The following is a 115,343-nucleotide window of genomic DNA, read 5'->3' as shown; positions in this document are numbered from 1 at the left end:
CCGGGTACGCGCCATAAATTCAACCTGCTGGCGCGCAGCGGCAGCGGCGCAGGTGGCCTGCTGCTGGCGGGCCATACCGACACCGTGCCGTACGACGATGGCCGCTGGACGCGCGATCCCTTCACCCTGACCGAACACGACAACAAGCTGTACGGCTTAGGCACCGCCGACATGAAAGGCTTCTTTGCCTTTATTCTTGATGCGCTGCGTGACGTTGACGTGACGAAGCTCAGCAAACCGCTGTACATCCTCGCCACCGCCGATGAAGAGACCACGATGGCCGGCGCGAAATACTTCTCTGAATCGACCCAGCTGCGGCCGGACTGCGCCATCATCGGCGAACCGACGTCGCTGAAACCGGTGCGCGCCCACAAAGGCCATTTGTCGCACGCCATCCGCATTCAGGGTCAGTCCGGTCATTCCAGCGATCCGGCGCGCGGCGTGAACGCTATCGAGCTGATGCATGAATCCATTACTCAGCTGATGCAGCTGCGTAATACGCTGAAAGAGCGCTATCACCATGACGGCTTCGCCATTCCGTATCCGACCATGAACTTTGGCCATATCCACGGCGGCGACGCGGCGAACCGCATCTGCGCCTGCTGTGAGCTGCATATGGATATTCGTCCGCTGCCGGGACTGACGCTGAGCGATCTCGACGGTTTACTCAATGAAGCGCTGGCACCGGTGAGCGCGCGCTGGCCGGGCCGTCTGACTGTCGGTGAGCTGCATCCGCCGATTCCCGGCTACGAATGCCCGGCCGATCATGAACTGGTCAAAGTGGTGGAGAAGCTGCTGGGCGTGCCGACAGAAGTGGTGAATTACTGCACCGAAGCGCCATTTATCCAGCAGTTGTGCCCGACGCTGGTGTTAGGGCCTGGATCCATCAATCAGGCGCATCAGCCAGACGAGTTTATTGATACCGCATTTATTAAGCCGACTCATGCGCTTATCACTCAGGTTGTGCAGCATTTTTGCCATTGATGATTAAAAGATGGGGCATTTCACTGCGAAATCAGCAAATTGCCCCGTCATTATCCGGGATTTGATAATAAGAATAACTTATCCCACCTCCTGTCAATTAAATTCGATGAATTTCCGATAGTTAGCAGCACGATACCGGCAATTTAAGTCAATTGACGAACAGGAAGAACCGTGGCTAGATAAAAGACGATGTTATGCCCGTTGGGTATAGAGGTTTTATATTTAAGACGATAAGGGTGTCAGGGTCACATGAACGAACAATATTCCGCAATGCGAAGTAATGTCAGTATGCTCGGCAAACTGCTCGGGGATACGATAAAGGATGCACTGGGAGAGAACATCCTCGATCGGGTGGAGACCATCCGCAAGCTCTCTAAGTCATCCCGTGCAGGAAATGACACTCATCGTAAGGAACTGCTCTCCACGCTGCAAAACCTGTCTAACGACGAGCTGCTGCCGGTGGCACGCGCGTTCAGCCAGTTCCTTAACCTCACCAACGTGGCAGAACAGTATCAAACCATTTCGCGCAGCGGCGACGGTGCTAACCATCCGGAGCTGCTGAAAAAGACCTTCGAGCGCCTGAAGCAGCAGAGCGATCTCAGCGAGCCGGCCATCCGCCAGGCGATTGAGGAGCTGTCGCTGGAGCTGGTGCTCACCGCCCACCCGACCGAAATTACCCGCCGCACGCTGATCCACAAGCTGGGCGAAGTGAACAGCTGTCTGCAGCAGCTCGACCACAGTGACATCACCGACTACGAACGCAACCAGGTTATGCGCCGTCTGCGTCAGCTGGTAGCGCAGGCATGGCACACCGATGAGATCCGTAAATATCGCCCGACGCCGGTAGATGAAGCCAAATGGGGCTTCGCGGTGGTGGAGAACAGCCTGTGGGAAGGCGTGCCAGCGTTTCTGCGCGAGCTGAACCAGCAGGTGGAAGAGAGCTTCGGCATCCAGCTGCCGGTGGATTTTGTGCCAATCAAATTTACCTCGTGGATGGGCGGCGACCGTGACGGTAACCCGAACGTCACCGCACCGATTACCCGCCACGTGATGCAGCTAAGCCGCTGGAAAGCCGCCGACCTGTTCCTGCGCGACATCGGCGTGCTCGTGTCCGAGCTGTCGATGTCCGAGTGCAGCGACGAAGTGCGCGAACTGTGTGGCGATGCGGAGGCGCTGGAGCCCTATCGTGTAATTCTGAAACGTATCCGCAGCCAGCTGATGAGCACCCAGAGCTATCTGGAGCGCCGTCTGAAGGGTGAGCGCCTGCCGCGTCCGGCCGATCTGCTGGTTTCTAACGATCAGCTGTGGCAGCCACTGTTTGCTATTTACCAGTCGCTGCAGCAGTGCGGCATGGGCATCATCGCCAACGGCCAGCTGCTTGATACGCTGCGCCGCGTGAAGTGCTTCGGCGTGCCGCTGGTGCGTATCGATATCCGTCAGGAGAGCACCCGCCACACCGAAGCGATTGCCGAAGTGACGCGCTATCTCGGACTGGGCGACTACGAAAGCTGGTCAGAAGCCGACAAGCAGGCGTTCCTGATCCGTGAACTGAATTCCAAGCGGCCGCTGCTGCCGCGGCAGTGGGAGCCCAGCGACAACACGCGTGAAGTGCTGGATACCTGCAAAGTGGCGGCAGAAGCGCCGCAGGGCTCGATTGCCGCCTATGTGATTTCGATGGCCAAAACGCCGTCTGACGTGCTGGCGGTGCACCTGCTGCTGAAAGAGGCCGGCATCCCTTACGCAATGCCGGTGGCGCCGCTGTTTGAAACCCTCGACGACCTCAACAACGCCAATGACGTGATGAGCCAGCTGCTGAATATCGACTGGTATCGCGGCTTCATCAACGGCAAGCAGATGGTGATGATTGGCTACTCCGACTCGGCAAAAGATGCCGGCGTGATGGCAGCCAGCTGGGCGCAGTATCAGGCCCAGGATGCGCTGATTAAAACCTGCGACAAAGCCGGCATTACCCTGACGCTGTTCCACGGACGCGGCGGTTCGATTGGCCGCGGTGGCGCACCGGCGCATGCAGCACTACTGTCACAGCCGCCGGGCAGCCTGAAAGGCGGCCTGCGCGTGACCGAACAGGGCGAAATGATTCGCTTCAAATATGGCCTGCCGGAAGTCACCATCGCCAGCCTGTCGCTTTACACCGGGGCGATTCTGGAAGCCAACCTGCTGCCACCGCCAGAACCAAAACGCGAATGGCAGGAGATCATGAACGGCCTGTCAGCCTATTCATGCGCCATGTACCGCGGCTATGTGCGTGAAAATCCGGATTTCGTTCCCTACTTCCGCTCGGCGACGCCAGAGCAGGAGCTGGGTAAACTGCCGCTCGGCTCGCGCCCGGCGAAACGGCGTCCGACCGGCGGCGTAGAGTCGCTGCGCGCCATTCCGTGGATCTTCGCCTGGACGCAGAACCGCCTGATGCTGCCCGCGTGGCTGGGTGCCGGCGCGGCGCTGCAGAAAGCGATGGACGAAGGCCATCAGGATCAGCTGGAAACCATGTGCAGCGAATGGCCCTTCTTCGCCACGCGCCTCGGCATGCTGGAGATGGTGTTCTCGAAGGCTGACCTGTGGCTGGCGGAGTATTACGATCAACGTCTGGTAGATAAATCGCTGTGGCCGCTCGGCAAACAGCTGCGCGATCAGCTCGATGCTGACATCAAAGCGGTGCTGACCATCGCGAACGATGCGCATCTGATGGCGGACCAGCCGTGGATCGCCGAATCCATCGCGCTGCGTAACGTCTATACCGATCCGCTCAACGTGCTGCAGGCGGAACTGCTGCAGCGTGCGCGTGCGCAGGAAGAGCGCGGCGATGAACCTGATGCGCGCGTAGAACAGGCGCTGATGGTCACTATCGCTGGCGTCGCGGCCGGCATGCGTAACACCGGCTAACGCCTGGCGGCGCATCACAGCAAGAAGGGGGCCCTGAGGCCCCCTTCTCTTTTTTATCCTTTCACGCTTATGCCGCCAGCGTCGGGCGAACACCCAGCGTGTGGCAGATGGCGTAGCTCATCTCGGCGCGGTTCAGCGTGTAGAAGTGAAAGTCCTTCACCCCTTCGCGCGACAGGATTTTCACCATGTCCATGGCGATGTTGGCACCGACCATTTTGCGCGTCTCCGCATCATCATCCAGCCCGTCAAACATGGCGTTCATCCAGCCCGGTACGCGCACGTTGGTCATGGTGGCGAAACGCTGCAGCTGTTTAAAGTTGGAGACCGGCAGAATGCCCGGCACGATCTCCACGTCGATACCGGTAGCCACGCAGCGATCGCGAAAGCGCAGATAGCTCTCCACGTCGAAGAAAAACTGTGTAATCGCGCGACTGGCGCCGGCATCAATTTTTCGCTTCAGGTTGATCAGATCCGCCTGCGCACTCTTCGCTTCCGGATGCACTTCGGGATAGGCCGCTACCGAGATGTCGAAATCACCGACTTCTTTCAGCAGCGACACCAGATCGCTGCCGTACATGTCTGGTTTGCCGCCACCCGGTGGTAAATCGCCGCGCAACGCCACGATATGGCGAATGCCGTTGTTCCAGTAGTCACGCGCAATGGCGCGCAGTTCATCGCGCGTCGCATCGATACAGGTGAGATGCGGTGCCGCTTCCAGTCCGGTGCGCTCTTTAATGCCTTTGATGATGCTGTGAGTGCGGTCGCGCTCGCCGGAGTTGGCTCCGTAAGTGACCGAGACGAATTTGGGTTTCAGGCTGCTCAGGCGGTCGATGGAGTTCCACAGAGTTGCTTCCATTTCGCTGGTGCGGGGCGGGAAAAACTCAAAAGAGACATTAATTTGCCCGTTCAGCTCAGCCAGGCTCTGGTTCAGCGCTTCGCGCTGATTGGCATGAAAGAAACTCATCCTGTTACCTCATCATCACATATCGATTAATTTGCGAACCGCGAACATCCATACGTTTAGACGTCCAGATGCACAAAATGAACGATCTTCAGCTTAGCGTCAACATAAAATTGTTTGCCGGGCGTGACAAATATTCAACCAAAGTGAAAGGGATTCACCTGACGGGGAAGCAGAGGGAAAAACGCAGACAGCGGACGCCGTCTGCGCAGCAGGTTTACAGCAGTTGGGCGAGACGATTGATATCAGACTGTAGCGCACCGGCGGTGACATCCCGGCCGGCACCCGGCCCACGGATCACCAGCGGATTATCGCGATACCAGCGGCTTTCGATGGCAAACACGTTATCGCACGGCAGCAGCGCCGCCAGCGGATGCTCCGGACGCACCGCCTCCACGCCGACACGCGCTTTACCGTTGGCATCGAAACGCGCCACGTAGCGCAGCACCAGCCCCATCTCCTGTGCGGCTTCGAAGCGCTGCAGCATCTGCTCGTTCAGCTCGTCGGCGTTTTCGAAGAAGTGGTCGATGGATTCGCCTTCGCACTGTGACGGCACCAGCGATTCAACCCGCACCTGATCCGGTTCGATGTCGTAACCGGCTTCGCGCGCCAGAATCACCAGTTTGCGCATCACGTCCTGACCGGAGAGATCAACGCGCGGATCGGGCTCGGTTAAGCCCTGCTGCCACGCCTGATCGACCAGCTCGCTGAACGGCACCGTGCCGTCAAACTGCAGGAACAGCCACGACAGCGTGCCGGAGAAGATACCGCTGATCGCCAGAATGCTGTCGCCGCTTTCACGCAGGTCGCGCACCGTATGATTGACCGGCAATCCGGCACCCACGGTCGCGTTATACAGCCAGTGGCGACCGGTTTTGGCGAAGGCATCGCGTACCTGACGCCAGCTCTGGCCGCTGGCAGCGCCGGCCACTTTGTTGGCGCTGATGACGTGGAAGCCGTGGCTGGCAAAATCGTGATACTGCTGCGCCAGCGAATCACTGGCGGTGACGTCGAGCACCACCAGATCGTCAAACGGGTGCGCGCGCATCCACAGGAACAGCGACTCTTCGTCGCGCGCTTCCGCTTCATCATCAAAGAAGGCCAGCGCCCGGCTGGCGTCGAGACCGTCATAGCTCAGCAGGCTGCGGCTACTGTCCGCCACGCCCGCCAGCACAAATTCAAACCCGGTACGCGCCGACAGCGTCTCCTGCTCGCGCGCGAACAGCTCCAGCCAGCGTGAACCGATATTGCCTTTGCCAAACAGGATCAGGCCGATGCGCTTCTCGGCGCGGAACAGCGACTGGTGCAGTCCCTGAATCAGATGCTGGGTCGGTCCGACGCGCAGCACCGCCACCAGGCTGATGTGATCTTCTGACTGCCAGACGAATTCGACCGGCTGGTCTTTGATCTGCTGCCAGAAGCGATGGCTGTGCAGCGGATTACGCGTCACGCCAGCACCGACCAGCGCCACCAGCGCCAGACCGTCGCGCAGCTGCAGATGACCGGGCAGCGCCGCGTCCTGCAGCAGGTTAAAGGCGCTGTTGACCACTTCCGAGGTGTAACACAGCTGCAGCAGGCGACGATCCGGATGGATACCCATCGCCAGCGGACGCAGCTGCGCGCGCTTCAGCAGCAGATCAATCTCTTTCTGCTGGGTGGCAAAATCGTGGCTATCGGGAATCTGAATCTCAACCAGGCAGACATCGTCGTGGCTGGTGACAATGCGCGCGCCGGTGCCGGACGCCAGCACGCGCTCAATGCGCGTTGAGCCCTGCTCCGGCTGATAGCTACAGCGCAGCTGTAAATCGATGTCGCTGTTGGAGACCGGCTGCAGCGTACGCGTGTGCAGCACCGGCGCCGCCAGTCGGGCCAGCTCGCTGGCCTCATCCAGCCGCAGTAGCGGCAGCAGGCAGGCATCGGAAACCTTGCGCGGGTCCGCACTGTAAACGCCCGCCACGTCGCTCCAGATGGTGACGCGGTTCACGCCCGCCAGCGCGCCAATCTGTGTTGCCGAGTAGTCAGAGCCGTTACGGCCGAGCAGTACGGTTTCGCCCGCTTCGCTGCGGCTGATAAAGCCAGTGACTACCAGACGCTTATGCGGATGCTGCGCCAGCAGCGCCTGCAGCAGCGGCCAGGATTTGCCTTCATCTACCTGCGGCTGTGCCGCACGTTCGGCACGCAGGAAGTCGCGTGCGTCCAGCCACGCCGCTTCGATATCGCGCTGGCTGAGTACCGCCGCCATCAGGCGCGCCGACCAGATTTCGCCGTGGCCAACCACTTCGGCGTACACCGCATCGGTGATGGCGCCGTCGAGCAGCGCCGCCAGGCGTTCAAGATCGCGGATGAAGGCTGCGGTCAGGGTTTCTGCATATTCAGCAGGCAGCAGCGCAGCGATCAGCTCGCTGTGAAAACGGCGTAACGCCTGTTGCACCTGATGGGCCGATAAGCGATCGCTCTGGCTCAGCTTGAGCCAGCTGATCAGCTGGTTAGTGGTGCTGCCTGCGGCAGAGACCACCATTAAGTCGCCCGGCTGGCTGTAATCGGCCATGATACCGGCGACGCGCTGATAACAGCGCGCGTCGGCCAGGCTACTGCCACCAAATTTATGCAACTGCTTGATCGGCGTTCCCGCGCCTGCTGAAATCGTCATGGTTACCCCTCGGCTGCGATCCTGAATGCATTATCCAGGTCGGCGATTAAATCTTCGTGATCTTCAATTCCGACAGAAATACGCAGCAGCGAGTCGGAAATGCCCGCTGCGGCACGCGCGTCCGCCGACATGCCGGCGTGCGTCATGGTGGCGGTGTGCGAAATCAGACTTTCCACGCCGCCCAGCGACTCCGCCAGCGTAAACAGCTGCAGCGCCTTCAGGAAGCGGCGCAGCCGCGCCTCATCGGCGTCGAGTTCAAAACTGAGCATGGCGCCAAAACCGCGCTGCTGACGCGCGGCAAACTGGTGTCCGGCGTTCTCTGGCAGAGACGGATGATACAGCTTTTTCACCAGCGGTTGTTGCTTCAGGTAATCAACAATCGCCAGGGCGTTACGCTGCGCCGCCGCCATGCGCGGTGCCAGCGTGCGCAGGCCGCGCAGCAGCAGATAGCTGTCAAACGCCGCGCCGGTGACGCCAATGTTATTCGCCCACCAGGCGAGTTCCGTGACCAGCGCCGGATCTTTAGCGATGACCGCACCGGCCACCACGTCCGAGTGACCATTGAGATATTTGGTGCAGGAGTGGATCACCAGATCGGCACCCAGCGCCAGCGGGTTCTGCAGCGCCGGGCTGAGGAAGGTGTTGTCCACGACGCTCACCGCACCGGCAGCACGCGCGGCGGCGCAGATGGCCGCAATGTCCACCACGCGCAGCAGCGGATTGCTCGGGCTTTCGACCAGCACCAGCTTTGGCTTTTCCGCCAGCGCCGCCGCCAGCGCCGCTTCATCGCCCTGATCGACAAACTTCACGCGGTAAGCGCCGCGCTTGCTCAGGCTGTCAAACAGACGATAGCTGCCGCCGTAGCAGTCGTGCGGCGCCACCAGCAGATCGCCTGGCTTCAGGAACACCGTCGTCACCAGATGAATCGCCGACATCCCGGTGTTGGTCAGCACCGCGCCCGCACCCCCTTCCAGCTCAGCCAGCGCGCGCTGGACCACATCGCGCGTCGGGTTACCGCGGCGTGAATAGTCATGCGCGCGCGGCTCGTTGAAATCGAGGAAGTTATAGGTGCTGGAGAGGTGAATCGGTGGGACAACGCAGCCATATTGCTCGTCATCATTCAAACCGCTGCGTACTGCGATGGTTGCCTGTTTACGCGTCATGGTGCTTACTGTTCCTGAAGTGTAATAAAAAAGTGGCAACAGAATAACATTCCGCAACTGGACGTCAATACATCTGGACATCTAAATGTCTTTGCGTATAGATTGAGCAAAGCCGCAATACCCGCTAAAATTACGCGTCATCGCCTGGTGTTCAGCGCGCTTTCCTGTGAAACGCGATGTGTAAGCATAAAACCGGCAGTTTAAGCGGTCAGGCATCGAAAAATCGGGCATAATCAACGGATTTCCCCATATTCAACTTTTTATTGATTAAGGTAACCCATGGCTGAATGGAACGGCGAATATATCAGCCCTTACGCTGAACACGGTAAGAAGAGCGAGCAGGTTAAGAAGATTACAGTTTCTATCCCGCTGAAAGTGCTGAAGATTTTAACGGATGAGCGTACCCGCCGTCAGGTGAACAATCTGCGTCACGCCACCAACAGCGAACTGCTGTGCGAAGCCTTTTTGCATGCCTTCACCGGGCAACCGCTGCCGAATGATGTTGATCTGCGTAAAGAGCGCAGCGACGAGATTCCGGAAGAAGCAAAACAGATTATGCGAGAGATGGGCATCGATCCCGACAGCTGGGAATACTGAGGCCAGAAATAAAAAAACCCAGCCGAGGCTGGGTTTTTTCTTGCAACCGAATCGTGAAGATTCGCCGGCAAATAATCTTATTTCTTGCTGCCTGGGATGCTGAAACGCTTGTTGAAGCGATCAACACGACCACCAGAGTCAACAACACGCTGCTTACCGGTGTAGAACGGGTGGCATTTGCCGCACACGTCCAGGTTCAGGGTACCAGTCATGGTTGAACGGGTGTTGATCACGTTGCCGCAAGAGCAGGTGATGGTCACAGCTTCGTATTTCGGGTGAATACCTTGTTTCATGGGAGAACCTCATAAAAGGCCGTGTCGCTCTCCGTGCCAGGCGAACCTGCACAGCACCACACGCGGTTAATAAATGGTGTATCTTTGACGAGTCATCTCATCAAAGGCGGCATAGTATACAGAAAATGAGCGCATTGATCAAATCCGCGCAATGCGCCGTGCTCTGCCATGCCGGGTAAACGCCTGCAGCCAGCGCCGCCGCGCGCTGAAGTATGACGGGGGTGACGCCAGCGTGTACACTACTTCTCCTTTTTACAGAACCGGATAGAGATCGACATGCCCGTTGTTCAGGTTGCCCTGCCCGTTCCGCTGCCTCGCCTGTTTGACTACCTGCTGCCCGCCGATGCGCCGCAGCCGGTGGCCGGCGCGCGCGTGAGCGTGCCGTTCGGCAACCGGAAAATGACGGGCATCGTGGTTAGCACGCGCGCCACCAGCGATCTCCCCCTTGCCCAGCTGAAACAGATTGATGCGTTGCTCGACGACCGCTCGCTGTTTTCGCCGGCGCTGTGGCGCATCCTCAACTGGGCCGCCGGCTACTATCACTCTCCGCTCGGCGAAGTGCTCAGCCATGCGCTGCCGGTACTGCTGCGTCAGGGCAAACAGGCCCAGGAAGCGCCGCTGTGGCAGTGGGTGGTGAACGAAGCCGGGCGCGAAGTGGCGCTGGAAAGCCTGAAGCGCGCGCCGAAACAGCAGCAGGCGCTGGCTGCGTTGCGTCAGCGGCCGCTGTATCGGCATCAGATCGGCGAGCAGGATTTTACCGATGCCGCGCTCCAGGCACTGCGTGCCAAAGGGCTGTGCGACCTGCGCGAACATGCGCCACAGCAGCACGACTGGCGCGCCAGTTTCGCGGTGAAAGGTGAACGGCTGCGGCTGAATACCGATCAGGCGATGGCGGTTGGCGCCATTCGCAGCGAGGACGAGCATTACGCCGCGTGGCTGCTGGCAGGCATTACCGGATCGGGTAAAACCGAGGTCTATCTCAGCGTGCTGGAGAATGTGCTGGCACGCGGCAAACAGGCGCTGGTGCTGGTGCCGGAAATTGGCCTGACGCCGCAAACCATCGCCCGCTTTCGTGAACGCTTCGATGCGCCGATTGATGTGCTGCACTCGGCGCTCAATGACAGCGAGCGTCTGGCGGTCTGGCTGCGCGCGCGCAGCGGCGAGACCGCCATTGTCATCGGCACACGATCCGCGCTGTTCACACCGCTGGCGCGGCCGGGCGTGATCATCATCGATGAAGAACACGACAGCTCCTACAAACAGCAGGAGGGCTGGCGCTACCAGGCGCGCGATCTGGCGGTATTCCGCGCTCACGAAGAAGATGTGCCGATTGTGATGGGCTCGGCGACGCCGGCGCTGGAGACGCTGCACAACGTGCGTGTCGGTAAATATCGCCAGCTCAACCTGACCAAACGCGCCGGTAACGCCAAACCGGCGCTGCAGCAGCTAATCGATCTCAAGGGGCAGCAGCTGAAAGGCGGTCTCGCGCCAGCGCTGCTGGGCAAGATGCGCCAGCACCTGCAGGCGGATAATCAGGTTCTGCTGTTTCTCAATCGCCGCGGCTTTTCGCCGGCGCTGATGTGCCACGACTGCGGCTGGCTGGCGGAGTGCCAGCGCTGCGACAGTTATTACACGCTGCATCAGCAGCATCGTCAGCTGCGCTGCCACCACTGCGACAGCCAGCGTCCGCTGCCGCATCAGTGTCCGGGCTGCGGTTCCACCCATCTGCTGCCGGTCGGCGTGGGCACGGAACAGCTGGAGCAGCAGCTCAGCACGCTGTTTCCTGGCGTGCCGGTGTCGCGCATCGATCGCGATACCACCAGCCGCAAAGGCGCGCTGGAACAGCATCTGGCCGATGTGCATCGCGGCGGGGCACGCATTCTGGTCGGCACGCAGATGCTGGCCAAAGGCCATCACTTCCCGGACGTGACGCTGGTATCGCTGCTGGATGTTGATGGCGCGCTGTTTTCCGCCGATTTCCGTGCCGCCGAGCGCTTTGCCCAGCTCTACACACAGGTCGCCGGCCGCGCCGGCCGCGCCGGTAAGCAGGGCGAAGTGTTACTGCAGACGCACCATCCGGAGCATCCACTGCTGCAAACGCTGCTGCATCGCGGCTATTTTGCGTTTGCCGATCAGACGCTGCTGGAGCGCCAGTCAGTGCAGCTGCCGCCGTGGACCAGCCACGCACTGTTTCGCGCGGAAGATCTGGATAATGCGCAGGCGGCGGAGTTCCTTACGCAGTTGCGTAACCTGCTGGAAGCCAGCCCGCTCAAAGATGAGGCGATGTGGCTGATGGGGCCGGTGCCGGCGCTGGCACCGAAGCGCAGCGGACGCTGGCGCTGGCAACTGCTGCTACAGCATCCATCGCGCAAGCGGCTGCAGCAGTTGCTGAGCAGTTCACTGCCGCTGGTTACCACCCTGCCCGCCGCGCGCAAAGTCAAATGGACGCTGGATATCGACCCCACCGAGAGTTAAGCCGCGCCACATCTGCGAGCCAGATCGAAAAAAGTCGCACAAGTCACAATTTTTATGCAAATTAAGTAACAACCTCACACGGCGTTGGGTTAACAATAGTGCCCGTACCGGCACTGGGCCGGCTATGTGTGAATATCTATGCGCTGTACCGCGTCAGGAGTTAACGTTGGATCAGAAGCAACCCTCATCGGCAGCCACCATGAAAGATGTGGCCGAGCAGGCTGGCGTCTCCACCGCCACGGTTTCGCGCGCGCTGATGAATCCGGAAAAAGTCTCCGCCGCGACCCGGCAGAAAGTGGAACAGGCGGTGCAGGCCGTCGGCTATGCGCCGCACGGTCTGGCGCGCAACGCTAAACGCGGCGACACGCAAACCATTCTGGTGATTGTGCCGGACATCTGTGACCCTTTCTTCAGCGAGATTATCCGCGGCGTGGAAGTGACTGCCGCGCAGGAAGGCTATCTGGTGCTGATTGGTGACTGCGCGCATCAGGATCAGCAGGAGAAAACCTTCCTTAACCTGATGCTGACGCGCCAGATTGACGGCATGGTACTGCTGGGTTCGCAGCTGCCGTTCGACGCCGGCATTGAAGATCAGCGTAATTTGCCGCCCATGGTGATGGGCAACGAGTTCGCGCCGGAGATGGCGCTGCCCACGGTGCATATCGATAACCTGACCGCGGCCTTTGAAGCGGTGAATCACCTGTTACAGCTGGGCCATCGGCAGATCGCCTGCATCACCGGACCGGAACATATCCCGCTCAGCCAGTATCGGTTACAGGGCTACATCCAGGCGCTGCGCCGCAGCAATATCGCCATCGATCCCACACTGATTGTGCATGGTGACTTCACCTTTGAAGCCGGTGCCAGCGCGCTGAAGCAGCTGATGAGCCTGCCGCAGCCGCCGAAAGCCCTGTTCTGCCATAGCGATCTGATGGCGCTGGGTGCGATGAACCAGGCGCGTAAGCTGGGCATGCGTATTCCGCAGGATCTGTCGGTGGTCGGCTTCGATGATATCGAGCTGGCGCAATACTACGATCCGCCCCTGACCACCGTGGCACAGCCGCGTTTTGCCATTGGCCGCGAAGCGATGCTGCTGCTGCTGGATGAGCTGCAGGGCAAACGGGTCAATAACGGTTCACGCCTGCTCGACGCCGAACTCCGCGTCCGCGGTAGTACCGCACCGGCAGCAAAACGCGAAAAATGAATGCGGGAACCCTGCATTTTCAGCAGATTCTGAAGGCAGACTGTGCTGGTCAAAGTTCCAGCCCTTGAGTAACATGACGCATTCCTTGCCGGGCAAAATTAACACCCCATTTACACGCCCAGTGGCATTTTTTTGAAGGGTATCAGAACGAAAGTGGCACAGAGAGATTACGTAGGCCGCGGGCGTTCAACAGGGACGCGTCGCAAAAAACCCGCAGGCCGCAGCAAGAAAAGCAAAGGCGGCTCCGGCACTTCAAAGCTGATGATAGTACTGGCCGTGGCAGTGCTGGTGACCTTTGCCGGTGGTTTATGGTTCATCTCGCATCACAAAAAAGAAGAAACACCGGTGATTCCGAATCATAAAGCCAACGGTAATGGCCTGCCGCCGAAGCCGGAAGAGCGCTGGAAGTACATCAAAGAGCTGGAAAATCGTCAGGTGACCGTGCCGTCGCCCACCGAGCCGTCTGCCGGTGGCGAAATCAAGTCGCAAACCCAGCTGACCGACGAACAGCGTCAGCTGCTGGAGCAGATGCAGGCCGATATGCGCCAGCAGCCAACCCAGCTGAATGAAGTGCCGTGGAACGAACAAACCCCGGCTCAGCGCCAGCAAACGCTGCAGCGTCAGCAGCAGGCACAACAGCAACAACAGCAGGTGCAGCGTCAGCAGCAGCAGTTACAGCAGCAGCAGCGCCAGCAACAGTTGCAGCAGCAGCGTCAGCAGGAATTGCAGCAGCAGGCGGCACGCCAGCAGCAGCAACAGGCCGCGCCGATCACTCGCGAGCCGGCGAAGCCGCAGGAGAGCGCCAAAGCCAAAACGGAAGAGAAAGCGAGCACCCAGCGCTGGATGGTGCAGTGTGGCTCGTTTAAAGGCACCGATCAGGCGGAATCGGTACGCGCCGGTCTGGCGTTTGAAGGTTTCGAAAGCCGCATCACGACTGGCGGCGGCTGGAATCGCGTGGTGATTGGGCCGTTTAAAGACCGCAGCAGCGCAGACAGCACGGTGAAGCGCCTGCACAGCTCCGGCCACAGCAGCTGTATCCCGCTCGCCCTGCCTTAACCCTCCCTGCTCGCCCCCGGCAATTTGCAGCATCAGATATTGCCGGGGGTTGAAACCCCACAGGATTACCCCATATCTGGTTGCATGATACGCCGCGCCCGCTGCGCGGTGTCTTTTTTCCACTGCAACAAGGGGTCTGCCCGTGACAACAATAGTAAGTGTACGACGCAACGGCCGGGTCGTGATCGGCGGTGATGGCCAGGCGACGCTCGGCAATACCGTAATGAAAGGCAATGTTAAAAAGGTGCGTCGTCTTTACAACGACAAAGTGATCGCGGGCTTTGCTGGCGGCACCGCAGATGCCTTTACCCTGTTTGAACTGTTCGAACGCAAACTGGAGATGCATCAGGGCCATCTGGTGAAAGCCGCGGTCGAACTGGCGAAAGACTGGCGTACTGACCGGATGCTGCGCCGCCTTGAAGCGCTGCTGGCGGTTGCCGATGAAAACTCCTCGCTGATCATCAGCGGTAACGGTGACGTGATTCAGCCGGAAAATGACCTGATTGCCATCGGTTCCGGCGGGCCTTACGCCCAGGCAGCCGCCCGCGCGCTGCTGGAGAACACGGAGATGGGTGCGCACGATATCGTAGCCAAAGCGCTGAATATCGCCGGTGACATCTGTATCTACACCAACCACAACATTAACTACGAAGAATTACCGTCTAAGGCGTAAGGACCAAAACCATGTCTGAGATGACTCCACGCGAGATTGTCAGCGAGCTTAACCGCTTCATCATCGGCCAGGACGGCGCCAAAAAAGCGGTCGCCATTGCGCTGCGTAACCGCTGGCGCCGCATGCAGCTTGACGAAGAGCTGCGCCATGAAGTGACCCCAAAAAATATCCTGATGATCGGCCCGACCGGCGTCGGTAAAACCGAAATCGCCCGCCGTCTGGCGAAGCTGGCCAATGCGCCGTTCATCAAAGTTGAAGCCACCAAATTCACCGAAGTGGGCTATGTCGGGAAAGAAGTGGATTCGATTATTCGCGATCTGACGGACTCCGCCATCAAGATGGTGCGCAGCCAGGCGATCGAGAAAAACAAATACCGCGCTGAAGAGATGGCAGAAGATCGCATTCTGGATGTGCTGATCCCGCCAGCGAAAAACAACTGGGGCCAGCCGGAGCAGAGCGCTGAGCCGTCCGCCGCGCGCCAGTCGTTCCGCAAAAAACTGCGCGAAGGCCAGCTGGATGACAAAGAGATTGAGATCGATCTGGCTGCTGCACCGATGGGCGTTGAAATCATGGCGCCTCCGGGCATGGAAGAGATGACCAGCCAGCTGCAGTCGATGTTCCAGAACCTCGGCGGCCAGAAGCAGAAACCGCGTAAGCTGAAAATCAAAGATGCGATGAAGCTGCTGATTGAAGAAGAAGCGGCCAAGCTGGTGAACCCGGAAGAGCTGAAGCAGGATGCCATCGACGCGGTTGAACAGCACGGTATCGTGTTCATCGACGAAATCGACAAAATCTGTAAGCGCGGCGGCCAGTCGTCGGGCCCGGATGTGTCACGTGAGGGCGTACAGCGCGATCTGCTGCCACTGGTTGAAGGCTGCACCGTGTCCACTAAACACGGCATGGTCAAAACCGACCATATCCTGTTTATCGCCTCCGGTGCGTTCCAGGTGGCCAGCCCGTCGGATCTGATTCCGGAGCTGCAGGGTCGTCTGCCGATTCGCGTTGAGCTGCAGGCGCTGACGGTCAATGATTTCGAACGCATCCTGACCGAGCCGAACGCGTCCGTGACCGTACAGTACAAAGCGCTGATGGGCACCGAAGGCGTTAACGTTGAATTCACCGAAGACGGCATTCGTCGCATCGCCGAAGCGGCGTGGCAGGTGAACGAAACCACCGAGAACATCGGTGCACGTCGTCTGCACACCGTGCTGGAGCGCCTGATGGAAGATATCTCCTACGACGCCAGCGATCGCCACGGCGAATCGATCACCATCGATGCCGAATACGTTGGTCAGCATCTGGATGAACTGGTGGCCGACGAAGATCTCAGCCGCTTCATTCTGTAATTCCAGTCAATACCCAGCCTTGCGCTGGGTATTTTTTTGCCCGCCCGCCGCGCTGTACCCGATTATCCCATTGCCTCTGTTGTCGCTGCGCTGCAAAAGCGGGCGGATTTGATGTATCCTTTGCCTGTTTTCCTTAATGAGTTTTCCCAATGAAAGAACAAGAAAAAGCCGAGATTAAACGTCTCAGCGACCAGCTGGACGCGCTGAATCGCAAAGAACCGCAGCTGCTGGAAGCGGGCGATGCCGAAAAGCTTGGCGCGCTGCTGAAAGAGAAAGAGACGCTGGTGCAGGAAATTGAACGTCTGCGCAACGTGCGCGAAGAGAAGCTGAGCAAAGAAGCCCAGCAGTTGAAAAAGCTGCCGTTCAGCCGTGAAATCACCAAAAAAGAGCAGGCGAACATGGGCGCGCTGAAGAAAAGCGTGCGCGGCCTGGTGGTGGTACACCCGATGACCGCGCTGGGACGCGAGATGGGGCTGAAGGTGATGACCGGCTACGCAAAGCAGCCGTTCTGATTGCCGTTACGCGGCGTGGACCACGTCGCGTTCTGCCCCGGCAGCCTGCAGCACCTGCTGCGCCAGCGTATCCAGCAAGGCATAGCGGCGGCGATACTCCGCGCGCTTTTTGCTGGCAATCTCTTCCAGATCTTTACGAGCCATGCTCAGCGGCAGCGTAAACAGCTCATCACCCCGCATTTCCCCGCCCAGTGACAGCCAGAACTCGCTATAGCTGGCAAAGAACTTATCACCTTTGCTATGACGGTAGCGCAGGCTGCGGAAAACATGGGTGGTATCGCCGACGGCGGTAATGGCCTGTACGCCGCACTGTGCCGCCAGAATAAATACCGCTTCCATCAGCAGACGCTTAGGAAATACGCCGTGCGCGGCTTTGGTGGCATCGCGAATAACGTCACTGGAAATATGTTTCCGCGGCCCCTGCAAGCCCCCAATTAATAGCGTGCGCTGCTGCTGCTCCTGAATAATAGAGAATGACAGCGAGGCCAGCGTCATGTCCTGATAATTAAGCAGCAGCGTAATTTCCCCTTCCCGGTCGTAATGGCCGGAGCAGCAATAAATCGCAAACTGCTCCTCGTTTTTGCCGTCGAAACGGGCAAGGAGATTACCAGTCGGGCTCAGCAGCAACTGGCGCAGCTGATTATTCGCCAGCTTATCCATCAATTGATAATGATCGAGAATCGCCTGCGCACGCTGCGCCACGCTGAAACCAGCGCGCAAATAGGGACGATGCGGCTTGGCCGGCAGTAAGCCCTGGCTGTTTAACAGCTGCGGCAGAAAAGAGAGTTTGGCCAGCTGATGGAGATAATTAAAGGTGGTCAGTGGAAATACCGCTGACCTTAAGGCAAATTTCAGGCGAAATTGCTGACTATTCCACAGCTTATTTGGCCGCAGCTTTCCACTGACTAAAGGTATAAACAGCGCAGCCGACGAAACGGAGTCCGGCTCAGAATGTGTAATAATAGACATGATTATTTTTACGTCGCGAGATAACTGAAGGCTACTGTATGCCCCAAATTATCAACGGCGCGTTAATAACCACTTTAGCCTGGTCATGACGTGGAGTTTGTTGAGCTGCGGTTTAGGATGGCGATAAAAAAACCGGTGCACGCAGGCACCGGTTATTCACATAGCGTAAGCCAGAACTTATTTTGCCGAGGCGAAACGTGCCGCTGCTTCGTCCCAGTTCACCACGTTCCAGAACGCTTTGATGTAGTCAGGGCGCTTGTTCTGATACTTCAGATAGTAAGCGTGCTCCCACACATCCAGACCGATGATTGGGAAACCAGACACGCCGGCGATGGCTTCGCCCATCAGCGGGTTGTCCTGGTTAGCGGTTGAAACGACCGCCAGCTTGTCGCCTTTTTTCACCAGCCACGCCCAGCCAGAGCCAAAACGGGTCGCGGCCGCTTTCTCGAACTCTTCCTGGAATTTCTCAACGCTACCGAAATCTTTTTCGATTGCCGCTTTCAGGTCGCCCTGCAGCGTGGTGCCGGTTTTCAGGCCTTTCCAGAACAGGCTGTGGTTAGCGTGGCCGCCAGCGTTGTTACGCAGTGGGCCTTTTTTGTCTGCTGGCAGCTGATCCAGTTTGGTGATCAGTTCATCAACCGGCAGGTTTGCGAATTCGGTACCTTCCAGCGCCGCGTTGGCGTTGTTAACGTAGGTCTGGTGATGTTTAGTGTGATGGATTTCCATCGTCTGCTTGTCGAAGTGCGGTTCCAGTGCGTCGTAGGCGTACGGCAGGGATGGCAGTGAATAACTCATGTTCTTCCTCTCCATTTAGTGTTTGGCAGCACAACCTTGCTGGTGTGCCGCATAAGCAGTCGGATCATTATAGTTAAAATCATGATCCGGAAAAGGGTTATCAATGCCTTAGTAATGATAAGGATTTGATCAATCTGGCAAAAGGTGCGCACACACGGCTACACCTTGTGCGTACTGGCGCGCAGCTTAAGCTGCACCGGCAGCTCATTGATGGCAGGCGGCTCGTCGCCGTTGAGTGCCGCCAGCAGGCGTTTACCGGCCATGCGCCCCATCTCCTCGTACGGCAGCACAATGCTGGTCAGCGGCGGCGAACATACCGCCGCCAGCGGGCCACCGCCGATGCTGGCAATCGCCAGCTGGCTGGGCACCGAGACGCCGGCTGCGTGACAGGCCATGATGGCGCCGCACGCCACTTCATCGCTGGTACAGATCAGGACGTCCAGTTCCGGCCAGGTGAGACGGATCTCTGCCAGCAGGCTGTGGCCGGCGGCAAAGGTGGGCATTTTTGGTGAGGTCACCACGCGGTGCGGTGCCAGATTCAGCGCCAGCATCCCGCTGTGCCAGCCATTGAGCAGCTGACGGAAAATAGTGCTATGCGTTTGTGTGCACAGCAGGCCGGGATGGCGATAGCCGCGCTCCACCAGGCTGTTTACCAGCTGACGAATGGCTTTCGCATAGTCCACGCCGATGCTGATGCCGGCAGAATCCTGATGCACGCCGCCGATGTCCATCACCGGCAGGCCGGAGTTGCTCAGCAGGCGCTGCGCTTCGGCGGCATTGTCGAAATTGAAGTGCACCATCGCGGCCGGGTTGTAAGAGAGTAGCATCTCAATCAGCTCGCTCTCCTCCGCCGCCGAGTGATTGGCTTCGGCCAGCATCATGTTATAGCCCTGCGGCCGCAGCACCTCCTGCAGCGCCTCTGACACAATCGCGCTGCCCGGCGTAGCAAATGAGGGTACCACCATGGTGATCAGCCGCGACGAGGCTGACGCCAGGTTACGCGCCTGCACGTTGGGCACATAGGCCAGTTCCGCGACGGCCGCGTCGATCCTTGCGCGAATTTCGGGCGACACTTTCTCCGGCATACGCAAAGCGCGCGACGCCGTCATGGCGCTGACACCGACCAAACGGGCAACATCGGCCAGCGTGCTTTTGCCGGTACTGCGCCGTCGTTTTTCTGTCATGCGTTCTCCTGTCTCTACCCTGCTGGTTCCGGGTAGCGCTCGATTTATCCGCACGCAGCTTAAAACCAAAAGCAAATTGGTGCCATGTTAAAAACCACAGAATCGGGCATGTCTCATTGGCTGCGTGATTTTCGCTGGCCTGAGCATGTCACCCCGGCCTCAGCGTGACAAACCGCACGCGCAAAAATGTTATCGCTAACACACTTTTTAACATCACTCGTGTTAGCGCTAACTTTTGCGAGCAACATCACAGAACCCAGGCGATAAAATCACCTACAGTGCACCGCATCGACGAATAAACAGGAATTACTGATGCTCACTCAATGGCTGACACCGCAACATATCCGGGTAATAGACGACGTTAGCGACTGGCAGGAAGCGGTGCGTTTATCGGCCGAGCCGCTGCTGGCGGAGGGGGCAATTACCCCGGCTTATCTGGATGCGATCTTTACCTCGCACGCTGAGCTGGGGCCCTATTATGTGCTGGCGCCGGGTCTGGCGATGCCACATGCGCGTCCGGAACAGGGTGCGCGCAAAAACGGCCTGTCGCTGCTGCATGTAAAACAAGGCGTGAATTTTGCCGCCGATGAAAACGACCCGGTATTTGTCGTTATTATGCTGTGCGCCCTGTCTGGCGACGATCATATTCAGATGATCACCGCGCTGGCTGAGGTGTTCAGCGACGAATCCCGCCTGCAGCAGTTGCTGTCGGCATCGACCCTGCCAGCGATTGAAGCTGTCATTAAAGATTAATCACCAGAGAAACCTGAAAATGAAAAAAGTACTGATTGTGTGTGGAAACGGTTTAGGCAGCAGCTTCATTGTGGAAATGAACGTGAAGAAAATTATTAAGGAGCTGGGTAAAGAGGCTGAAGTGGGTCATACCGATTTAACCTCTGCCAAATCTGAGCAGGCCGATATTATCATCAGCGCTAAAGATATCGCTGACCAGCTGTCGAGCCACAGCGCACAGGTATTTGGCCTGAGCAATTTACTGGATAACGCCAGAATCAAAGAAATTCTCGCCGACAACCTGTAATTGACCCGACGAAATTTACTCACACGGAGTAATTTATGCTGCAGTTTATAATTAAGGATGTTCTTGGAACACCCGCTATACTTGTCGGCCTTTTTTCCCTGATTGGTTTATTACTGCAAAAGAAACCGGTATCCGATGTGATTTCCGGTACGCTAAAAACCATCATGGGTTTTGTTATTCTTATCGCCGGGGCCAACTTAATTGCGGCCACCCTGACCATCTTCAGCCAGCTATTCGAGCACTCGTTCAATATTCAGGGCGTAGTGCCGAATACTGATGCAATGGCCGCGCTGGCACAGAAAAACTACGGTACCGAAACCGCGATGATCATGGTGTTCGGTATGCTGGTGAATATTGTGCTGGCGCGCATCACGCCGCTGAAATACATCTTCCTGACCGGGCACCATACGCTGTATATGTCAGCCATGCTGGCGGTGATCCTGTCAGTGGGCGGCGTGCACGGCTTCTGGCTGGTGCTGATCGGTTCGCTGATTCTCGGCACCATGATGGTGGTATGTCCGGCGATTCTGCAGCCGTTCACCCGCAAAATTACCAATTCGGACGATCTGGCGCTGGGCCACTTTGGCTCCACCGGCTACCTGCTGTCGGCGCTGGTCGGCAAAGCGGTGGGCAAAGGCAGCCCGTCGATTGAAGAGCTGAAAGTACCGAAAACCCTCAACTTCCTGCGCGACTCGTCCGTGGCAATTTCGCTGACCATGATGATTCTGTTTGTCGCGCTGGTGCTGGTTGCCGGTAAAGAGTTTACCGAAAGCGAGGTGAGCGGCGGCCAGAACTTCATCGTCTTTGCCATTATCCAGTCAATCACCTTTGCTGCGGGTGTTTACATCATTCTTGCCGGTGTACGCATGGTGATTGCCGAGATCGTCCCGGCGTTCAAAGGCATCGCCGATAAACTGGTGCCAAACGCTAAACCGGCGCTGGATTGCCCGACGGTCTTCCCGTTCGCGCCGAACGCCGTGATCATCGGCTTCCTGTGCAGCTTCGCCGCCGGGCTGATCAGCATGTTCCTGTGCCCGCTGTTCGGTCTGAGCGTGATTGTGCCGGGCCTGGTGCCGCACTTCTTCTGCGGCGCGACCGCTGGCGTCTACGGCAATATCACCGGCGGACGGCGCGGTGCCATCATCGGTTCCTTTGTCCAGGGGCTGCTGATCTCCTTCCTGCCCGCCATTCTGCTGCCGCTGATGGGTGACCTTGGCTTCGCGTCCACCACCTTTGGTGATGCGGACTTCGGTATCGTCGGCATTGTGCTCGGCCATATTATTTCGTTCTTCCATTGATGTCACAGACAGCGCCTGCGGGCGCTGTTTGCGTAATGAGGAAATCAGCATGAACGCCCGCTTTTCACCGTCCCTGATGTGCATGGATTTGACCCGCTTCCGCGAGCAGATCGAAGCGATGAACGCCAGCGCCTCGTTCTATCATGTCGATATTATGGATGGCAGCTATGTTAAGAATATTACGCTGTCGCCGTTCTTTATTGAGAACCTGCGTAAAATTACCGATGTGCCGATTGATGTGCATTTAATGGTGAACCACCCGGAAGATATTATTCCGATGTGCATTGATGCCGGCGCGGATATTATCAGTTTCCATCCGGAGACGGCGAATAACAAAATTTTTCGCCTGCTGACACAAATTAAAGAGGCCGGCCGTCGCTGCGGCGTGGTGCTGAATCCGGCTACGCCAGCCGACAGCATTCGTGAATATGCGCATCTGCTGGATAAAGTGACGGTGATGTCAGTCGATCCCGGTTTCGCCGGGCAGAAATTTATTCCGGAAACGCTGAACAAAATTCGCCAGCTGATCGCCATGCGGGAAACGCACGGGTATCACTATCTGACCGAAATCGATGGGTCTTGCAATGCGCGCACCTTTAAGCAGATTGCCGCCTCGGGCGTCGACGTGTTTATTGTCGGCACCTCCGGCCTGTTCAATCTCGACGATGATGTGGCGCAGGCGTGGCAGAAGATGGAGCAGATTTTTGCGCAGGAAACTGCCGCGGCGTGATGTCTTTTCACGCCCTGCCAGATGCGCATCAACGCGCATCTGGCACATTGTGCTGATGGATTGCCAATCATGGCGACCTGATATCTGAGTAATTAACGCCCCAGCTCGGTCAGCGACTTATCCAGTGCTCCCACCAGCCAGTCGATATCACCGCTCTGGAACGCCAGCGGCGGACGCAGTTTCAGCACGTTGCCGTACGGCCCGGCCACCGACGTCAGCACATGGTGATCGCGCAGCTTCTCGATCAAATCCAGCGCCAGCGCTTTGTCCGGCATCTTACTGCTGCGATCCTGCACCAGCTCAAACCCGATAAACAGCCCGGCACCGCGCACATCACCAATGCAGTCATGGCGATCCATCAGCTTCTGCAGCTCCGCCAGCAACTGTGCGCCGACCACACGGCTATGCTCCTGCAGCCCCTCTTCCTGAATCACCGTCAGCACCGCCTGCGCAGCGGCCATCGCCACCGGGTTGCCGCCGAAAGTATTGAAATAAGGGATCTCGTCGCTGAACGCGGCCAGCACGTCGCTTTTCGCCAGCAGGCCGGAAACCGGAATACCGTTGCCCATCGGCTTACCGGTGGTGACCACATCCGGCACCACGCCGTGACGGGCAAAGCCCCAGAAGGCATCGCCGGTGCGGGCAAAGCCGGGCTGCACTTCATCAGCGATAAAAATGCCGCCGTTAGCATGCACCACATCCACCGCTTGCTGCAGGAATCCGCGCGGATTAGGCAGCACGCCGTCGGAGGAGAAGATCGAGTCGGCGAGGAAACCGGCGAATTTAATGCCGTGCGCTTTCATGTCATCAATCTGCTGCTGAATCTGATCGGCGAACCATGCCCCGAGGTCGGGCGCATCGACACGATAAGCATCCGGCGGTGGCACCAGGCGGGTGGTAGCGGCCAGCGGCTGACCGCTACCGAGTGCCGGTGACGCGCCAGAGGTCAAATCACTGGTTCCGTGGTACGCCTCCTGCGAGACAATAATACCGGTGCCACCGCTCCAGGCGCGCGCCACGCGAATCGCCAAATCATTGGCTTCTGAGCCGGTACACATATACATGGCGCGGTCGATGGCTTCCGGCGTGGTCGCCAGCAACGCTTCGCTGTAATCAAGAATGCGCTCGTGCAAATAACGCGTGTGCGTGTTCAGCATCTTCATCTGCTGATTCACCGCCTCAATGACCGCCGGATGGCAGTGGCCGATACTCGCCACATTGTTATACACATCCAGATATTTATTACCCGCCGCATCCCATAAATACTGCCCTTCGCCGCGCACCAGATGCACCGGCTTGCGATAAAACAGACGATACGATTCGCCCAGCACTTTGCTGCGCTTGTCCGTCAGAGTGCGGGTGGCCGGATCCAGCGCGTCGGCGTGTTCGGCGCGAAAACTGTTGGTATCCATGATGGTGGAACGTGTAACCATGGTAACTCCCGTTGCGAAGGTGAAAGGGGTGTTTGCAGCCTGATCTCTGCGAACATCATGCCTGCTTTAGTGAAAAATGCAACCAAATACACAAATACAACCAAATACACATGACGCCACGATGACACTCAGGTAAGCTTAGGCCCAGCTTCGCTCTGCCACAGGGAAACGTCATGCTGCAGGAAACCCGTTTACATCGCATTCGCGCGCTGCTGAGCACGCAACATCAGCTCAGCACTGAACGCATCATCAAAGAGCTGGGTATTTCGCGGGAAACGGCACGGCGCGATATCATTTCGCTTGAGGCGCAGGGGCTGGCGCGCCGCGTACATGGCGGTCTGGTGGCGCTGGAGAGCCCGCCGGAGCCACCGCTGCAGGTGCGCCGTAACGCACAGGCCAGAGAGAAACGTGCGATTGCCGCCGCGGCGGTACAACATCTGCAACCCGGCCAGACGCTGTTCCTCGATGCCGGCACCACCACCACGCTGCTGGCTGAAGAGCTGCGCACCATGTCCGGCCTGACCATCATCACCAACAGTCTGCAGGCGGCACTGGCGCTCAGCGCGGCCGAAGAGCATGAAACCCTGAATAACCAGGTGCTGCTGCTGGGCGGCATGATGATGGCCGGCGCGCAGCAGACGCGGGGAGAAATGACGGTGGGGGAAATTTATCGATATCGCGCCGACGTGGCGCTGCTGTCACCGGTCGGCATCGATGCCCGAAACGGCGCCAGCAGCTTCCATCCGCATGAAGCCGCCATCGCGCACGCCATGGTACAGCAGGCCAGCCGCACCCTGCTGCTGGCGGATCACAGCAAACTCGGCGTGATCAGCCGTACCCAGTACGCCCCTGTCGGCGATATCGATCTGTTGATTTGCGACGGCGGCGCGGCAAAGCCCGGTGCGCTCAACGCTCTGCAGCAGGCGTTAGCGGTGCAGGTGGTGTAAGGCACGGTCACCGTACTGACGGCACGGTGACCTCATCGATTATGGCTGAACCAGCGTGTGGATTTTTTGGCTTATTTTCTCAACCAGCCGTCCGTCATTTTTAAAAACAAACTCATCGGAAAATATCTGATGGCCGTTACTGTAGCCAGGCGACCACAGCTGATTATTTTTCAGTGAGTCCTGATAGATGCCAACCAGTGCTTTGTTATAAGCCGCCGAGATATGCACCACGGCGGTATCAGGAGTAATCACGCAATCACTTTTCTTAACCGCAGCGAAAGCGTGATACAGCGAGGGAACGCGGTATAACTTCGCGGGGTGCAGCGACGCCTGTTCCAGCGCGCCTTTGTGATCGAGCACCACGATATTGGTGGCCGCATTGTGCCTGACAATCGCCCCGATTAGCTCATTCAGCTGCTGCTCAGAGAGGTCACGATCGGCATGACTGGCATAAATATTGATTAAAATATTGTGCTCATCAGCGGAAAACATGCCGGACTGGTGAATTTCGGCATCAATGCGCTCAGGGTAAAATATTTCATAATTCAGTCCATCAACCGTCTCAACCTGAAGATAGTCAAGAACCGCACGATAGATATTTTTAACGTGGTTATTAAGGTGATCGAACTGAATGTTGATATCGTAAGGTTTAAGCCAGCCAGGCTTGTTGAAACCCAGCGTCATTTTAGGATTGATATCGGCAATCATTTTGGGCATATACAGCGCGGTTTGCCAGATAGCCGTATCGATCAATAAATCGTAAGCATTGTCTCTCAGAAGGGTAACGACCTCACTCCCGATGGCGGTGTCATATTTATCGCGCTGATGACAATCGCTGAAACTCTCCGAGAGATAGATGTTGTGAATATACGGGTTGTGTCGGAAAAGGCTCTCATTCTCCTTTACCGCCAGAATATCTACACGATACCCGGCTTCAAACAGCGCTCTGAGAAAACACGTAGAAACGATGGCATCGCCGATTTTACCTTCATTGCGAACCAGCAGAATGGATTTGATATCCTGTCTATTCTGTTTGTGGCCTGAAGACTTTTTCCATTTCCTTGCTGCAAAATAAAGATCAAGAGAATATTTAATCTCTTTCTTTAAATAATTACGCCTGCGATTCAGCTGCCGCAGCTTTTTAATTAAAGCCATAATGAATATATTATTATTGATTGAGACGTTAATGATAGCGCATCAACTTCTTCATTCCTATCGAAAATAATGTCACATTAAAAACTATTGCATGCATATTATTTAGCAGGCTAACCAGAAAAAGCGCAGCGTAATATAAGATTGCCTGACACCTCCCGGTACGCCGCATGCCGCGAACGGTGAGATTCCCGGCATGTATCGCACATCAACCGTTGATCAGACGCTGCGGATGGCTGTACACCGTGGCGCGTCCCGGTTTAGAAAAACCGACCAGCGTCAGGTTACAGCGCTCGGCCACCTCAACGGCCAGCTGGGTGGCGGCCGAGACGGCAAACAGGATCTCTACGCCGCACATGGCAGATTTTTGCACCATCTCATAGCTGGCGCGGCTGGAAACCAGCACCGCGCCCTGCTGCCAGTGCTGCTGGCTGCGCTGACCCAGCAGCTTATCCAGCGCCACGTGGCGACCCACGTCTTCGCAGCCGCCCTGCAGTTCGCCCTGCGGCGACATCCACGCGGCGGCGTGCGTACAACCGGTCAGATTGCCGATGGGCTGGAAATCGCGCAGCTGTGCCAGGCCGTTATCAAGGCAGGCCAGATCGAAGGTCTGCGTAAACGGCAGCGGCTGCACCGGCTTGCCGATTTGATCCAGCTGCTCCACCCCGCACACGCCGCAACCGGTGCGGCCCGCCATGGCGCGACGCTGCGCCTTCAGCGCCATAAAACGCCGGCTGGAGAGTTCGATCTGCACTTCGAACCCATTGCAGCCCGGCACCACATCCATGCCATAGATCTCGCCGGGTTGCTCAATAATGCCTTCGGAGAGCGAAAAACCGAGCGCAAAAGCCTGCAGATTATCCGGCGTCGCCATCATCACCACGTGTGAAATGCCGTTGTAGACCAGCGCCACCGGCACTTCCTGCGCCAGCCAGTCGCTTTCCGCTTCGGTAATCGCGTGGCGCTGCCATACGGTGGTCTGGCTCAGTCCTGCGATCTCATTCACATTCTGGTTACTTTTTTGCTGTTTCGCTTTCACTTCTCTCGTCTCGCATAACAACCACATTAAAGTAGTGGTAATATCAGGTCGCTTTTGACGCAATCCTGCGTGGAGCCATTCTGAACCCCGGCTCCATCCAGCGCAAAAAAATTATTACAGCAATGTCGACTCAAGGATTACCCATGAACGTCAGCCGAAGAAAATTCTTCAAGATCTGCGCTGGCGGTATGGCAGGAACCACGGCAGCCCTGCTCGGCTTTACGCCGGAAGCCGCGCTGGCGGAAACACGGCAGTATAAGTTGCTGCGTGCCCGCGAAACCCGTAATACCTGCACTTACTGCTCAGTCGGCTGTGGCCTGTTAATGTACAGCCTCGGCGATGGCGCAAAGAACGCCAAAGAGACCATTTTCCACATCGAAGGGGATCCGGACCATCCGGTGAGCCGCGGCGCGCTCTGTCCGAAAGGCGCGGGCCTGCTTGATTTTGTCCACAGCGACAGCCGTCTGAAATATCCGGAATACCGTGCGCCAGGCTCCGACAAATGGCAGCGCATCAGCTGGGATGACGCCTTTACGCGCATCGCGCAGCTGATGAAAGCCGATCGCGACGCCAACTTTATCGCGCAGAACGCCGCCGGCGTGACGGTAAACCGCTGGCTCTCCACCGGCATGCTGTGCGCTTCGGCCTCCAGCAACGAAACCGGCTACTTAACGCAAAAATTTACCCGATCGCTCGGTATGCTGGCGGTCGACAACCAGGCACGCGTCTGACACGGACCAACGGTAGCAAGTCTTGCTCCAACATTTGGTCGCGGTGCGATGACCAACCACTGGGTCGACATCCGTAATGCCAATCTGGTTGTGGTGATGGGCGGAAACGCTGCTGAGGCGCATCCGGTCGGTTTCCGCTGGGCGATGGAAGCCAAAATTCACAACAAAGCCAAACTGATTGTTATCGATCCGCGCTTCACGCGCACGGCATCGGTGGCAGACTTTTACACGCCTATCCGCCCCGGCACCGACATTGCCTTCCTGTCGGGTGTGCTGCTGTGGCTGCTGCAGAATGACAAAATCCAGCATGAATATGTGCAGGCGTATACCAATGCCAGCCTGATTGTGCGGGAGGATTACCATTTCGACGACGGCCTGTTCAGCGGCTACGACGAAGCCAATCGCAAATATGACAAAACCAGCTGGAACTACGAGCTGGGCGACGACGGCTTTGCCAAACGCGATGATAGCCTGAGCCATCCGCGCTGCGTCTGGAATCTGCTGAAGCAGCACGTCAGCCGTTATACGCCGGAAATGGTCGAGCGCATCTGCGGCACGCCAAAGGTGGATTTCCTGCACGTCTGTGAGCTGATTGGTGAAACCAGCGCGCGCGACCGCACCACCTCGTTCCTGTATGCGCTGGGCTGGACACAGCATTCGGTCGGGGCGCAAAACATTCGCACCATGGCGATGATTCAGCTGCTGCTGGGCAATATGGGGATGGCCGGCGGTGGCGTCAATGCGCTGCGCGGACACTCCAATATTCAGGGTCTGACCGATCTCGGCCTGCTGTCGCAAAGCCTGCCGGGCTATATGACGCTGCCGTCGGAAAAACAGACCGATCTCACCAGCTATCTGGCGGCGAACACGCCGAAGCCGACGCTGCCGGGCCAGGTGAATTACTGGGGCAACTACCCGAAATTCTTCGTCAGCATGATGAAAGCCTTCTTTGGCGATAAAGCGCAGGCGGAGAACAGCTGGGGCTTTGACTGGCTGCCGAAGTGGGACAAAGGCTACGACGTGCTGCAGTACTTTGAGATGATGTTGCAGGGCAAGGTCAACGGCTATCTGTGCCAGGGCTTTAACCCGGTGGCGTCGTTCCCGAACAAGCGCAAAGTGATCGATTCACTGTCGAAGCTGAAGTTCCTCGTCACTATCGACCCGCTCAACACCGAAACCTCGACCTTCTGGCAAAACCACGGCGAGTTTAACGATGTCGATCCGGCGCAGATTCAGACCGAAGTGTTCCGTCTGCCGTCGACCTGCTTTGCCGAGGAGAACGGCTCAATCGTTAACTCCGGCCGCTGGCTGCAGTGGCACTGGAAAGGTCAGGATGCACCGGGCGAAGCGCTCAACGACGGTGAAATTCTCTCCGGTATCTATCTGCGTCTGCGTGAGATGTATGCGTGCGAAGGCGGTGCACAGCCAGAGCCGGTGCTGAACATGACCTGGAACTACCTGACGCCCGACAATCCGGCCTCGGAAGAGGTGGCGATGGAGAGCAACGGCAAGGCGCTGGCGGACATCTACGATGACAAAGGCACGCTACTGGTGAAAAAAGGCCAGCAGCTCAGCACCTTTGCCCATCTGAAAGATGACGGCAGCACCAGCAGCGGCTGCTGGATTTTCGCCGGTAGCTGGACACAGGACGGTAACCAGATGGCGCGCCGCGATAACACCGATCCGAGCGGGCTGGGTAATACGCTGAACTGGAGCTGGGCGTGGCCGCTGAACCGCCGCATCCTGTATAACCGCGCCTCCGCCGACCCGCAGGGCAACCCGTGGGATCCGAAACGCCAGATCCTCAAATGGGATGGCAGCAAGTGGGGCGGTATGGATATTCCGGACTACAGCACGGCCGCGCCGGGCAGTAACGTCGGGCCGTTTATCATGCAGCCGGAAGGCATGGGCCGCCTGTTCGCCATCGACAAAATGGCAGAAGGACCGTTCCCGGAGCACTACGAGCCGTTTGAAACGCCGCTCGGCACCAACCCGCTGCATCCTGACGTGGTCTCTAACCCGGCCGCGCGCGTGTTCAAAGACGATCTGGCGGCGATGGGCAAAGCGGAGCAGTTCCCGTATGTCGGCACCACGTATCGTCTGACCGAGCATTTCCACTACTGGACCAAACACGCGTTGCTCAACGCCATCGCGCAGCCGGAACAGTTTGTGGAGATTGGCGAGAAGCTGGCGAACAAGCTCGGCATCGCCCAGGGCGATACGGTGAAGGTGAGTTCCAACCGCGGCTATATCAAAGCCAAAGCGGTGGTCACCAAGCGCCTGCGTCCGCTCAACGTCGATGGCAAAACTGTCGATACCATTGGCATCCCGATTCACTGGGGCTATCAGGGCGTGGCGAAAAAAGGCTTTATCGCCAATACCCTGACGCCGTTTGTCGGTGACGCCAACACGCAAACGCCGGAGTTTAAGGCGTTCCTGGTTAACGTCGAGAAGGTGTAACGGAGAACGAAGATGGCTTATCAATCGCAAGACATTATCCGCCGCTCCGCCACCAATGGTTTCACGCCTGCCCCGCAGGCGCGTGACCATCAGCAGGAAGTGGCGAAACTGATCGACGTTACCACCTGCATCGGCTGTAAGGCGTGTCAGGTGGCGTGTTCAGAGTGGAACGACATCCGCGATGAGGTCGGTCATAACGTCGGGGTGTATGACAACCCGGCGGATTTGACCGCCAAATCCTGGACGGTGATGCGTTTCTCGGAGGTCGAGGAGAACGGCAAGCTGGAGTGGCTGATCCGCAAGGATGGCTGCATGCACTGTGCCGATCCCGGCTGCCTGAAAGCCTGCCCGTCGGAAGGCGCGATTATTCAGTACGCGAACGGGATCGTCGACTTTCAGTCGGAACAGTGCATTGGCTGCGGCTACTGCATCGCCGGCTGTCCGTTTGACGTGCCGCGGCTGAATAAAGACGACAACCGCGTGTATAAGTGCACGCTGTGCGTCGATCGCGTTAACGTCGGTCAGGAACCGGCGTGCGTGAAAACCTGTCCGACCGGGGCGATTCATTTCGGCAGCAAAAGCGACATGCAGCAGCTGGCTGCCGATCGCGTCGCCGAGCTGAACACGCGCGGCTATGCCAACGCCGGGCTGTACGATCCGGCTGGCGTCGGCGGCACGCACGTCATGTACGTGCTGCACCACGCCGACAAACCGCAGCTGTATCACGGCCTGCCAGCCAACCCGAGCATCAGCCCGGCGGTCACCTTCTGGAAAGGCGTCTGGAAACCGCTGGCTGCTATCGGCTTTGCCGCCACCTTCGCCGCCGCGGTGTTCCACTACGTTGGTGTCGGTCCGAACCGGGTGGAAGAGGACGACGACGAAAACCTGCATGAAAAAGAGGAGCGCGAATGATGAAAAAGCGCGATCGTCTGGTGCGCTACAGCGCGCCGGAACGCATCAATCACTGGATTGTCGCGTTCTGTTTTGTGTTTGCCGCGCTCAGCGGACTGGGTTTCTTTTTCCCGTCGTTTAACTGGCTGATGCACGTGCTCGGCACGCCACAGCTGGCGCGTATTCTGCACCCGTTCGTCGGCGTGGTGATGTTTGCAGCCTTTATTATCATGTTCTTACGCTACTGGAAGCACAATCTTATCCAGCGCGATGATCTGGTATGGGCGAAAAATATCCGCAAAATCGTGCGTAATGAAGAGGTGGGCGATACCGGGAAATACAACTTCGGGCAGAAGTGTGTGTTCTGGGCTGCTATCATCAGCTTAGTCTTGCTGCTGGCGAGCGGAATTGTCATCTGGCGCCCCTGGTTCGCCGGGTACTTCACCATTCCGCTGATTCGCGCCGCGCTGGTGGTGCATTCGGTCTCGGCTGTGGCACTGATCATGACGATTATGGTGCATATTTATGCCGCCCTGTGGGTGAAGGGCACCATTACCGCCATGGTTGAGGGCTGGGTACCGGCCGCGTGGGCGAAGAAACATCACCCACGCTGGTATCGCGAGCAGCGCCAACGCCAAACACAACAGGAAAAACGTCCCTGATGAGTATTCGCATCATCCCGCAGGAGCAGCTGGAGAAGAGCGAAAAGAACACGGCGGAGCAAGTTCCGCCGTTACTTTTCCCCCGGCTGAAAAATCTCTACAGCCGCCGTGCGGCGCGGTTGCGTGATCTGGCGGCGAAAAATCCGCTGGGCGACTACCTGCGTTTTGCCGCGGTAATTGCGCAGGCCCAGGAAATCGTGCTGTATGACCATCCGCTGCAGATCGATCTGCATCAGCGGCTGGCAGAGAGCGCGCAGCAGGGCAAACCGCCGCTGGATATCCACACTTATCCGCGCGATGTGCACTGGCAGCGGCTGCTGCATTCGCTGATCGCCGAGCTGAAGCCAGAGATGAGCGGCCAGGCGCTGGCGGTGCTGGAGAATCTGGAGAAGGCCTCGTCCACCGAGCTGGAAACCCTTGCCAGCGCGCTGCTGGAAGGCGAATTCACCCAGGTCAGCAGTGATAAAGCCCCGTTCATCTGGGCGGCGCTGTCAATTTACTGGGCGCAGATGGCGGCGATGATCCCCGGCAAAGCGCGGGCCGAATATGGCGAGCACCGTCAGTTCTGCCCGGTGTGCGCCAGCGTGCCGGTCGCCAGCGTGGTGCACATGGACGTTGGCCAGCAGGGTCTGCGTTATCTGCACTGTAATCTGTGCGAAAGCGAGTGGTACGTGGTGCGCAGCAAGTGCTCGAACTGCGAGCAAACGCGCGATCTGCATTACTGGTCGCTGGACAGCGAGCAGGCCGCCGTGAAAGCCGAAAGCTGCGGCGACTGCGGTACCTACCTGAAGATGCTATACCAGGAGAAAGATCCGGCGCTGGAACCGGTGGCCGACGATCTCGCCTCGCTGGTGCTGGATGCCCGCATGGAGCAGGAAGGATTCGCGCGCAGCAGCCTGAATCCGTTTATGTTTCCCGGGGATTGATGCAGTAAATTTACTCATTCTGCGATTTGTAGCGGCGCGATTTATCGCGCGGTTTTGCACCATCAAACCCTGCGCGATAAATCGCGCCGCTACAATGTGGAGCCTGGCATTTATCGCAACGGAGACATCTGATGAAACTGATTGGCAGCTATACCAGCCCGTTTGTGCGCAAAATCTCAGTGATCCTGCTGGAAAAGGGCCTGGTGTTTGAATTCGTCAACCACTCTCCGTGGGAGCCTGACAGCCACGTCCCGCAGTACAATCCGCTGGGTAAAGTGCCGGCCTTCATTGATGACCAGCAGCTGACCTGGTTTGACTCCTCGATCATTGCTCAGGTGATTGAACTGCGTGGCGATGCCCCTGCCCTGCTGCCCGACGACGCACTGCGCGCCCTGCAGATCCGCCAGCTGGAGAAGCTGGCCGACGGCATCAATGATGCGGCGGTGATGATCGTGCGCGAACAGATGCGTCCCGGCGATCGGCAATCGGAAGAGGTGCTGCTGCGTAATCGCGAGAAAATCGCGCGCGGCCTCGACGCGCTGGAAACCGCTGCCGCGCAGGGCGAGTTGCTCAACAGCGGCACGCTCAACCTCGCCGATATCGCCACCGGCTGCACCCTGGGCTATCTCAATTTTCGCCGCGTGCTGCCCAACTGGTGCGTCAATCGCCCGGCGCTGGTTAAACTGGCAGAAACGCTGTTCGAGCGGGAAAGCTTTGCCCGTACGGTTCCGCCCACCCACTAAGTGATGTGATGAAAGCCCTCTACAGTCAGCTCCCTGCCATCGACAGCCTGCTGCGCGATCCGGCGCTGCAGCCGCTGCTGGAACAATCCGGTACCGCCTTTATCACGCGCCAGCTTCGCGGCATGCAGCAGGAGGCGCGCGACCACATTCAGCAACATCAATCGTTACCGCACTGGCACGCCAGCTGGCCGGATGAAGCGCTGCGCCGCGCGCAGCAGCAGCAGCAAAGCGCGCTGCGCCCGGTGTTTAACCTGACCGGCACCGTGCTGCACACCAATCTCGGGCGCGCGCAGCTCAGCGATCGCGCAATCGCGGCGGTCAGCGCCTGTTTGCGCCAGCCGGTAACGCTGGAGTATGCGCTGGACGACGCGGCGCGCGGCCATCGCGATCGCGCAGTCAGCGCACTGCTGTGCGAACTAACCGGCGCCGAAGCTGCCTGTATCGTCAATAACAACGCCGCTGCGGTGCTGCTGATGCTGGCCAGCCTGGCAGCGGGCCGCGACGTGATTATGTCTCGCGGCGAACTGGTGGAGATCGGCGGCGCATTCCGTATCCCTGACGTGATGCGCCAGGCGGGCTGCCGATTGGTGGAGGTCGGCACCACCAATCGCACCCATCTGAAGGATTATCGCGGCGCCATCGGCGGGGATAGCGGCCTGCTGATGAAGGTACATACCAGTAATTACCAGATTCAGGGCTTTACCCATGCCGTGCCTGAAGCCGAGCTGGTGCAGTTAGGCGACGCGCACGGCCTGCCGGTGATCAGCGATCTCGGCAGCGGTTCGCTGGTGGATATGACGACGTACGGATTGCCGCCTGAACCGATGCCGCAGCAGCTGATTGCGGCCGGCGTGAGCCTGGTGAGTTTCTCCGGTGACAAACTACTGGGTGGCCCGCAGGCCGGGATTATCGTCGGCAAAAAAGCGCTGATTGACCAGCTGCAACAGCATCCGCTGAAGCGCGCACTGCGCGTCGATAAAATGACGCTGGCGGCGCTGGAAGCGACACTGCAGCTCTACCGTCAGCCGGAAACCCTGCATGAGGCGCTGCCGACACTGCGCCTGCTGACGCGTAGCGCGCACGATATTCTGCAACAGGCCGAACGTCTGATGCCGGCGCTGAAGCACGCCTTCAGCGCCGATTTTTCGCTGGCGATCGCCGCCTGTTCCTCGCAAATTGGCAGCGGTTCGCTGCCGGTCGAACGGCTGCCCAGCTTTGCTATCACCTTCACGCCACGCGACGGTCACGGCAGCCAGCTCAACGCCCTGGCGCAGCGCTGGCGCCAGCTGGCACGCCCGGTGATTGGCCGCCTGCAGGAGGGCAAACTGTGGCTGGATTTACGCTGCCTTGATGACGAAGCCGCCCTGATACGGACCTTAGTACCATGATTATTGCCACGGCCGGACATGTCGATCACGGTAAAACTGCGCTGTTGCAGGCCCTGACCGGTGTTGATGCCGATCGCCTGCCGGAAGAGAAACGGCGCGGCATGACCATCGATCTCGGTTATGCCTACTGGCCGCAGCCCGATGGCCGCACGCTGGGCTTCATTGATGTGCCTGGCCATGAAAAATTTCTCGCCAACATGCTGGCCGGCATCGGCGGCATCCATCATGCGCTGCTGGTGGTGGCCTGTGACGATGGCGTGATGCCGCAGACGCGTGAGCATTTACAGCTGCTGAGCCTCGCCGCACAGCCGCCGCTGAGCGTGGCGCTGACCAAAGCCGACCGCGTTGACGCCGCACGCATCGCAGAGGTGCAGCAGCAGGTCGCACAGCTCACGCAGCAGCTCGGCTGGCCAGCGGCAGCGCAGTTTGTTACCAGCAGCCATACGCTGCAGGGCATTGAAACGCTGCGCCAGCACCTCAGCAGCCTGTATGCACCGGCGTTTGAGCCTGGCCGCCGTTTCCGGCTCGCCATCGACCGCGCTTTCACGCTGAAAGGCACCGGGCTGGTGGTCACCGGCACCGCGCTGAGCGGTGAAGTCAGGGTGGGCGACACGCTGTGGCTCAGCAGCCTGAACCTGCCGCTGCGCGTGCGGGCGCTGCATGCGCAGAACCAGCCAGTGACGCGCGCCCAGGCGGGCGAGCGCATCGCGCTGAATATCGTCGGTGACGTGGAGAAGGCACAGATTACGCGCGGCGACTGGCTGCTGGCGCAGCCACGTCCCGCCGGCACGCAGCGGCTGATCGTTGCACTGCGCCTGCTGCAACCGCTGAAAACGGCCTCACAGCCGGTGCATCTGCATCACGCGGCCAGCCACGTCACCGGCCGCTTAACGCAGCTCACGGACGATGTGGCTGAACTGGTGCTCAGCCAGCCGCTGTGGCTGGCGGAAAACGATCGGATAATTATCCGCGACAGCAATGCGCAGCACACGCTGGGCGGCGGACGCGTACTGCTGTGCGACAGCAAAAAGCGCGGTAAACGCCAGCCGGACTATCTGCAGTGGCTACAGCAGCTGGCCGCGGCGCGCGATGACAGCGCCAGCCTGCAGGCGCATCTGGCGTATCAACCGGCCGCGTATGACGAGCTCGGCTGGGCGCGTCAGCTCACTGCGCCGGCGCTGGACGCGCTGCTGCTGCCGCTGAATCCGGCGCGGCTGGGTGTCAGCCTGATGAGCGACACAATGGCCAGCGCCTGGCAGCAGCGTTTACGGGAAGCGCTGAGCGCCTTCCACCAGCAGCATCCGGAGCTGCCGGGCATCGGCCACGATCGCCTGCGCCGTGTGGCGCTGCCGCATGCGCCAGCACCGCTGGTGCCGGGATTAATCGACCAGATGCTGGCACAAGGCGAGCTGCGGCAGAAACAGGGCTGGCTGCACCTGCCCGACTTCGCGCCGCGCTTTAATCCGCAGGAAGCCACGCTGTGGCAGCAGGTCGAGCCGCTGTTCAGCGACCAGCCGCTGTGGGTGCGCGACATTGCCGATGCGCTGCAGCAGGATGAAGAGCAGATTCGCGGTTTATTGCTCACCGCGGCGCGTCTCGGCCATATCACGGCGATCGTGCGCGATCGCTACTACCGCAGCGCGCAGATCCAGATCTTCGCCGATCTGATTCGTCAGCGCGCGGCCGCCGGAGGCAGCACCAGCGCCGCCGACTTCCGCAACCAGCTGGGTACCGGCCGCAAAGTCGCAGTGCAGATTCTGGAATTCTTTGACCGCAGCGGCTTTACCCGCCGTCGCGGTAACGATCACCTGCTGCGCGACGCGCGCCTGTTCACACCTTCTGCCGCCTGAAACAAAAAAAGGGACGATTGCTCGTCCCTTCGGTTCACTTCTGCCCATCGCTTACTGCAGCAGCGAAATGTCCGCCACCTGCAGGAACAGCTCGCGCAGTTGCGCCAGCAGCGTCAGGCGATTGATACGCACCGCTTCGTCATCGGCATTCACCATGACGTTTTCGAAGAAGTTATCCACCGCTTCGCGCAGCTGCGCCAGCTCCACCAGAGCATCCTGATAGCGGCCTTCCGCAAAGTACGGCTGCAGTTTGTCGCCCAGCGCGGTGACAAAGGTCGCCAGCTGAATTTCAGCGTTCTCTTTCAGCAGGGACGCCTGCACGCTGTCGTTCAGGGTTTCGGTGGCTTTCGCCAGGATATTCGACACGCGCTTGTTAGCCGCCGCCAGCGCCGAGGCCGCTTCCAGCGTACGGAAGTGCGAAACCGCCTTCATACGTGCATCGAAATCGGCCGGACGGGTTGGACGACGCGCCAGCACCGCCTGAATGGTGTCAACGCTGTGGCCCTCTTCCTGATACCAGGCGCGGAAACGACCCAGCATGAAGTCGATGACATCATCAACCACACTGGCGTTGCTCAGCTTGCTACCGTACAGGCGCACCGCTTCTTCCGTCAGGGTTTGCAGATCGAGCGGCAGGTTCTTCTCAACGATGATACGCAGCACGCCCAGCGCGGCACGACGCAGCGCAAACGGGTCTTTATCGCCTTTCGGATGCTGTCCGATGCCGAAGATACCGGCCAGGGTATCCATTTTGTCGGCAATCGCCACAGCACAGGCCACCGGGCTGGACGGCAGATCGTCACCGGCGAAACGCGGCTGGTACTGCTCGTTAAGTGCGACCGCCACATCTTCCGCTTCGCCATCGTGGCGCGCGTAGTGCATGCCCATCACACCCTGGGTGTCGGTGAACTCGAACACCATATTGGTCATCAGGTCGCACTTCGACAGCAGGCCGGCGCGCGTGGCGTGATTGACATCAGCGCCAATCTGCGCGGCAATCCAGCCGGCCAGTGCCTGAATACGGTCGGTTTTGTCACGCAGCGTACCCAGCTCTTTCTGGAACAGCACGGTTTCCAGACGCGGCAGGTTATCTTCCAGACGCTTTTTGCGGTCGGTGTTGAAGAAGAACTCGGCATCGGCCAGACGCGGACGCACCACTTTTTCATTACCGGCAATGATCTGCTGCGGATCGCGCGATTCAATGTTAGTGACGAAGATGAAGTTGGGCAGCAGCTGGCCGTCTTCGGCGTACACCGGGAAGTATTTCTGATCCCCTTTCATGGTGTACACCAGCGCTTCAGCCGGTACCGCGAGGAACTTCTCTTCAAACTTCGCCGTCAGCACCACCGGCCACTCCACCAGCGAAGCCACCTCTTCCAGCAGGCTGTCGCTCAGGTCGGCTTTACCACCCAGCTGCTGCGCGGCAGCTTCGGCATCGGCTTTGATTTTGGCTTTACGCGTGGCGTAATCGGCGATCACTTTACCGCGCTCCTGCAGCAGCTGCGGATATTGATCGGCATTGTCCAGCGTCAACTCCGGCTCGCCCATGAAGCGATGGCCGCGAATAACGCGATCGGACTGAATACCGAGGATGGTGGCCGGAATCAGCTCATCACCCAGCAGCAGCGTCACGGTGTGCACCGGACGCACGAACTGCACGTCGCTGGCGCCCCAGCGCATCAGTTTTGGAATCGGCAGCTTGCTTAGCGCGGTCGCGACCATCGCCGGCAGCAGCGCCTGCGCGCTTTCGCCTTTTACCGCAGCACGATGCACCAGCCACTCGCCTTTGTCAGTGCTGAGACGCTCAGCCTGCTCTACGGTAATGCCGTTGCCACGTGCCCAGCCTTCTGCCGCTTTGGTCGGCTTGCCTTCGGCATCAAACGCCGCAGCGACGGCCGGGCCGCGCTTTTCTACTTCGCGATCGGGCTGCGCGGCCGCCAGCTGTGCCACCTTCAGCGCCAGACGACGCGGTGCCGCGAACCAGCTGACGTCGCCGTGCGCCAGACCGGCGCTGTCGAGCTCAGCGGTAAAGTGCGCAGCAAAGGCTTCTGCCAGGCTGCGCAGGGCTTTCGGAGGCAACTCTTCGGTGCCAATTTCCACCAGGAAAGTTTTATCGGTCATGGCTGCCTCTTACTTATTACGGTTGCACATAGGGAAGCCGAGCGCCTCGCGGGAGGCATAATAGGCTTCCGCCACGGCTTTCGTCAGGGTGCGGATACGCAGGATATAGCGCTGGCGCTCGGTTACCGAGATCGCCTTGCGCGCATCAAGCAGGTTGAAGCTGTGCGCGGCTTTGAGAATGCGCTCATAAGCCGGCAGCGGCAGCGGTTTTTCCAGCGCCAGCAGCTGCTGTGCCTCTTTTTCATACTGCTCGAAGCAGCTGAACAGGAAATCGACGTCGGCGTACTCAAAGTTATAGGTCGACTGCTCCACCTCGTTCTGGTGGAACACGTCACCGTAGGTGGTTTTGCCGAACGCGCCGTCGCTCCAGGTGAGATCGTACACGCTGTCCACGCCCTGGATGTACATCGCCAGGCGCTCCAGACCGTAGGTGATCTCGCCGGTCACCGGCTTACACTCCAGGCCGCCGACCTGCTGGAAGTAGGTGAACTGCGTGACTTCCATGCCGTTCAGCCACACTTCCCAGCCGAGACCCCAGGCACCCAGCGTCGGGTTTTCCCAGTTATCTTCGACGAAGCGAATGTCATGCACGCCAGGGTCGATACCGAGCTCTTTCAGCGATCCGAGGTACAGCTCCTGAAGGTTGTCCGGGTTCGGCTTAATCACCACCTGGAACTGGTAGTAGTGCTGTAAACGGTTCGGGTTTTCACCGTAGCGGCCATCGGTGGGACGGCGCGAAGGCTGCACATAGGCGCTCGCCATTGGCTCTGGCCCGAGAGCACGCAGGCAAGTCATAGGGTGAGAAGTGCCAGCGCCCACTTCCATGTCCAGCGGCTGGACGATGGTGCAGCCCTGACGCGCCCAGTAATCCTGCAAGGTCAGGATCAGGCCCTGAAAGGTCTTGGTATCAAACTTTTGCATGTTGAATTCGCACGCGATACGGGTGGATTTAAAAAGAGTGCGACAGTATACCCTTTGACCGCGCATTGTGCAGCCGGAAATCCTGGCGCAGACGGCCACGGTTGTGCGGCGGTTAACAGAGAGCTCCGAAATCCAGGCTGCGGGGTTGTTGGCCCGCTGTGCACTGGCTACCCTTCTTCGCACGGAGTACGCACGAGGAAGCCATGTCGCAAAAAATCTGCTGGATTGATAACTTACGCGCGGTCGCCTGTCTGATGGTGATCGTCATTCACACCACTACCTGGTACATCACCGGACCGATGGCAGTCACCGGACCCAGCTGGGACGTCGCCAATCTGCTTAACTCGGCTTCGCGCGTCTGCGTGCCGCTGTTCTTCATGATTTCCGGTTATCTGTTCTTTGGCGAACGCAGCGCGCAGGGCCGCCATCTGCTGCGCATTGTGCTGTGCCTGCTGTTCTACAGCGCCGTCGCGCTGGCCTACATCACCTGGCTGACGCCAATCAGCGAAGGCCGATCGCTGCTGAAGCTATTGCAGAAGCCGGTGTTCTACCATCTGTGGTTCTTCTTCGCCATTATCGGCATCTACCTGCTGTCTCCGCTGATTCAGGTGAAAAACGTGCCGCCGCGCTATGTGGCGCTGCTGGTGCTGATCCTCGCGGTGATCGCTAATCCGAACACCGTCAGCCAGTCGCTGGGACCGTTCCACTGGCTGCCGGTCAATCTGTATGTCAGCGGCGACTCGATTTACTACCTGCTGTACGCGCTGCTTGGACGGGCGATTGGCGTGATGGATACCGACAGGCGCGGCATCAGCTGGCTGGCCGGGCTGAGTTTTATCGCCTGCGTCATCGGTATCGCACTTGGCACCAGACAGATGCTGAAGATTAACGGCGCGTTTAATGACACCTGGTATCTTTACTGTGGCCCACTGGTGTTTATCGCGGCGATAAGCCTGCTGGTGCTGTTTAAAAATGTGCTGAACCACCGGCCGCTGCCGCTGCTGGCGACCATTTCACGCTATTCGCTGCCGATTTATGGTTTCCATGCGCTGTTCATTCACTATCTGCGTACCCATCATTACGACGATATGTCGCGGCCGTGGCTCGATCTGCCGTGGGTCTTTGGCGTAACCCTGCTGGGTAGCCTGCTGCTGGCGATGGTGCTGAAACGCGTGGACAAGTATCATCTGGTGAGCTGATCGTCCCAGCGCTGCCGGGCGCGGCGCAGCTGGCGTGCCGAGGAGAAGCCGGCGGCCAGTGCCGCTTTCTCCGCCGCTTCCCCCTGCTGCTGGCGCTGGCGCGCAATCACCAGCCGCAGCTGCTCGTGATATTCCCGCACGCTGATACCCAGATGCTGGCGAAACAGGCGTGTCAGATGGCGCTCGCTGACATGGGCGCGTTCGGCCAGCGCGCCCAGCGACCAGTCATGTTCCGGATGTGCAATCATCGCGTCCTGCGCGCGATGAATCGCCGGATGCAGATGATTACGATAACGCAGCCATGGCGACAGTTGCGGATCGTCACCCGAGCGGCGGAACCACACCACCATCTCCCGCGCCACCGTTAGCGCCTGCCGCGCGCCGCACAGACGGTTGATCAGGTGCAGCGCCAGATCGATACCCGCAGTAATCCCCGCGCTGGTCCAGATGCCGGCATCTTCCACAAACACGCGGTTGTCTTTCACCAGCGCAGCCGGCGCGGCAGCTTTCAGGCGCGGCAACACATCATGGTGCGTGGTGCACTGTACGCCATCCAGCAGGCCAGCCTGCGCGGAGAGCAGCGCGCCGGAGCAAATACACACAAGTGTAATGCGCCGCGAATGAATCGCGCTGCGTTGCTGGCGCAGCCAGTCGCGCGCCTGCCCGGCAGCCCCGGTATCGAACCAGATGCGGGAATCGAACACGCCGGGCACAATCAGCAGACTGTTATCGGGTAGCGTGGCGGGCAGCGGTGCAATATCTGCAATGGTCATGCCGGTCGAGCAGGTGACGCTCGCCTGCGGGCCGATGTAGTGCAGCGCAAAATGTCCGCCCGCCAGCTGCAGCGTCTCTGCCGGCCCGGTGAGGTCGAGCGCCATGACGCCCGGCAGGACAAGAAAATAGACGGGCTGCGGCATGGTGGGCTCCTCAGGCGATGAAGGGATAACGATGGGTGAAGATGCGCAGCCAAATCCGGCCACGTATCTTCATCGATTCTTCCCATCATACCCGACTCTGCTCACGCCTTACGACCTCATCCGGCCATGCTTCAGCCAAATCAGGACATCAGTGGCAACAGCTGCTGGTATAGCTGCGCAAAGCGCGCACGGCGCGGCTGATAGGCCTGATGCTGCGCGGCGTCCGGCTGATGGCGCTGCACTAACGCCGGTGCCGGCCATTCGCTGGCCGGGTCCACCGCCAGCTGCGCCAGGCGCGCGGCACCGAGTGCCGGTCCCACCTCGCCACCGTGACAATAATCCAGCGTCAGTCCGCTGATGTCCGCCAGCATCTGCCGCCAGTACGCGCTGCGCGCACCACCGCCAATCAGCATCACCGCGTTGGGCAGTACGCCACACTCATGCACCGCATCCATGCCTTCCGCCAGCGCAAAGCCCACGCCTTCCAGCACCGCGCGCGCCAGTTCCGGCCGGCCGTGCTGGTGCGTCAGGCCAAAGAAAGCTCCCTGTGCCTGCGGATTATTGTGCGGCGTGCGCTCGCCGGAAAGGTAAGGCAAAAACCACACCGGCGTGGCCTGCGCGCTGGCGCGTTCAGCTTCGGCCAGCAGGTGCGGCACATCATCGCAGCCGGTCAGCGCAGCGGCCCAGTCCAGACAGGCGGCGGCACTCAGCATCACCGACATCAGATGCCAGCGCTGCGGCAGCGCATGACAGAAACTGTGCACGGCGCGTTGCGGATTGCTGAGATAGCCTTCGCTCACCAGAAAATAGACGCCGGAGGTGCCGAGCGACAGCATGCCCTGCCCTGGCTCAACCATGCCAACGCCCACGGCGCCAGCCGCATTGTCGCCGCCGCCGGCCACCAGCGGCACCGGCTCCATCCCCCAGCGTGCCGCAATTTCCGGCAGCAGCGTGCCGGTAATCTGGTTGCCCTCAAACAGCTGCGGCGTGTGGCTGCGGTTCAGCCCGCACGCCGCCAGCATTGCATCGCTCCAGTCGCGCTGTGCCACATCCAGCCACATCGTTCCCGCCGCATCTGACATATCGGTGGCGAAATCGCCGCTCATCCGCCAGCGCAGATAATCTTTCGGCAGCAGCACTTTTGCTACCTGCGCAAATATCGCCGGTTCATGTTGCTGCACCCACAACAATTTGGGCGCGGTAAAACCCGGCATCATCAGGTTGCCGGTAATCTGACGCGACGACGGCACGCGCTGCTCCAGCTCGTGACACTGCACGCTACTGCGCCCGTCGTTCCACAATATCGCCGGACGCAGCACCTGATGCGCGGCGTCCAGCAGCGTCGCGCCGTGCATCTGGCCGCTAAAGCCGATGGCGCTGACGTGGCGTAAATCGTGCTGCTGCGCCAGCGCCTGCATGGCACTATCGGTGGCCTGCCACCAGCTTTCGGGATCCTGTTCGCTCCATAGCGGCTGCGGACGCGTCACCTGCAGCGGCGTGCTGGCCGTTGCCTGAACCTGGCCGTGCGCATCCAGCAGCGCCACTTTAACGCCGGAGGTGCCTAAATCGATCCCGATAACCATGCTTCGCTCCCGATGGATTAGAAATTATACAGATAGTGATTCACCAGATTTTCCAGCTGCTCCTGGCGTCCGCTGCGATGCTGCGGATTGAGTTGCTGCTGCTGAGCATGCGCCGCCAGCGAGGCAAGAGAAAACTCGCCTTTCAGAATTTGCTGACCGAACTCACCATTCCAGCCGCTATAGCGCTGCGCCACACGCTTATCCAGCTCACCATCGCTCACCATACGCGCCGCCACTTTCAGCGCCAGCGCCATGGTATCCATCGCGCCGATGTGGCCATAAAACAGATCGTATTTGTCGGTGCTCTGGCGCCGTACTTTGGCATCAAAGTTTAAGCCGCCGGTGGTGAACCCGCCCGCTTTGAGGATTTCGTACATCACCAGCGCGTTTTCTTCGACGCTGTTCGGGAACTGGTCAGTATCCCAGCCGCACTGGCTGTCACCGCGGTTGGCATCGACTGAACCGAAGATGCCCAGCGCAATCGCCGTCGCAATTTCATGATGGAAAGAGTGACCCGCCAGCGTGGCATGGTTGGATTCCACATTCACTTTGATCTCTTTTTCCAGGCCAAACTGCCGGAGGAAACCGTAGACCGTCGCGACATCAAAGTCGTACTGGTGTTTAGTCGGCTCCTGCGGCTTCGGCTCAATCAGCAGCATCCCCTGGAAACCGATTTTATGCTTGTGCTCCACCACCATCTGCATGAAGCGCCCGATCTGCTCGCGCTCCTGCCGCAAATCGGTATTCAGCAGCGTTTCGTACCCTTCGCGTCCGCCCCACAGCACATAGTTTTCACCGCCCAGCGTCTGCGTCGCCTGCATCGCGCTGCACACCTGGCTGGCTGCCCAGGCGAAAATTTCCGGATCCGGGCTGGTCGCCGCGCCGGCCGCATAGCGGGGATGCGTAAAGCAGTTCGCGGTGCCCCACAGCAATCTGACGCCGGTTTCCTGCTGTTTTTCCAGCAGCTTATCGGTCATTACCGCCAGGTTTTCCTGGTAGCTGCGCAGCGAATCACCTTCCGGTGACACATCGACATCATGGAAGCAGTAATAGGGCACGTTGAGTTTGTAAAAGAACTCGAACGCGACATCTGCCTTGAGCTTCGCCAGCTGCAGCGCATCGCCATTTTTCTGCCACGGGCGATCAAAGGCACCCACGCCGAACATATCCGCCCCGTTCCAGCAGAACGTGTGCCAGTAACAGGCGGCAAAACGCAGGTGTTCCGCCATGGTTTTACCCAGAATCACTTCCTGCGGATTGTAATGACGAAACGCCAGTGCGTTAGTGGTATTGGCCCCTTCATAACCAACGCGCTCAAGCTGGTCGAAATAAGCGTGCATGTTGTGCTCCTTAGCATCAGACCCGAATGGTCAGCAGTGAAGCGTTATTTTGCGGAGGCGTAAGCGTTCAGCTCAATTACGATATTTCACACTGAACTTAAGATAATTATTATTTGTGCGGCAGCTCGCAAATCCATGCATTTAATTACATCGCGTGCCGGCGCGCAGCGCCGCTGCAAGATTTAACAGATGGCCGCGTAAAATTTCGATCGCGCTCAAAGAATCAAAAATAAACAAAAAAACGTAATAGCAGGATAAAAATCAGTAATTGATGTTGTTCACGTCGCGGGGCAACAATTCATCCGCCCTGGTTCATAGCCTTACAACGACAATAGCCTCAACCTACAGGATGACCATGATGAAAATGAGACACACGCTGTTAGCCCTCAGCGCTGCACTGGCCCTGTTCAGCCACGCCGGGCTGGCGAAAGAAGTGAAAATCGGTATGGCGATCGATGATTTACGTCTGGAACGCTGGCAGAAAGACCGGGACATTTTTGTCAGCCAGGCGGAAAAGTCTGGGGCCAAAGTATTTGTCCAGTCGGCCAACGGCAATGAAGAGACGCAAATCTCGCAGATTGAAAATATGATCAACCGCGGTGTCGATGTGCTGGTCATCATTCCTTATAACGGTCAGGTATTGAGTAATGTGGTGGCCGAAGCGAAACGCGAAGGCATTAAAGTCCTCGCTTATGACCGCATGATTAATAATGCCGACATCGATTTTTATATCTCGTTTGATAATGAAAAAGTCGGCGAACTGCAGGCCGAAAGTCTGGTTAAACAGGTACCTAAAGGGAACTACTTTTTGATGGGCGGCTCGCCGGTGGATAATAACGCACGCCTGTTCCGTGCCGGCCAGATGAAAGTGTTAAAACCTTACATCGATAACGGCAGCATCAAAGTGGTGGGCGATCAGTGGGTCGATGCCTGGCTGCCAGAGAATGCGCTGAAAATCATGGAAAACGCGCTGACCGCTAACAGCAACCACATTGATGCCGTCGTTGCCTCCAACGATGCCACCGCCGGTGGGGCCATTCAGGCGCTGAGCGCGCAGGGACTGGCGGGCAAAGTCGCCATTTCCGGTCAGGATGCCGATCTCGCCGCCATCAAACGCATCATGAACGGCACGCAAACCATGACGGTATACAAACCCATCACCGAACTTGCCACCGAAGCGGCAAAAATTGCGGTGGAACTGGGCGATGGCAAAACCCCCGCCAGCAACAGCAAGCTGAATAATGGCCTGAAAGATGTCCCGTCGCGCCTGCTGAAGCCGATTCCGGTCAACAAAGACAACATTGAAAGCACCGTGGTGAAAGACGGCTTCCACAAACAGAGCGAACTCTAAGCGCCTGAAACGCGAAGGAGCAGATCGATGCTGCTGGAAATGAACAACATCACCAAGCGCTTCGGCGCGGTGAAAGCGCTGGATGCCGTCAGCCTGCGGCTCGAAGCCGGTGAAGTCATGTCGCTGTGCGGTGAGAACGGCTCGGGCAAATCGACGCTGATGAAAGTGCTGTGCGGGCTTTACCCGCACGGCGAATTTGACGGCGAAATTCGCTTTGCCGGCGATCGCATCGAGGCACAAACCATCCGCGACACCGAGCGCAAAGGCATTGTGATTATTCATCAGGAACTGGCGCTGGTGCGGCAGCTTACGGTCATGGAGAACATATTCCTCGGTGCCGAGCTCGGTCGCTTCGGTATGGTCGATGATGAAACCATGACGCTGCGCTGCCAGCAGCTGCTGGAGCGGGTCAAACTTAACGTTTCGCCTGCCACTAAAGTTGGCGAGCTCGGCCTCGGCCAGCAGCAGCTGGTAGAGATCGCGCGGGCGCTGAATAAGCAGGTGCGATTGCTGATCCTTGATGAGCCGACCTCGTCGCTCACCGAACAGGAAACCGAAGTGCTGCTTGGGATTATCACTAACCTGCGCGAGCACGGTATTGCCTGCATCTACATCTCCCACAAGCTTAATGAGGTCAAAGCAATTTCGGATACCATCTGTGTGATTCGCGATGGCCAGCACATCGCCACACGGCCAGCGGCCGGGCTGAGTGAAGATGACATCATCACGATGATGGTGGGCCGCGAACTCACCGCACTCTATCCGCACCAGCCACACGAGATCGGCGAAACGGTACTGAAAGTGGAAAACCTCACCGCCTGGCATCCGGTCAACCGCCACGTGCGCCGCGTCAATAATGTGTCGTTCAGCCTGAAGCGCGGCGAAATTCTCGGTATTGCCGGGCTGGTGGGTGCAGGACGCACCGAAACGGTCCAGTGCCTGTTTGGTGTCTGGCCCGGTCGCTGGCAGGGCGAAATCTGGATTGATGGCCACCAGGTGAAGATCGACGATTGCCGGGCCGCGATTGCGCACGGCATCGCCATGGTGCCGGAGGACCGGAAAAAAGATGGCATCGTGCCACTGATGGGCGTGGGGAAAAACATCACGCTGGCCGCGCTGGATCAATACAGCCATCGCTTCTCCACGCTGGATGAAGCACAGGAGCAGCAGGCGATCAATGATGCTATCCGCCGTCTGCGTGTCAAAACCTCCTCACCCGAGCTGGCGATTGGCCGCCTCAGCGGTGGTAATCAGCAAAAAGCGATCCTCGCCAAATGCCTGCTGCTCAATCCGCGCATTTTGATTCTGGACGAACCGACGCGCGGCATCGACGTCGGCGCTCGCCAGGAGATCTATCTGCTGATTAACGCGCTGGTGCAGCAGGGCATCGCGGTGATTGTTATCTCCTCCGAACTGCCTGAAGTGCTGGGTCTGAGTGACCGCGTATTGGTGATGCACGAAGGGCAAATCAAAGCCGATCTGATTAACGACAACCTGACTCAGGAGCAGGTCATGGAAGCTGCCCTGCGGAGCGAACATTATGCTTAAAACTGAAAGTAGCCAGAGCCTGCCCGGTACCCCGGGCAAGCCAGCGCCGGGCAAGTTTCCGCGCTTCAATCTGCAGGTGCTGGTGATGCTGGGAGCGATTGTGCTTATCGCTCTGTTCTTCACCTGGACCACCGACGGTGCCTGGCTTAGCCCACGCAACGTCTCTAACCTGCTGCGCCAGACCGCCATCACCGGCATCCTCGCGGTGGGCATGGTGTTTGTCATTATCTCGGCGGAGATCGACCTTTCCGTCGGTTCGATGATGGGCCTGCTGGGCGGTGCCGCGGCCATCTTTGACGTCTGGCTCGGCTGGCCGCTGCCGCTGACCATCGTGGTAACGCTGGTGCTTGGCCTGTTATTGGGCACCTGGAATGGCTGGTGGGTCGCGTACCGTAAAGTGCCTTCGTTCATCGTCACGCTGGCGGGCATGCTGGCGTTTCGCGGCATTCTGGTTGGTATTACCGATGGCACCACCGTTGCGCCAACGACGCCAGCAATGTCGCAGATCGGGCAAAGCTATTTGCCGGGCGGCGTTGGCTTTGGCTTCGGCTTCGCCGGTCTGGCACTGTTTATTCTCTGGCAATGGCGGCTGCGGCTGCGTCGCCAGCAGCTGGGGTTATCACAACCAGCTGCCAGCGGCACGGTGGCACGCCAGGCGATTACCGCTGTTCTGGTGCTGGGTGCCATCTGGTTACTGAACGATTACCGCGGCGTGCCGACACCGGTCCTGCTGCTGGCACTGCTGCTGCTCGGCGGCATGTTTATGGCCACGCGCACCGCCTTCGGACGACGGATTTACGCCATCGGCGGTAACATTGATGCGGCGCGCCTGTCGGGTATCAACGTGGCGCGCACCAAGCTGGCGGTGTTCGCCATCAACGGCGTCATGGTGGCTCTCGCCGGCCTGATCCTCAGCTCACGTCTTGGTGCTGGCTCGCCCTCGGCGGGCAATATTGCCGAACTGGACGCCATCGCTGCCTGCGTGATTGGCGGCACCAGCCTGGCGGGCGGCGTCGGTTCGGTGGCCGGCGCGGTGATGGGCGCCTTCATCATGGCGTCTCTGGATAACGGCATGAGCATGATGGACGTGCCGACCTTCTGGCAGTACATCGTTAAAGGGGCGATTTTACTGCTGGCGGTGTGGATGGATACGGCCACGCGCCGCCGGGTGTAATCGCGTGGGCGATCACAATGTGGCGCAAACAATTTCTGCTGCCTTTTCCGCCGTGCTATGCAATGCGCAACAGGTTTAAGGGAGCGCGCCACGATGCACGAAAAACGTTACCGTATTACGCTGCTGTTTAACGCCAACAAAGTGTATGACCGCCAGGTGGTGGAAGGGGTCGGCGAGTATCTGCAGGCTTCGCAAACCGACTGGGATATCTTCATTGAAGAGGATTTCCGCTGCCGCATCGACAATATCCGCGAATGGCTGGGCGACGGCGTCATTGCGGATTACGACGACAGCTCAATCGAGAGCCTGCTCAGCAATGTGCCGGTGCCGATTGTCGGCGTTGGTGGCTCTTATCACCGGCAGCAGGATTATCCGCCGGTGCACTACATCGCCACCGACAACGCTGCGCTGGTGGAGAGTGCCTTTCTGCACCTGAAAGAGAAAGGCATTCATCGCTTTGCGTTTTACGGCCTGCCCGCCGCCAGCGGCAAACGCTGGGCGCAGGAGCGCGAGCAGGCGTTTCGCCAGCTGGTGATGCGCGAGCGCTATCAGGGCGTGGTGTATCAGGGGATGGAAACCGCGCCGGAAAACTGGCAGCACGCGCAAAACCGCCTCGCCGACTGGCTGCAAACGCTACCGCCGCAGACCGGCATTATCGCGGTGACCGACGCGCGTGCGCGTCATTTGCTGCAGGCCTGTGAACACCTGAAAATTCCGGTGCCGGAGAAGCTCAGCGTAATCGGTATCGATAACGAAGAGCTGACGCGCTATCTGTCCCGCGTGGCGCTCTCTTCGGTAGCCCAGGGCACGCGCCAGATGGGTTATCAGGCCGCCAAGCTGTTGCATCGCCTGCTCGATCGGCAAACGCTGCCGCTGCAACGCATTCTGGTGCCGCCGGTAAAAGTCATTGCCCGCCGCTCTACCGATTTTCGCTCGCTGCGCGATCCGGCGGTGATTCAGGCGATGCATTACATCCGCTTTAACGCCTGTAAAGGCATCAAGGTCGAACAGGTGCTGGATGCGATTGGCATGTCGCGCTCCAATCTGGAAAAGCGTTTTCGCGATGAGACCGGCGATACCATTCACGCCATGATTCACCGCGAAAAGCTGGAAAAAGCGCGTGAACTGCTGGCCTGCTCTTCATTGAATATTAATGAAATTTCGCAGATGTGCGGCTATCCTTCCCTGCAGTACTTCTATTCGGTGTTTAAAAAAAGCTACGCCACTACGCCAAAGGAGTATCGGCAGCATCACGGCGAGAAGGTGCAATAACGCCCCGCTGCGATCAAGATTTTGCCGCCAATTGCCGCTATACTGCGCGGCATCTTCAAAGGAAGATCGTCGTCTCCGGTGAGGCGGCCGGATTTCAAATCCGGTTGGGGCCGCCAGCGGTCCCGGGCAGGTTCGACTCCTGTGATCTTCCGCCACTCACCACTCAGGCCCAGCCATGCTCATCCATCCATCCGACAACCTTCCGTTCTCTGGCGATCCGCGTAAGGAAGAGCTGCGCCAGCGGCTGATGCGACCGGATGCGCCCAAAGTCATTGCCGTGTCACTGTCGAAGGAGCTGGATCGCGAGCGACGCACGCATCGTCATGCCGCCGGTCAGCTGTTTTGTCTGCGCCAGGGATTGATGACGGTGAACACCTCGTCGGGCATTTTTGCTAATCCGCCGCGGCTGGTCGGCTGGATTCCGCCGTGGTTTGACCATGCCCTTGTCGGGCCGGGGCGCGTGCTGGGCTGGACGGTACTGATTGACGAAGCGCTGGCCGCGCCGCTGCCGGATCGTCCGGTCTTGCTCTCCTGTCCGACCGTGCTGGAACCGCTGGCAGAACGGCTGGCGGTGCTGGAGCCTGAACTGTGGAGCAGCGCGCGCTATGCCCGGTTGGGTCAGGTGTTTCTTGATGAACTGTACGAATCCACGCCGCAGGAACTCACGCTGCCGTTGCCGGAAGAGCCGCGACTGCGGCAGATTGCACGCCTGCTGATGGACGATCCGACAGATACCCGCACCGGACCGGAGCTGGCGCAGTGGGCTGGTCTGAGCGCGCGCAGCCTGAGTCGCCACTGGTCCAGCGCGGTTGGCATGAGCCTGAGTAAATATCGTCAGGTATCGCGCCTGCTGAAATCGCTGGAAGGGCTGGCGGCAGGCCACAGCGTGCAGCAGGTTGCCTGGCAGGTGGGCTTCGACAGCGTCAGCAGCTATATCAGCGCGTTTCGCGCCGCCTTCGGCTCAACGCCAGGCAAATACTTTACGACGCCAGCCGACTCTGCGAATGCAGCATCAGCAGGCTAGCCGGACCGTCAATCGGTGGCAGGCTGTGCCGGTATTTGCGGCGAAACGCGCCCGGCGGCAGGTCAAACATGCGCCGAAAGGTGCGGCAGTAGGTTTGCTGTGAATCGAAGCCAAACTGCAGCGCAATCTGCATCAGCGACGTATTACTGCTGAGCAGGGTGATGACGGAAGCCGTTAGCTTACGTTCACGGATATAGGCTCCCAGCGCCACGCCAGTGTAGCTGCGGAACAGCCGCTGCAAATGCCACTGCGAATAACCGGCCCGCTGTGCGACCGTCTCCAGCATGAGCTTTTGTTCGATATTCGCCTCTATCCACATCATCAGCTGATGCATAAAGGCTGCGTGAATATCCATCCTCTCCTCCTGATGCCGTGGTACGACTCAATCTGCGACATTGTAAAAACAGGACGACTGGCTGTGTTTGCGTATAAAGCCAATAAATAGCGATAACTCGCCAATTTACTTGTCACTACTCCGGCGGGGGATAACACGCTGTTGCGCCAGTGCACATCATGTAATATTGTAAGTTACATGATAAATAAGCAGCCGTTCTTTCCGCTGCGCGGATCGTCACAAAGGAGAAAATCTATGCATGCCTTTTTACTCTCTGACACGGGTGTGTGCCTGGCGATTGCGCTGGCCTCAGCCAGCATCGCGATGACCATGACGCAGACCGAACTGTTTGCCGGTTTGCGCGCCTGGACCGCACGCAAACACGCCTTGCTCGGTCATCTGTTTCACTGTTTCTATTGCCTGAGCCATTGGGTGGTGTTTGCCGCGATGCTGATTTATCACCCAACGCTGCTGAACAGCGGTTGGCCGCTGGTCGACTGGATCATGACAGCCTTCATTACGCTGACGCTGACCACGTTTGTCAGCGGTATGATGTTTAAAGTGTTTCAGGCCGCCGTCACCACGCATGTGATGAAGCATGACGCGCAGATCAAATTGCAGAAGCAGGATTAACGGCCGCGCGGGTTAGTCGCTGCAGCGCGGAAAGGTGTGCGGATCCAGCCCGAGGCTGGCCATTTTTTGCAGGTAATCTTCGGCGATGTCCGCCACGGTAATCTGGCTAAAGCGCTGCAGCAGTAACGCTTCGGCTTCACCCAGCGCCTGGTCGAGCCGGGCGTCTACCGCATGTTCCACCAGGCAGGGCGAAGGATCGGCCGCCGGGCCAATGCTGAACAGCGCCGGTGAGCCGATGGCCTGGTACACATCCAGCAGCGTGATATCGCGCAGGTCCGCGCGCAGCTCCCAGCCGCCGCCGTGCCCCTTTTCCGACACCAGATACCCCTTTTCACGCAGCCCTGACATCATGCGACGCACCACCACCGGGTTGGTGCCGAGCATTTTTGCCATGGCATCGGAAGTAGCGCGTTTAACGTGACGATCAAGATGAATGAGCGCGTGCAGCGAGCGGGACAGGCGGTTATCGCGTGGCATGGACGTTTCCTCTGAAATTCCCGCTACTGTAGCAAACCATGCTGGCGGCAACAATTTATCCCGGCTGAGGGTTGATGGCGCCCTGACCAGGCATCCGCGTTAATCAGGCTGCCAAATGGGAAAAGGCAGACCGCCACAGTAAAAGAAATTACGGTGAAAAGGCGATTGGGCATCAGTTAATTAATTAATGAACTGAGTGAAAGAAAGGGAATATTTATTTCCCACCAGGAAAGATAACTCCTCCAGGCGGAATAACCATTTCCCTTTTATAATTAATTTAATCTTGTAGGACATAGACTACAAACAATTATTTTATTGTTCTTGATCATACGCAATATATATAATTCAACGAGCGGCTAAATTTTGACCTGTCATTCACTCATCAGGAAAAGGTTAACTATGGCTCAGGTCGTTGTGGTTGATGACCATCCGATCGCGCGGATGGCCGTTCGTTATTTGCTGGAACAAAATGGACATACGGTGCTGGCCGAAAGCGCCGATGGCCGGGAAGCGGTAACGCTGATTCAGCAGCAGCAGCCGGATATCGTCATCATTGATATCGACCTGCCGTCGCTGGACGGAATTGAAGTGGTTAAGTCGTTGCGCGATCAGAGTTTTCCAGGAAAAATCATTGTTATCTCCGGGAAAAATGAAAACGTGTATGCTGTGCAGAGCCTGCGCAGCGGTGCCAATGGCTTTGTCAGTAAAAAAACCGATATGCCAGAGATCGCCAGTGCTATTCAGGCGACACAACGTGGTTATGGTTATTTCCCGCTGGGCGGTTTTATGCAGCAAATGGAGCAGGAAAGCACGCAGGCGGAGAAAAAAATGATTGAATCATTGTCACCACAGGAGTTTCAGGTTTTTCATCACATCATTAAGGGCCTGAATAATATGCGCATCGCAGCGCGGATGGGCGTCAGTAATAAAACCGTCAGCACTTATAAAAGCCGGTTAATGGATAAACTGCACTGCAAAACCATGAGTGATTTATTTGCTTTCGTGCATCGCAATCAAATGGAAGCCTCATAAATCGTCTGCAAAGAGTTATCGAGACACAGCCGTTTGACGTAGCGCTCACCCTCTCGCTCAGGCCGGTAACCATAACCGTGTGTTGATCGGTAAGTTGCCGTGCAGCAGTTATCATCAAATCCTTGCCAGGCTAACCGACGGTGAGCTGGCAGACACCGTATAACTGCCCAGGGAGGAATTCCGTTTCCTCTGCGGCATCTGCGTTACCGCGGCGCTTACCGCTTCACCAGGCTGCTTTGCCAGGCGTGGAACAGGGTGAGCCAGTTTTGCACTGGCAGATGTTGCTTCTGGCCGGTGCCAAAGCCATGACCGCCCTGCTGGAACAGGTGCAGCTCCACGTTAACCTTGTTCTGCCGCAGTGCGCTGAACATGCCCAGCGCGTTTTGCGGTGAGGCGGTACCGTCGTTCAGCGCCTGTACCAGAAAAGTCGGCGGCGTGTGTGCGCTGACGCGGTCTTCCTGCGAAAGCTGTGCCATTTGTTGGGCACTGAGATCTTTACCGTACAGCGCCGCGCGCGTGCCTGGGTGGGTCACGCCCTGTTTCAGCGACAGCACCGGATAGATGAGGGCGCTGAAATCCGGGCGCGCCGACACCTTATCCTGCGCATCGACGGCCTGATAGTTAGCTTCATCGGGAGTGTTGCTCAGATTAGCGGCGAGAAAGGCACCGGCGGAAAAGCCCATCACGCCAATGCGGTCAGGCGCTACCTGGTACTGCTGCGCATTGGCCCGAATCAGCCGCAGCGCTCGCTGGGTATCGGCAAAAGCCTGCTGGCGATACTGCGCTGAACCGTCGTGTGGCAGACGATAAATTAACACAAATGAAGCATAGCCCTGCTGGCTGAGCACATTGGCCACATCCAGCCCTTCAAGATCTTTCATAATATAAGAAAAACCCCCACCGGGAATGATTAGCACCGCCGCATGATTATTTTTTCCTGTTGCCGGAACATAAATCATTTGTGGCGCATCGACGTGGGTAACAGCCCGGTTATTAATGGCCGGGTTTTTACTAAAATTAATAAATTTATTATTTGCTGACACTTCATTTGGCCAGATCGGAATTTCCTTATTGGCAAACGCGGCCGGAAGATACAGTAAAAAAAACAGGCTAAATATCCGCAACCCTCTCATCGCACTGGCTCCAAATCCTGAATAAAAACAGCAACAAAAGTCAAACTGAACGGATAAAATCGCTCAGTGACGCTCCGGCTCCCCGCGAGATAATGAAAAAAACATACTCATCGAAAAATGTCTGTGGAAACGGTAGCAAATAAATATGGCAAAACCTATTCAATATAATATCGGACCAGGAAAAATTAGACTTTTCTCATGTTTACGTTAACAAGGCCGTATGTTATAAGTGAATTTTAAACTATAAGAATCTGTGACCATGGGAATTTACTGGATCATAAGTCTTAGCCTGACTTTCGTCGCTATTGTCGAAATCATGTTAAGTAAAAATGAAAACACAGCGCAAATCAGGACGTGGCTTTATTTTGTTGCCGTTGTAGTACTTTTTACTTTTGGCGGTATTCGTGGCCTGGGAACCGGCCTTGATGACTTCCAGTATCGCGACTTCTATGCCCAGTTTATCGATAAAATTATTATCGAAGGTTTCTGGCGTGCGGTCGTGGAATTCCGTTATGAACCAGCCATTTACGCCATTGCCGGTGCGACACGCATCTTTACCGCTAATCCGGACATTTTCATCTTTGTCTTCGCGGTCATCGCTGTTGGTGTCAACGCGCACTACTTCCGTAAGCTGACACCGTTGCCGCTGGTGGCCCTCGCCGTCTACTCTGCGCACCTGTTTATCAACAAAGACATGAACCAGATTCGCTTCGGTTTATGTTCGGCGTTTTTAATGGGCTTCGTCTGGCACATGTCGCGGCGCAGCAAGTCTGGCATGATCACCACCTTCATCCTGTCGTTTATCAGCCACGCCACCGCGATTGTCGCGCTGCTGATTCCGCTGGCGATGATTGTACGTAAAAACAAATACATCCCGATTGCCATCGTGGTCGCCAGTCTGCCGCTGGCGTTTCTCGGCAGTTCGGCGCTGATCGCCGCGCTCTCCAGCCACCTCGGTGCGCTGGGCGACAGGGCCATGGGCTATGCCGATGCCGATTCTCGCCAGGAACAGGGTATTCTGACCCTGTCGAACCTGAAGAATATCGGCTTCGTCTTTATCTTCAGCTACATGTTGCTGAGCGATAAAATTAAAAATTTCGACCCGGAAAAGTTTAATACCTATTACATTCTGGTGATCACTTTTGCCATCGGCAGTGGCCTGAGGATGGCGCTACAGGATTACGCTTCTGGTGGTCGTCTGGCGAACTATTTGCTGCAGGTTGAGCCGGTGCTTATTTCGCTGTGTATCTGGGAAACCCGGAAGCTGAAGAAGGTGCTTGCCGTGGCTGTCACCATTCTGATGGTGCTGTACTATCTCTACTACAACACCGTATCGAGCAAGCAGTCGATTGTCGGCTATGAGGTGTCACGCACCTTCCAGCTGTTCCGTTAGGTCCAGAAATAACGCTAGCCAACTGGTTAGCGTTTTTTCATTAATAAGCCCTTTCTCATCGTCATCCAGGGAAAATCCGAATATTTTACTGGTCCTGAACATTGCTTGCTTTTTATGTGGATTAAAATTCTAATAGATTGCATCTGCTCACGCAGAACACCTGTGATAAGAATATTCCGAAGCAACCATGCAAAGTCTTTCATGGCTTTTCCTGGCACGTCGTCACTCAATGAAAGAATGCTGACATGAACGAAAAAAACAATTTTGACATCGTACGACTTTCCCTCGCCTTTATCGTAATGCTGGTGCATTCCGCTGAGGTGACGAGAAACGCCGATATCCGTTTCCTGGCGCATTTTCTCAATAGTGATTTTGCCGTCAAAGGATTTTTCGCAATAAGTGGTTTTCTTATTGCAAAAAGTTACTTAAGAAGTAAATCGCTGACGTCCTATTTTATTAAGCGCGCGCAACGTATATTGCCGGCTTATATTTTCACCATCATCATGTGTTTTGTGATTGGCATGTGTCTTACCACCCTGCCGCTGATGGATTTCCTGAAAAATAAAGAAACCCTTAAATATCTGGTCGCCAACTTCTCGTTTCTTAACTTTATTCAGCCGTCGCTGCCGGGCGTGTTTACCGACAACCCCAATCAGCCGCTGGATGGTTCACTGTGGACCATCAAAGCCGAGCTGACACTCTACGTGCTGCTGCCCTTTATCGTGCCGTTGCTGAAGCGAAGCCCGCTGAAAGTGTGGAGCGTGATTTTTATTATCTCCTGCGCCTGGTACTTCTACTTCACCGCGCTGTACAGCGGCCCGAAAGCCGATACGCTGGCCAAGCAGTTTATTGCGCTGTCGTCCTACTTCTTCTTTGGCAGCCTGCTGGCGGTGCATCAGCCAACCTTTGACCGCCTGAAAGAGATCACCATTGTGTCGCTGGTGGTGTTCCTGCTGTTCAAGAGCACGGATTACGCGTTTATCGTTGAGCCGGTGGCGTTTTCGGCGGTAGTGATTCTGTTCTGCACCAGCCTGTGTAAAGAGATAAAAATCAGCCAGTACGGCGATCTCTCTTACGGCATGTACCTCTATCACTGGCCGATTATTCAGGTGCTGCAGCATTTCGGTGTGTTCGATGCCAACGCGTTTGCTGGCCTGGGGCTGACCATTGTGATGACGCTGGCGCTGGCTTACACCTCGTGGAATTTGCTGGAGAGCCGTTTCCTGAAGCGCACCCATCACGCTCAGCCGTCGATTGTGCCGCCCACCGCTGCACGCGACTAAGCGTTAATTATGCAGGCGCACGTCGCGCCTGCACCAAAGCGCCACCGCTCAAATGGTGGCGCCCATCGACAGCTGATAATGCAAATCCACCTGTTCAATGGTGGGCTGCTGGTTAATCTTCTTCAGCACAATTTCCGTTGCCACTTTGCCCATCTCGAAGCGCGGTGTAATCACACTGGCCAGCCGCGGCGTTGTCGCCTGACCAATCTCCAGTCCGTGGAATCCGGCAATCGCCAGCGCCTGCGGCACTGCAATACCTGCCGCCTGACACTCCTGCAGCACGCCGACCGCCAGATCATCGTTGGTACAGAGAATGGCATCCATCTGCGGATAGAGCTGGCGCGCCAGCGTCATCATGCCAGTACCAATCGACACCGAAGAGACTTTGTTCGGTACGATGCGTCCGGCCGGCAATCCGGCCGCCGCCACGGCATCGCAATAGCCGGCGTAGCGCTGCTGGTCACGGCGGTCGGACATCGAGCCAAAATAAATCACCCGCTGTTTGCCGCTGGCCAGCAGCATCGCAGTCATGTCGTAGCCGGCACGGTAATTATCAAAGCCGACGTTAATGCGCCCGCGCGTCTCGCTCAGTCCCATCACTTCGGCGACCGGAATAGTGGCCGCGTTGAGATACTTTTCCGCACGCACGGTGTGCACCGACTCGGTCAGGATCAATCCCTGCACGTTAAAAGCCAGTACCGTGGCAATTTGCTCCTCTTCGCGCTGCGGATTGTAGTCGTAGTTGACCACCAGCGTCTGATAGCCGTGGGCGCTGGTGACCGATTCGATACCGGCCAGCAGATCGGCAAAAATTTGATTATTGAATGAGGGGATCAGCACGCCGATGCGCGGCGGATTGTGCCGCGACGCCGCGGTATTTTCCTGCTCAGCGATATAACCGATTTCGGCCATCACGCTGGCGATTTTCGCCGCCGTTTCCGCCTTCACCTTTTCCGGCGTGCGCAGATAGCGGCTCACCGTCATCTTGGTGACCCCAGCGAGAGTCGCAATATCGTCCAGAGTGATGCGCTGCGTTTTCATTGCGCGGTCCGCAAAGAGAGCCTGTCAATCAACGTATTATGCCCGCTGGCGAGTCAAAAAAGAAACGCTGCTCCGCCGGTCATACCGCTCGTTCGTAGTGCTCAATCACCGCCAGCGCCAGACCGTTGGCCGGATCGATGCGCTGCGGCAGAAAGTGCAGCGCGGTATGAGCAAAGGTAAACGCCAGCGTGCCGGCCTGTGCCGCCTGCTGTACTGCCTGCACAAACGCCGGTTGCGCATTCCACGGGCCGTCAATGATGATGCTGGCCGGATTGACCAGCTGCATCACCTGGCTCAGCGCATGGCCGAGATAGCGGCCGGTCTGCGCCATCAGCTCATACACGATCTCCGGTTCGCTGTCGCCAGACTGCCAGCGTAAGCCGGGCTTACGCCGGGCCAGCTGCTGCTGGATCGCCGGCAGGCTGACCAGCGTCTCCAGACAACCCTGTCGCCCGCAGCTGCAGCGCGCGCCGTTGGGCTGGACGCTCAGATGGCCAATCTCACCGGCAGTCCAGCTGCTGCCGCTGAACACCTCGCCGCGCTCCACCAGCGCGCCGCCCACGCCGTCGGCGATGCGCAGATAGAAGTGGCTTTGCGCTTTATTGAGCTCCAGCTGCTGCACCGCCAGCAGCGCGGCCGCTTTGACGTTATTCATGATGCGCAGCGGCAGCTCAACGCCGCGCCGCAGCGGCGTCAGCACATCGACATCCTGCCAGCCGAGCGGCGCAGAAAAGTGCACCCGCCCGCGCTGAGAATCAATGATGCCGGGAAAACCGATGGCGACGCCCAGCAGCGCCGGATGCGCCGCGCGCAGCGTCTGACACACTTCCGTCAGCTCGTGCAGCAGTCCGTCGGCATCGGCCGTTTCGGTGCGCCAGGTTTGCTCGGCCACCACGCGCGAAAAGTAGTCGCACACGCGCCAGTGAATCGCCTGGCGCTCCACCATGATGCCCGCGCTTTTCAGCTGACCCGCGCGCAGTTCGATCTCAATTTTGGGCCGCCCGGCCGCAGCCACACTGACCGGGCCAAGCTCGTGAATCAGCCCCTGCGCCAGCAGGTCATCGATAATCAGAGAAACGGTGTTTTTGCTCAGGTCGAGCGCCAGCGCCAGATCCTGGCGGGAAGTGATGCGGGTGGTGCGCAGCTGCGTCATCACCCGTTTGAGGTTGTTCAGTCGAAGTACCGCTGGTCCTTTCCCGGCTGCTTTCATCGCACCCTCACCTGACAAAGAGTAATAGGTGTAAGTTTAGCAGCCCGCACCGGCGGTTAATCGCCGGTAAAACCGGGTTTTTACCGCTTCTGCCGCGTATCAGTACTCGTCGCCGCGCACGCGGCTGCGGTAACTTTCCCAGTCAAAACGCACCCACAGGCTATTACCGAGGCGCATGCGATCCATCACCCGTTCGCCAAGCAGCGTATTCATGCCGGCCGGATCGAGGTTGGAGAGCATGCCGGTCGGCCGCTTTGACGACGAACGGCGATCAACAATCTGATTGATGATCACTTTCTCGTAGCGCGATTCGCTCTGCATGCCGATCTCATCGATCACCAGCAGATCGACATGGCTGAGATCCTGCAGCAGCCGCTCTTCGGTCAGGTCGCTGCCGCCGCTGAAGGTGCCTTTCATGCTCGACATCAGATCGGCCACCGTGACAATCAGCACGCTTTTACCGCGCAGAATCAGATCGTTACCAATCGCCGCCGCCAGATGGTTTTTACCGGTGCCAGGACGGCCGGAGAAGACAAAGCTGGCGATGCTGTTCTCAAACCCGGCGGCGTATTCACGCGCCAGACTGAGCGCCTTGCGCTGGCCGTCATTTTCGACGCGGTAGTTGTCGAACGAGCAGTTCATGTGCAACTCACGGATGCCGGAGCGGCCCATGATACGCTGCATCTTCATGGCGCGGTTTTCGCGCACAATCGCTTCTGAGCGCAGCCGGCCCTGCTCCTGATTCCACGCCAGCAGCTCGGCGCCGTTTTTAAACTTTGGCTGCACATCCGCGGGCATAATTTTTTTCAGGCGACTGAAAAGATCGTTCGGCGTTTTCATTACTCACCTCGGAATCCATCGGGAATATCATAATCAGTATTGCTGATCTGGGTGATATCGCGCTTTGGCTGACCGCCGTTGGCGGCGCGGTTCATCTGCACGCTGCGCGCCAGTTTCTGCTGCCACTGTACATGGTGAAACAGCCGGCCTTCCGCCTGCCAGTAGGCGACGAAAGCCGCCAGCTCTGCGGCGGTCACCGGCTCGCTCAGCGCCACGCCCCAGATCGCCGCCTGGCGCTGGAAGTCGCTGTCCGGCTGCCAGCCCGGATACATGGCGAACTTGCCCACCGGCACGGCGATCGGCGCGGCGTCGCTGTGAAACAGGCTGTCGTCCAGCGTGACATCATTCGGCTGCTGCGCCGCCGCTTCCAGCGCCAGCAGGTGCGCTAGGCGCTGCGGCGTGATCGCGTAAAACGCCGGAACATTGTTGTGCAGCACCGCCAGCGTGCCGTTATCGGCCTGCTGCAGCGTGGTGAGGGGATCGTGGCAAAAGCCGTCCAGCCCCACCAGCGTTGAAGATAAGATTTTGACTGACATGAAGAAACCTGACGTTGACTCACCCGGTGCACCGGCGACCCGGTACTAAGCGGTCAGTGTACCTGTTTTAGCACCGGGGATCGCCATAAAACCGCGCGGATTTAGCGCGAGGCGAAGTGCGGTTCAGCCGCCTCAATGCTGACCGCGCGACGGCTGGCGCGTGCCGTTGCCAGCGCCGGGCGGGTTTGCCACAGATAGCGCAGCGATGCCACCAGACACAGGCTGTAGCCAAACAGCTCGCTGCCCTCTTCCGCCATGTTCTTCACCACGCGGTTATAGCCATCCAGCATCAGTTGCTGCCACAGCTCATGCATGCCAAACAGCCGCGAGAACACCAGCACCGCCAGCAGCCCGGCGGCCATCATTTGCCAGCTGCGATGCTGCAGCAGTGCCGCCAGGCCCGGCAGGATTTGCCGCGGCTGACGCAGCGCCATCGCCAGCGAGGCCGCGGTCGTTGCCAGCGCAAACCACAGCCATGCGCCGTGCTGCACCACGTCGAACAGAAAATCCATTTCACGAATCAGCATGCAGCTGAAGAAGCCACCGACCAGAATCAGCGCGCTGCGCTGATGCGGTCGCTGCCAGGCGGCGAGGAAGAACAGTGCGGCAATGGCCGCCAGCATCAGCTCCTGTGTCGCTTCGGTGAAAGAGGTTTCGTGCAGTGCATCGTTCATCCAGTTGACGTCGATGTAGACCATCGCCATACAGAAGACCAGCACCAATCCACTGATGATAAAGGCCGCCAGTTCGCGGCTAATAAGAATAATGTTCTCGCGCATTGTGATACCAAATCAGAAAATAATTAGCGCGCTTATTATATTTCCGCTGGCTGGCACCACTTCTCATTTCATGCCGCTTCAGAAGCGGGCGCTGACGCCGAGGTTGTAAATGAACTGTTCGCCGCTGCTGACCGCGCCGGTCTGGGCAAAGGAGGCGAACGCTGCCATGTTCTGGCCGAGCGGCAGACGGGCACCGACGCTGACATCCATCCAGTTCGTTTCCCGGTTCATCTCTTCCGGCCGATCGCGTGGCGCGGCCGTGCCGTCGAAGCTGAGCTGATGGCTGTAACTCACCTGCGCCCACGGCGATATCCAGCCAAAACTGGAATCCACGCGCCAGCCCAGTGAAGCGATGTGTTCGGCGTTGTTACGATCGACCGGCGCGCAGGCGGCGCAGCTCAGGGTGGAATCATCGACGGCAAACTGCGCCACCGGACCGGTGCGCAGGCGGTCATTCATCGGCAGGTTCCAGCCTGCCGAGTAGCGGTTCACCAGCGGCGAGTTGCCGACGCTGGCCGTTTCGCTGTGTAGCGCCATGCCGCCGCCGGGCGGATTGAGCGCGGCATCAAGCAGATCGCTGTCGCGGTTTTCTGTCAACATCAGATGATTACTGGAAATTTTTTCGGCAAGTATCGCATTGTAATCCGGCGCGCTGCTCTCGCTGGCCTGATCCCAGGCGTGCGCCGGCAGGGCCGCCACCAGTAGCCACCCACCGCTAAAGGCCAGCGCAAGGAGACGCTGGCCGGTCCGCTGACTGTTCTGCCACATGAAAGACTCCTGACGAGCCAGAAGGGATCGGGTTGGCCTTGAAATTGATGATGATCCTGAAGCGTTCACCCGGTTGCAGCGCGAACGTCCATGACGTTATTATCGGCACCCATTGATTAACTATTAATCGATTCTTTCAAACGTCAAGCGACTGACCGCTTTTTCCTCATGCTTAGGGAGTGATGCAATGCAGCGATGTGGCTGGGTAACACAGGATGCGCTTTATCTGGCGTACCACGACACGGAATGGGGCGTGCCGCAGACCGATAAGCGCGCCTTATTTGAGATGCTGTGTCTGGAGGGGCAACAGGCTGGCCTGTCATGGATCACCGTGCTGAAAAAGCGCGAGAACTACCGCCAGGCGTTTCATGATTTTGATCCGCAGGCGATGGCGCTGATGGATGAGGCCGATCTGCTGCGCCTGCTGCAGAACAGCGGTTTGATCCGCCATCGCGGCAAGCTGGAAGCCATCATCAATAATGCCAAAGCGCTGCTGGCGCTGGAGGCCACCGGTGAAGACTTTTCCCGCTTTATCTGGTCATTTGTCGATAACCAGCCGATTTTGCACCGTTATGCGGATTATAAACTGGCGCCCACCACCTCCGAACCGGCCATTGCGCTGTCTAAAGCGCTTAAGAAGCGTGGTTTTAAATTCGTCGGGCCTACAACCTGCCACTCTTTTTTACAGGCCTGCGGGCTGATCAACGATCATCAAACCAGCTGTTTCTGCCATCCCGATAATCTTTAAGGCAAAAGTTTACAAATTAAGACTGCGCCTCACGAATTTCCCCATCATTGAACGGCATAATAGTGCCGTTTTGGGGCATTTTCCCCGTTTCCGTATGAGGGACTTTTTCATGAAAAAGCGTGTACTGGCGCTGGCCTTGTTAATGAGCGGCAGCGTGGCGCTGTCGGGTTGTACCACCAATCCTTATACCGGCGAATCGCAGGCCGGGAAATCGGGCATCGGCGCGGGTCTGGGCGCGGTGCTGGGCGCTGGCGTGGGCGTGCTCTCTTCGTCGAAGAAAGATCGCGGTAAAGGTGCGCTCATTGGCGCAGCGTCCGGTGCGGCACTGGGCGGCGGCGTCGGCTATTACATGGATGTGCAGGAAGCCAAACTGCGCGACAAGATGCGCGGCACCGGCGTCAGCGTAACGCGTCAGGGCGATAACATCGTGCTGAACATGCCGAACAACGTGACTTTTGACTCCAGCAGCGCCAACCTGAAACCGGCCGGCGCAAATACGCTGACCGGCGTGGCGATGGTGCTGAAAGAGTATCCGAAAACCGCCGTCAACGTGGTCGGCTTTACCGACAGCACCGGCACGCGCGCACTGAACATGCGCCTGTCGCAGCAGCGAGCAGAAAGCGTTGCCAGCGCGCTGATCGTGCAGGGCGTGGCGCAGAACCGCCTGCGCACCCAGGGCATGGGCCCGGATAACCCGGTCGCCAGCAACAGCACCGAAGCCGGTAAAGCACAAAACCGTCGCGTCGAAATTACCCTGAGTCCGCTGGGCTAAGGCACAGGCCGGTCTGCCGCTGCAGGCCGGCTTTCGACGCGTTTTTACGCGCTTATTGACGCGCAAAGCAGCAGATAACGCGTAAACGTCGCCGGACGATAGAGCCAGCGATGACTTTATGCTAGCGTGATCAAAATTTGATCAGTGGAAAGCCATCATGTCACTCAAAGCTATCGCCTCCGCCCTTGGCCTCTCTGTGACCACCGTGAGCCGCGCGCTGAATGGGTTTGATGATGTCGCCGCTGCTACCCGCAAACGCATCGAAGAGGAAGCCGACCGGCGCGGTTATCGCCCGAATGCCGCCGCGCGTCGCCTGAAGACCGGTCGTGCCAATGCGGTCGGGCTGGTGTTTCCGGTCAGCAATGCCTCACTCAACGACAGCTACTATAGTGAAATGCTGCTGACGCTCGATCAGCGTCTCGCCCTGCACGAGATCGATCTGCTGTTGCTCCCCGACAAACCGCAGGATCAGCAGCGCAATTTGCTGCGTATGCTGCGCAGCGGCGTGCTGGACGCGCTGATTGTCACCCATACCACGCCGCAGGATGTGCGATTGCAGCGCCTGCAGCAGAAGGGTTTTCGCTTTCTTACGCTGGGGCGCAGCCAGCTGCCGCAGCCTTACGCCTGGTTTGATTATGATAACCATGCCGGAACGCTACTGGCGGCGCAGCACTGCCAGCGGCAGGGCTATACGCGCATCGCTTATCTCGGCGGTAACGAGCCCAGCACCTACATTCTTGACCGCCGGCAGGGGTTTATCGACGCGCTGCCCGCCACGCCATGCGCACAGCAGGCTGGCTGGATGGCTGCGCTGCCGCCCTCGCGCCGCGCGGGCTATCAGCAAACCCGTGCCTGGCTGGCGCACGATATCCAGCCTGACGCCATCATCACCGACTGCAGCCCGCTCGGCGAAGGCGCAGCGATTGCCCTGCAGCAGGCCGGGCGTCTGAGCGGCGCGCAGGCAATTCCCCTGTACGTTTACGATGGTTTGCCGCACGACTCGATTATCACGCAACCGGTCAACGCGATTCTGCAATCATCACAGCAGCGGATTGGCGAACGCGTCGCCGAAATGGTGCTGCAGCTGCTGGAGGGCGCGCCGCCCGCGCAGTTACAGACGCTGTGGCAGCCAATGCTGCGCCTCACTTCTGACGCACAGTGATTGCGCGGGTGCCGCGCTGTGATAGTCTTCGCCTGATGCAATTAATCAGGTGTATGTGATGAAAACCAGGCCGCCACGAGCCACAATCAGTGACGTTGCCCGCACGGCAAAAACCGGTAAAACCAGCGTTTCCCGCTATCTGAATGGCGAAGTTCATCTGCTTTCGCCGGATCTGAAAGCCCGTATCGAACAGGCGATTACCGACCTCAACTACCGCCCCAGCCAGATGGCGCGCGGACTCAAACGCGGCCGCACCCGGCTGATAGGCCTGATCATTGCCGATATCACCAACCCCTACTCGGTGGATGTGCTGAGCGGCATTGAAGCCGCCTGCCGCACGCGCGGCTTCACGCTGCTGATGTGTAATACCAACAACGAAGTTGACCTCGAACAGCACTACCTGCAGCTGCTCAGCAGCTATCAGGTGGAAGGCATTGTGGTGAATGCAGTCGGGATGCACGAAGAGGTACTCAACCGTCTGCAGCAGTCGATGCTGCCGATGGTGCTGATTGACCGCAAAATTCCCGACTTCGCCTGTGACGTGGTCGGGCTCAACAACCCGGAGGCCGCCCGCATCGCCACCCGGCATCTGCTGGATAACGGCTACGAAGCGCTGCTGTTTCTCAGTGAGCCGCTCGGCAGCGTCAATACCCGCCGCGAACGTCTCGCCGCCTTCTTTGACACCATCAGCAGCGCGCCACAGGTGGTGGCGGAGAATGCCGAAGTGGTGTTGCATCAGCCGGCACAGCTGGAACAGGTGCTGCAGGCGTTTCATCAGCGCCATCCGGGCAAACGCTGCGCGGTGATGGCGGCCAACGGTGCGCTGACGCTACAGGTGGCGCGGGCGTTACAGCGCCTGACGCTGCGCTGGGGCGAGAGCATTGGCCTGCTGGGCTTCGACGAACTGGAGTGGGCGGCGCTGGCCGGCGTCGGCATCACCACGCTGAAGCAGCCCACCTGGCAGATCGGCTATGCAGCGCTGGAGCAGGTGATCGCACGTATCGAAGGCAGCGAACAGCCGATTCGTGAGCAGGTTTTCTCCGGCGAACTGATTGTGCGCGGTTCCAGCCAGCCGCTGCGCTAATCCCGCTTTTCACGGCTCACTTCGTGAGCAGGATCATAATTCCGCACTCTGCTACTTTCCTTTGGAACCGGTTCCATTAAGCTTTTTACAGCACATTAACGTGCTGTCCGGCGCATAACGGTGCGGCGGGCAGCACAGCGAGACAGGCTGGAGGAAAGATGTCGAAAGCGAAAATTATTGTGGTCACGGCCGCCTACGGCGCGCACAAGGTGGCAGAACTGGGCGGCCAGGCAGCGCTGCTGCCGCTGATTAAAGCGGCCGGTGCCGATGGCGTCGAGATCCGCCGCGAGCTGTTCAGCGACGACGAATTGTGCCAGCTGCATACGCTCGGCGACGCACTGCGTCAGCATCAGCTCAGCGTCAGCTATTCAGTGCCGGAAGCGCTGTGGCAGGCGGACGGTGCGCTCAATCCACGTCTGGCGCAGTTCCTGCAGGAAGCTGAGCTGCTGGGCGCTCAGCGCCTCAAGCTGGCATTGGGTCACTATGTCTCGCTGGCCGATCGCCAGCTGGTCGAGGTGCTGGCCGGCTCGCGCGTCACGCTGGTCATCGAAAACGATCAGACGCCGGACAGTAAGCTGACGCCGATGCTGCACTTCTTCCATCACGCCTGCGATGCCGCGCTGCCGCTGGATATGACTTTCGACATGGGCAACTGGCGCTGGACCGGCGAAGACGCCCTGCAGGCAGCGGCGCAGCTCAGTCGCTACGTGAGCTACATTCATGTTAAGGCGGCGGTGCCGCACGGTGACAGCTTCCGCGCCATTGCGCTGGATGACGCCGACGACAGCTGGCGCACGCTGTTGCAGGCGCTGCCGGCCGATGCACCGCGCGGTATTGAGTTCCCATTAGCCGGCGCAGATTTACTGGCGGTGACCCGCCACTACGTCGATCTGCTGCGCGCGGTGTAAGGAGTTGAGCATGACACACACCTCTCAGCTGGATGTCGTCACCATTGGTGAAGCGATGGCGATGTTTATTGCCGGGCAAACCGGCGATCTCGCCGCAGCCGATCAGTTCACGAAGCGCATTGCCGGTGCCGAGCTTAACGTGGCGATTGGTCTGGCGCGCCTCGGTTTGCAGGTGGGCTGGGTCAGCCGCGTCGGCGACGACAGCTTCGGCCGTTTTACCCTGCAGCAGCTGGCGAAAGAGCACGTTGACCACCGCTGCGTGACCATTGATAACCGCTATCGCACCGGTTTTCAGCTCAAAGCGCGCGTAGACGACGGCTCCGATCCGGAAGTGGAGTATTTCCGTAAAGGCTCCGCCGCCAGCCACCTGTCACCGGATGATTTCGACGAAAGCTATTTCGGCAGCGCGCGCCATCTGCATCTGAGCGGCGTGGCCGCCGCGCTTTCCGATAGTTCGCTGGCGCTGGCTAAACATGCGGCGAAAGAGATGCGCGCCCGCGGCAAAACTATCTCCTTTGATCCTAATCTGCGTCCGGTGCTGTGGCGCAGTGAAGAAGAGATGCGTAAGCAGCTGAATTTGCTGGCAGAATACGCCGACTGGGTGCTGCCAGGTGAAAAAGAGGGGCTGATTCTGACCGGCTACCGTCAGCCTGAAGCGATCGCGGATTTCTACCTCGACAAAGGCGTGCGGTCGGTGGTGATCAAAACCGGCAGCGACGGCGCCTGGTATAAAACCGCCGCGGGCGAACAGGGCCAGATTGCGCCGATCCACGTGGAGAATGTGGTGGATACCGTCGGCGCGGGCGATGGCTTTGCGGTCGGGCTGATCAGCGCACTGCTGGAAGGGAAATCGCTGCCGCAGGCGATTCTGCGCGGTAACAAAATTGGTTCGCTGGCGATTCAGGTTGCCGGCGACAGCGAAGGTCTGCCGACGCGCGCAGCGCTCGGCGATTATTAAACCAACGCACGGACCCGTAGCGGCGCAATTTATTGCGCACATGCAGGACGCAACGTCAACAACGCGCGATGAATCGCGCCGCTACGATGCCGTGCCAATACGCTAAAACTGTCTCTACACCCTAATTTCGAGACGCATCCACAGAATGCGCCCGCCTCAACCAGAGGAGTCACCCATGAAATCGCAGACAATCGCGCCAAAACGCTGGTGGTATATCATGCCCATCGTGTTTATCACCTACAGTCTGGCGTATCTGGACCGGGCGAACTTTAGCTTCGCCTCTGCCGCAGGGATAAATGAGGATCTCGGTATCACCAAAGGCATGTCATCGCTGCTCGGTGCCCTGTTCTTCCTTGGCTACTTCTTCTTTCAGATCCCTGGCGCAGTCTATGCCGAGCGCCGCAGCGTAAAAAAACTGATTTTCTGGTGTCTGATTCTGTGGGGCGGCTGCGCCTCGCTGACCGGTATCGTCAGCAATATTCCGATGCTGGCCGCCATCCGCTTTGTCCTCGGCGTGGTGGAAGCGGCGGTGATGCCGGCGATGCTGATCTACATCAGCAACTGGTTTACCAAATCCGAGCGCTCACGCGCTAATACCTTCCTGATCCTCGGCAACCCTGTGACGGTGCTGTGGATGTCGGTGGTGTCCGGCTACCTGATTAACTCCTTTGGCTGGCGCGAGATGTTCATCATCGAGGGCTTCCCGGCGGTGATCTGGGCAATTGCCTGGTGGTTTATGGTGCAGGATAAACCGGCCCAGGCCAAATGGATGAGCGACGAAGAGAAAGCGGCGCTGCAGGCGCAGCTGCAGAAGGAGCAGGAGAACATTAAAGCGGTGCGCAACTACAGCGAAGCCTTCCGCAACCGCAACGTTATCCTGCTGTGCCTGCAATATTTTGCCTGGAGCATCGGCGTGTACGGTTTCGTGCTGTGGCTGCCGTCGATTCTGCGTAACGGCACGCAAATGGGCATGGTCGAAGCGGGCTGGCTGTCGGCGGTACCGTATCTGGTGGCGACCATCGCCATGCTGGTGGTGTCGTGGGCGTCGGACAAGACGCAAAACCGTAAGCTGTTTGTCTGGCCGCTGCTGCTGATTGGCGCACTGGCGTTCCTCGGCTCGTGGATGGTGGGCTCCAGCAACTTCTGGCTGTCGTATGCGCTGCTGGTGATTGCCGGTGGTGCGATGTACGCCCCGTATGGCCCGTTCTTCGCCATCATTCCGGAGATGCTGCCGCGCAATGTTTCCGGCGGTGCCATGGCGCTGATTAACAGTATGGGCGCACTGGGTTCCTTCATCGGTTCATGGATCGTAGGCTATCTTAATGGGGCGACCGGCAGTCCTGCCGCCTCCTATGTCTTTATGGGTGCTGCGCTACTGGCGTCGGTGTGGCTGACGCTGATTGTTAAACCGGCGGCCAACAAAACGCCGCCGCCAATTCACGGGGCGAAGCACGCCTGAAAGCGTAAGCGATGACTTTTCCGGGCGACTCAGGTCGCCCGTCACACGTTCTACAGGGAGCAAATAATGAAACCTGCTGTGATTCTGTATAAGAGCCTGCCCGATGACCTGCGTGCCAAGCTGGACCAGCACTTCAGCGTCACGGAAGTGAAAGATGTCTCGCCGGAGACGGTGAAACAGCATGCGGCGCAGTTCGCCGCAGCGAAGGGTCTGCTGGGCTCCGGCGGCAAAGTGAATGATGAGCTGCTGGCCAGCATGCCGGCACTGCGTGCCTGTTCTACCGTCTCCGTCGGCTATGACAACTTTGACGTTGATGCGCTCAACCAGCGCAATGTTCTGCTGATGCACACGCCCACCGTCCTGACCGAAACCGTGGCCGATACCATGATGGCGCTGGTGCTGAGCACCGCGCGTCGCGTCACCGAGCTGGATAAATGGGTCAAAGCCGGTGAGTGGAAAAAGAGTATCGACGCTGAGCACTTCGGTATCGACGTACACCACAAGACGCTGGGTATTCTCGGCATGGGCCGCATTGGTCTGGCACTGGCGCAGCGCGCGCACTTTGGCTTCGGCATGAACATTCTGTACAACGCCCGCCGCCAGCATGAAGAGGCGGAAACCCGCTTTGGCGCGCGCGCCTGCGATCTGGAAACGCTGCTGAAAGAGAGCGATTTTGTCTGCATCAGCCTGCCGCTGACCGAGCAGACGCACCATATGATCGGTGCGGAACAGCTGAAACTGATGAAGCCGAGCGCGATTCTGATCAACGCCGGACGCGGTCCGGTGGTCGATGAGCAGGCGCTGACCGCCGCACTGAAAGACGGCACCATTCACGCCGCCGGGCTGGATGTGTTTGAAGTCGAGCCGGTGCCAGCCGATGCGGAAATCCTCACGCTGCCGAACGTGGTCGCGCTGCCGCACATCGGCTCCGCCACGCATGAAACGCGCTACGGCATGGCGCGCGATGCGGTCGACAACCTGATCGCCGCGCTGAGCGGTAAAGTGGAGAAAAACTGCGTTAACCCGCAGGTCCTGGCCTGATCCCACGGCTTTAGCCATTGCGCCTGCCGGTTGCGGGCGCTATGGTGGTCTTCCCCCTGATAACAATGTTTTTACCTCCTATGGCTTTTTCTCAGTTCGGCGACAAATTTACGCAACATTCCGGCATCTCTCGTCTGATGGAAGATATGGGCGAAGGGCTGCGCACGCCTGGCACGATCATGCTGGGCGGCGGTAATCCGGCGCAGATTCCGGCCATCAATGATTATTTCAGTCAGCTGCTGCTGCAGATGCATCAGGACGGCAAGCTGAACGAAGCGCTGTGCAACTACGACGGCCCGCGCGGCAAAGCGCTGCTGCTGGAGGCGCTGGCCACGCTGCTGCGCGAGGAGCTCGGCTGGCCAGTGACGCCACAAAATATCGCGCTCACCAACGGCAGCCAGAGCGCGTTCTTTTACCTGTTTAATCTGTTCGCCGGCCGCCGCGCCGACGGCAGCAAAAAGCGCGTGCTGTTCCCGCTGGCGCCGGAATACCTCGGCTATGCCGATGCCGGGCTGGAGGAGGATCTGTTCATCTCCGCCAAACCCAACATTGAACTGCTGCCGGAAGGCCAGTTCAAATACCACGTCGATTTCGACCATCTGCCGCTGAATGATGAGACTGGCCTGATTTGCGTGTCGCGTCCGACCAATCCAACCGGCAACGTCATCACCGACCACGAACTGCTGCAGCTGGATGCGCTGGCACAGCAGCATGGCGTCCCGCTGCTGATTGATAACGCCTATGGCGTGCCGTTCCCCGGCATCATCTTCAGTGAGGCACGTCCGCTGTGGAACCCCAACACCATTCTGTGCATGAGTCTGTCGAAGCTGGGCCTGCCGGGCGCACGTTGCGGGATTATCGTTGCCGATGAGAGCACGATCGGTGCCATTGGTAACATGAACGGCATTATCAGCCTGGCGCCAGGCAGCATCGGTCCGGCGATTGCCACCGAGATGATTGTGCGTGGCGATCTGCTGCGCCTGTCGCAGGAAGTGATTAAACCGTTCTATCAGGCCAAGGTGAGCGAAACTATCGCGATTATTCGCCGCTATATCAGCGAAGATCGCTGCCTGATCCACAAACCGGAAGGCGCTATCTTCCTGTGGCTGTGGTTCCGCGACCTGCCGATCAGCACCGAAGCGCTGTATCAGCGCCTGAAAGCGCGCGGCGTGCTAATGGTGCCGGGCCACTTCTTCTTCCCGGGGCTGGAACAGGCCTGGCCGCACACCCATCAGTGCATGCGCATGAATTACGTACCGGACAGCGATAAGATTGAGCGTGCGGTACAGATTCTGGCGGAAGAGCTGGATAACGCCTGGAATGCTTAATCCGCGCTTAACGACAGCTGGCACCACTGCGCCAGCTGCTGAATTGCCTGTTCGACTTCGGCATTCCAGCCAAAACCGGCGTTGAGCCGGAAGCAGTGATCGTAGCGGTGATCGGTGGCGAAGATGTGCCCAGGCGCGATGCCGATGCCCGCGTTGCGCGCCTTGAGAAACAGCGCGCGCACGTTCAGCGCCTGTTGCGGCATCTCCACCCACAGCACGTAACCGCCCTCCGGATCCGACACGCGCGTGCCCGCCGGGAAGTAGCGCAGCACCGCCTGGCGCATATGGTGGATCTGATTTTTCAGCTCGCGCCGCAGCTTGCGCAGGTGCGCATCGTAACCGCCGCTGCGCAGCAGTTCGGCAATCGCCGCCTGCGACAGCACCGACGTGCCCATGCTGGTGGTGTACTTCAGCGAGGCGATTTTGCGCATGTACTTGGTGCTGTGCACCCAGCCAATACGGATGCCGGGCGCCACAGTTTTGGAGAAGCCGCTGCACAGGATGGCATTGGGGCTGAAGGCGCGCATCGGAAACGGCCGGCGCTCGCCGAAAGCCGTATCGCCAAAGATATCGTCCTCAATGATCACCACATCATTCTCATCGGCCTGGCGCGCGATATACGCCTTGTGCTCGTTGGGAATGCTTTTGCCCAGCGGATTATTGATGTTGTTGATGGTGAGATAGGCCTGCACCGCTTTACGCCGGAACAGCCCGGTGAGTTTCGCGACGTTAACGTAACCCCCCGGCCCGGCTTCCACTTCAATGACGCGCAGGTTGAGGTTGTGCAACATCTGTAGCAGCACGAAGTAGCACGGCGACTCCACCGCCACGATATCGCCTGGCCGCGTGGTGGCGCGCAGCGCCAGCGAAATCGCCTCAATGCAGCCGTTAGTGACCAGGATGTCATCGGCGCTGATATTGCAGCCATAATCCACCGCGCGCCGGGCAATTTCCGCCTTGAGCGGCGCATAGCCGGTGCCTTTCACCGTATTACCGAGCAGCGCCGGTTTGCTGTAACCCATCTGCCGCATCAGCAGGCCAATTTTTTTCACCGGATAGAGCGAGATGTCGCCGTTGGCCAGATCGAGCCGCACGCGGCAGTCCGATCCCAGCATCGCCAGGTGCAGTTCGGTTTGCTCATCCAGCGGCGCCACTTCGCGCGGCTGCTCGCTGAATACCGCCGGCACTTTTTTCTCTGTGGGACGCGGTGCGACAAAAAAGCCAGACTTCGGCCGTGCCACCGCGTAGTGCTCATCCTCCAGCGTGCGTAATGTTTTCAGCGCAGTGGTCATGCTGACGCGATACTGCGTCGCCAGCGTGCGCACCGACGGCAAACGGCTGTCGGGCGGCAGCGATCCGCTGTGAATGGCCTGTTTTATCTGCTCAGCGATCTGACGGTAACGACTGCTCTGACTCTCCTGTTCCTGCGTTTCACCCGCCATCTGTTCCACCCCATATCGTGCTGATCTGTGCGTATTCATCAGATTACATTCAAAGTACTTTAGGCTGCATCTGTTAATTCAGCTTCACGCAGCACCTTCGTGGCCCGTTTTCCAGCCCGTTGTCGCCCGCACGGCAGCGGCGATTTTATTAGCCAAAGGATGAAGTGAAAAATGAATAATCTGTCCGCGATGATGAGTGAAATTGAAGAATACCTGACGCCCGCGATTCTCGATTCCGCCCAGCACTGTGCTCAGCGCCTGCTCGCCGCCCTGCCCGATCCCGACCATCCCGAACGTAACCGCGTGCTGCTGGCCTATGGCGGCGGCAAAGACAGCAGCTATATGGTGGCCTACGTACGTTACATTCAGGGGTTAATCTGGCAACAGCGCAACAGCACGTTTCAGCTGCGCATCAGCACTAACCGCCATGCCGCCATGAATGACAGCGTGATGGAAAACATCGACCGCGTCTATCGCGCGCTGCGTATCCATGACGACGCGTTCACCGAATGCCTGGTGACCGACGGACTACAGATTCGTCCCTTCGATCGCCATTTGCCGATGCCGCAGAGCGTGCGCCAGCAGAACCGCGACGATGTGCTGATGAATGGTCACCGCTTCCGTGCCGACGCGCGCTCCACCTTCTGCAACGCCTGCAACCTGAGCATGGTGAATTCGTTTGGCCTGGCGGCGCACTACGATGGCGGCGTCGATGTGATCATCACCGGCGATTCGCCGCAGGAGCAGACCGCTTACCTTGCGTGGGCGCGCCACCTGTCAAAACTGTTTGATGCGCCGATGGCCGATAAGTCGCGCGGCTTCAGCGGCTTTCTGCACACGCTAGACGGCGTGGCGGCGCGCTACTTCGCCGACATTTACGGCGCTGACCAGGTCACGCCGGCACATCGCATTACCTGGCAGCTGGCGCGCGACCCGCTGTTCTTCAACATCTATCAGGACACCGCTTATGAGGCTGGCGCGCACTGGGCGCTGCTGACCGAATTCATGCATTTCCGCTTCGATGAGCTGATGTTCAGCTTCTCCGAGTCGGACTGCGGCAACCCGACGTTAATGGCACATATTCGCGGTCTGCGTGCGGAGACGCTGTTGCAGCGCAGCTACGCCGAAGGCATTCGCGAATATGTGCGCTTTGCGCTCGGCCTGATGGTGCAGAAGGACTTTCCGCCGCAGCTGATCGATGAGATGGCCGCGCGCTATCAGGATGATGCCGCGATTGCCCGCGCACGCCAGCGCGCCGCGCAGTTCGCACTCGACGCTTTCGGCCTCAGTGAAACCCAGCTGGTATGCATGATCTATTCACCGTTTATCGCCGGCGGCCAGCAGCTGAAAGCCTGGCTGCTGCAGCTGCCGGCCGCGCCGGAAGAAGCCGCGGTGCGCGCCTTGCTGAGCGGAGAGAGCGAGGATGTGGCGCTGGCGCAGCAGCTCACGCAGCTGTCGGGCCTCAGCGTGGCGCAGATGCGGCACTGCTGGCGCAGCGCGGCGGTGAGTTCGCTGCTGGACGGCGCGCGCGGCGATGCGCTGTCGCGCGTGTTGCGTTTCGACCCGCACAAAGCGGTGATTCAGGTTAACAACGGTGCGTTACAGGACATCGTTACTGAAGTGATTTCCGGGCGTTAACCCGGTAAGGCGACGCGATGAGAAAGATTTTTCTGCAGATTGGCGCCACGCGCGACGGGCAAAATCCCTACTGCGCGGTGGCAAAACGCGAAGGCTATTTTACTGTACTGGCCGAAATGGGGGATTTTGTCGACTATCAATCGCTCAGCATCGCCCTGCCGTTCGATCTGATTGTGCGTCTCGATCGCCCGGAAAATCCGTGGGATGTCCTCAATGCCTGTCTGCACGCCGGTCTGCTGGAGCATCCACAGGTGGTGCTGGCCGGTTTTGAGGCTTACAACGCCAGCGCTGGCCGGGTGCGTGAACTGCTGGCCGGCCCGGATGCCGGTCCGGGCTTCATCCCGCCGGATAAATATGCACAGCGCATGGCGCTACGCAAAGCCTGGCCGCGTTTTCCACAGCCGGAGTTTCGCTTCTTTGCCTCACCGCTCAGCATTGGCGACGCGCGGGATGCGCTGCTTTATCCCTGCGTGATCAAACCGGTCGACGGCGGCGGCGGGCTGGGCATCTGGCTGGTGGAAGAGGCCAGCCAGCTGGATGCGGTGATTGCCCGGCTGCTCGACACCATGAACTATGGCGGACGCGGCTTTACCGGCTTTATCGTCGAAAGCTGGCTGGCCGGCGACGAATATTCGCTGCAGGGCGTGGTGGAGAATGGACACGCGGTGGCGCTGACCTGCTGCCAGAAGGTGATTGAGCAGCATACCGAGGCCGACGGCTGTATCAGCTTTTACGAATCCGGCCATGTGGCGATGGCGGCGCAGCAGCTGCCCGCCGCCTTCACCAGCCTGATGAGTTTCTGCTGTGAAACCTTCGGCTACCGGCGCGGCGCTTTCCACATTGATTTCATTATGGTAAACGGCGAGCCGCACTTTCTCGAAATGGGCTTTCGCCTGTCCGGCATGGGTGTGGTGAACCTGGTGGAAGAGGTCACCGGCATCAACTGGGCCGAGGTGGCCTTTCAGGTTGAAGCCGGACGCGGCCTGCCTGAACTGCACTTCGCTTCACCGTCACAGGCCGTCGGCCGGCTGCGGTTGCGCCAGCGGCTGCAGTATGACGCCGCCGAGCGCTGGATTACCGACCATCAGCGCGGCCAGCTGTTGCCACCGCTCAACTTACCGGCGCTGGAGGTCTCACCGCGCTCATCGCTGTACGCCGATCTGACGCGCCACGCCGGGATTCTCGCCACGCTGCGTCTGCCTGCCGCCAGTCGCGACGAAATTCTGGCGGTGTTTCACGCCCTTCTTGCTGTTCCCGCTTTGACCTCACGGAGAGATTTACTATGTGCAGAATGATTCTGGCACACGGCCAGTTTGACGCCGCTGCGGTACTGGACGCCGCACGCGCCATGAGCTGCGGTGAAACCGCCGCGCACGATGGCCCGATTAAACAACATCCCAACGGCTGGGGCTGTCTGTGGCTGGAGCACGGTCAGATCCGTACGCTGCATGGCACCGGCACCTTTGCCGAAGCACTGCCAGGCATTGACGTCACGCGCATGCAGCACAGCCGCTTTCTGGCGGTGCACGTGCGTCACGCCACGCTCAGCAAAAACCAGGGCATTGCGTTCTCCCATCCGCTGCGGCGCACCAGCGGCGGCACCCAGTGGTACATGATGCACAACGGCTTTTTGCCGACCGTCTATGCGCAGCTGGGCATGGCGCAGTCGCGCTTTGATTCCGCTGAATATCTGGAATATATCGTCGACCGCGTCACGCCCGCCGATTTCACCCGCGACTACCTGCGCGAAAAAATGGCCCGGGTGGCGCCGGGTGGCAGCGCGGCAAACGCCATTTTCGTCACCCGCGAGAAGGCCTGGGCGTGGCAATGGCATCCTGATGACACGCCTTACCCCGACTATTTCACCCTGCATCGTTGTCAGCAGAACAACAGCACCTTTATCTCCTCTGAACCTGTTTCAACACTGGGCACGGCGTCAGCATGGCACCGTATGAGCAACCATGAACTTCATGAAATTCCATTTGGAGAGTGAACCCATGGCCATTTTCAATCAGATTCGCGTCATTAACCCCAACATGTTCGTCGAAAGCACCTGGCTGGATGACATCGTCACCGCGCGCGTGCCGCTGCTGGTGCTGCGCAATTTCCTCACGCCAGAGGTGCGCACCGCGGTGGTGGCTGATCTCCAGCAGTGCCGCGAGCAGGTACGGGTTTCTCACTATCCAAATGGCGCGCTGACCACGCTCGGCCCGTATCTGGCGAAGCACACCGCCGCGCCGGAAAACTATTTCACCGAACTGCGCGACATCCAGCCGGCGCTACCGGCCTCGCTGCACGCCCTGCGCGCGCAGATTTACCACTGGGTGCAGCATGCGCTGCGCCTTGAGAGTCTGCAAACCGCCACCGAACCGGCACTGGGTGATTACGCCGGCTCGATTGTGCGTTTCCACGCTGACGGCGTCGCTAATCCGCTGCATAACGACAACATCGTGCGCGATGCCGCTGGCAGCGGTCTGGCGGTGACGCACATTCTGCATCAGCTGAGCTGCGTCGTGTGCCTGCAGGAGTGCAACGCCGGCGGCGCGCTGCGCATCTTCAATAAGAAATGGCAGCCGGAAGACGAGCGCTTTAAAACGCCCGGCGAGCTGGGCTACCAGAGCGGCGTCATCGCCGGCAGCGAGACCTGTGAGTTCGCGCCGCGCAGTGGCGATATCTATCTGTTTAATCCCGCGTTTTATCATGAAATCGATCGCGTTGAGGGCGACACGCGCATCACCATGGGCTTTTTCTTTGGCCTGACCGACAAAAAAATGAAGCACGCCATTGCCTGGAGTTAATCCCGGCCTTAGACGAGGAAGACAGTATGACAACCTATGACAAAGTGATCGCGCTGCTGGATACGCAGCAGGCCCGCTACCGCGTGGTGGAGCATGAGGCCATCGGCCAGACCGAGGTGATCAGCGCCATCCGCGGAAACGATCTCCAGCAGGCGGCCAAAGCGATGGTGCTGGAAGTCACTATGCCGGACGGCGCCGCGCCGCGCTATCTGCTGGCGATCGTACCCGGCGACTGCAAAATCAACTTCAAACACGCCGCGCGTGCCATTGGCGGTAAGAAGTCGACGTTTGCCACCCCTGAGCAGGCACAAGCGCTGACGCAGTGTGTGATGGGCGCGGTGCCGCCGTTTAGTTTTGATGACCGACTGGCGCTGCGCGTGGATGCGCGGCTGCGTGATGTCGGGACGCTGTGGTTTAACGCCGGTGCGCTGGACCGCTCGGTAGCTTTGGATGTGGATGATTATTTTCGACTGATCGGCGATGACTGCGGTGCAGAGATCGCCACACCGGTGACGGCAACCGCCTGATTGCCGCGCTGAGGAATGCGTATGTCCGTGAAAGATATGTTGTTAGCCCTGTGCGTCGTGGTGGCGTGGGGCGTAAATTTTGTGGTGATTAAGCTGGGTTTGCAGGGCATGCCGCCCTTTTTGCTGGCGGGACTGCGTTTTACGCTGGTGGCGTTTCCGGCGATCTTTTTCGTGCGTCGTCCGGCAATTCCGCTGCGCTGGCTGGTGGTGTATGGCATGACCATCAGCTTTGGTCAGTTCGCGTTTCTGTTCCTCGCCATCAAGCTTGGCATGCCAGCCGGGCTGGCTTCGCTGGTGCTGCAGGCGCAGGCATTTTTCACCCTGCTGCTCGGCGCGCTGCTGCTGGCCGAGAAGCTGCGCTGGAACCACATCGCCGGCATTCTGGTCGCCACGCTCGGCATGTTTATGCTGGCAACCGCCGGTATGGAGGGCCAGACAACCGCGGGCATCACGCTGACCACCATGATGCTGACGCTGGCGGCGGCGCTGTCGTGGGGGCTGGGCAATATCACTAACAAGATTATCCTGCGCAACCGCAAGGTGCCGGTGATGTCGCTGGTGGTGTGGAGCGCGCTGGTGCCGATTGCACCGTTCTTTGCCTGTTCGTGGTGGTTCGAGGGCGAATCCGCCATTGTCACCAGCCTGCTGGATATTTCGCTGCAGACGGTGCTGGCACTGCTCTATCTGGCGTTTTTCGCCACCATCATTGGCTACGCCATCTGGGGCAATCTGCTCAGCCGCTACGAAACCTGGCGCGTGGCGCCGCTGTCGCTGCTGGTGCCGGTGGTCGGTATTCTCAGCGCCGCGCTGATCCTCGGCGAAACTCTGTCGGCACAGGAGATTCTCGGCGCGTCGGTGATCATTCTCGGGCTGCTGGTGAATGTGTTTGGCGGTATGGTGAGCCAGCGCCTGCTGGTACGTACCTGATGATGCAGCCATAAAAAAACGCCGCGTTGCAGCGGCGTTTTTCTTTACTTCGTTAGCCTTATTTCAGGATTTCAATCCGGCGTGGTTTCGCCTCTTCCGGGACGATGCGTTCCAGATCGATACTCAGCAGGCCCAGTTCGAGACGCGCATCGCGCACCACGATGTGATCGGCCAGCTGGAATTTGCGTTCGAAGTTACGTTCTGCGATGCCCTGGTACAGGTATTTACGTTCCTGCTGCTCTTCAGGGTGGGCGCCGCGCACCACCAGCATGTTGTCATGGGCGGTGATATCCAGTTCGCTCTGCGCAAAGCCGGCGACGGCAATGGTGATGCGATAGTGGTTTTCGTCTACCAGCTCGACGTTGTACGGAGGGTAGCCGCCGTTGGCCTGGTTTTGATTGGACTCAAGCAGGTTAAACAGACGGTCGAAACCAATAGCAGAACGATAAAGCGGAGAGAGATCAAAGTTACGCATAATAAGACTCCTGATAATCAGCAAGTTTTGGCAACCTTCCACCATGGACAGGTTGTCCGGCCCGTCGGTGTCCCTGTCGGCGACCGCGTCGTGACCGTAGCTTAAAGATGGGTGCGCTCAGGTCGCTTTCAAGGGGCAATGCGCTTTTTTTTGCAGCAATTCTGACGATATGGCATACACTCAGGGGACGCTTCGCCTGACGGGAAGGACATAACCACAGAGTTATGCGGATGTCAGGTGACACACTCCAGCCAGGGCCATGCCATGACTGTAGGGATGATGATGATGAAAATGATGAAACGCTTTCCGCTCACCGGCCTGCTGGTCTGCTGCGCCTGTGCCACATCAGGCTGCTCCAGCGTGATGTCGCATACCGGTGCCAGCCAGGGTTACTACCCCGGCACGCGCGCCAGCGCAGAGATGCTGACCGATGACAATACCAGCTGGGCGATTAAACCGCTGGCGCTGATCGATCTGCCCTTTTCGGCGGTGATGGATACGCTGCTGCTGCCGTGGGATTACTTCCGCGCCGACGACGATAAAACCAAAGATTCGCCGCGCGAACGCGTGCTGCAGAGCGAGAAGATGGCTGGCACCCAGGCCAGCCTGGCTACCGCGGCGGCTATGCCGGCGGAATCGCACTGACGCAGAACAGCTGTCGCCAGCCGTCAACCTCGCGCATGTAGGCGATCTGCTTCCCATCCGGCGACCACACCACCGCGTCGCCGCCCGGCGGTTGCGCGCTGCGCGCGGTAAGGCGCGTACACTGTCCGCTGGCTATCTCACAACGCATCACGCTGTTATCACAGATAAAGGCGATGGCCGCGCCGTCCGGCTGCCAGCTGAAAGCAGACTGAATGCTGCTGCGCAGTGAGGTAATCTGACGCGCCGCGCCACCGTTGGGTGAGACCGTCCACAGCTGCACAATGCCCTGCTCGTCAGCCTGCAAAAAGGCGATTGCGCTGCCATCCGGCGCAGCGCGCAACCAGTGGCGCGGCTGCAGCGCCAGCCCTTTACTGTACGTGATGCGCCGCTGCTGCACGCCAGCCGGCGGTGCCGGCAGTTGCTCTGCCGTGCCCTGCAGCGGTGCATTGCCGGCTCTGGCATAGTCCGCCAGCGCCTCAGGCAGATCGACCACAAACACTTCCGGTACTTTTTCACCACTGGCATTGCGCGTATCGCCAATAAAGGCGATCGCCCAGCGCTGCCAGCTGCCGTCCGCTTTCTGGTAGCCGCGCTCACCAATCCAGCACTCTTCATAGGCGCGGTCAATCTGATCGCTGCCCGGTTGTGGATCGCGCCGGGTGTGGCTCACCAGCACGCAGTAGTGGCTGCCGTCATATTCGCGCGGATGCTGTTTTGGCGGGCATACCGGATGCAGCGGCACCGCCACGCCGACGTTGCGCAGGTCGTCACGCACATCGCGCTCATGCATCACGTGATCGTTATAGGTAAAGCTCAGCCGCGAGCCATCCGGACTGAACACATGCACGTGCGAGCCACCACGCAGCGCACCCGGCGTGTAGGGCGCGGTGATATCGCAGGCGTCGAGGTTCTCTGCGATGCCCTGCTGAACAATCACGCCGCGCCGGTGATGAAAGTCATAGTGCCAGTGCGCATCGGGATGCTCCGGCCCATGAATACAGACATAGCGCGGCGGCAGATCCGGACTCACGGTCACCACGCCGACGTATGCGCCATCGCGCGCCTGATACAGCACCTCGACCGCGCCGCTGTGCACGTTGACGCGCTCAATGGTCAGGCTGGTAAACGAGGCGCCGGACGGCCGCACATCAAATGCCAGCCACTGGCTGTCGGCGGTCCAGACGTTGATATTGGTCAGCTGATGATGGCGCTGAGTAAAGGTGAGCTGTTTTTCTGACATGGGGCAACCTCAGATGTAACCGTTGCCGGACAAATTACGTGATGCCGTTCAGTTAAGCAAAAGCTGAGCAGCTAATGCGGGTGCGCAGGCATGCGCACCCGGAAGCTTAGCCCACGCGCTGCACATCCCCCACCAGCAGGATGTAAGAGAGCGCGCCAATCAGCGCAACGGCGGAGATGTACACCAGCGCGGGCGCAAAGCCGTAATCCTGCGCCAGATACCCCACCACCAGCGGTACCGTGATGCCACCGAGGCCGCCGATAAAGTTAAACATGCCGCCGGTCAGGCCGATCAGGCGTACCGGCGCCAGTGACGAGACCAGCGACCAGGTGATGGACGCGAACCCGTTGCCGAAGAAGGCCAGCGCCATCAGCACCATAATCCACAGCGGATCGTTGGTGTAGTTTGCGCCCATAATGCAGGTGGAGATCAGCAGGCCGCAGATGATCGGCGTCTTGCGGGCAAAGCCGAGCGAGCGGCCGCTGCGCACCAGACGATCGGCCACCATCCCGGAGAGGATCACGCCAACAAAGGCGGCGAGAAACGGCACGGTAGTCATAAAGCCGGCCGTCAGCGCGGCAATATGTTTCTCCTGCGTCAGGTAGTTGGGGAACCAGGTAAGGAAAAACCACAGCGTTGAGGTCACTGCAAACTGGCCGAGATACACGCCGCACAGCTTGCGATGAAACACCAGTTTCCAGTCGGCCGCGGTGAGTTTAACGCGTGCTTTTTTCTCGCCGGGCGCATCGCCGTCGACCATCGCGCCACCGGCACGAATGTAATCCAGCTCGGCCTGATTGATGCCTTTGCTCTGGCTCGGTGCCTGGTAAACCTTCATCCACACCAGCGACCAGATAATGCCAATCCCGCCGGTGATGATAAACACCCAGTGCCAGCTCAGCAGTTCCTGAATCCAGATCAGCAACGGCGTGAGAAACGCCAGGCCGACAAACTGACCTGAGGTGTAAAAACCGACGGCCGAAGCGCGCTCCTGTTCCGGGAACCAGCTGGTAACCAGGCGATTATTAGTCGGGAAAGCCGGCGCTTCAAAAATACCGGTAATGGCGCGCAGACCTATCAGCGATAATAAGCCGCTGGCGAATCCCTGCAATAATGTCGCCACCGACCAGCCGAGAATAGCGATAAAATAGGTCAGGCGTGAACCTACGCGATCGAGAAACCAGCCGCCGGGAATCTGGCACAGCGTATATAACCAGGCAAAAGCAGAAAACACATACCCCATTTCTGCTTTGCTGATGCCAAATTCCTGCTGAATATGCGCCGAGGCCACGGCTAAATTAGCGCGATCGACATAACAAATCACCACCGTAATAAAAATCATCAGCAGCGTAATATAACGGCGACGCGTAGGTTTCGCCTGAACAGCAGAGAGATCCATGGTGTTTCTCCGTCAGATGTCAGCTGGCGGACGTGCCGAAACACGCCGCAGCCAACGCAGGGTAAGGTTATCGAAGATAAAAGCCGCAGCAGCGGTAAACTGGCAGCGCGGTGAAAACAGGTTGAGCGCTGCCCTGTGCCTTATATATTCAGCACATGGTTTAAATAGTCAGATGTTTAATCGCCTGATAATCGGCGCTGTTATAAATCGGTAAACGCAGCGACCGGGCGCAATACCACGGTTATTACCACTCGGCTACCGATCCATCCGGAAAGCGCCATAATGGGTTACGCCAGTCTGGCGCATTTTTACTGCGCGCAATCACCAGCTCTTCATTAATTTCCACACCGAGGCCGGGTTTATTTAACGGATAGAAATGGCCGTCATCCATTTTAAAATCATCTTTATTTATCACATAATCGAGCAGTTCAGCGCCCTGATTATAGTGAATGCCCATGCTCTGCTCCTGGAACACCGCGTTACGCGACACGAAATCCACGTGCAGACAGGCAGCCAGCGCAATCGGCCCCAGCGGACAGTGCGGCGCCAGCGCCACGTCGTAGGACTCGGCCATCGCCGCGATTTTGTAGCATTCGGTGATGCCGCCGGCGTGCGACAGATCCGGCTGCAGAATCGCCAGCCCACCGGCTTCCAGCACGCGCTTGAACTCGAAGCGGGAGAACATGCGTTCGCCTGCGGCAATCGGCAGATGCGTCTGCGCCGCCAGGCGCGGATAGTATTCTGCCTGCTCGGCCAGCACCGGTTCTTCAATAAACAGCGGACGATATGGCTCCAGCTCTTTGATCAGCACTTTGGCCATCGGCGCGCTGACGCGACCGTGGAAATCGAGGCCAAACTCAATGTCACTGCCAAAGGCTTCGCGGATCTGCGCTACGGTGTTAACAGCGGCATCAACCTGACGAGAATTGTCGATGATGCCCATCTCTTCACAGCCGTTGAGTTTGAAGGTGTCAAAGCCGATACCACGTAATTTCTTAATGCCATCAATCACTTCAGCCGGACGATCGCCGCCTACCCAGCTATAGGCTTTGATGCTGTCACGCACCAGACCGCCCAGCAGCTGATACACCGGCACGCCCAGCGCTTTGCCTTTAATATCCCACAGCGCCTGATCGATACCGGCAATGGCGCTCATTAAAATCGGGCCGCCGCGGTAAAAACCGCCGCGATACATCACCTGCCACAGATCATTAATCCGCGCCGGATCCTGCCCAATCAGATATTCCGACAGCTCATGCACCGCCGCTTCGACGCTGCGCGCGCGCCCTTCAATCACCGGCTCGCCCCAGCCGATGATGCCTTCGTCGGTTTCGATTTTCAGGAACATCCAGCGCGGCGGCAGGCGATAAGTGGTCAGTTTCGTAATTTTCATCGTACAGCGTCCTTATAGGCAGCAATAAATGCGCGGGCCTTCTCCACGGTGCGCGACAGCGGCTGACCGGCGCGATAGAGATCGCTGCCCAGGCCAGCCCCGACGCAACCGGCGGCGATAAATTCATGCAGGTTTTCCGGCGTGACGCCGCCCACAGCAAAGACCGGCACCTCCGGCGGCAGCACCGCTTTCAGCGCTTTGATGTAGCCCGGACCAAACGCCGACGACGGGAAAATTTTCAGCGCCTGCGCCCCAGCCTGCAGCGCGGTAAAGGCTTCGCTGGCGGTGGCACAGCCTGCGGCAACCAGCATGCCGTGCGCCACGGCCTGGCGAATCACCGCAGCATCGGTATTGGGCGTCACCACCAGCTTGCTGTTGAGCGCCGCCAGCTGATCGACCTGCGTCGCCTGCAGCACGGTGCCGGCACCGATCAGCGCTTTATCGCCGAAGGTTTGCACCATCGCGCCGATACTTTTCGCCCACTCTGGCGAGTTGAGCGGAATTTCAATCGCGTCGAAACCGGCGTCGATTAACGCCGCGACGTGCGCTTCAGCTTCATCCGGCGTGATGCCACGCAGAATGGCGATCAGCGGAAGTTTAGTGGGCCAGGACATGCGCAATACTCCTTATTCCGTGCTGGAAAGCGCGATCGCCCTCCAGCGTGACTGAATCTGTTCCGATAAAGGCCAGCGCCTGCTGATAACGCTGTGCCAGCGCGCTGCCGGCGATAATGACAATCGGCTGGCGGCTATGCGTTAACTGCTGCGTCATCTGCGCCACTTCATGGCCGATTAACAGGCCAGAGAGAAAATCACTGATATGGCACCGATCGCGCGCGCCGAGCACGTGGGCGGCACGCACTTCAAACAGGCGCGCCAGAATCGATGGGTCGTGGCTGCCAATCTGCAAACCGTCCCGGAACGCGTCCGGACTGGCTTCCTGCGCGGGTAAACCGGCGCCAATCAGCGACTGCTTCAGCAGTAAATGGTGCAGCTCGCCGGTCATCACGGTGCGGAAATCGATGACGCGATCCTGTTCCATCTGTACCCACTTGGCGTGCGTGCCCGGCATGACGTACAGCGGCGCGGGCTGCAGCGTGACCGCGCCGAGCAGCTGGGTTTCTTCACCGCGCATTACGTTGTAGTTGTCGTCACGTTCGACGCTCAGTCCCGGCACAATCGATGCTTTTCCTTCCACGCAGGTCAGGCGATCGCTTAATGCATTGAGCGCCACCGGACAGGCGAGATAAGGCACTGCCAGCCAGCCAGCGTTGCTGCCCACCATACCGGCCATGATCACCGGGACTTCGGCCACCGGCCAGCCGTCGGTAATGGTGGCAAACACCTGAGCAGGCGTGCGGTCGCCGAGGCGCGTCACGCCCGCTTCCGAACGGCGCTCATCGACGCATTCACCGGCGCGGTAATACCAGGCGCGCAGGTTGGTGGAGCCCCAGTCAATAGCGATATAACCGGTCACAAAATCTCCTTGAGTCGGGCGGTTGAGCTGGCAATCATCGCCTTCGCCGCCTGTTCCGCCGCATCGCCATCCTGGTGACGAATGGCATCGAACAGCGCTTTATGTTCGGCTAACGTGCGCGGCATGTTGCCGGAGTCCGCCATGTAGGTTTGCGCAAACACCGCTTTTTGCAGCTGGCTGATCGCCACATTAAGCTGCTGCAGCACCGGGTTATGCACCGAGGCCATCACCGCTTCGTGATAGCGGATATCTGCGTCGTTAAAGGCATCACGGTTGAGGTGGTTGGCCACCATATCGTTGTAGGCCAGCTCAATCGCCGCCAGATCGGTCGACGTTGCCCGCTCGGCCGACCAGCGCGCAATTTGCGGCTCCACCAGCACGCGCACCTCATTCATGGCCGCAATCAGTCGCGGATCGTGATCGTGCGCCAGCGCCCACTGCAGTACATCGCTGTCGAGATAGTTCCACTGGTTACGTGAAGTGACAAACGCGCCGCGGTAGCGCTTCATCTCCATCAGGCGTTTAGCCATCAGGGAGCGATACACTTCGCGGATAATGTTGCGCGAGGTTGAAAATCGCTCGCACAGCTCCGCTTCCGCCGGCAGCGCGGCGCCCGGCACATATTTTCCGGCCACAATCTCTTCACCCAGCGTCTGGATGATGCGCTCTGTTTTACTCAGTGGTTCCTGCGTCATAGTGTTCGATTCCATGAAAGGCGTGAGAAATCAGATTACTGCTTTCGTAGTGCAAAGCCCAATCCCTGACGCATCCTGTAGCGGTGATTGTAGTACCATATAGATTGTTTGTACTACAATGTGGATCACAAAACAGACAACCCATCGGCACACTGGCAGCAAAAAATTCAGCAGAGAAGTGACGGGCAGCAGAACGCCGCCCGCATCAGAGGAGGGTTACAGCACTAGCTCTTCAATGGCGTGCGCGACACCATCTTCCATATTGGTCTTGGTCACGAACTGCGCAATCTGCTTCACGGAATCAATCGCATTGCCCATCGCCACGCCGGTGCCGGCGTATTCAATCATCGCCAGATCGTTTTCCTGATCGCCAATCGCCATCACTTCTGACGGCTGCAGGCCGAGTTTCTCCGCCAGCATTTTTACGCCGTAGCCTTTGTTGACCAGCGGATTAAGGATTTCGAGATAATAAGGTGCACTTTTCAGAATGGTATAACTGTCGCGGGCGCGCGCCGGTAAGGCGGCGATGGCTTTATCCAGCAGCTCCGGTTTGTCGATCATCATCAGTTTCGGGAAGCGCGTCGCCGGGTCCATCTCTTCTACGGCGCGATAGCGCACCGGAATGCCGGTCAGGCTGGCTTCGTGGATGGTATATTCGCTGATGTCTTTATTTGGCGTGTAGAGGAAGGATTTGTCGAACGCCTGAAAATGTACCCCAAGGTCGCGCGCCAGCTGTTCCAGGTAGAGATAGTCATCAAAGCCAAGTGTCTTCTCAGCCACCACCTCACCGCTGTCCGCGCTGTGCGCCAGCGCGCCGTTGTTGCTGATGCAATACTGCCCCGGCTGGCGCAGATCCAGCTCCATCAGGTAGCGCTCCACACCAACAAACGGGCGTCCGGTGGCCAGCACGATCGACACACCTTTATCCCGCGCCCGGCCAATCGACGCTTTGACGCCCGCCGTGATTTCGTGCTGCGGATTCAGCAGCGTGCCGTCCATATCGATCGCAATCAGTTTTATCGCCATAACGTCCTCGGTTAATTCAGGGTCTGGCTTTAATGCTAGCGCGATTCAGCTCACATTGACCAGTTAATCGGCAGTGGAAGATGCGTTGCGAACAAAGAGGTTGATACTCAGGAGGGAATTCATAACGGCGATTAAAACAAAAAACCCTTCCCGCTCGGGAAGGGTTTTGCGATATCAGATATCGATATTGGCGGCTTTCAGCGCGTTCTCTTCGATGAAGGCGCGGCGCGGTTCAACCGCATCGCCCATCAGCGTGGTGAATAGCTGGTCGGCGGCGATGGCGTCTTTAATGGTGACGCGCAGCATGCGGCGGCTGTCCGGATCCATGGTGGTTTCCCACAGCTGATCCGGGTTCATCTCGCCCAGACCTTTATAGCGCTGCACTGACAGACCGCGGCGCGACTCTTTCACCAGCCAGTCAATCGCCTGCTCGAAGCTGGCAACCGGCTGACGGCGCTCGCCACGCTCAATGTAGGCATCCTCTTCAATCAGACCACGCAGATGCGCGCCGAGTGCACAGATTTTGCGGTATTCCGCGCCGTCAATGAACTCGCTGTCCAGCGGATAATCGGTATCAACACCGTGAATACGCACGCGCAGCACCGGCTCAAAGCGCTGCTGTTCGCGGTTTTCCCGCACCTGTGCCACATAGCTGCTGCCATGCGCTTCGCGCTCGTTCAGGTAAGCCACCAGGCTCTCCAGCCATGCGGTCACTGCCGTCTGATCGCTGAGATCGCTCAGGGTCGGATGATAAACCAGCGCGCGCAGCAGCGCAGACGGGAAGCGGCGCTCCATACGCTTGATCATCTTCTGGGTGCTGTTGTATTCCGCCACCAGGCTTTCCAGCGGCTCGCCGCCCAGCGCCGGTGCGCTGGCGTTGGTGTGCAGCGTTGCACCGTCCAGCGCGATGGCAATCTGATACTGATCCATCGCGTCGTCATCTTTAATGTACTGCTCCTGCTTGCCCTTCTTCACCTTGTACAGCGGTGGCTGCGCGATGTAGACGTGGCCACGCTCGATGATTTCCGGCATCTGGCGATAGAAGAAGGTCAGCAGCAGCGTACGGATGTGCGAACCATCGACGTCCGCATCGGTCATGATGATGATGCTGTGATAGCGCAACTTGTCCGGGTTGTACTCATCGCGGCCGATACCGCAGCCCAGCGCGGTAATCAGCGTGGCGACTTCCTGTGAAGAGAGCATCTTGTCGAAACGCGCTTTCTCCACGTTAAGGATTTTACCTTTCAGCGGCAGAATCGCCTGGTTCTTACGGTTACGTCCCTGCTTGGCGGAACCGCCTGCAGAGTCACCCTCCACCAGGTAGATTTCAGACAGCGCCGGATCGCGCTCCTGACAGTCTGCCAGCTTGCCCGGCAGGCCCGCCAGGTCCAGCGCGCCTTTACGACGGGTCATTTCACGTGCACGACGTGCGGCTTCACGCGCACGCGCGGCATCGATGATTTTACCGACCACGATTTTGGCGTCAGACGGATTTTCCAGCAGGTATTCGCTCAGCAGTTCGTTCATCTGCTGTTCCACCGCCGATTTCACCTCGGAAGAGACCAGCTTGTCTTTGGTCTGAGAGGAGAATTTCGGATCCGGCACCTTCACCGAAACCACTGCCACCAGCCCTTCACGCGCGTCGTCACCGGTAGCGCTGACTTTGGCTTTTTTGCTGTAACCTTCTTTATCCATGTAGGCGTTGAGCGTACGCGTCATCGCCGCGCGGAAACCGGCAAGGTGCGTTCCGCCGTCGCGCTGCGGAATATTGTTGGTGAAGCAGTAGATGTTTTCCTGGAAACCGTCGTTCCACTGCAGCGCAACTTCGACGCCGATACCGTCTTTTTCGGTGGAGAAGTAGAACACATTCGGGTGAATCGGGTTCTTGTTGCGGTTGAGATATTCAACGAACGCTTTGATACCACCTTCGTAGTGGTAGTGATCGTTTTTATCGTCGCGCTTGTCTTCCAGGCGAATCGACACGCCGGAGTTAAGGAATGACAGCTCGCGCAGACGCTTCGCCAGGATTTCATATTCAAAATCGGTAACGTTGGTGAACGTATCGTGGCTCGGCCAGAAACGCACGCGCGTACCGGTAGCGTCGGTATCACCGGTCACCGCCAGCGGCGCCTGCGGCACACCGTGCACGTAGGTTTGCTGATGCACTTTGCCGTCGCGACGAATGGTCAGTTCCAGCTTCTGCGACAGGGCGTTCACCACCGATACGCCGACGCCGTGCAGACCACCGGAAACTTTATAGGAGTTGTCATCAAACTTACCGCCGGCATGCAGTACGGTCATGATCACTTCGGCAGCAGAGACGCCCTCTTCCGGGTGGATACCGGTCGGAATACCACGGCCGTCATCCTGTACGGAGACAGAGTTGTCGGCATGGATGGTGACCACGATATCACTACAGTGGCCGGCGAGCGCTTCGTCGATGGCGTTATCCACGACCTCGAATACCATGTGATGCAGACCGGTGCCGTCATCCGTATCGCCGATGTACATACCCGGGCGTTTGCGTACCGCATCAAGCCCTTTCAGGACTTTGATACTTGAGGAGTCATAAGAATTCGACATCAACGTTTCTCGCTCATTTAATCTTCAGGTTGAACCGCTATTTTACCCTGTTCCACGCGGAACATCTTGCCCTTTTCGTCGCTCATGTCGATTACATGCTCGACACCAATGGCGCTGACAAACACCTGAGCCTGCGTGGCTTTCAGGCGTTCCGCCAGCAGGCGACGACGGGTGTCATCCAGCTCGGAGGCGAAGTCGTCAATCAGGTACAAACAGCGACGTCCGCTGCTGCGCGTCAGGTACTCGCCCTGCGCTAACCGCAACGCACACATCAGCAGCTTTAACTGACCGCGTGAGAGTAAATCTTCCACCGGCGTGCCTTCAGCACGAATCCGAAAATCGGCTTTGTGCGGACCGCTGGCGGTGTAGGTGAGCGCACGATCGCGCTCGAAGTTGCGCTCCAGCAGCTCGCCGAAGTCGCTCTCTTTGTCCCAGCCGCGCTGGAAGGAGAAGCTCAGCGCAAACTCCGGTAAAAACTGGCTGCAGGTGGCGGTGATTTCGCTGGCAATGGCTGCGCTGTATTCAGCGCGCCAGGCGCTGATCTGTTCTGCCAGCGGCACCAGCTCCTGATCCCATGGCCGGATCTGGCTGTAGCGCACGACCTGGCGCAGCGCCGCGTTGCGCTGTTTCAGCAGGCGACGCAGATTGCTCCAGGCCAGAAAGAAACCGGGATAAGCATGAAAGCAGCCCCAGTCGATGTAGGCTCTACGGTATTTGGGGCCGCCGTTGAGCAAAGTAAACCCCTCTGGCGTAATCAGCTGCATCGGCAGCAGCTGCGCCAGCTCGGCGACTTTGTGGCCGTCGCTGCCGTCGATGCGGACTTTGCTGTCGCCGGCGCGGTTTTTACTCAGGCCGACCGCCAGCTCGCGCTCGCTGCCTTCAATCCGCCCGTGCAACACAAACGCGTCCTGATCGTGACGAATTACGCGTCCGGCCTGCAAACTGCGGAATGCACGGCCGTGACCCAGCGTATAAATCGCCTCCAGCACGCTGGTTTTACCGCTGCCGTTGGCGCCCACGAGAAAATTAAAGCCCGGCGCCAGCGTGAGATCGGCCTGCTCGATATTACGAAAATCTTTAATCAGGAGGCGGGTTAAAGCCATGAATCAATCCAGCCAGAGGGGGTTGCCTAACATTAACAATCCAGGCCGTTGGCGGCGCAGGCAGTCTGGCCACGGCCAGCGCGCAGGCCCTGGGAGCATACTGAAGTATGTGACCAGGGGCGAGCACTGCCCGGGACCAGAATGGCAAGTAAGCCAGGCCGATATTTTCTATTACAAACGCATGGGCATAACGACGTAGGCCGCAGCCGGACTGGCTACATCTTCAATCTGCACGCTGGAAACCGAATCGGTCAGCAGCAGACGCACGTTTTCGCACTTCAGCGCGTTCAGCACATCCAGCACGTAGCTGACGTTAAAACCAATCTCCAGCTCGGTGCCGCTGTACGACACGTCCAGCATCTCTTCTGCCTCTTCCTGCTCCGGGTTATTGGCGGTGATGCGCAGCTGATTTTCGGTGATATAGATGCGAACGCCGCGGAACTTCTCGTTCGACAGGATCGCCGCGCGGGCAAAAGCCTGTTTCAGCAGATCGCAGCCCGCTTCCAGCGCTTTGTCTGGATTCTTCGGCAACACGCGGCGATAATCCGGGAAACGGCCATCAACCAGCTTCGAAGTGAAGATAAAATCGCCGACGTGCGCGCGAATGTTGCTGCTGCCAATCTGCACCTGCAGCGGCGTCTCACCGCCGTCCAGCAGACGAACCAGCTCAATCACACCTTTACGCGGTACGATCACCGAATGGTTCGGCAGCGCCTGTCCGACAGGCATCGAACAGACTGCCAGGCGATGGCCGTCAGTAGCAACGGTGCGCAGCTCTTCGCCTTCGGTCTCGAACAGCATACCGTTGAGATAGTAACGCACATCCTGATGCGCCATGGAGAACTGCGTGGCTTCAATCAGGCGTTTGAGCGTGGCCTGCGGCAACGTGAATTCCACTTCGCTCTGCCAGTCGTCGAGATTCGGGAAGTCGCTGGCTGGCAGCGTCGACAGCGAAAAGCGGCTGCGGCCGGAGCGCACCAGCATGCGGTCACCTTCCAGCGTCAGACTGATCTCTGCGCCTTCAGGCAGACCACGGCAAATATCAAGAAACTTACGCGCCGGGACGGTTGTCGCGCCCGGTTCGTGCGGCTGGGTCAGCGCCACGCGCGCCACCATCTCCATCTCAAGATCGGTACCGGTCAGCAGCAGCGTGCCTTCATTCACCTGCAGCAGTAAATTTCCGAGGATCGGCAGCGTCGGGCGTCCGCCAAGCGGGCCACTCACCTGTTGCAGTGGCTTCAGCAACTGCTCACGTTCAACAATAAATTTCATATGCGTCAGGAAGATAATGTTCGAATGAGGTTAGAGAAATCTTCTTTGATGTCGTGGCTCTCTTCACGCAGCTGCTCGATTTTACGGCAGGCATGAAGCACGGTGGTATGGTCACGGCCACCAAACGCATCGCCAATTTCCGGCAGGCTGTGGTTGGTGAGCTCTTTGGCCATCGCCATCGCCATTTGACGCGGACGCGCCACCGAGCGCGAACGGCGCTTCGACAGCAAATCCGCCACTTTAATTTTGTAGTACTCGGCCACCGTCTTCTGGATGTTGTCGATGGTCACCAGCTTTTCCTGCAGCGCCAGCAGGTCGCGCAGCGCTTCGCGCACAAAATCGATGGTGATGGCACGCCCGGTAAAGTTGGCATTGGCAATCACGCGATTCAGTGCCCCTTCCAGCTCACGCACGTTAGAGCGCAGACGCTTGGCAATAAAAAAGGCCACTTCGCCCGGCAGACGGATGTCGTTTTCGTCCGCCTTTTTCATCAGGATCGCGACACGCGTCTCCAGCTCAGGCGGCTCGATCGCCACGGTTAATCCCCAGCCAAAGCGTGATTTCAGACGATCTTCCACCCCGTTGATCTCTTTCGGGTAACGATCCGAGGTCAGGATGATCTGCTGATTACCTTCCAGCAGCGCGTTGAAGGTGTGGAAAAACTCTTCCTGCGAGCGCTCTTTATTGGCAAAGAACTGAATATCATCGATCAGCAGCGCGTCCACCGAACGGTAGTAGCGCTTAAACTCCTCGATGGCGTTGTTCTGCAGCGCTTTCACCATATCCTGCACGAAGCGTTCAGAGTGCATATAAACCACTTTGGCATTCGGCTTGCGCGCGATGATGCCGTTGCCCACCGCGTGCAGCAGGTGCGTTTTGCCGAGGCCGGTGCCGCCATACAGGAACAGCGGGTTGTAAGCGCCACCAGGATTATCCGCCACCTGACGTGCCGCCGCGCGCGCCAGCTGGTTGGACTTACCCTCAACGAAGTTGTCGAAGTTGTGGCGGTTATTCACGTTCGAGCGGTAGGTCACATCAGCCGGTGCCGGAACCGAATCCCAGCTCGGGCGCAGCGGCTGTGCCGGTGCCGGACGATTCTCAGCCGGTGCGGGCGCGCTGACGCTGCTGGCCATGGCGGGTTGCGTAGCAGCCACCGGCGCAACCGGGCGCGTGCCGACCTCAAAACGCAGCAGCGGCACGTTCGCACCGCAGAATTCATTCAGCAGCCCATTGATACTATTGAGATATTTATCCCGAACCCAGTCGAGTACAAACCGATTTGGTGCATACAAGGCCAGCGTATTGTCGTTCAATTCAGCCTGCAGCGGACGAATCCACATGCTGAATTCGGTGGCAGGAAGCTCATCCTGCAAACGGGCAAGACACTGTTGCCAAAGCGTAAGTGACACGGCGGACTCCACTCGTACAAAATCGATAAGAATTTCAGGCGCTAATAATAGAAACTGTCTTTTTTGACACAGGCGGTCAGAAAGCGCCTGCGACCGCTATCCGCGGTAGTCATCCCCGGCGATCGCAAGGAGGATCGTCAGCGGAAGGGCGGATCATAGCGCAAAGCGCCTCAGAGATCTTCCCTTTCTACACAGTTTTGATCCATTTTATCCACAGGGTGTCCAGGCATGCATCAGTTTACGCCGTCTGCGGAAAAAGCGAGCGGGGATCAGGCTGAAAGCGAGAAATTTTCCACCGCGCTCGCATTTTTGCCGTTACGATCGGCGCGGCGATCGCAAGAAGATCCTGGACGATCCTTGCGCTTTCCTTTATAGCCCGTATAATTCCCCACCCGGCATTGGCGCGTGAAGCTTTGATGCCCGGAATTAGCGGGCTGTATCAGAGTTTTCAGGTCTCGCGCCCAGCGAAGTAAATTGACTCCGGACTGTACAATTATTACAATCCCGCCTCTTTATTAAAGACACATTGAGGCGTCGGTCGTTTTACTGGCCCGAAAACGCGTCACCCAGTGAAATTTTTCAAGTTTAGGTAGAAATCGCCATGAAACGCACTTTTCAACCGTCCGTACTGAAGCGCAACCGTTCTCACGGCTTCCGTGCTCGTATGGCTACTAAAAATGGTCGTCAGGTTCTGGCACGTCGTCGTGCTAAAGGCCGTGCTCGTCTGACCGTTTCTAAGTAATAAAAGCTAACCCTCGTGGTTAAGCTCGCATTTCCCAGGGAGTTACGTTTGTTAACTCCCGCTCATTTCACTTTCGTCTTCCAGCAACCTCTTCGGGCTGGCACGCCGCAAATCACCATCCTCGGCCGCCTTAATTCGCTGGGGCATCCCCGCATCGGTCTTACCGTCGCCAAGAAGCACGTGAAACGCGCCCATGAACGCAACCGGATCAAGCGATTGACCCGCGAAAGCTTTCGTTTGCGTCAACACGAGCTGCCGCCGATGGATTTTGTCATCGTGGCGAAAAAAGGGATTGCTGACCTCGATAACCGTGCACTGACGGAAGCGTTGGAGAAATTATGGCGTCGTCACTGTCGCCTGGCGCGCGGCTCCTGATCGCCCTGATACGCGTTTATCAACGCGCCATCAGCCCACTGCTGGGACCTCATTGCCGGTTCCATCCCACCTGCTCGCAGTATGGGGTGGAAGCTGTACGCCGCTTCGGCATGTTAAAAGGCAGTTGGTTGACGATTAAACGCGTATTAAAATGCCACCCTTTGAACCCGGGTGGCGACGATCCGGTGCCGCCAAAAACCTTTGATACCAGAGAACATTAACGATGGATTCGCAACGCAATCTCTTTCTCATCGCTTTTCTGTTCGTGTCTTTTATGATCTGGCAAGCCTGGCAGACGGACCACGCTCCGCAGCCACAGCAGACCCAGACCACGCAGAACACAAGCAGCGCAGCGGGTGATGCCGCCTCTTCCGGCGTGCCGGCTAGCGGCCAGGGCAAAACGATCACCGTTAAGACTGATGTCCTGTCACTCAACATTAATACCCGCGGCGGTGATATCGAGCAGGCACAGCTGCTGACTTACCCGGACAAACTGGGTTCAGACGCGCCGTTCCAGCTGCTGGAAACCACTCCGGCCTTCGTTTATCAGGCGCAGAGCGGCTTAACCGGCCGTAACGGTCCGGATAACCCGAACAACGGCGCACGTCCGCTGTATACCGCTTCCCAGGATCACTTCGAGATGGCCGATGGCCAGACCGAGCTGCGCGTGCCGCTGAGCTGGACCGGTGAGAACGGCGTGGTTTACACCAAAACCTTCGTGTTCAAACGTGGCGAATTCGCGGTTAACGTCGACTACAACATCAATAACGCCTCGCAGCAGCCGCTGGAAGTGGCGATGTTTGGTCAGCTGAAGCAGACGATCGATCTGCCGAAGCATCGCGATACCGGCAGCAATAACTTTGCGCTGCACACTTTCCGTGGTGCCGCTTACTCGACCAGCGATGCGAAGTATGAAAAATACAAATTCGATACCATCGCCGATAACGAGAACCTGAACACCACCACCAGCAACGGCTGGGTGGCGATGCTGCAGCAGTACTTTGCGACCGCATGGGTGCCGCGCACTCAGGGTAACAATACGCTGTACACCAGCAATCTCGGCAACGGTGTGGCGGCAATCGGCTATAAGTCGGCGCCTGTGACCATCGCCGCCGGCGCGCAGCAGGATCTCGGTGCCACTCTGTGGGTGGGTCCGGAAATCCAGGACAAAATGGCCGCTATCGCGCCGCACCTCGATCTGACCGTGGATTACGGCTGGCTGTGGTTCATCTCTCAGCCGCTGTTTAAGCTGCTGAAGTTCCTGCACAGCTTTATCGGTAACTGGGGCTTCTCCATTATCGTTATCACCTTCATCGTGCGTGGCATCATGTACCCGCTGACCAAAGCGCAGTACACCTCGATGGCCAAGATGCGTATGCTGCAGCCGAAGATTCAGGCCATGCGTGAGCGTCTGGGTGACGATAAGCAGAAGCAGAGCCAGGAGATGATGGCGCTGTATAAGGCGGAGAAAGTGAACCCGCTGGGCGGCTGTCTGCCACTGGTTATCCAGATGCCAATCTTCCTGGCGCTGTACTACATGCTGTCCGGTTCCGTTGAACTGCGTCATGCTCCGTTTGTACTGTGGATCCATGACCTGTCTGCGCAGGACCCGTACTATATTCTGCCGGTCATCATGGGTATCACCATGTTCTTCATTCAGAAGATGTCACCGACCACCGTGACCGATCCGATGCAGCAGAAGATCATGACTTACATGCCGGTTATCTTTACCGTGTTCTTCCTGTGGTTCCCGTCAGGTCTGGTGCTGTACTACATCGTCAGCAACCTGGTAACCATTCTCCAGCAGCAGCTGATTTATCGCGGGCTGGAAAAGCGTGGTTTACACAGCCGCGACAAGAAGAAAGCGTAACGCCCGGCAACGCTGAGCAGGACGCAACATCTCCAGGGGCGGCATTTATGCCGCCCTGTTTTTTTTGGAAGAAGGTACTTATGAGCCACAGTGACACTATTGTTGCCCAGGCGACGCCTCCCGGCCGTGGTGGCGTCGGTATTCTGCGTATTTCCGGTGGCAAAGCCGCTGAAGTGGCGCAGGCTGTGCTGGGCAAGCTGCCGAAGCCACGCTACGCCGACTATCTGCCCTTTAACGATGCTGATGGCAGCGTGCTGGATCAGGGCATCGCGCTGTGGTTCCCGGGTCCGAACTCCTTTACCGGCGAAGATGTGCTGGAACTGCAGGGCCACGGCGGTCCGGTGATTCTCGATCTGCTGCTGAAGCGCATTGTGGCGCTGCCGGGTGTGCGCATTGCGCAGCCGGGCGAGTTCTCGGAACGCGCCTTTCTGAATGACAAGCTCGACCTGGCGCAGGCAGAAGCGATTGCCGATCTGATTGATGCCAGCTCCGAGCAGGCCGCCCGCTCCGCCGTCAACTCGCTGCAGGGTGCCTTTTCACTGCGCGTTAATGCGTTAGTGGAAGCACTTACTCACTTGCGCATCTATGTGGAAGCAGCGATTGATTTTCCGGATGAGGAGATCGACTTCCTTTCCGACGGCAAAATCGAAGCGCAGCTGAATGCGGTGATCGGCGATCTCAACGGCGTGCGCGCCGAAGCGCGTCAGGGCAGCCTGCTGCGTGAAGGGATGAAAGTGGTGATTGCCGGTCGTCCCAACGCCGGGAAATCGAGCCTGCTCAACGCACTGGCCGGACGCGAAGCAGCGATCGTCACGGATATCGCTGGCACCACGCGTGACGTGCTGCGCGAGCACATCCACATCGACGGCATGCCGCTGCACATCATCGATACCGCCGGTTTGCGTGAAGCCAGCGACGAAGTGGAACGTATCGGCATTGAACGCGCCTGGCAGGAGATTGAGCAGGCGGATCGCGTCCTGTTCATGGTGGATGGCACCACCACTGACGCCACTGAAGCCGCCGCCATCTGGCCTGATTTCGTGGCGCGCTTACCAGCCGCGTTGCCGATTACCGTGGTACGTAATAAAGCGGACATGACCGGTGAAACGCTGGGCCTGACAGAAGTAAATGGCCACTCACTTATTCGCCTGTCGGCGCGCACCGGCGCAGGCGTCGATACGCTGCGTGAGCATCTGAAACAGAGTATGGGCTTCGCCGGCAATATGGAAGGCGGCTTCCTCGCGCGTCGCCGCCATCTGCAGGCTCTGGAGTTAGCAGCCACTCACTTACAGCAGGGCAAAGATCAGCTGCTGGGAGCCTGGGCGGGCGAACTGCTGGCCGAAGAGCTACGGCTGGCGCAGCAGGCGCTGAGCGAAATCACCGGCGAGTTTACCTCCGACGACCTGCTGGGCCGGATTTTCTCCAGCTTTTGTATTGGTAAATAGTCGCCGTCACAGGTCGCCATAAATGGCGCCCCTACAGGGGATTCATGTGATGCTGTAGGGTGCGCATTTAGGCGCACCGGAATCGCTACCAACATACATCTTTGTTATTTGGCGCGCCTTCGCCTTTGTCGTATAACGGTTGAGGGTCGCCGCGTAAACGCAGCGGCCACATCCATTATTCATGCTAAAAATCAGGCGCAGGTTGTTGCCTGAACAGGAGAGAAACATGAGTACACCGCTCGACAGCGTGGCGCTGAACGCGCTGTTTACTGAAGCCCGCACCCATAGCTACTGGCAGGATAAACCGATTTCGCAGGAGGTGCTGAAGCAGCTCTATGCGCTGACGGCGCTGGGGCCGACCTCAGCCAACTGCTCGCCGGGCCGCTTTGTGTTCGTGACGTCTCAGGAAGGTAAAGAGAAGCTGAAACCGGCGCTCTCCTCAGGCAATGTGGATAAAACCATGGCGGCACCGGTGACGGTGATTGTGGCGTGGGATCCGACCTTTTATGAAGCACTGCCAAAACTGTTCCCGCATGGCGATGCACGCAGCTGGTTTACCAGCAGCCCGGATTTGGCCAAAGAGACCGCGTTTCGCAACAGCAGCCTGCAGGCGGGCTATCTGATTCTGGCGGCCCGCTCGCTGGGACTGGATGCCGGCCCGATGTCCGGTTTTGATCCGGCTAAAGTTAACGCCGCGTTCTTCAGCGAAAATAACTGGCAGGTCAACTTACTGATCAACCTCGGCTATGGCGAAGCCAGCAAGCTGCATCCGCGCCTGCCGCGTCTGAGCTTTGACGAAGCCAGCAAATTTGCCTGATGCGTTAAGCCGCGCAGCCGCACGACGCGCTGCGCTATGACTTAGCCCAGCGAGTGAAAACCGCTGTTGAAGTAGACCATCGGCGCTGTCGCTTCGCCCGGCAGCGCAATACCCACGATACGCGCCAGCAGCACGCTGTGGGTGTTCCACTCCACCGTTTTTTCCAGCTGACAATCGAAGCTCACCAGCGCATCAGCCAGCACGGGCGCGCCCGTATTCAGGGTTTGCCATTCACCACTCTGGAAACGCTCAGCGCGGCGCGTCGGCGAGCTGAACTGCGCGCACAAGTCATCGTGCTGCTCGCGCAGAACGTTCACGGCAAAGTAGCCCGCCTGCAGAATGGCATCATGGCTTGATGCACTGCGGTTAACGCAGACCAGCAGGCTGGGCGGTTCCGCTGCCAGCGAGCTGACCGAGGTGGCGATCAGCCCGAACTTTTCTCCGCTGGATGAGGTGGTCACCAGCGAAACACCGGCAGTGAGACGGCGCATGCCGTGACGAAATTCATCCAGCGAGATCGATTCCTGGCGAGCAAGAGAGGTAACAGACATAACAACTCCGACGTGCATGGTTTGCGATGCGCACGATTGGCAGATAGGTGAATAATTTAAGCACTTCATTGTGCAGCTCTTTCCTGCCCAAATCCTACACCACATCCGCCGCTTCGGCACCCCATCCGACACCAATGTGCAAAAGCCTCATATTCAATTGCAGCTCATGGCAATGAGATTCGCCTCGTCCTTATCTGAATTTACTGGCTATCCAGCCTAAGCCGGATGCAAACCCATGAGAAAATTCTTACAATAGCCCTGATGATTATCCGACCATTTTCACGGAGCGACAGATGGCTAGTCATTTTGTTCGTTGGGTGGTTAACCCGCCCCTCACCCCAGAGACCATGCGGGTTCCACAGGATGTGATGACCAGCGCCGGGCACCTGCCTGATAAGCGCCGCGGCCGCTTTCTTGCCGCACGCGCGCTGCTGGCCCAGCTGATGCTGCGCGTCTATGGTATTCGTGACCTGCCGCCGCTGATCGCCAGCAGCAGCGGTCGTCCCTGCTTTGCCGATCCTAATTTGCCTGACTTCAGTATCTCCTATGCCGGTAATATGGTCGGCGTGCTGCTGGCAGAAGAAGGCGGGCGCGCTGGCCTGGATATGGAAATCGTTCGGGCGCATAGCCGCCAGGCGCAGGATGCCCTGACGCAGGGGCTGTCATCGGGTGAAAAGGCGTGGATTAACGCCCAGCAGGATTTTATGGAAGCGGTGACGCAGATCTGGACGCTGCGCCAGAGCATTCTCAAACTGACCGGCGAAGCCAACAGCGGTATTGATGCGCTGCGGCTGCATCCGGCTGCGGGTCGGCTGCGATCCAGCGTCTATCCCGATATTCAGGCGGTGTGTGATGCCGAGCCGACGCTGGTGTGGTCCTGCGCGCTGTCGCCCGGCACTGAGCGTTTACGGCTGTGGGAGATTGATGCGCAGCAGCAGTGGCAGTCGCTGCGCGATGTGGAGATGAGCAAACCCAACATCGGGCCGCGCACCCTGCGCCTCACCAGCCTGCCCGGCGAGCGTGTCGCCAGTCAGCCGGAAGTCAGGCATCCCGGATAACCAGGCCGCACCCGCGGCCTGTTGCGTTTAGTGCGCGTCGATAAAAGCGATTTTCAGCACAAACAGCAGCGCCACCACCACCACGCACGGGCTGATTTCACGCCAGCGTCCGGTACCGAGTTTCATCACGCAGTAAGAGATAAAACCGAGCGCAATACCTTCGGTGATCGAGAAGCTGAACGGCATCATCGCCGCCGTGACAAACGCCGGCACCGCTTCGGTGAGATCGTCCCAGCGCACGCGCGCCAGCGAAGCCGTCATCAGTACGCCAACATAAATCAGCGCACCGGCCGCCGCATAGGCGGGCACCATGGCAGCCAGCGGCGACAGGAACATCACCAGCAGGAACAGGATGCCGGTCACTACCGCCATCAGGCCGGTACGGCCACCAATCGCCACGCCGGATGAGCTTTCGATGTACGCCGTCACCGAAGAGGTGCCGATCAGCGAACCGGTGACGGAGCTGATGCTATCCACGTACAGCGCCTGTTTCATGCGCGGAAAAGTACCTTTCTCGTCGGTCAGGCCCGCTTTATCGGTTACGCCAATCAGCGTACCGGATGAGTCAAACAGATTGACCAGCATGAAGGCGAAGATCACGCCCGCCATGCTCACGTTGAACGCGCCTTTGATATCGACCTGGCCGACCACCGAGGTGATGGCCGGCGGCGCGGCGAACAGCCCGGTAAACTTCACGTCGCCCAGCAGCAGACCGATCGCGGTGGTCACTACGATAGAGACCAGCACCGCCGCGTGGATGTTGCGCGACGCCAGAATCGCAATGATAAAGAAGCCGAGCGCGCCAAGCAGCACGTTGTGCGAGGCCAGGTTGCCGACGGTCACGATGGTGTCCGCGTTGGGCACAATAATGCCGGCGTTTTTCAGCCCCATCATGGCGATGAACAGACCGATACCGGCGGTGATGCCCACGCGCAGGCTGAGCGGAATATTGGCGATCATCCAGTAGCGTACGCGCAGCAGCGTCAGGATCAGCAGCCCCAGCGCGCCCCAGAAGATCGCGCCCATGCCAACCTGCCACGAGTAGCCCATCGCGCCCACCACCACAAAGGCAAAGAAGGCGTTGAGGCCCATGGCCGGTGCCAGCGCCACCGGCAGATTGGCCACCAGCCCCATCAGGATGCTGCCGAACGCAGCAATCAGGCAGGTGGTAACAAACACCGCCTGGGTGTCCATGCCTGCGGCACCAAGAATCTGCGGGTTAACGAAGACGATGTACACCATCGTCAGGAAAGTAGTGAAACCGGCAATCACTTCGGTGCGCGCGGTGGTTCCGTGTTCCTGCAGCCTGAAAATACGCTGCAAAAGGCCCTGCTCGTTCATTTCGCTGTTCCGATGAAAAATTTATCGCCGCGTATCCTATAGACTTTAGCGCCGCAAAACACTGATTTTTCGCAACCGGTTGCCTGGGGTCGCTTTCTGCGCTGAGTGCGCTAGAGTGACAGCTTATTGTTTACTAAAAGGATGAGGCGCGATGTCAGTTGAATGTATCTTTTTTGATTGCGACGGCACGCTGGTCGACAGCGAAGTGATATGCACGCAGTCCTACGTCAACACCTTTGCCCGTTACGGTATCGAACTCTCGCTGCAGCAGATGTTTGAGCAGTACAAAGGGGTGAAGCTTTACGACATCATCCGCGATGTGACGGCACAGCATCAGGTAACACTGCCGCTGGCTGAGGTGGAGAGTGCCTACCGCGCGGAAGTGGCGCGCCTGTTTGATCTTGATCTGCAGCCGATTGCCGGCGCCAGAGCGCTGGTGGAGCGCGTGAAGGTGCCGATGTGCGTGGTGTCGAACGGTACGGTGAAGAAAATGGAGCATTCGCTGGGGCTGACCGGCATGCTGCCGTATCTGAGCGGACGCCTGTACAGCGGCTATGACATTAATCACTGGAAGCCGGATCCGGAGCTGATGTACCACGCGGCGGAACAGATGCAGGTGCCGATTGAAAAGTGCATTCTGGTGGATGATTCAGAGGCTGGCGCGCGGGCTGGCATCGCCGCTGGCATACCGGTGTTTTACTACTGTGCCGATGCACACAATCCGGTGATTGATCACCCGCTGGTGACGCGTTTTGACGATATGGCGCAGCTGCCAGCGCTGTGGCGTGCACGTGGCTGGGATGTGGTCAGGTAAGTGCGCGCAGCCCCCTCATCCCAGCCTTCTCCCGCCAGCGGGAGAAGGGGCCGATCGAGCGGGTGTTAAGGTGAAGCACAGGTTTGTAAAACCGCACTGAACGGTTCCCTCTCCCGTTTGCGGGAGAGGGTTAGGGTGAGGGGAAAAAATCACCCAATCGCGCCCAGCGAATCCTCATTGCCCTGGCTTTTTGGCAGCAGGAACAGCGTAGCGACAATATCCAGCAGGTAAATCAGCGCCAGCAGCGTAATCGCAGCGGTGAAAGAAATATGCGTGGCCAGCATGCCGATCACCAGCGGACCGAAACCGCCGACGCCGCGGCCGAGGTTGAACAACACATTCTGCGCGGTGGCGCGCGCCTGCGGTGGGAAAGTGTCCGAGATCAGCGCGCCGTAGCCGCCAATCATGCCGTTAACAAACATCCCCATGATGGCACCGGTAAACAGCATCACCGTCGGGTCGCGCAGCTGGGCGTAAACCACCACCATCGCCACGGCACCAAACTGGTACAGCAGGAAAATCTTCCAGCGCGCAAAGCGGTCCGCCAGCACGCCGAACAGCCAGATGCCGAACGTCATGCCCACCACCGTAACGGCCGTCCACAGGCCGGATTTGGTCAGGCTGAAGCCGAAGCTGGAAGAGAGATAACTTGGCATCCAGATCATCAGGCCGTAATAGCCAAAATTCTGCACCGAACAAAGAATCAGAATGCCGAGGCTGGCTTTGCTGGTGGCGCGATCGGCAAACAGCAGTTTAATGCGCGCGGAAAAGGAGAGATGCGGGGCTTTTTCCACATGGCGGGTGAAGGCTTCCGGCTCGCCCATGCTGCGGCGAATCACAAACGACACCAGCGCCGGCAGCAGGCCAACCAGGAACATACCGCGCCAGCCAATCACGCTCAGCAGCAGCGGCGTGATAAAGGCCGCCAGCAATACGCCGAGCTGCCAGCCGATACCGACCCACGCCGAGGCGCGGTTACGCTTCTCCTTCGGCCAGGCTTCGGCAATCAGCGCCATGCCGATGCCAAATTCACCGCCCAGTCCCATGCCGGCCAGCGTACGATACGCCAGCAGATCCCAGTAGCCCTGCGCCACGGCGCACAGCCCGGTGAACAGTGAGAACATCAGGATCGTCACGGTCAGAATGCGGATGCGGCCGTAGCGATCGCTCAGATGACCAAACACAATGCCGCCGACCACCGCGCCGATCAGCGTCCAGGTCACCAGCGAACCGGCCTGCGACGCATCCAGCGCCAGCGACACGCTGATCGCCGGCAGCATAAAGCCCAGAATCAGCAGATCAAATCCATCCATGGCATAGCCGCTGACGGCAGCCACCATTGCTTTCGCCGGCGTAACGGCGGTTTTGTTGTTATTTGCAGAGGACATAAAACAGCACCTGGCAGAAAAATGTGCGCCAAGTATAAAGAGAGCGGCAGGTTGAGAACAGGCAGAAATCAAGCGCACTGCCTGTCAGCCTCAGCGCTAACAGGCAGTCATCACGTCAATCAGGAGGGTTTATTGCTGCCGTCGTCGCCCGACAGCAGTTCATCCAGCTTGTCACCGCCAACGTGACGGAAATCCTGACCTTTCACGAAATAGAAGATAATTTCGCAGATGTTCTGGCAGCGGTCACCGATGCGCTCGATGGCGCGCGCGCAGAACAGCGCGGTGAGCACGCTGGGAATGGTGCGCGGATCTTCCATCATGTAGGTCATCAGCTGGCGCACAATGCCTTCGTACTCTTTATCCACCTTTTTGTCTTCGCGGTAGATCTTGATGGCTTCGTTGAGATCCATGCGCGCGAAGGCATCCAGCACGTCGTGCAGCATCTGCACGGTGTGATGCCCGAGCGACTCAAGGCTCACCAGCAGCGGCAGGTGCTGCTGACCGAACTTCTCCAGCGCGGTACGGCTGATCTTCTCCGCCACGTCGCCGATGCGTTCCAGCTCCGAAATGGTTTTGATGATCGCCATCACCAGACGCAGGTCGCTGGCGGTAGGCTGACGCTTGGCGATGATGCGCACACAGGCTTCATCGATCTCCACTTCCATCATGTTGACCTTCTGGTCACCGTCGATCACCCGGCGCGCCAGTTCGCCATCCTGGTTATGCATCGCGGTGATGGCATCGGTAAGCTGCTGCTCCACCATGCCACCCATGATCATCACCTGGGTACGAATGTGCTCCAGCTCCGCGTTGAACTGACCGGAGATATGTTTGTTCAGATTTAAATTATCCATGTTTCTCTCCTGAATCAGCCGTAACGACCGGTGATGTAATCTTCTGTCTGCTTCTGCGCCGGCTTGGTAAACAGCGTGTCGGTGTCGCTGAATTCAATCAGCTCGCCCAGATACATAAACGCCGTGTGATCGGAACAGCGCGCCGCCTGCTGCATGTTGTGGGTCACGATGACCACGGTGTAATCCTGCTTCAGCTCCGTAATCAGCTCTTCGATGCGCCCGGTGGAAATCGGGTCCAGCGCCGAACATGGCTCATCCAGTAGCAGCACTTCCGGGCGAATCGCGATGCCGCGCGCGATGCACAGACGCTGCTGCTGACCGCCGGAGAGACTGTAACCGCTCTGGTGCAGCTTGTCTTTGGTTTCATTCCACAGCGCGGCTTTGCTCAGCGCCCACTGCACGCGCTCATCCATATCGGCACGCGACAGCTTCTCAAACAGCCGCACGCCAAAGGCGATGTTGTCATAAATCGACATCGGGAACGGCGTCGGCTTCTGGAACACCATGCCGACGCGCGCGCGCAGCAGGGCGATATCCTGATGCGATGCCAGAATGTTGTCGCCATCCAGCAGAATTTCACCCTCAGCACGCTGCTCCGGATAGAGCGAGTACATTTTGTTGAAGGTGCGCAGCAGGGTGGATTTGCCGCAGCCCGACGGACCGATAAACGCCGTCACCTGGTTTTTGGCGATATCCAGATTAATGTTCTTCAGCGCGTGGAACTTACCGTAGTGGAAGTTCAGATTGCGCACCTGAATTTTACCGGCAGAAGGAGTTGCCATACTCATTGCTCATCTCTCATGTGCAGCGCCGCCGAAGCCGCGCCGGAAAATTAGTGTTTGCCTTTGGCGAAAATCACGCGCGCCACGATGTTCAGCAGCAGCACGCACAGCGTAATAATCAGCACACCGGCCCACGCCAGACTCTGCCATTCGGCAAACGGGCTCATGGCGAATTTGAAGATGGTCACCGGCAGGTTGGCCAGCGGCTGCATCATGTCGGTGCTCCAGAACTGGTTCGACAGCGCGGTGAACAGCAGCGGTGCGGTTTCACCGGCAATGCGCGCAATCGCCAGCAGCACACCGGTAATGATGCCGGAGACCGAGGCTTTCAGCGTAATAGCCGAGATCATCTTCCACTTCGGCGTGCCCAGCGCATAAGCCGCTTCACGCATGCTGTCCGGCACCAGCCGCAGCATGTTCTCGGTGGTACGAATCACGATGGGCACCTGCAGCAGCGCCAGCGCTATCACACCGGCCCAGCCGGAGAAGTGCTGCATCTGCGCCACCACGATGGTGTACACGAACAGGCCGACCACAATTGACGGTGCGGACAGCAGGATGTCGTTAATGAAGCGAATCACTTCCGCCAGCCAGTGCTTGCGGCCATATTCTGCCAGGTAGATACCCGCCAGAATGCCCAGCGGCGTGCCAAAGAAGGTGGACCAGAAGATCAGCAGGCCGCTGCCCGCCAGGGCGTTCGCCAGACCACCGCCCGCGGTGTTGGGCGGCGGCGTGGATTCGGTAAACAGCGTCCAGCTCAGGCCATCGATCCCTTTCGTGACGGTGGTGAACAGGATCCAGATCAGCCAGAACAGGCCGAACGCCATGGTCAGCAGCGAGAGCGTCAGGGCAATTTTATTTTTGGTGCTGCGCCACGCCTGCATTTTACGGCGTGAGGCTTCCAGCTCGGCGCGCGCCTGCATTTCAATTGCTGTCATGAACGGGCTCCTTCACTCTTCGCCAGACGCAGGATCATCAGTTTGGAGATCGCCAGAACGATAAAGGTAATCACGAACAGAATCAGGCCAAGCTCCATCAGCGCCGCCACGTGCACGCCGGATTCGGCTTCGGCGAACTCGTTCGCCAGCGCCGAGGTGATACTGTTGCCGGGCATAAACAGCGATGCGCTGTCCAGCTGGTAGGTATTACCGATTATAAAGGTGACCGCCATGGTTTCGCCCAGCGCGCGGCCGAGACCCAGCATCACGCCGCCGATCACGCCGTTTTTGGTGAACGGCAGCACGATGCGCCAGATCACTTCCCAGGTGGTGCAGCCGATGCCGTAGGCCGACTCTTTCATCATTACCGGCGTCTGTTCGAACACATCGCGCATCACCGAGGCGATGTAAGGGATGATCATGATGGCGAGGATCACGCCCGCCGCCAGAATACCGATGCCGAAGGCCGGACCGGAGAACAGCGCGCCGACGATCGGGATATTTGCCAGCACGTCGCCAACCGGCGTCTGGAAATACTCCGCGAACAGCGGAGCAAAGATAAACAGGCCCCACATGCCGTACACGATGCTGGGAATGGCCGCCAGCAGCTCAATCGCGGTACCCAGCGGACGGCGCAGCCAGTTTGGCGCCAGTTCGGTCAGAAACAGGGCGATACCGAAACTCACCGGCACCGCGATGATTAAGGCAATCAGTGAGGTTACGAGGGTGCCGTAAATCGGCACCAGCGCACCAAATTCTTCGTTTGGCGCATCCCAGGTTTTGGTCCACAGAAAGGAGAAGCCAAATTTCTGGATGCTCGGCCAGGAGGAGAAAATCAGGGAGACGATAATGCCACCCAGCAGCAGTAACACGATCAGCGCGGAGAGCTTCACCAGCGCGCCGAATATCATGTCGCCTTGCTTGCCCGGTGCTTTAAACGTCGGCTTAGTGGCAGCCATAGAATTCTCGATCTCAGAGGGTAATCAGGGCGGCAACAAGGCCGCCCATCAGGCTGGCCAGCGCGGACGCTGGCCGGGTCATACACTTACTGGTACAGCGCTTTACCGGAACTGTCTTTGATGTTGGCTTTCCAGGCAGCACGAATCTGATTCGCTACGCTCTCTGGCAGCGCTGCGTAATCCAGCGCCGTAGCCGTTTTGCTGCCGCCTTTGTACGCCCAGTCAAAGAACTTCAGCACTTCACTGCCCTTCTCCGCATTCGCCTGCTCTTTGTAGATCAGGATGAAGGTGGTTGAGGTGATCGGCCATGCATCGTTGCCTTTCTGGAAGGTCAGATCCTGGGCGAAGGATTTGCTCCAGTCAGCGCCTTTGGCGGCGTTAGCAAAGCTGGCTTCGCTCGGTGCCACTGGCTTGCCATCGGCATCAACCAGTTTGGTGTAAGTCAGGTTGTTCTGTTTGGCGTAGGCGTACTCTACGTAGCCAATCGAGCCCGGCAGACGCTGTACAAACGCGGCCACGCCGTCGTTACCTTTACCGCCCAGACCGGTTGGCCAGTTGACGGTGTTGCCTTTACCGATTTTGCTGTTCCAGGTCTCGTTCACTTTAGACAGGTAGCTGGTGAAGACGAAAGAGGTGCCGGAACCATCCGCGCGGCGCACCACGTTGATGTTGGTGTCTGGCAGCTTCACGCCCGGGTTCAGTTTGGTGATCGCCGGATCGTTCCACTTTTTGATGGTGCCGAGATAGATGTCGCCGACCGTTTTACCGTCGAGCGTCAGCTCACCGGATTTAACGCCGGGAATGTTCACCGCCAGCACCACGCCACCGATCACCGTCGGGAACTGGAACAGGCCATTTTTCTGCAGATCTTCTTCTTTCATCGGCGCATCGGACGCACCGAAATCCACGGTTTTGGCAATGATTTGCTTCACGCCACCCGAGGAACCAATACCCTGATAGTTGATTTTGCTACCGGTGGCTTGCTGATACTCTGCTGCCCACTTGGCATAAACCGGTGCCGGGAACGTCCCGCCTGCGCCTGTCAGGTCGGTGGCTGCAAAAGCAGAAACCGCGCTTACTGCGAAGGTGGCGGCGAGAATTCGGGCTACGGTGCTACGCATCAGTGTCATGTTCCCTCCAGGGGATTAAAAATCAGGCTTGACGCCGTTTTAGTAAGAGTCAGTGATTGCTGCTGGAGGCAAAATAGGACAGTTTGATGACAGTGAAATGTACGAATTGTGACAGTTATATGACAACCGGGTCGGCTGGCAAATCAGAGATAATTAATGAAAACCACCGTGCTGCCGGTAAAGTTACCGGGACTGGGGGTTGTTGAGGAGAGCGTCGAAATCAGCGTGAACGGCGTCGTCACGTTAGCCCGCACTAATTGCGGTTTATTCAGGCTCCCGTCAGCCAGTGATAACAGCGTACTGATGTTGTTGCTGAGTTTGAGGATATTGATCCCACCGGCAAGCGCAAAACTGATATTCACATCACGGTTGCAGAAAAGCGAGAAGTTAACGCTGGCTTTGGCGCCATTAACGGCGGCCGGGGCCAGCGTACCATGATTAATATTCAGCGCGGCTCCGCTTACCGAACAGGATACCGGCACCACCGGAATGTTGACGCAAGGTGCCCAGGGCGCAACCATTCCGGAATAGTCAGTTACGGTCGCGGAGGCTGTCACAAAGCTGCCGCAGTATGAACTGTAATAACGGGTATCTGAGTTACGCAGAAACTTGCCACCCCGACCATTAAAACGGATAAAACGTTCAGCCACCGAGGCCAGGCTCTCGCCCTGATCGACGTAAATTTGTGGCCCGCCCGCAGCGCTGAATACGGTGCCATGCCCGATAAACCAGGCGCTGACACCGATGCCTGCTGCGCAGGTTCTCTCTGAAGAGTTACAGCGGGCATAGCCGGATATCATACCGACATCCACCACTGACCAGGTAATTTCAACCTGGCTTGCGTTGACCCAGCGAATGCCATCCACGCGCGGGGCTTCCATCGCTTGCGCTGAAAAGAACAGCAGCAGGCCAGCGAAAAAAGCCAGATAGCGGAAAACAAGCCCTGTTAGCATTGGTCTAATCCTGTGGTTGCGTCAACGCCGATCATCTACTGGTACTCAACCACCAGCGCAGCAAAAGCAGAAAAGTCACCGCTGGTTAACACCGCGGCGTTTTTTTTCACCGGTACCACCTGAATGACGGGCAGCGCAGGAAAGGTAAACGGCAGCCAGTTATTCAGTGCCAGGGCGTTTTCGCCATTTTTACCGCTTAATATCTGAATCGCCAAATCACGCTGGCTGGTCGCCAGCAAAGCAGAATTAAATGCGCTTCCGGTGCCACTGATTTGTACACGCATACTCTTATCGGGATTATTGCTACAGGTTAACGTCCAGGAGACAGGTTTTCTGTAGCTGTCGCCATTGATCTGGGAAATAACCACTGAACCAAACTCCACCATAATTGGCTTTTCGCCGTTAATCTGACATAACGGTGGTTCGATTAGCTGTCCACTGAAGTTAGCCTGCACGCTGAAAGCAGCCACTGCGCTATACTTCAGCATAGCGGGCAGCAATAGTGCCATTAACCACGTTCGTTTCATTTATTGCAGTTCCACTACCAGTGTTGCCGCTGAAGTAAAACTTCCTCCTGTTAAACTGCTGCTTTTATCTTTCACCGGGACGGCCGTGATAACCGGCAGCACGGGATAAGTAAAGTTTACCCAGCTGGTATTAATATTTAACCTTTCAGCGTTCGACTTAAAAAACGCAATACCTAAACCGCTGACTGATGCGCGTAACGCACCGCTATCAAAGCTGGCTGCATTCCCCTGTAGCTGGAGTTTAAGCGCATTAGAGGGAAGATTAGTGCAGAAAAGCGTAAATGACACAGGTTGCTGATACACTTTCCCATCTATTTTATCGGTGCGCACATCGCCGAAATTAACACTAATCGGCATACCATTATTTATTTTACAGTCGGCAGGTACCATCACGTTACCGGAAATATTCACACTGAATGACGATGCCAGTGCATCGGATAAAAGCATCAGACACAAAAAAGTAAATATGAAATAACGCGCCATAAATTCCTACATGCAGAGAACGAGTTTGGCTTGCTACATGCATCAGAAAGCTTATGACTGAAAGGTTAAATTAAAGTTAAACAAAACAGAAGTGAAGGACAGCCAGCGAATTATGAAAGTTGATTTCACATATCAGGGAAAAATTAATTCACAACGTTCACAGAATTCACGATTAATTTAATCGGAACAACAATGAGTTAAAAAACCGGCCTGTTTCCAGACCGGGCTACGCTTATTCCACCGTGACCGATTTCGCCAGGTTACGCGGCTGGTCGACGTCGGTGCCTTTGATCAGCGCCACGTGGTAGGAGAGCAGCTGCAGCGGCACGGTGTAGAAGATTGGGGCAATTACCTCTTCAACGTGCGGCAGCGGGATGATTTTCATGCCTTCGCTGTCGCTGAAACCGGCATCCTGGTCGGCAAACACGTACAGCAGACCGCCGCGCGCGCGCACCTCTTCGATGTTGGATTTCAGTTTCTCCAGCAATTCATTGTTCGGTGCCACCACAATCACCGGCATATCGGCATCAATCAGCGCCAGCGGACCGTGCTTCAGTTCGCCCGCCGCATAGGCTTCGGCGTGGATGTAGGAGATCTCTTTCAGCTTCAGCGCCCCTTCCATGGCAATCGGATACTGATCGCCACGGCCAAGGAACAGCGCGTGATGCTTGTCAGAGAAGCCTTCGGCGAGATTCTCGATCACTTTATCCTGCGCCAGCATCTGTTCAATGCGGCTCGGCAACGCCTGCAGTGCATGAACAATCTCATGCTCGGTTTCAGCGCGCATGCCGTGCAGACGGCCCAGCTTCGCCACCAGCATCAGCAGTACCGTCAGCTGAGTGGTGAACGCTTTGGTCGAGGCCACGCCGATTTCGGTGCCGGCTTTGGTCATCAGCGCCAGATCTGACTCACGCACCAGTGACGAACCCGCCACGTTGCAGATGGCCAGCGAACCGAGATAGCCCAGCTCTTTGGACAGGCGCAGCGCTGCCAGCGTATCGGCGGTTTCACCGGATTGCGACAGGGTGATCAGCAGGCTGTTTTTACGCACCGCCGATTTGCGATAGCGGAATTCGGAGGCGATTTCCACGTCACACGGGATGTTGGCCAGCGACTCAAACCAGTAACGCGACACCATGCCGGAGTTGTAAGAGGTGCCGCAGGCGATGATCTGGATATGTTCCACCTGGCTCAGCAGCGTTTCCGCATTAGCGCCCAGCTCGCTGAGATCAACAATGCCGTCATGGAAGCGGCCGGCCAGCGTGTTTTTGATGGCGTTCGGCTGTTCGTAGATCTCTTTCTGCATGTAATGGCGGTAAACGCCTTTATCGCCGGCATCGTACTGCGCATTGGATTCGATCTCTGCGCGCTGTGCCTGGTTACCGTGGCGATCAATAATCGTCACTTCGCGGCGGGTAATTTCGGCAATATCCCCCTCTTCGAGGTAGATAAAGCGGCGGGTCACCGGCAGCAGCGCCAGCTGATCGGAAGCGATAAAGTTTTCGCCCACGCCGCGGCCAATCACCAGCGGGCTGCCGGAACGCGCAGCCACCAGCACCGACGGATCGCGGCTGTCCATGATCACCATGCCATACGCCCCGCGCAGCTGCGGGATCACCCGCAGTACCACTTCGCGCAGCGTACCGCCCTGTTTCTGCTCCCAGTGCACCAGGTGCGCCACCACTTCGGTATCGGTTTCGGAGGCAAAGCGGTAACCGCGTGCGATCATCTGCTCACGCAGCGGTTCGTGGTTCTCAATGATGCCGTTGTGCACAATAATAATGTGCTCTGAGACGTGCGGGTGCGCATTGGCTTCCGACGGCTCACCGTGCGTCGCCCAGCGGGTGTGCGCGATGCCGGTTCCGCCAATCAGCGGCTGCTGCTCCGCCGCTTCTGCCAGATTGGCCACTTTACCCAGACGACGCAACCGCGTCATGTGGCCCTGGCGATCGACAACCGCCAGACCGGCAGAGTCATAACCGCGATACTCAAGACGACGCAGCCCTTCCAGCAGAATTTCTGCGATATCACGCTGCGCTACTGCACCAACAATTCCACACATAGTAATTTCCTGACGTCATGGCTTTCGGCCATTGCGTTGTCATCTGACCTGATTGTTCCCCGAGCCTTGTAGAGAGTGGGGGATATCCCTTCCTATTCCAGGTTGCAGGTGCGTTAGCTGCCTGAAAACCGGAATATGTCGGGTTTTTAATACCGGGCCGATCTTTGCCGGCCCTGACATTTATTTTTTCTTAACCGGACGCTGCCAGCCAGACTTCTGATTTTGCTCTTTGCGGTTATAGACCAGATCGGCAGCGGTAACGTCTTTCATCACCGTCGTGCCGGCGGCGATGGTGGCGCCCGCCGCCACGCTGACCGGAGCCACCAGCTGGGTGTCCGAGCCGACAAACACGTTGTCGCCGATAATGGTTTTAAACTTATTGGCACCGTCGTAGTTGCAGGTAATGGTGCCGGCACCGATATTCACGCCCGCGCCAATCTCCGCATCCCCGAGATACGACAGATGGCCGGCCTTTGAGCCTTTGCCCAGCGTCGCTTTCTTCATCTCGACGAAGTTGCCGACGTGCGCCTGTTCGGCCAGTTCGCTGCCCGGACGCAGGCGCGCAAACGGCCCGACGGTGCAGGCGGCGGCCAGCGTGGCATCTTCAATCACCGAATAAGGGCTGATTTCGCAGTCATCGGCAATCACGCTGTTTTTAATGATGCAGCCAGCGCCAATTTTTACCCGATGGCCCAGCGTGACGTTGCCTTCAATGATCACGTTGGTATCAATATCGACATCACGACCGTGCTGCAGCGTACCGCGCAGATCGAAGCGCGCCGGATCGCGCAGCATGACGCCAGCCAGCAGCAGCTTTTCTGCCTGCTCGCGTTGATAAGTGCGCTCCAGGGTGGAAAGCTGCAGACGATTGTTCACGCCATCGGTTTCGCTGATACGCGCCGGGTGCACTGCGTTGATCACGCGGCCTTCCTGATGCGCCATGGCGATGATATCAGTGATGTAAAATTCGCCCTGCGCATTGTGATTGTTGAGCTGCGCCAGCCAGCGCTTCAGGTCGGCACCGTTGGCAATCAGGATGCCGGTGTTGATCTCCTGAATCTTTAGCTGTTCGGCTGACGCATCTTTTTGCTCCACAATGCCGGTGATGGTGCCGTTTTCACGCACGATGCGTCCGTAGCCGGTGGGGTTATCCAGCACCACAGTGAGCAGCCCGATGCCGCCTGCAGGTTTGGCGTCGCGCAGACGCTGCAGGGTTTCCTGGGCGATCAGCGGGACATCGCCGTACAGCATCAGGATATCTTCGTCATCGGCGAAGAACGGTGCCGCCTGCTGCATGGCATGGCCGGTGCCGAGCTGCTCCGCCTGCAACACCCAGTTCAGCGGATTATGCGCCAGTTTCTCCTGCAGCAATTCACCGCCGTGGCCGTAGACCAGATGCACCTGCTGTGCGCCGAGGCCGGTAGCGGCATCAATAACGTGTTGCACCATCGGTTTACCTGCCAGGCTGTGCAGCACCTTGGGCAGATCGGAATACATGCGGGTGCCTTTGCCAGCGGCGAGGATCACCACGCTCATTGCGCTTGTCGACATAACTATCCTGACTCAATTTAGCTTTCGAAAGTGTAAGGTTTACCCCTGAGATTACTACATTTTTCTCCGTGCGAAATTAGCGGAAGAGGATGAGCGGCGGTGAGTGGCCAGCACGGGTTGCCGGGGAGGACATAAGGTAAGGGCGTTGCGCCATTTTCGGTCGCCATAAATGGCGCCCCTACGGGGTGATTGTGCGGTTTTGGACAGCGTGCGCATTTATGCGTACCGACATTT

At 58.3% G+C, this 115,343-nt stretch carries 106 protein-coding genes and 1 tRNA gene (1 of these 107 running past the window's edge); 56 read left to right on the top strand and 51 right to left on the bottom strand.

The genetic code is table 11. The features are described from left to right. Positions 1-984, top strand: the 3' portion of a protein-coding gene (gene argE, locus OXR61_RS19175) for an acetylornithine deacetylase (protein ID WP_021506832.1). Its footprint begins 165 nt before the window's first position; 984 of the gene's 1,149 nt are visible here — the last part of the coding sequence; the start codon falls outside the window, past its left edge; its stop codon occupies positions 982-984. Between the two features lie 249 nt (positions 985-1,233). Continuing rightward, the gene (gene ppc / locus OXR61_RS19170) at positions 1,234-3,885 is read left to right on the top strand and encodes a phosphoenolpyruvate carboxylase (RefSeq protein WP_031279588.1); all 2,652 of its coding nucleotides are present in this window, start codon (positions 1,234-1,236) and stop codon (positions 3,883-3,885) included. 67 nt (positions 3,886-3,952) lie between these two features. On the opposite strand, the gene metF is transcribed toward ppc, so the two are convergent. The 3 genes from metF to metB form a co-directional block, all read right to left on the bottom strand. After that, entirely contained in the window at positions 3,953-4,849 is an 897-nt protein-coding gene (metF, locus tag OXR61_RS19165; protein WP_021506834.1) for a methylenetetrahydrofolate reductase, read from the bottom strand. Positions 4,850-5,063: 214 nt separating this feature from the next. Continuing rightward, entirely contained in the window at positions 5,064-7,496 is a 2,433-nt protein-coding gene (locus OXR61_RS19160) for a bifunctional aspartate kinase/homoserine dehydrogenase II (protein ID WP_021506835.1), read from the bottom strand. A 2-nt stretch (positions 7,497-7,498) separates the two neighbouring features. Then, positions 7,499-8,659 (bottom strand): cystathionine gamma-synthase, encoded by a 1,161-nt coding sequence (gene metB / locus OXR61_RS19155; protein WP_021506836.1) that lies wholly within the window; start codon positions 8,657-8,659, stop codon positions 7,499-7,501. A gap of 279 nt (positions 8,660-8,938) precedes the next feature. Between metB and metJ the strand changes: the two genes are divergently transcribed. Then, complete coding sequence (metJ, locus tag OXR61_RS19150; protein ID WP_007885403.1) at positions 8,939-9,256, top strand: met regulon transcriptional regulator MetJ; 318 nt, start codon at positions 8,939-8,941, stop codon at positions 9,254-9,256. Between the two features lie 77 nt (positions 9,257-9,333). On the opposite strand, the gene rpmE is transcribed toward metJ, so the two are convergent. Then, positions 9,334-9,549 carry a 50S ribosomal protein L31 gene (rpmE, locus tag OXR61_RS19145; protein ID WP_021506837.1) on the bottom strand — a complete coding sequence of 72 codons (216 nt, stop codon included), beginning with the start codon at positions 9,547-9,549 and terminating at the stop codon, positions 9,334-9,336. Between the two features lie 276 nt (positions 9,550-9,825). On the opposite strand from rpmE, the gene priA reads away from it, so the two are divergent. From priA to OXR61_RS19115, 6 genes are all read left to right on the top strand, one after another. Beyond that, positions 9,826-12,024 carry a primosomal protein N' gene (gene priA / locus OXR61_RS19140; RefSeq protein ID WP_021506838.1) on the top strand — a complete coding sequence of 733 codons (2,199 nt, stop codon included), beginning with the start codon at positions 9,826-9,828 and terminating at the stop codon, positions 12,022-12,024. Between the two features lie 166 nt (positions 12,025-12,190). Then, entirely contained in the window at positions 12,191-13,228 is a 1,038-nt protein-coding gene (gene cytR, locus OXR61_RS19135; RefSeq protein ID WP_021506839.1) for a DNA-binding transcriptional regulator CytR, read from the top strand. Positions 13,229-13,381: 153 nt separating this feature from the next. After that, entirely contained in the window at positions 13,382-14,284 is a 903-nt protein-coding gene (gene ftsN, locus OXR61_RS19130; protein ID WP_071813585.1) for a cell division protein FtsN, read from the top strand. A 142-nt stretch (positions 14,285-14,426) separates the two neighbouring features. Then, positions 14,427-14,957, top strand: coding sequence for an ATP-dependent protease subunit HslV (hslV, locus tag OXR61_RS19125; protein ID WP_031279590.1), 531 nt, complete (start codon positions 14,427-14,429; stop codon positions 14,955-14,957). Between the two features lie 11 nt (positions 14,958-14,968). After that, positions 14,969-16,303 (top strand): HslU--HslV peptidase ATPase subunit, encoded by a 1,335-nt coding sequence (gene hslU / locus OXR61_RS19120; protein WP_021506842.1) that lies wholly within the window; start codon positions 14,969-14,971, stop codon positions 16,301-16,303. Positions 16,304-16,452: 149 nt separating this feature from the next. Continuing rightward, on the top strand, positions 16,453-16,815 hold the full coding sequence (locus tag OXR61_RS19115; protein ID WP_021506843.1) for a YibL family ribosome-associated protein: 363 nt from the start codon (positions 16,453-16,455) through the stop codon (positions 16,813-16,815). Positions 16,816-16,821: 6 nt separating this feature from the next. Here the strand turns inward: OXR61_RS19115 and OXR61_RS19110 are convergent, their stop codons facing one another. From OXR61_RS19110 to OXR61_RS19100, 3 genes are all read right to left on the bottom strand, one after another. After that, on the bottom strand, positions 16,822-17,784 hold the full coding sequence (locus OXR61_RS19110) for a VirK/YbjX family protein (RefSeq protein WP_021506844.1): 963 nt from the start codon (positions 17,782-17,784) through the stop codon (positions 16,822-16,824). A gap of 177 nt (positions 17,785-17,961) precedes the next feature. Further along, positions 17,962-18,579 carry a superoxide dismutase [Mn] gene (gene sodA, locus OXR61_RS19105; protein ID WP_021506845.1) on the bottom strand — a complete coding sequence of 206 codons (618 nt, stop codon included), beginning with the start codon at positions 18,577-18,579 and terminating at the stop codon, positions 17,962-17,964. Positions 18,580-18,737: 158 nt separating this feature from the next. After that, positions 18,738-19,763, bottom strand: coding sequence for a LacI family DNA-binding transcriptional regulator (locus tag OXR61_RS19100; protein ID WP_021506846.1), 1,026 nt, complete (start codon positions 19,761-19,763; stop codon positions 18,738-18,740). Positions 19,764-20,075: 312 nt separating this feature from the next. Here OXR61_RS19100 and OXR61_RS19095 point away from each other — a divergent pair, with 312 nt between their 5' ends. Genes OXR61_RS19095 through alsE form a run of 4 tightly spaced genes read left to right on the top strand, consistent with a single transcriptional unit; the run spans position 20,076 to position 22,830 of the window. Beyond that, positions 20,076-20,516, top strand: coding sequence for a PTS sugar transporter subunit IIA (locus tag OXR61_RS19095; RefSeq protein WP_021506847.1), 441 nt, complete (start codon positions 20,076-20,078; stop codon positions 20,514-20,516). Between the two features lie 19 nt (positions 20,517-20,535). Further along, positions 20,536-20,802: a PTS sugar transporter subunit IIB gene (locus OXR61_RS19090; RefSeq protein WP_021313417.1), complete on the top strand. Its 267-nt coding sequence runs from the start codon at positions 20,536-20,538 to the stop codon at positions 20,800-20,802. A gap of 35 nt (positions 20,803-20,837) precedes the next feature. After that, positions 20,838-22,100: a PTS ascorbate transporter subunit IIC gene (locus OXR61_RS19085; protein ID WP_021506848.1), complete on the top strand. Its 1,263-nt coding sequence runs from the start codon at positions 20,838-20,840 to the stop codon at positions 22,098-22,100. 49 nt (positions 22,101-22,149) lie between these two features. Then, positions 22,150-22,830, top strand: a complete 681-nt coding sequence (gene alsE, locus OXR61_RS19080; RefSeq protein ID WP_021506849.1) for a D-allulose 6-phosphate 3-epimerase — start codon at positions 22,150-22,152, stop codon at positions 22,828-22,830. A 92-nt stretch (positions 22,831-22,922) separates the two neighbouring features. On the opposite strand, the gene OXR61_RS19075 is transcribed toward alsE, so the two are convergent. Next, entirely contained in the window at positions 22,923-24,263 is a 1,341-nt protein-coding gene (locus OXR61_RS19075) for an aspartate aminotransferase family protein (RefSeq protein ID WP_021506850.1), read from the bottom strand. 173 nt (positions 24,264-24,436) lie between these two features. Here OXR61_RS19075 and OXR61_RS19070 point away from each other — a divergent pair, with 173 nt between their 5' ends. Continuing rightward, positions 24,437-25,210, top strand: a complete 774-nt coding sequence (locus OXR61_RS19070; protein WP_021506851.1) for a DeoR/GlpR family DNA-binding transcription regulator — start codon at positions 24,437-24,439, stop codon at positions 25,208-25,210. 39 nt (positions 25,211-25,249) lie between these two features. Here the strand turns inward: OXR61_RS19070 and OXR61_RS19065 are convergent, their stop codons facing one another. After that, positions 25,250-26,365: a glycosyltransferase family 9 protein gene (locus OXR61_RS19065; RefSeq protein WP_021506852.1), complete on the bottom strand. Its 1,116-nt coding sequence runs from the start codon at positions 26,363-26,365 to the stop codon at positions 25,250-25,252. Positions 26,366-26,570: 205 nt separating this feature from the next. Continuing rightward, positions 26,571-27,401 carry a formate dehydrogenase accessory sulfurtransferase FdhD gene (gene fdhD / locus OXR61_RS19060; RefSeq protein ID WP_058758153.1) on the bottom strand — a complete coding sequence of 277 codons (831 nt, stop codon included), beginning with the start codon at positions 27,399-27,401 and terminating at the stop codon, positions 26,571-26,573. Between the two features lie 143 nt (positions 27,402-27,544). Here fdhD and fdnG point away from each other — a divergent pair, with 143 nt between their 5' ends. The 7 genes from fdnG to selB all read left to right on the top strand — a co-directional run bounded on the left by fdnG (position 27,545) and on the right by selB (position 37,052). After that, entirely contained in the window at positions 27,545-30,592 is a 3,048-nt protein-coding gene (gene fdnG, locus OXR61_RS19055; RefSeq protein WP_155519907.1) for a formate dehydrogenase-N subunit alpha, read from the top strand. Between the two features lie 12 nt (positions 30,593-30,604). Further along, entirely contained in the window at positions 30,605-31,504 is a 900-nt protein-coding gene (fdxH, locus tag OXR61_RS19050; protein ID WP_021506856.1) for a formate dehydrogenase subunit beta, read from the top strand. Continuing rightward, positions 31,504-32,145, top strand: coding sequence for a formate dehydrogenase cytochrome b556 subunit (fdoI, locus tag OXR61_RS19045; protein WP_031279592.1), 642 nt, complete (start codon positions 31,504-31,506; stop codon positions 32,143-32,145). The genes fdxH and fdoI overlap by 1 nt, the downstream gene beginning before the upstream one ends. After that, the gene (gene fdhE / locus OXR61_RS19040) at positions 32,145-33,071 is read left to right on the top strand and encodes a formate dehydrogenase accessory protein FdhE (RefSeq protein ID WP_021506858.1); all 927 of its coding nucleotides are present in this window, start codon (positions 32,145-32,147) and stop codon (positions 33,069-33,071) included. The genes fdoI and fdhE overlap by 1 nt, the downstream gene beginning before the upstream one ends. Positions 33,072-33,202: 131 nt before the next feature. Then, positions 33,203-33,814 carry a glutathione S-transferase gene (locus tag OXR61_RS19035; RefSeq protein ID WP_021506859.1) on the top strand — a complete coding sequence of 204 codons (612 nt, stop codon included), beginning with the start codon at positions 33,203-33,205 and terminating at the stop codon, positions 33,812-33,814. Between the two features lie 8 nt (positions 33,815-33,822). Next, complete coding sequence (gene selA / locus OXR61_RS19030; protein WP_021506860.1) at positions 33,823-35,202, top strand: L-seryl-tRNA(Sec) selenium transferase; 1,380 nt, start codon at positions 33,823-33,825, stop codon at positions 35,200-35,202. Continuing rightward, complete coding sequence (selB, locus tag OXR61_RS19025; protein WP_021506861.1) at positions 35,199-37,052, top strand: selenocysteine-specific translation elongation factor; 1,854 nt, start codon at positions 35,199-35,201, stop codon at positions 37,050-37,052. The genes selA and selB overlap by 4 nt, the downstream gene beginning before the upstream one ends. A gap of 51 nt (positions 37,053-37,103) precedes the next feature. Here the strand turns inward: selB and glyS are convergent, their stop codons facing one another. After that, the gene (gene glyS / locus OXR61_RS19020; RefSeq protein ID WP_021506862.1) at positions 37,104-39,173 is read right to left on the bottom strand and encodes a glycine--tRNA ligase subunit beta; all 2,070 of its coding nucleotides are present in this window, start codon (positions 39,171-39,173) and stop codon (positions 37,104-37,106) included. Between the two features lie 9 nt (positions 39,174-39,182). After that, positions 39,183-40,094, bottom strand: a complete 912-nt coding sequence (gene glyQ, locus OXR61_RS19015) for a glycine--tRNA ligase subunit alpha (RefSeq protein WP_021506863.1) — start codon at positions 40,092-40,094, stop codon at positions 39,183-39,185. A gap of 203 nt (positions 40,095-40,297) precedes the next feature. Here glyQ and OXR61_RS19010 point away from each other — a divergent pair, with 203 nt between their 5' ends. Further along, positions 40,298-41,293, top strand: coding sequence for an acyltransferase (locus OXR61_RS19010; RefSeq protein WP_021506864.1), 996 nt, complete (start codon positions 40,298-40,300; stop codon positions 41,291-41,293). Here OXR61_RS19010 and OXR61_RS19005 read toward each other — a convergent pair. The 3 genes from OXR61_RS19005 to xylA all read right to left on the bottom strand — a co-directional run bounded on the left by OXR61_RS19005 (position 41,278) and on the right by xylA (position 45,133). After that, positions 41,278-42,210 carry a helix-turn-helix domain-containing protein gene (locus OXR61_RS19005; RefSeq protein ID WP_021506865.1) on the bottom strand — a complete coding sequence of 311 codons (933 nt, stop codon included), beginning with the start codon at positions 42,208-42,210 and terminating at the stop codon, positions 41,278-41,280. The genes OXR61_RS19010 and OXR61_RS19005 overlap by 16 nt on opposite strands. A gap of 140 nt (positions 42,211-42,350) precedes the next feature. Then, on the bottom strand, positions 42,351-43,793 hold the full coding sequence (gene xylB / locus OXR61_RS19000; protein ID WP_021506866.1) for a xylulokinase: 1,443 nt from the start codon (positions 43,791-43,793) through the stop codon (positions 42,351-42,353). A gap of 17 nt (positions 43,794-43,810) precedes the next feature. After that, positions 43,811-45,133, bottom strand: coding sequence for a xylose isomerase (gene xylA, locus OXR61_RS18995; RefSeq protein WP_021506867.1), 1,323 nt, complete (start codon positions 45,131-45,133; stop codon positions 43,811-43,813). 358 nt (positions 45,134-45,491) lie between these two features. Here xylA and xylF point away from each other — a divergent pair, with 358 nt between their 5' ends. From xylF to OXR61_RS18965, 6 genes are all read left to right on the top strand, one after another. Then, positions 45,492-46,484, top strand: coding sequence for a D-xylose ABC transporter substrate-binding protein (xylF, locus tag OXR61_RS18990; RefSeq protein WP_021506868.1), 993 nt, complete (start codon positions 45,492-45,494; stop codon positions 46,482-46,484). Between the two features lie 27 nt (positions 46,485-46,511). Beyond that, entirely contained in the window at positions 46,512-48,032 is a 1,521-nt protein-coding gene (locus OXR61_RS18985; protein WP_021506869.1) for a xylose ABC transporter ATP-binding protein, read from the top strand. Beyond that, complete coding sequence (gene xylH / locus OXR61_RS18980; protein ID WP_267412517.1) at positions 48,025-49,206, top strand: xylose ABC transporter permease XylH; 1,182 nt, start codon at positions 48,025-48,027, stop codon at positions 49,204-49,206. The genes OXR61_RS18985 and xylH overlap by 8 nt, the downstream gene beginning before the upstream one ends. Before the next feature lie 93 nt (positions 49,207-49,299). Continuing rightward, positions 49,300-50,478 carry a D-xylose utilization transcriptional activator XylR gene (gene xylR / locus OXR61_RS18975; protein WP_021506871.1) on the top strand — a complete coding sequence of 393 codons (1,179 nt, stop codon included), beginning with the start codon at positions 49,300-49,302 and terminating at the stop codon, positions 50,476-50,478. Between the two features lie 60 nt (positions 50,479-50,538). Continuing rightward, positions 50,539-50,633: transfer RNA gene (locus OXR61_RS18970), tRNA-Sec, on the top strand. 20 nt (positions 50,634-50,653) lie between these two features. Then, complete coding sequence (locus OXR61_RS18965) at positions 50,654-51,502, top strand: AraC family transcriptional regulator (RefSeq protein ID WP_021506872.1); 849 nt, start codon at positions 50,654-50,656, stop codon at positions 51,500-51,502. Here the strand turns inward: OXR61_RS18965 and OXR61_RS18960 are convergent. Then, the gene (locus OXR61_RS18960) at positions 51,459-51,857 is read right to left on the bottom strand and encodes a helix-turn-helix domain-containing protein (protein ID WP_021506873.1); all 399 of its coding nucleotides are present in this window, start codon (positions 51,855-51,857) and stop codon (positions 51,459-51,461) included. The two genes, OXR61_RS18965 and OXR61_RS18960, sit on opposite strands and share 44 nt — an antisense overlap. Positions 51,858-52,091: 234 nt before the next feature. On the opposite strand from OXR61_RS18960, the gene OXR61_RS18955 reads away from it, so the two are divergent. Further along, positions 52,092-52,469 carry a hypothetical protein gene (locus tag OXR61_RS18955; RefSeq protein ID WP_021506874.1) on the top strand — a complete coding sequence of 126 codons (378 nt, stop codon included), beginning with the start codon at positions 52,092-52,094 and terminating at the stop codon, positions 52,467-52,469. A 12-nt stretch (positions 52,470-52,481) separates the two neighbouring features. Here the strand turns inward: OXR61_RS18955 and OXR61_RS18950 are convergent, their stop codons facing one another. Next, positions 52,482-52,946: an Rrf2 family transcriptional regulator gene (locus OXR61_RS18950; protein WP_021506875.1), complete on the bottom strand. Its 465-nt coding sequence runs from the start codon at positions 52,944-52,946 to the stop codon at positions 52,482-52,484. A 399-nt stretch (positions 52,947-53,345) separates the two neighbouring features. Here OXR61_RS18950 and OXR61_RS18945 point away from each other — a divergent pair, with 399 nt between their 5' ends. Further along, positions 53,346-53,978 (top strand): response regulator, encoded by a 633-nt coding sequence (locus OXR61_RS18945; RefSeq protein WP_021506876.1) that lies wholly within the window; start codon positions 53,346-53,348, stop codon positions 53,976-53,978. A gap of 215 nt (positions 53,979-54,193) precedes the next feature. Here the strand turns inward: OXR61_RS18945 and OXR61_RS18940 are convergent, their stop codons facing one another. After that, positions 54,194-54,937, bottom strand: coding sequence for an alpha/beta hydrolase (locus OXR61_RS18940; RefSeq protein WP_309785754.1), 744 nt, complete (start codon positions 54,935-54,937; stop codon positions 54,194-54,196). Between the two features lie 490 nt (positions 54,938-55,427). On the opposite strand from OXR61_RS18940, the gene OXR61_RS18935 reads away from it, so the two are divergent. Further along, positions 55,428-56,504, top strand: a complete 1,077-nt coding sequence (locus tag OXR61_RS18935) for an EpsG family protein (RefSeq protein WP_223815726.1) — start codon at positions 55,428-55,430, stop codon at positions 56,502-56,504. A gap of 26 nt (positions 56,505-56,530) precedes the next feature. On the opposite strand, the gene OXR61_RS18930 is transcribed toward OXR61_RS18935, so the two are convergent. Further along, positions 56,531-56,860: a hypothetical protein gene (locus OXR61_RS18930; RefSeq protein WP_166712405.1), complete on the bottom strand. Its 330-nt coding sequence runs from the start codon at positions 56,858-56,860 to the stop codon at positions 56,531-56,533. Between OXR61_RS18930 and OXR61_RS18925 the strand changes: the two genes are divergently transcribed. Beyond that, complete coding sequence (locus OXR61_RS18925; protein WP_021506880.1) at positions 56,750-57,787, top strand: acyltransferase; 1,038 nt, start codon at positions 56,750-56,752, stop codon at positions 57,785-57,787. The genes OXR61_RS18930 and OXR61_RS18925 overlap by 111 nt on opposite strands. Before the next feature lie 48 nt (positions 57,788-57,835). On the opposite strand, the gene OXR61_RS18920 is transcribed toward OXR61_RS18925, so the two are convergent. The 6 genes from OXR61_RS18920 to OXR61_RS18895 form a co-directional block, all read right to left on the bottom strand. Then, positions 57,836-58,828: a LacI family DNA-binding transcriptional regulator gene (locus OXR61_RS18920; protein WP_021506881.1), complete on the bottom strand. Its 993-nt coding sequence runs from the start codon at positions 58,826-58,828 to the stop codon at positions 57,836-57,838. A 79-nt stretch (positions 58,829-58,907) separates the two neighbouring features. After that, a complete protein-coding gene (locus OXR61_RS18915) occupies positions 58,908-60,038 on the bottom strand; it encodes an ROK family protein (RefSeq protein WP_021506882.1) in 1,131 nt (376 codons plus the stop codon). A gap of 99 nt (positions 60,039-60,137) precedes the next feature. Next, complete coding sequence (gene dnaC, locus OXR61_RS18910; protein WP_021506883.1) at positions 60,138-60,878, bottom strand: DNA replication protein DnaC; 741 nt, start codon at positions 60,876-60,878, stop codon at positions 60,138-60,140. Continuing rightward, positions 60,878-61,414, bottom strand: a complete 537-nt coding sequence (dnaT, locus tag OXR61_RS18905; protein ID WP_021506884.1) for a primosomal protein DnaT — start codon at positions 61,412-61,414, stop codon at positions 60,878-60,880. The genes dnaC and dnaT overlap by 1 nt, the downstream gene beginning before the upstream one ends. 101 nt (positions 61,415-61,515) lie before the next feature. Then, complete coding sequence (locus OXR61_RS18900) at positions 61,516-62,193, bottom strand: hypothetical protein (protein WP_021506885.1); 678 nt, start codon at positions 62,191-62,193, stop codon at positions 61,516-61,518. A gap of 78 nt (positions 62,194-62,271) precedes the next feature. After that, on the bottom strand, positions 62,272-62,961 hold the full coding sequence (locus OXR61_RS18895; protein WP_021506886.1) for an autotransporter domain-containing protein: 690 nt from the start codon (positions 62,959-62,961) through the stop codon (positions 62,272-62,274). A gap of 187 nt (positions 62,962-63,148) precedes the next feature. Between OXR61_RS18895 and OXR61_RS18890 the strand changes: the two genes are divergently transcribed. The 9 genes from OXR61_RS18890 (at position 63,149) to OXR61_RS18850 (ending at position 72,421) form a co-directional block, all read left to right on the top strand. Further along, positions 63,149-63,709, top strand: coding sequence for a DNA-3-methyladenine glycosylase I (locus OXR61_RS18890; protein WP_021506887.1), 561 nt, complete (start codon positions 63,149-63,151; stop codon positions 63,707-63,709). A 109-nt stretch (positions 63,710-63,818) separates the two neighbouring features. Next, positions 63,819-64,481: an OmpA family lipoprotein gene (locus OXR61_RS18885; RefSeq protein ID WP_021506888.1), complete on the top strand. Its 663-nt coding sequence runs from the start codon at positions 63,819-63,821 to the stop codon at positions 64,479-64,481. A gap of 157 nt (positions 64,482-64,638) precedes the next feature. Then, entirely contained in the window at positions 64,639-65,643 is a 1,005-nt protein-coding gene (locus OXR61_RS18880) for a LacI family DNA-binding transcriptional regulator (RefSeq protein ID WP_021506889.1), read from the top strand. A 58-nt stretch (positions 65,644-65,701) separates the two neighbouring features. After that, on the top strand, positions 65,702-66,727 hold the full coding sequence (locus tag OXR61_RS18875) for a LacI family DNA-binding transcriptional regulator (protein ID WP_021506890.1): 1,026 nt from the start codon (positions 65,702-65,704) through the stop codon (positions 66,725-66,727). A 158-nt stretch (positions 66,728-66,885) separates the two neighbouring features. After that, positions 66,886-67,635, top strand: a complete 750-nt coding sequence (locus OXR61_RS18870; protein ID WP_021506891.1) for a hypothetical protein — start codon at positions 66,886-66,888, stop codon at positions 67,633-67,635. Positions 67,636-67,645: 10 nt separating this feature from the next. Next, positions 67,646-68,593: a sugar kinase gene (locus OXR61_RS18865; protein ID WP_021506892.1), complete on the top strand. Its 948-nt coding sequence runs from the start codon at positions 67,646-67,648 to the stop codon at positions 68,591-68,593. Between the two features lie 175 nt (positions 68,594-68,768). Further along, complete coding sequence (locus OXR61_RS18860; protein ID WP_021506893.1) at positions 68,769-70,052, top strand: MFS transporter; 1,284 nt, start codon at positions 68,769-68,771, stop codon at positions 70,050-70,052. A 66-nt stretch (positions 70,053-70,118) separates the two neighbouring features. Further along, positions 70,119-71,093, top strand: coding sequence for a glyoxylate/hydroxypyruvate reductase GhrB (gene ghrB / locus OXR61_RS18855; RefSeq protein WP_021506894.1), 975 nt, complete (start codon positions 70,119-70,121; stop codon positions 71,091-71,093). Positions 71,094-71,173: 80 nt separating this feature from the next. After that, positions 71,174-72,421, top strand: coding sequence for a valine--pyruvate transaminase (locus tag OXR61_RS18850; RefSeq protein WP_021506895.1), 1,248 nt, complete (start codon positions 71,174-71,176; stop codon positions 72,419-72,421). Here OXR61_RS18850 and OXR61_RS18845 read toward each other — a convergent pair. Further along, complete coding sequence (locus OXR61_RS18845) at positions 72,418-73,863, bottom strand: PLP-dependent aminotransferase family protein (RefSeq protein ID WP_021506896.1); 1,446 nt, start codon at positions 73,861-73,863, stop codon at positions 72,418-72,420. The two genes, OXR61_RS18850 and OXR61_RS18845, sit on opposite strands and share 4 nt — an antisense overlap. A 171-nt stretch (positions 73,864-74,034) precedes the next feature. On the opposite strand from OXR61_RS18845, the gene OXR61_RS18840 reads away from it, so the two are divergent. The 6 genes from OXR61_RS18840 to OXR61_RS18815 are packed head-to-tail and all read left to right on the top strand — an operon-like array spanning position 74,035 to position 79,753. Continuing rightward, on the top strand, positions 74,035-75,501 hold the full coding sequence (locus tag OXR61_RS18840; protein ID WP_021506897.1) for a hypothetical protein: 1,467 nt from the start codon (positions 74,035-74,037) through the stop codon (positions 75,499-75,501). Positions 75,502-75,518: 17 nt separating this feature from the next. Further along, the gene (locus OXR61_RS18835) at positions 75,519-76,796 is read left to right on the top strand and encodes an ATP-grasp domain-containing protein (RefSeq protein ID WP_021506898.1); all 1,278 of its coding nucleotides are present in this window, start codon (positions 75,519-75,521) and stop codon (positions 76,794-76,796) included. Beyond that, on the top strand, positions 76,784-77,494 hold the full coding sequence (locus tag OXR61_RS18830; protein WP_031279597.1) for a class II glutamine amidotransferase: 711 nt from the start codon (positions 76,784-76,786) through the stop codon (positions 77,492-77,494). The genes OXR61_RS18835 and OXR61_RS18830 overlap by 13 nt, the downstream gene beginning before the upstream one ends. 4 nt (positions 77,495-77,498) lie before the next feature. Next, complete coding sequence (locus OXR61_RS18825) at positions 77,499-78,299, top strand: hypothetical protein (protein WP_021506900.1); 801 nt, start codon at positions 77,499-77,501, stop codon at positions 78,297-78,299. 26 nt (positions 78,300-78,325) lie between these two features. After that, positions 78,326-78,826, top strand: coding sequence for a YbaK/EbsC family protein (locus OXR61_RS18820; RefSeq protein WP_021506901.1), 501 nt, complete (start codon positions 78,326-78,328; stop codon positions 78,824-78,826). A 21-nt stretch (positions 78,827-78,847) separates the two neighbouring features. Further along, positions 78,848-79,753 (top strand): EamA family transporter, encoded by a 906-nt coding sequence (locus OXR61_RS18815; protein ID WP_021506902.1) that lies wholly within the window; start codon positions 78,848-78,850, stop codon positions 79,751-79,753. Positions 79,754-79,811: 58 nt separating this feature from the next. Here the strand turns inward: OXR61_RS18815 and ibpA are convergent, their stop codons facing one another. Continuing rightward, positions 79,812-80,228: a small heat shock chaperone IbpA gene (gene ibpA / locus OXR61_RS18810; RefSeq protein WP_010617843.1), complete on the bottom strand. Its 417-nt coding sequence runs from the start codon at positions 80,226-80,228 to the stop codon at positions 79,812-79,814. Positions 80,229-80,513: 285 nt separating this feature from the next. Here ibpA and OXR61_RS18805 point away from each other — a divergent pair, with 285 nt between their 5' ends. After that, positions 80,514-80,873 (top strand): YceK/YidQ family lipoprotein, encoded by a 360-nt coding sequence (locus OXR61_RS18805; protein WP_040679624.1) that lies wholly within the window; start codon positions 80,514-80,516, stop codon positions 80,871-80,873. Here OXR61_RS18805 and OXR61_RS18800 read toward each other — a convergent pair. From OXR61_RS18800 to dnaA, 11 genes are all read right to left on the bottom strand, one after another. Continuing rightward, complete coding sequence (locus OXR61_RS18800; RefSeq protein WP_021506904.1) at positions 80,851-82,113, bottom strand: DUF3748 domain-containing protein; 1,263 nt, start codon at positions 82,111-82,113, stop codon at positions 80,851-80,853. The two genes, OXR61_RS18805 and OXR61_RS18800, sit on opposite strands and share 23 nt — an antisense overlap. A gap of 106 nt (positions 82,114-82,219) precedes the next feature. Then, positions 82,220-83,512: an MFS transporter gene (locus tag OXR61_RS18795; protein ID WP_021506905.1), complete on the bottom strand. Its 1,293-nt coding sequence runs from the start codon at positions 83,510-83,512 to the stop codon at positions 82,220-82,222. A 244-nt stretch (positions 83,513-83,756) separates the two neighbouring features. Continuing rightward, on the bottom strand, positions 83,757-84,905 hold the full coding sequence (dgoD, locus tag OXR61_RS18790; RefSeq protein ID WP_021506906.1) for a galactonate dehydratase: 1,149 nt from the start codon (positions 84,903-84,905) through the stop codon (positions 83,757-83,759). Beyond that, positions 84,902-85,519 (bottom strand): 2-dehydro-3-deoxy-6-phosphogalactonate aldolase, encoded by a 618-nt coding sequence (locus OXR61_RS18785; RefSeq protein WP_021506907.1) that lies wholly within the window; start codon positions 85,517-85,519, stop codon positions 84,902-84,904. Before OXR61_RS18785 ends, dgoD begins: the two co-directional genes overlap by 4 nt. Next, positions 85,503-86,381 carry a 2-dehydro-3-deoxygalactonokinase gene (locus OXR61_RS18780; protein WP_021506908.1) on the bottom strand — a complete coding sequence of 293 codons (879 nt, stop codon included), beginning with the start codon at positions 86,379-86,381 and terminating at the stop codon, positions 85,503-85,505. Before OXR61_RS18780 ends, OXR61_RS18785 begins: the two co-directional genes overlap by 17 nt. Continuing rightward, entirely contained in the window at positions 86,378-87,076 is a 699-nt protein-coding gene (locus OXR61_RS18775; RefSeq protein WP_021506909.1) for a FadR/GntR family transcriptional regulator, read from the bottom strand. Before OXR61_RS18775 ends, OXR61_RS18780 begins: the two co-directional genes overlap by 4 nt. Before the next feature lie 216 nt (positions 87,077-87,292). Next, on the bottom strand, positions 87,293-88,102 hold the full coding sequence (yidA, locus tag OXR61_RS18770) for a sugar-phosphatase (protein WP_021506910.1): 810 nt from the start codon (positions 88,100-88,102) through the stop codon (positions 87,293-87,295). Between the two features lie 174 nt (positions 88,103-88,276). Then, complete coding sequence (gyrB, locus tag OXR61_RS18765) at positions 88,277-90,685, bottom strand: DNA topoisomerase (ATP-hydrolyzing) subunit B (protein WP_021506911.1); 2,409 nt, start codon at positions 90,683-90,685, stop codon at positions 88,277-88,279. A 17-nt stretch (positions 90,686-90,702) separates the two neighbouring features. Further along, entirely contained in the window at positions 90,703-91,788 is a 1,086-nt protein-coding gene (recF, locus tag OXR61_RS18760) for a DNA replication/repair protein RecF (protein ID WP_021506912.1), read from the bottom strand. Positions 91,789-91,959: 171 nt separating this feature from the next. Then, entirely contained in the window at positions 91,960-93,060 is a 1,101-nt protein-coding gene (dnaN, locus tag OXR61_RS18755) for a DNA polymerase III subunit beta (RefSeq protein ID WP_010617831.1), read from the bottom strand. 5 nt (positions 93,061-93,065) lie between these two features. Then, positions 93,066-94,469, bottom strand: a complete 1,404-nt coding sequence (dnaA, locus tag OXR61_RS18750; protein WP_031279599.1) for a chromosomal replication initiator protein DnaA — start codon at positions 94,467-94,469, stop codon at positions 93,066-93,068. Between the two features lie 601 nt (positions 94,470-95,070). On the opposite strand from dnaA, the gene rpmH reads away from it, so the two are divergent. From rpmH to OXR61_RS18720, 6 genes are all read left to right on the top strand, one after another. Next, positions 95,071-95,211 (top strand): 50S ribosomal protein L34, encoded by a 141-nt coding sequence (gene rpmH, locus OXR61_RS18745; RefSeq protein ID WP_000831330.1) that lies wholly within the window; start codon positions 95,071-95,073, stop codon positions 95,209-95,211. Positions 95,212-95,226: 15 nt separating this feature from the next. Then, positions 95,227-95,586 carry a ribonuclease P protein component gene (gene rnpA, locus OXR61_RS18740; RefSeq protein WP_040679622.1) on the top strand — a complete coding sequence of 120 codons (360 nt, stop codon included), beginning with the start codon at positions 95,227-95,229 and terminating at the stop codon, positions 95,584-95,586. Continuing rightward, complete coding sequence (gene yidD / locus OXR61_RS18735) at positions 95,550-95,807, top strand: membrane protein insertion efficiency factor YidD (RefSeq protein WP_071813586.1); 258 nt, start codon at positions 95,550-95,552, stop codon at positions 95,805-95,807. Before rnpA ends, yidD begins: the two co-directional genes overlap by 37 nt. A gap of 2 nt (positions 95,808-95,809) precedes the next feature. Further along, entirely contained in the window at positions 95,810-97,456 is a 1,647-nt protein-coding gene (gene yidC, locus OXR61_RS18730) for a membrane protein insertase YidC (RefSeq protein ID WP_021506916.1), read from the top strand. 80 nt (positions 97,457-97,536) lie between these two features. After that, a complete protein-coding gene (gene mnmE / locus OXR61_RS18725; protein WP_021506917.1) occupies positions 97,537-98,901 on the top strand; it encodes a tRNA uridine-5-carboxymethylaminomethyl(34) synthesis GTPase MnmE in 1,365 nt (454 codons plus the stop codon). 226 nt (positions 98,902-99,127) lie between these two features. After that, entirely contained in the window at positions 99,128-99,718 is a 591-nt protein-coding gene (locus tag OXR61_RS18720; RefSeq protein WP_021506918.1) for a malonic semialdehyde reductase, read from the top strand. A 41-nt stretch (positions 99,719-99,759) separates the two neighbouring features. On the opposite strand, the gene OXR61_RS18715 is transcribed toward OXR61_RS18720, so the two are convergent. Continuing rightward, a complete protein-coding gene (locus OXR61_RS18715) occupies positions 99,760-100,269 on the bottom strand; it encodes a flavin reductase family protein (RefSeq protein ID WP_031279601.1) in 510 nt (169 codons plus the stop codon). Between the two features lie 293 nt (positions 100,270-100,562). Between OXR61_RS18715 and OXR61_RS18710 the strand changes: the two genes are divergently transcribed. Beyond that, complete coding sequence (locus tag OXR61_RS18710) at positions 100,563-101,327, top strand: 4'-phosphopantetheinyl transferase superfamily protein (RefSeq protein ID WP_031279602.1); 765 nt, start codon at positions 100,563-100,565, stop codon at positions 101,325-101,327. Positions 101,328-101,354: 27 nt separating this feature from the next. Here the strand turns inward: OXR61_RS18710 and OXR61_RS18705 are convergent, their stop codons facing one another. Beyond that, complete coding sequence (locus OXR61_RS18705; RefSeq protein WP_021506921.1) at positions 101,355-102,668, bottom strand: NCS2 family permease; 1,314 nt, start codon at positions 102,666-102,668, stop codon at positions 101,355-101,357. 151 nt (positions 102,669-102,819) lie between these two features. Here OXR61_RS18705 and yieH point away from each other — a divergent pair, with 151 nt between their 5' ends. Continuing rightward, on the top strand, positions 102,820-103,482 hold the full coding sequence (gene yieH / locus OXR61_RS18700; protein ID WP_021506922.1) for a 6-phosphogluconate phosphatase: 663 nt from the start codon (positions 102,820-102,822) through the stop codon (positions 103,480-103,482). 149 nt (positions 103,483-103,631) lie between these two features. On the opposite strand, the gene OXR61_RS18695 is transcribed toward yieH, so the two are convergent. The 11 genes from OXR61_RS18695 to glmU all read right to left on the bottom strand — a co-directional run bounded on the left by OXR61_RS18695 (position 103,632) and on the right by glmU (position 115,109). Further along, positions 103,632-104,870: an MFS transporter gene (locus OXR61_RS18695; protein WP_021506923.1), complete on the bottom strand. Its 1,239-nt coding sequence runs from the start codon at positions 104,868-104,870 to the stop codon at positions 103,632-103,634. A gap of 119 nt (positions 104,871-104,989) precedes the next feature. Next, the gene (phoU, locus tag OXR61_RS18690; protein ID WP_021506924.1) at positions 104,990-105,724 is read right to left on the bottom strand and encodes a phosphate signaling complex protein PhoU; all 735 of its coding nucleotides are present in this window, start codon (positions 105,722-105,724) and stop codon (positions 104,990-104,992) included. Between the two features lie 14 nt (positions 105,725-105,738). Further along, positions 105,739-106,512, bottom strand: a complete 774-nt coding sequence (gene pstB / locus OXR61_RS18685; protein ID WP_021506925.1) for a phosphate ABC transporter ATP-binding protein PstB — start codon at positions 106,510-106,512, stop codon at positions 105,739-105,741. 44 nt (positions 106,513-106,556) lie between these two features. Beyond that, positions 106,557-107,444, bottom strand: coding sequence for a phosphate ABC transporter permease PstA (gene pstA, locus OXR61_RS18680; protein WP_021506926.1), 888 nt, complete (start codon positions 107,442-107,444; stop codon positions 106,557-106,559). Beyond that, complete coding sequence (gene pstC / locus OXR61_RS18675) at positions 107,441-108,403, bottom strand: phosphate ABC transporter permease PstC (RefSeq protein ID WP_031279603.1); 963 nt, start codon at positions 108,401-108,403, stop codon at positions 107,441-107,443. The genes pstA and pstC overlap by 4 nt, the downstream gene beginning before the upstream one ends. 86 nt (positions 108,404-108,489) lie before the next feature. Then, complete coding sequence (gene pstS, locus OXR61_RS18670) at positions 108,490-109,533, bottom strand: phosphate ABC transporter substrate-binding protein PstS (protein WP_021506928.1); 1,044 nt, start codon at positions 109,531-109,533, stop codon at positions 108,490-108,492. 143 nt (positions 109,534-109,676) lie between these two features. Continuing rightward, positions 109,677-110,486, bottom strand: coding sequence for a hypothetical protein (locus tag OXR61_RS18665; protein ID WP_021506929.1), 810 nt, complete (start codon positions 110,484-110,486; stop codon positions 109,677-109,679). Between the two features lie 35 nt (positions 110,487-110,521). Then, the gene (locus tag OXR61_RS18660) at positions 110,522-110,941 is read right to left on the bottom strand and encodes a fimbrial protein (RefSeq protein WP_182689050.1); all 420 of its coding nucleotides are present in this window, start codon (positions 110,939-110,941) and stop codon (positions 110,522-110,524) included. 72 nt (positions 110,942-111,013) lie between these two features. Then, entirely contained in the window at positions 111,014-111,496 is a 483-nt protein-coding gene (locus OXR61_RS18655; protein WP_021506931.1) for a fimbrial protein, read from the bottom strand. Between the two features lie 232 nt (positions 111,497-111,728). After that, positions 111,729-113,558, bottom strand: coding sequence for a glutamine--fructose-6-phosphate transaminase (isomerizing) (gene glmS, locus OXR61_RS18650; protein ID WP_021506932.1), 1,830 nt, complete (start codon positions 113,556-113,558; stop codon positions 111,729-111,731). 180 nt (positions 113,559-113,738) lie between these two features. After that, on the bottom strand, positions 113,739-115,109 hold the full coding sequence (glmU, locus tag OXR61_RS18645; protein ID WP_031279605.1) for a bifunctional UDP-N-acetylglucosamine diphosphorylase/glucosamine-1-phosphate N-acetyltransferase GlmU: 1,371 nt from the start codon (positions 115,107-115,109) through the stop codon (positions 113,739-113,741). Positions 115,110-115,343: the final 234 nt, after the last annotated feature.

The organism is Pantoea sp. GM_Pan_4, from assembly GCF_026541005.1.
Lineage (GTDB): Bacteria > Pseudomonadota > Gammaproteobacteria > Enterobacterales > Enterobacteriaceae > Pantoea > Pantoea dispersa.
The sequence above is the reverse complement of the archived record's forward strand: the minus strand, read 5'-3'. Positions and strand labels throughout refer to the sequence as shown.

Coding starts and splice junctions, on each gene's coding strand:
- ppc (WP_031279588.1), top strand. CDS start 1,234: ATGAACGAACAATATTCCGCAATGCGAAGTAATGTCAGTATGCTCGGC.
- metF (WP_021506834.1), bottom strand. CDS start 4,849: ATGAGTTTCTTTCATGCCAATCAGCGCGAAGCGCTGAACCAGAGCCTG.
- OXR61_RS19160 (WP_021506835.1), bottom strand. CDS start 7,496: ATGACGATTTCAGCAGGCGCGGGAACGCCGATCAAGCAGTTGCATAAA.
- metB (WP_021506836.1), bottom strand. CDS start 8,659: ATGACGCGTAAACAGGCAACCATCGCAGTACGCAGCGGTTTGAATGAT.
- metJ (WP_007885403.1), top strand. CDS start 8,939: ATGGCTGAATGGAACGGCGAATATATCAGCCCTTACGCTGAACACGGT.
- rpmE (WP_021506837.1), bottom strand. CDS start 9,549: ATGAAACAAGGTATTCACCCGAAATACGAAGCTGTGACCATCACCTGC.
- priA (WP_021506838.1), top strand. CDS start 9,826: ATGCCCGTTGTTCAGGTTGCCCTGCCCGTTCCGCTGCCTCGCCTGTTT.
- hslU (WP_021506842.1), top strand. CDS start 14,969: ATGTCTGAGATGACTCCACGCGAGATTGTCAGCGAGCTTAACCGCTTC.
- OXR61_RS19115 (WP_021506843.1), top strand. CDS start 16,453: ATGAAAGAACAAGAAAAAGCCGAGATTAAACGTCTCAGCGACCAGCTG.
- OXR61_RS19110 (WP_021506844.1), bottom strand. CDS start 17,784: ATGTCTATTATTACACATTCTGAGCCGGACTCCGTTTCGTCGGCTGCG.
- sodA (WP_021506845.1), bottom strand. CDS start 18,579: ATGAGTTATTCACTGCCATCCCTGCCGTACGCCTACGACGCACTGGAA.
- OXR61_RS19100 (WP_021506846.1), bottom strand. CDS start 19,763: ATGACAGAAAAACGACGGCGCAGTACCGGCAAAAGCACGCTGGCCGAT.
- OXR61_RS19095 (WP_021506847.1), top strand. CDS start 20,076: ATGCTCACTCAATGGCTGACACCGCAACATATCCGGGTAATAGACGAC.
- OXR61_RS19090 (WP_021313417.1), top strand. CDS start 20,536: ATGAAAAAAGTACTGATTGTGTGTGGAAACGGTTTAGGCAGCAGCTTC.
- OXR61_RS19085 (WP_021506848.1), top strand. CDS start 20,838: ATGCTGCAGTTTATAATTAAGGATGTTCTTGGAACACCCGCTATACTT.
- alsE (WP_021506849.1), top strand. CDS start 22,150: ATGAACGCCCGCTTTTCACCGTCCCTGATGTGCATGGATTTGACCCGC.
- OXR61_RS19075 (WP_021506850.1), bottom strand. CDS start 24,263: ATGGTTACACGTTCCACCATCATGGATACCAACAGTTTTCGCGCCGAA.
- OXR61_RS19070 (WP_021506851.1), top strand. CDS start 24,437: ATGCTGCAGGAAACCCGTTTACATCGCATTCGCGCGCTGCTGAGCACG.
- OXR61_RS19065 (WP_021506852.1), bottom strand. CDS start 26,365: ATGGCTTTAATTAAAAAGCTGCGGCAGCTGAATCGCAGGCGTAATTAT.
- fdxH (WP_021506856.1), top strand. CDS start 30,605: ATGGCTTATCAATCGCAAGACATTATCCGCCGCTCCGCCACCAATGGT.
- fdoI (WP_031279592.1), top strand. CDS start 31,504: ATGAAAAAGCGCGATCGTCTGGTGCGCTACAGCGCGCCGGAACGCATC.
- fdhE (WP_021506858.1), top strand. CDS start 32,145: ATGAGTATTCGCATCATCCCGCAGGAGCAGCTGGAGAAGAGCGAAAAG.
- OXR61_RS19035 (WP_021506859.1), top strand. CDS start 33,203: ATGAAACTGATTGGCAGCTATACCAGCCCGTTTGTGCGCAAAATCTCA.
- selA (WP_021506860.1), top strand. CDS start 33,823: ATGAAAGCCCTCTACAGTCAGCTCCCTGCCATCGACAGCCTGCTGCGC.
- selB (WP_021506861.1), top strand. CDS start 35,199: ATGATTATTGCCACGGCCGGACATGTCGATCACGGTAAAACTGCGCTG.
- glyS (WP_021506862.1), bottom strand. CDS start 39,173: ATGACCGATAAAACTTTCCTGGTGGAAATTGGCACCGAAGAGTTGCCT.
- glyQ (WP_021506863.1), bottom strand. CDS start 40,094: ATGCAAAAGTTTGATACCAAGACCTTTCAGGGCCTGATCCTGACCTTG.
- OXR61_RS19010 (WP_021506864.1), top strand. CDS start 40,298: ATGTCGCAAAAAATCTGCTGGATTGATAACTTACGCGCGGTCGCCTGT.
- OXR61_RS19005 (WP_021506865.1), bottom strand. CDS start 42,210: ATGCCGCAGCCCGTCTATTTTCTTGTCCTGCCGGGCGTCATGGCGCTC.
- xylB (WP_021506866.1), bottom strand. CDS start 43,793: ATGGTTATCGGGATCGATTTAGGCACCTCCGGCGTTAAAGTGGCGCTG.
- xylA (WP_021506867.1), bottom strand. CDS start 45,133: ATGCACGCTTATTTCGACCAGCTTGAGCGCGTTGGTTATGAAGGGGCC.
- xylF (WP_021506868.1), top strand. CDS start 45,492: ATGAAAATGAGACACACGCTGTTAGCCCTCAGCGCTGCACTGGCCCTG.
- OXR61_RS18985 (WP_021506869.1), top strand. CDS start 46,512: ATGCTGCTGGAAATGAACAACATCACCAAGCGCTTCGGCGCGGTGAAA.
- xylH (WP_267412517.1), top strand. CDS start 48,025: ATGCTTAAAACTGAAAGTAGCCAGAGCCTGCCCGGTACCCCGGGCAAG.
- xylR (WP_021506871.1), top strand. CDS start 49,300: ATGCACGAAAAACGTTACCGTATTACGCTGCTGTTTAACGCCAACAAA.
- OXR61_RS18965 (WP_021506872.1), top strand. CDS start 50,654: ATGCTCATCCATCCATCCGACAACCTTCCGTTCTCTGGCGATCCGCGT.
- OXR61_RS18960 (WP_021506873.1), bottom strand. CDS start 51,857: ATGGATATTCACGCAGCCTTTATGCATCAGCTGATGATGTGGATAGAG.
- OXR61_RS18955 (WP_021506874.1), top strand. CDS start 52,092: ATGCATGCCTTTTTACTCTCTGACACGGGTGTGTGCCTGGCGATTGCG.
- OXR61_RS18950 (WP_021506875.1), bottom strand. CDS start 52,946: ATGCCACGCGATAACCGCCTGTCCCGCTCGCTGCACGCGCTCATTCAT.
- OXR61_RS18945 (WP_021506876.1), top strand. CDS start 53,346: ATGGCTCAGGTCGTTGTGGTTGATGACCATCCGATCGCGCGGATGGCC.
- OXR61_RS18940 (WP_309785754.1), bottom strand. CDS start 54,937: ATGATTTATGTTCCGGCAACAGGAAAAAATAATCATGCGGCGGTGCTA.
- OXR61_RS18935 (WP_223815726.1), top strand. CDS start 55,428: ATGTTAAGTAAAAATGAAAACACAGCGCAAATCAGGACGTGGCTTTAT.
- OXR61_RS18925 (WP_021506880.1), top strand. CDS start 56,750: ATGAACGAAAAAAACAATTTTGACATCGTACGACTTTCCCTCGCCTTT.
- OXR61_RS18930 (WP_166712405.1), bottom strand. CDS start 56,860: ATGCGCCAGGAAACGGATATCGGCGTTTCTCGTCACCTCAGCGGAATG.
- OXR61_RS18920 (WP_021506881.1), bottom strand. CDS start 58,828: ATGAAAACGCAGCGCATCACTCTGGACGATATTGCGACTCTCGCTGGG.
- OXR61_RS18915 (WP_021506882.1), bottom strand. CDS start 60,038: ATGAAAGCAGCCGGGAAAGGACCAGCGGTACTTCGACTGAACAACCTC.
- dnaC (WP_021506883.1), bottom strand. CDS start 60,878: ATGAAAACGCCGAACGATCTTTTCAGTCGCCTGAAAAAAATTATGCCC.
- dnaT (WP_021506884.1), bottom strand. CDS start 61,414: ATGTCAGTCAAAATCTTATCTTCAACGCTGGTGGGGCTGGACGGCTTT.
- OXR61_RS18900 (WP_021506885.1), bottom strand. CDS start 62,193: ATGCGCGAGAACATTATTCTTATTAGCCGCGAACTGGCGGCCTTTATC.
- OXR61_RS18895 (WP_021506886.1), bottom strand. CDS start 62,961: ATGTGGCAGAACAGTCAGCGGACCGGCCAGCGTCTCCTTGCGCTGGCC.
- OXR61_RS18890 (WP_021506887.1), top strand. CDS start 63,149: ATGCAGCGATGTGGCTGGGTAACACAGGATGCGCTTTATCTGGCGTAC.
- OXR61_RS18885 (WP_021506888.1), top strand. CDS start 63,819: ATGAAAAAGCGTGTACTGGCGCTGGCCTTGTTAATGAGCGGCAGCGTG.
- OXR61_RS18880 (WP_021506889.1), top strand. CDS start 64,639: ATGTCACTCAAAGCTATCGCCTCCGCCCTTGGCCTCTCTGTGACCACC.
- OXR61_RS18875 (WP_021506890.1), top strand. CDS start 65,702: ATGAAAACCAGGCCGCCACGAGCCACAATCAGTGACGTTGCCCGCACG.
- OXR61_RS18870 (WP_021506891.1), top strand. CDS start 66,886: ATGTCGAAAGCGAAAATTATTGTGGTCACGGCCGCCTACGGCGCGCAC.
- OXR61_RS18865 (WP_021506892.1), top strand. CDS start 67,646: ATGACACACACCTCTCAGCTGGATGTCGTCACCATTGGTGAAGCGATG.
- OXR61_RS18860 (WP_021506893.1), top strand. CDS start 68,769: ATGAAATCGCAGACAATCGCGCCAAAACGCTGGTGGTATATCATGCCC.
- ghrB (WP_021506894.1), top strand. CDS start 70,119: ATGAAACCTGCTGTGATTCTGTATAAGAGCCTGCCCGATGACCTGCGT.
- OXR61_RS18850 (WP_021506895.1), top strand. CDS start 71,174: ATGGCTTTTTCTCAGTTCGGCGACAAATTTACGCAACATTCCGGCATC.
- OXR61_RS18845 (WP_021506896.1), bottom strand. CDS start 73,863: ATGGCGGGTGAAACGCAGGAACAGGAGAGTCAGAGCAGTCGTTACCGT.
- OXR61_RS18840 (WP_021506897.1), top strand. CDS start 74,035: ATGAATAATCTGTCCGCGATGATGAGTGAAATTGAAGAATACCTGACG.
- OXR61_RS18835 (WP_021506898.1), top strand. CDS start 75,519: ATGAGAAAGATTTTTCTGCAGATTGGCGCCACGCGCGACGGGCAAAAT.
- OXR61_RS18830 (WP_031279597.1), top strand. CDS start 76,784: ATGTGCAGAATGATTCTGGCACACGGCCAGTTTGACGCCGCTGCGGTA.
- OXR61_RS18825 (WP_021506900.1), top strand. CDS start 77,499: ATGGCCATTTTCAATCAGATTCGCGTCATTAACCCCAACATGTTCGTC.
- OXR61_RS18820 (WP_021506901.1), top strand. CDS start 78,326: ATGACAACCTATGACAAAGTGATCGCGCTGCTGGATACGCAGCAGGCC.
- OXR61_RS18815 (WP_021506902.1), top strand. CDS start 78,848: ATGTCCGTGAAAGATATGTTGTTAGCCCTGTGCGTCGTGGTGGCGTGG.
- ibpA (WP_010617843.1), bottom strand. CDS start 80,228: ATGCGTAACTTTGATCTCTCTCCGCTTTATCGTTCTGCTATTGGTTTC.
- OXR61_RS18805 (WP_040679624.1), top strand. CDS start 80,514: ATGAAAATGATGAAACGCTTTCCGCTCACCGGCCTGCTGGTCTGCTGC.
- OXR61_RS18800 (WP_021506904.1), bottom strand. CDS start 82,113: ATGTCAGAAAAACAGCTCACCTTTACTCAGCGCCATCATCAGCTGACC.
- OXR61_RS18795 (WP_021506905.1), bottom strand. CDS start 83,512: ATGGATCTCTCTGCTGTTCAGGCGAAACCTACGCGTCGCCGTTATATT.
- dgoD (WP_021506906.1), bottom strand. CDS start 84,905: ATGAAAATTACGAAACTGACCACTTATCGCCTGCCGCCGCGCTGGATG.
- OXR61_RS18785 (WP_021506907.1), bottom strand. CDS start 85,519: ATGTCCTGGCCCACTAAACTTCCGCTGATCGCCATTCTGCGTGGCATC.
- OXR61_RS18775 (WP_021506909.1), bottom strand. CDS start 87,076: ATGACGCAGGAACCACTGAGTAAAACAGAGCGCATCATCCAGACGCTG.
- yidA (WP_021506910.1), bottom strand. CDS start 88,102: ATGGCGATAAAACTGATTGCGATCGATATGGACGGCACGCTGCTGAAT.
- gyrB (WP_021506911.1), bottom strand. CDS start 90,685: ATGTCGAATTCTTATGACTCCTCAAGTATCAAAGTCCTGAAAGGGCTT.
- recF (WP_021506912.1), bottom strand. CDS start 91,788: ATGGCTTTAACCCGCCTCCTGATTAAAGATTTTCGTAATATCGAGCAG.
- dnaN (WP_010617831.1), bottom strand. CDS start 93,060: ATGAAATTTATTGTTGAACGTGAGCAGTTGCTGAAGCCACTGCAACAG.
- rpmH (WP_000831330.1), top strand. CDS start 95,071: ATGAAACGCACTTTTCAACCGTCCGTACTGAAGCGCAACCGTTCTCAC.
- yidD (WP_071813586.1), top strand. CDS start 95,550: ATGGCGTCGTCACTGTCGCCTGGCGCGCGGCTCCTGATCGCCCTGATA.
- yidC (WP_021506916.1), top strand. CDS start 95,810: ATGGATTCGCAACGCAATCTCTTTCTCATCGCTTTTCTGTTCGTGTCT.
- mnmE (WP_021506917.1), top strand. CDS start 97,537: ATGAGCCACAGTGACACTATTGTTGCCCAGGCGACGCCTCCCGGCCGT.
- OXR61_RS18720 (WP_021506918.1), top strand. CDS start 99,128: ATGAGTACACCGCTCGACAGCGTGGCGCTGAACGCGCTGTTTACTGAA.
- OXR61_RS18715 (WP_031279601.1), bottom strand. CDS start 100,269: ATGTCTGTTACCTCTCTTGCTCGCCAGGAATCGATCTCGCTGGATGAA.
- OXR61_RS18710 (WP_031279602.1), top strand. CDS start 100,563: ATGGCTAGTCATTTTGTTCGTTGGGTGGTTAACCCGCCCCTCACCCCA.
- OXR61_RS18705 (WP_021506921.1), bottom strand. CDS start 102,668: ATGAACGAGCAGGGCCTTTTGCAGCGTATTTTCAGGCTGCAGGAACAC.
- yieH (WP_021506922.1), top strand. CDS start 102,820: ATGTCAGTTGAATGTATCTTTTTTGATTGCGACGGCACGCTGGTCGAC.
- OXR61_RS18695 (WP_021506923.1), bottom strand. CDS start 104,870: ATGTCCTCTGCAAATAACAACAAAACCGCCGTTACGCCGGCGAAAGCA.
- phoU (WP_021506924.1), bottom strand. CDS start 105,724: ATGGATAATTTAAATCTGAACAAACATATCTCCGGTCAGTTCAACGCG.
- pstB (WP_021506925.1), bottom strand. CDS start 106,512: ATGAGTATGGCAACTCCTTCTGCCGGTAAAATTCAGGTGCGCAATCTG.
- pstA (WP_021506926.1), bottom strand. CDS start 107,444: ATGACAGCAATTGAAATGCAGGCGCGCGCCGAGCTGGAAGCCTCACGC.
- pstC (WP_031279603.1), bottom strand. CDS start 108,403: ATGGCTGCCACTAAGCCGACGTTTAAAGCACCGGGCAAGCAAGGCGAC.
- pstS (WP_021506928.1), bottom strand. CDS start 109,533: ATGACACTGATGCGTAGCACCGTAGCCCGAATTCTCGCCGCCACCTTC.
- OXR61_RS18665 (WP_021506929.1), bottom strand. CDS start 110,486: ATGCTAACAGGGCTTGTTTTCCGCTATCTGGCTTTTTTCGCTGGCCTG.
- OXR61_RS18655 (WP_021506931.1), bottom strand. CDS start 111,496: ATGGCGCGTTATTTCATATTTACTTTTTTGTGTCTGATGCTTTTATCC.
- glmS (WP_021506932.1), bottom strand. CDS start 113,558: ATGTGTGGAATTGTTGGTGCAGTAGCGCAGCGTGATATCGCAGAAATT.
- glmU (WP_031279605.1), bottom strand. CDS start 115,109: ATGTCGACAAGCGCAATGAGCGTGGTGATCCTCGCCGCTGGCAAAGGC.